The 114203-nt window shown below is 71.9% G+C and carries 98 protein-coding genes (2 of these 98 cut by a window edge); 46 read left to right on the top strand and 52 right to left on the bottom strand.

Translation table 11 applies throughout. The annotated features are described in order from the left end of the window. From OG892_RS02110 to OG892_RS02130, 5 genes are all read right to left on the bottom strand, one after another. Positions 1-20 carry the beginning of an SDR family NAD(P)-dependent oxidoreductase gene (locus OG892_RS02110; protein ID WP_073737985.1) on the bottom strand. It extends 754 nt beyond the left edge of the window, so 20 of the gene's 774 nt are visible here — the first part of the coding sequence; it begins with the start codon at positions 18-20; the stop codon falls past the left edge of the window. Beyond that, on the bottom strand, positions 17-688 hold the full coding sequence (locus tag OG892_RS02115; RefSeq protein WP_073737986.1) for a TetR family transcriptional regulator: 672 nt from the start codon (positions 686-688) through the stop codon (positions 17-19). The genes OG892_RS02110 and OG892_RS02115 overlap by 4 nt, the downstream gene beginning before the upstream one ends. 134 nt (positions 689-822) lie before the next feature. Beyond that, positions 823-2040 carry a PP2C family protein-serine/threonine phosphatase gene (locus OG892_RS02120; RefSeq protein WP_371628306.1) on the bottom strand — a complete coding sequence of 406 codons (1218 nt, stop codon included), beginning with the start codon at positions 2038-2040 and terminating at the stop codon, positions 823-825. A 370-nt stretch (positions 2041-2410) separates the two neighbouring features. Next, positions 2411-3169 carry a GNAT family N-acetyltransferase gene (locus OG892_RS02125; RefSeq protein WP_371628307.1) on the bottom strand — a complete coding sequence of 253 codons (759 nt, stop codon included), beginning with the start codon at positions 3167-3169 and terminating at the stop codon, positions 2411-2413. Next, positions 3166-4086: an NADP-dependent oxidoreductase gene (locus OG892_RS02130; protein WP_328868101.1), complete on the bottom strand. Its 921-nt coding sequence runs from the start codon at positions 4084-4086 to the stop codon at positions 3166-3168. The genes OG892_RS02125 and OG892_RS02130 overlap by 4 nt, the downstream gene beginning before the upstream one ends. A gap of 685 nt (positions 4087-4771) precedes the next feature. Here OG892_RS02130 and OG892_RS02135 point away from each other — a divergent pair. The 9 genes from OG892_RS02135 to OG892_RS02175 all read left to right on the top strand — a co-directional run bounded on the left by OG892_RS02135 (position 4772) and on the right by OG892_RS02175 (position 13601). Beyond that, positions 4772-5653, top strand: coding sequence for an RNA polymerase sigma factor SigF (locus OG892_RS02135; RefSeq protein WP_073738119.1), 882 nt, complete (start codon positions 4772-4774; stop codon positions 5651-5653). Positions 5654-5753: 100 nt separating this feature from the next. Continuing rightward, on the top strand, positions 5754-6647 hold the full coding sequence (locus OG892_RS02140; protein WP_371628308.1) for a TetR family transcriptional regulator C-terminal domain-containing protein: 894 nt from the start codon (positions 5754-5756) through the stop codon (positions 6645-6647). 147 nt (positions 6648-6794) lie between these two features. After that, the gene (locus OG892_RS02145; protein WP_073737991.1) at positions 6795-7688 is read left to right on the top strand and encodes a 3-keto-5-aminohexanoate cleavage protein; all 894 of its coding nucleotides are present in this window, start codon (positions 6795-6797) and stop codon (positions 7686-7688) included. A 53-nt stretch (positions 7689-7741) separates the two neighbouring features. After that, positions 7742-8788, top strand: coding sequence for a 3-hydroxyacyl-CoA dehydrogenase NAD-binding domain-containing protein (locus OG892_RS02150; protein ID WP_371628309.1), 1047 nt, complete (start codon positions 7742-7744; stop codon positions 8786-8788). Continuing rightward, on the top strand, positions 8785-9282 hold the full coding sequence (locus OG892_RS02155) for a thioesterase family protein (RefSeq protein ID WP_371628310.1): 498 nt from the start codon (positions 8785-8787) through the stop codon (positions 9280-9282). Before OG892_RS02150 ends, OG892_RS02155 begins: the two co-directional genes overlap by 4 nt. 249 nt (positions 9283-9531) lie before the next feature. Continuing rightward, positions 9532-9624, top strand: coding sequence for a putative leader peptide (locus OG892_RS02160; RefSeq protein WP_363224078.1), 93 nt, complete (start codon positions 9532-9534; stop codon positions 9622-9624). A 128-nt stretch (positions 9625-9752) separates the two neighbouring features. Beyond that, the gene (locus OG892_RS02165; protein ID WP_073737994.1) at positions 9753-11114 is read left to right on the top strand and encodes a bifunctional o-acetylhomoserine/o-acetylserine sulfhydrylase; all 1362 of its coding nucleotides are present in this window, start codon (positions 9753-9755) and stop codon (positions 11112-11114) included. Beyond that, entirely contained in the window at positions 11111-12283 is a 1173-nt protein-coding gene (locus OG892_RS02170; RefSeq protein ID WP_371631560.1) for a homoserine O-acetyltransferase, read from the top strand. The genes OG892_RS02165 and OG892_RS02170 overlap by 4 nt, the downstream gene beginning before the upstream one ends. Before the next feature lie 46 nt (positions 12284-12329). Then, entirely contained in the window at positions 12330-13601 is a 1272-nt protein-coding gene (locus OG892_RS02175) for a sulfite oxidase (RefSeq protein ID WP_371628311.1), read from the top strand. Positions 13602-13653: 52 nt separating this feature from the next. On the opposite strand, the gene OG892_RS02180 is transcribed toward OG892_RS02175, so the two are convergent. The 6 genes from OG892_RS02180 to OG892_RS02205 form a co-directional block, all read right to left on the bottom strand. After that, complete coding sequence (locus tag OG892_RS02180) at positions 13654-14562, bottom strand: NAD(P)-dependent oxidoreductase (protein ID WP_371628312.1); 909 nt, start codon at positions 14560-14562, stop codon at positions 13654-13656. Positions 14563-14617: 55 nt separating this feature from the next. Then, entirely contained in the window at positions 14618-15220 is a 603-nt protein-coding gene (locus OG892_RS02185) for an adenosylcobinamide amidohydrolase (RefSeq protein ID WP_073737998.1), read from the bottom strand. A 170-nt stretch (positions 15221-15390) separates the two neighbouring features. Then, complete coding sequence (locus tag OG892_RS02190) at positions 15391-16692, bottom strand: alpha/beta fold hydrolase (protein ID WP_073737999.1); 1302 nt, start codon at positions 16690-16692, stop codon at positions 15391-15393. Positions 16693-16845: 153 nt separating this feature from the next. After that, positions 16846-17910: a hypothetical protein gene (locus OG892_RS02195; RefSeq protein ID WP_371628313.1), complete on the bottom strand. Its 1065-nt coding sequence runs from the start codon at positions 17908-17910 to the stop codon at positions 16846-16848. 77 nt (positions 17911-17987) lie between these two features. Next, positions 17988-19655, bottom strand: a complete 1668-nt coding sequence (locus OG892_RS02200; RefSeq protein WP_371628314.1) for an OPT/YSL family transporter — start codon at positions 19653-19655, stop codon at positions 17988-17990. A 116-nt stretch (positions 19656-19771) separates the two neighbouring features. Beyond that, positions 19772-20572: an IclR family transcriptional regulator gene (locus tag OG892_RS02205; protein WP_328868094.1), complete on the bottom strand. Its 801-nt coding sequence runs from the start codon at positions 20570-20572 to the stop codon at positions 19772-19774. 406 nt (positions 20573-20978) lie between these two features. On the opposite strand from OG892_RS02205, the gene OG892_RS02210 reads away from it, so the two are divergent. Next, the gene (locus tag OG892_RS02210; protein ID WP_371628315.1) at positions 20979-22001 is read left to right on the top strand and encodes a PRC and DUF2382 domain-containing protein; all 1023 of its coding nucleotides are present in this window, start codon (positions 20979-20981) and stop codon (positions 21999-22001) included. Positions 22002-22127: 126 nt separating this feature from the next. On the opposite strand, the gene OG892_RS02215 is transcribed toward OG892_RS02210, so the two are convergent. The 13 genes from OG892_RS02215 to OG892_RS02275 form a co-directional block, all read right to left on the bottom strand. Next, entirely contained in the window at positions 22128-23351 is a 1224-nt protein-coding gene (locus tag OG892_RS02215) for a beta-ketoacyl-[acyl-carrier-protein] synthase family protein (RefSeq protein WP_328868093.1), read from the bottom strand. Next, positions 23348-23608 carry an acyl carrier protein gene (locus OG892_RS02220; protein ID WP_073738004.1) on the bottom strand — a complete coding sequence of 87 codons (261 nt, stop codon included), beginning with the start codon at positions 23606-23608 and terminating at the stop codon, positions 23348-23350. Before OG892_RS02220 ends, OG892_RS02215 begins: the two co-directional genes overlap by 4 nt. Before the next feature lie 287 nt (positions 23609-23895). Then, positions 23896-25812: an acyl-CoA dehydrogenase gene (locus tag OG892_RS02225; protein WP_371628316.1), complete on the bottom strand. Its 1917-nt coding sequence runs from the start codon at positions 25810-25812 to the stop codon at positions 23896-23898. Positions 25813-25880: 68 nt separating this feature from the next. Continuing rightward, a complete protein-coding gene (locus OG892_RS02230) occupies positions 25881-27122 on the bottom strand; it encodes a beta-ketoacyl-[acyl-carrier-protein] synthase family protein (RefSeq protein WP_328868091.1) in 1242 nt (413 codons plus the stop codon). Between the two features lie 86 nt (positions 27123-27208). Next, on the bottom strand, positions 27209-27472 hold the full coding sequence (locus OG892_RS02235; protein WP_073738008.1) for a type B 50S ribosomal protein L31: 264 nt from the start codon (positions 27470-27472) through the stop codon (positions 27209-27211). Between the two features lie 124 nt (positions 27473-27596). Next, positions 27597-28469, bottom strand: coding sequence for an ABC transporter substrate-binding protein (locus OG892_RS02240; protein WP_371628317.1), 873 nt, complete (start codon positions 28467-28469; stop codon positions 27597-27599). A 98-nt stretch (positions 28470-28567) separates the two neighbouring features. Beyond that, on the bottom strand, positions 28568-29194 hold the full coding sequence (locus tag OG892_RS02245; protein WP_371628318.1) for a GNAT family N-acetyltransferase: 627 nt from the start codon (positions 29192-29194) through the stop codon (positions 28568-28570). Positions 29195-29278: 84 nt separating this feature from the next. Next, positions 29279-29605, bottom strand: coding sequence for a cupin (locus tag OG892_RS02250; protein WP_073738016.1), 327 nt, complete (start codon positions 29603-29605; stop codon positions 29279-29281). Between the two features lie 89 nt (positions 29606-29694). Then, a complete protein-coding gene (locus OG892_RS02255) occupies positions 29695-31317 on the bottom strand; it encodes a glycoside hydrolase family 13 protein (protein WP_328868088.1) in 1623 nt (540 codons plus the stop codon). Positions 31318-31447: 130 nt separating this feature from the next. Then, positions 31448-32407: a carbohydrate ABC transporter permease gene (locus tag OG892_RS02260; RefSeq protein WP_371628319.1), complete on the bottom strand. Its 960-nt coding sequence runs from the start codon at positions 32405-32407 to the stop codon at positions 31448-31450. Positions 32408-32422: 15 nt separating this feature from the next. After that, positions 32423-33382 (bottom strand): carbohydrate ABC transporter permease, encoded by a 960-nt coding sequence (locus OG892_RS02265; RefSeq protein ID WP_073738018.1) that lies wholly within the window; start codon positions 33380-33382, stop codon positions 32423-32425. A gap of 89 nt (positions 33383-33471) precedes the next feature. After that, positions 33472-34899: an extracellular solute-binding protein gene (locus OG892_RS02270; protein WP_073738019.1), complete on the bottom strand. Its 1428-nt coding sequence runs from the start codon at positions 34897-34899 to the stop codon at positions 33472-33474. 328 nt (positions 34900-35227) lie between these two features. After that, positions 35228-39517, bottom strand: a complete 4290-nt coding sequence (locus OG892_RS02275) for a discoidin domain-containing protein (protein ID WP_073738020.1) — start codon at positions 39515-39517, stop codon at positions 35228-35230. A 409-nt stretch (positions 39518-39926) separates the two neighbouring features. Here OG892_RS02275 and OG892_RS02280 point away from each other — a divergent pair, with 409 nt between their 5' ends. From OG892_RS02280 to OG892_RS02305, 6 genes are all read left to right on the top strand, one after another. Continuing rightward, complete coding sequence (locus tag OG892_RS02280) at positions 39927-40373, top strand: MarR family winged helix-turn-helix transcriptional regulator (RefSeq protein WP_073738021.1); 447 nt, start codon at positions 39927-39929, stop codon at positions 40371-40373. After that, positions 40366-41796 carry an MFS transporter gene (locus OG892_RS02285; protein ID WP_328868085.1) on the top strand — a complete coding sequence of 477 codons (1431 nt, stop codon included), beginning with the start codon at positions 40366-40368 and terminating at the stop codon, positions 41794-41796. The genes OG892_RS02280 and OG892_RS02285 overlap by 8 nt, the downstream gene beginning before the upstream one ends. A gap of 39 nt (positions 41797-41835) precedes the next feature. Continuing rightward, positions 41836-42390: a cysteine hydrolase family protein gene (locus OG892_RS02290; RefSeq protein ID WP_371628320.1), complete on the top strand. Its 555-nt coding sequence runs from the start codon at positions 41836-41838 to the stop codon at positions 42388-42390. 95 nt (positions 42391-42485) lie between these two features. Then, positions 42486-43217, top strand: a complete 732-nt coding sequence (locus OG892_RS02295) for a 4'-phosphopantetheinyl transferase superfamily protein (RefSeq protein ID WP_073738024.1) — start codon at positions 42486-42488, stop codon at positions 43215-43217. Positions 43218-43269: 52 nt separating this feature from the next. Beyond that, positions 43270-44910 (top strand): phosphoglucomutase (alpha-D-glucose-1,6-bisphosphate-dependent), encoded by a 1641-nt coding sequence (gene pgm / locus OG892_RS02300; protein ID WP_073738025.1) that lies wholly within the window; start codon positions 43270-43272, stop codon positions 44908-44910. 185 nt (positions 44911-45095) lie between these two features. Then, positions 45096-47123, top strand: coding sequence for a SpoIIE family protein phosphatase (locus OG892_RS02305; protein WP_328868081.1), 2028 nt, complete (start codon positions 45096-45098; stop codon positions 47121-47123). 117 nt (positions 47124-47240) lie between these two features. On the opposite strand, the gene OG892_RS02310 is transcribed toward OG892_RS02305, so the two are convergent. The 3 genes from OG892_RS02310 to OG892_RS02320 all read right to left on the bottom strand — a co-directional run bounded on the left by OG892_RS02310 (position 47241) and on the right by OG892_RS02320 (position 49171). Continuing rightward, on the bottom strand, positions 47241-47735 hold the full coding sequence (locus tag OG892_RS02310; RefSeq protein WP_073738027.1) for a lamin tail domain-containing protein: 495 nt from the start codon (positions 47733-47735) through the stop codon (positions 47241-47243). Between the two features lie 395 nt (positions 47736-48130). Then, on the bottom strand, positions 48131-48766 hold the full coding sequence (locus OG892_RS02315) for a DUF6629 family protein (RefSeq protein WP_371628321.1): 636 nt from the start codon (positions 48764-48766) through the stop codon (positions 48131-48133). 105 nt (positions 48767-48871) lie between these two features. Then, positions 48872-49171, bottom strand: a complete 300-nt coding sequence (locus tag OG892_RS02320) for a DUF1876 domain-containing protein (protein ID WP_371628322.1) — start codon at positions 49169-49171, stop codon at positions 48872-48874. A 270-nt stretch (positions 49172-49441) separates the two neighbouring features. Between OG892_RS02320 and OG892_RS02325 the strand changes: the two genes are divergently transcribed. Both OG892_RS02325 and OG892_RS02330 read left to right on the top strand, forming a co-directional pair. Then, positions 49442-50275, top strand: a complete 834-nt coding sequence (locus OG892_RS02325; RefSeq protein WP_073738030.1) for a PP2C family protein-serine/threonine phosphatase — start codon at positions 49442-49444, stop codon at positions 50273-50275. A 76-nt stretch (positions 50276-50351) separates the two neighbouring features. Next, complete coding sequence (locus tag OG892_RS02330; RefSeq protein ID WP_328868528.1) at positions 50352-51350, top strand: MASE1 domain-containing protein; 999 nt, start codon at positions 50352-50354, stop codon at positions 51348-51350. A gap of 18 nt (positions 51351-51368) precedes the next feature. Here the strand turns inward: OG892_RS02330 and OG892_RS02335 are convergent, their stop codons facing one another. After that, positions 51369-52628 carry an FAD-binding protein gene (locus OG892_RS02335; RefSeq protein ID WP_371628323.1) on the bottom strand — a complete coding sequence of 420 codons (1260 nt, stop codon included), beginning with the start codon at positions 52626-52628 and terminating at the stop codon, positions 51369-51371. A 406-nt stretch (positions 52629-53034) separates the two neighbouring features. Between OG892_RS02335 and OG892_RS02340 the strand changes: the two genes are divergently transcribed. Further along, on the top strand, positions 53035-54549 hold the full coding sequence (locus OG892_RS02340; RefSeq protein ID WP_328868078.1) for a sugar transferase: 1515 nt from the start codon (positions 53035-53037) through the stop codon (positions 54547-54549). 90 nt (positions 54550-54639) lie between these two features. Here the strand turns inward: OG892_RS02340 and OG892_RS02345 are convergent, their stop codons facing one another. Continuing rightward, positions 54640-55623, bottom strand: coding sequence for a GDP-L-fucose synthase family protein (locus OG892_RS02345; protein ID WP_371628324.1), 984 nt, complete (start codon positions 55621-55623; stop codon positions 54640-54642). Positions 55624-55735: 112 nt separating this feature from the next. On the opposite strand from OG892_RS02345, the gene gmd reads away from it, so the two are divergent. The 5 genes from gmd to OG892_RS02370 are packed head-to-tail and all read left to right on the top strand — an operon-like array spanning position 55736 to position 60801. Next, a complete protein-coding gene (gene gmd / locus OG892_RS02350; protein ID WP_073738034.1) occupies positions 55736-56749 on the top strand; it encodes a GDP-mannose 4,6-dehydratase in 1014 nt (337 codons plus the stop codon). Continuing rightward, on the top strand, positions 56746-57030 hold the full coding sequence (locus OG892_RS02355; protein WP_242436831.1) for a hypothetical protein: 285 nt from the start codon (positions 56746-56748) through the stop codon (positions 57028-57030). The genes gmd and OG892_RS02355 overlap by 4 nt, the downstream gene beginning before the upstream one ends. Then, positions 57030-59282, top strand: a complete 2253-nt coding sequence (locus tag OG892_RS02360; protein ID WP_371628325.1) for a LamG domain-containing protein — start codon at positions 57030-57032, stop codon at positions 59280-59282. The genes OG892_RS02355 and OG892_RS02360 overlap by 1 nt, the downstream gene beginning before the upstream one ends. After that, positions 59279-59977 (top strand): hypothetical protein, encoded by a 699-nt coding sequence (locus OG892_RS02365; RefSeq protein WP_073738036.1) that lies wholly within the window; start codon positions 59279-59281, stop codon positions 59975-59977. The genes OG892_RS02360 and OG892_RS02365 overlap by 4 nt, the downstream gene beginning before the upstream one ends. Beyond that, complete coding sequence (locus OG892_RS02370; protein ID WP_328868074.1) at positions 59974-60801, top strand: glycosyltransferase family 2 protein; 828 nt, start codon at positions 59974-59976, stop codon at positions 60799-60801. Before OG892_RS02365 ends, OG892_RS02370 begins: the two co-directional genes overlap by 4 nt. 1 nt (position 60802) lies before the next feature. Here OG892_RS02370 and OG892_RS02375 read toward each other — a convergent pair whose 3' ends face one another. Then, complete coding sequence (locus OG892_RS02375; protein WP_328868073.1) at positions 60803-61963, bottom strand: glycosyltransferase; 1161 nt, start codon at positions 61961-61963, stop codon at positions 60803-60805. Positions 61964-62068: 105 nt separating this feature from the next. On the opposite strand from OG892_RS02375, the gene OG892_RS02380 reads away from it, so the two are divergent. After that, positions 62069-63583 (top strand): hypothetical protein, encoded by a 1515-nt coding sequence (locus OG892_RS02380; RefSeq protein ID WP_371628326.1) that lies wholly within the window; start codon positions 62069-62071, stop codon positions 63581-63583. On the opposite strand, the gene OG892_RS02385 is transcribed toward OG892_RS02380, so the two are convergent. The 3 genes from OG892_RS02385 to OG892_RS02395 are packed head-to-tail and all read right to left on the bottom strand — an operon-like array spanning position 63552 to position 67848. After that, entirely contained in the window at positions 63552-64796 is a 1245-nt protein-coding gene (locus OG892_RS02385) for a hypothetical protein (protein ID WP_073738039.1), read from the bottom strand. The two genes, OG892_RS02380 and OG892_RS02385, sit on opposite strands and share 32 nt — an antisense overlap. Next, positions 64793-66568 (bottom strand): lipopolysaccharide biosynthesis protein, encoded by a 1776-nt coding sequence (locus OG892_RS02390; protein WP_371628327.1) that lies wholly within the window; start codon positions 66566-66568, stop codon positions 64793-64795. The genes OG892_RS02385 and OG892_RS02390 overlap by 4 nt, the downstream gene beginning before the upstream one ends. Further along, the gene (locus OG892_RS02395) at positions 66565-67848 is read right to left on the bottom strand and encodes a glycosyltransferase (protein WP_073738041.1); all 1284 of its coding nucleotides are present in this window, start codon (positions 67846-67848) and stop codon (positions 66565-66567) included. The genes OG892_RS02390 and OG892_RS02395 overlap by 4 nt, the downstream gene beginning before the upstream one ends. A 213-nt stretch (positions 67849-68061) precedes the next feature. Between OG892_RS02395 and OG892_RS02400 the strand changes: the two genes are divergently transcribed. Continuing rightward, positions 68062-68508, top strand: coding sequence for an adenylyltransferase/cytidyltransferase family protein (locus OG892_RS02400; protein WP_073738042.1), 447 nt, complete (start codon positions 68062-68064; stop codon positions 68506-68508). Here the strand turns inward: OG892_RS02400 and OG892_RS02405 are convergent. Both OG892_RS02405 and OG892_RS02410 read right to left on the bottom strand, forming a co-directional pair. Continuing rightward, positions 68477-69217, bottom strand: a complete 741-nt coding sequence (locus OG892_RS02405; RefSeq protein ID WP_328868071.1) for a CDP-alcohol phosphatidyltransferase family protein — start codon at positions 69215-69217, stop codon at positions 68477-68479. The two genes, OG892_RS02400 and OG892_RS02405, sit on opposite strands and share 32 nt — an antisense overlap. 124 nt (positions 69218-69341) lie before the next feature. Further along, positions 69342-70055 carry a ribonuclease H gene (locus OG892_RS02410; protein ID WP_073738044.1) on the bottom strand — a complete coding sequence of 238 codons (714 nt, stop codon included), beginning with the start codon at positions 70053-70055 and terminating at the stop codon, positions 69342-69344. A 173-nt stretch (positions 70056-70228) separates the two neighbouring features. Between OG892_RS02410 and OG892_RS02415 the strand changes: the two genes are divergently transcribed. The 3 genes from OG892_RS02415 (at position 70229) to OG892_RS02425 (ending at position 71895) form a co-directional block, all read left to right on the top strand. Beyond that, positions 70229-70411 (top strand): DUF6381 family protein, encoded by a 183-nt coding sequence (locus OG892_RS02415; RefSeq protein WP_328697839.1) that lies wholly within the window; start codon positions 70229-70231, stop codon positions 70409-70411. A 199-nt stretch (positions 70412-70610) separates the two neighbouring features. Next, on the top strand, positions 70611-71345 hold the full coding sequence (locus OG892_RS02420) for an SDR family NAD(P)-dependent oxidoreductase (RefSeq protein ID WP_371628328.1): 735 nt from the start codon (positions 70611-70613) through the stop codon (positions 71343-71345). A 22-nt stretch (positions 71346-71367) separates the two neighbouring features. Continuing rightward, on the top strand, positions 71368-71895 hold the full coding sequence (locus tag OG892_RS02425; RefSeq protein WP_371628329.1) for an HAD domain-containing protein: 528 nt from the start codon (positions 71368-71370) through the stop codon (positions 71893-71895). Positions 71896-71922: 27 nt separating this feature from the next. Here OG892_RS02425 and OG892_RS02430 read toward each other — a convergent pair whose 3' ends face one another. Beyond that, complete coding sequence (locus OG892_RS02430) at positions 71923-72792, bottom strand: UbiA family prenyltransferase (protein ID WP_073738048.1); 870 nt, start codon at positions 72790-72792, stop codon at positions 71923-71925. Positions 72793-72942: 150 nt separating this feature from the next. On the opposite strand from OG892_RS02430, the gene OG892_RS02435 reads away from it, so the two are divergent. The 5 genes from OG892_RS02435 to OG892_RS02455 all read left to right on the top strand — a co-directional run bounded on the left by OG892_RS02435 (position 72943) and on the right by OG892_RS02455 (position 76878). After that, positions 72943-73998: a type III polyketide synthase gene (locus OG892_RS02435; RefSeq protein ID WP_371628330.1), complete on the top strand. Its 1056-nt coding sequence runs from the start codon at positions 72943-72945 to the stop codon at positions 73996-73998. 12 nt (positions 73999-74010) lie between these two features. Beyond that, entirely contained in the window at positions 74011-74535 is a 525-nt protein-coding gene (locus OG892_RS02440; protein ID WP_371628331.1) for an isoprenylcysteine carboxyl methyltransferase family protein, read from the top strand. Then, a complete protein-coding gene (locus OG892_RS02445) occupies positions 74532-75545 on the top strand; it encodes an NAD(P)/FAD-dependent oxidoreductase (RefSeq protein WP_371628332.1) in 1014 nt (337 codons plus the stop codon). Before OG892_RS02440 ends, OG892_RS02445 begins: the two co-directional genes overlap by 4 nt. A 67-nt stretch (positions 75546-75612) precedes the next feature. Beyond that, positions 75613-76248: a class I SAM-dependent methyltransferase gene (locus tag OG892_RS02450; RefSeq protein WP_371628333.1), complete on the top strand. Its 636-nt coding sequence runs from the start codon at positions 75613-75615 to the stop codon at positions 76246-76248. A gap of 93 nt (positions 76249-76341) precedes the next feature. After that, on the top strand, positions 76342-76878 hold the full coding sequence (locus tag OG892_RS02455; protein WP_371628334.1) for a GNAT family N-acetyltransferase: 537 nt from the start codon (positions 76342-76344) through the stop codon (positions 76876-76878). 19 nt (positions 76879-76897) lie between these two features. On the opposite strand, the gene OG892_RS02460 is transcribed toward OG892_RS02455, so the two are convergent. The 3 genes from OG892_RS02460 to OG892_RS02470 all read right to left on the bottom strand — a co-directional run bounded on the left by OG892_RS02460 (position 76898) and on the right by OG892_RS02470 (position 78891). Then, positions 76898-77392 (bottom strand): cupin domain-containing protein, encoded by a 495-nt coding sequence (locus tag OG892_RS02460; protein WP_328868062.1) that lies wholly within the window; start codon positions 77390-77392, stop codon positions 76898-76900. Positions 77393-77427: 35 nt separating this feature from the next. Next, entirely contained in the window at positions 77428-77799 is a 372-nt protein-coding gene (locus OG892_RS02465) for a DUF4267 domain-containing protein (RefSeq protein ID WP_371628335.1), read from the bottom strand. Between the two features lie 162 nt (positions 77800-77961). Continuing rightward, complete coding sequence (locus OG892_RS02470; RefSeq protein WP_371628336.1) at positions 77962-78891, bottom strand: SDR family oxidoreductase; 930 nt, start codon at positions 78889-78891, stop codon at positions 77962-77964. Between the two features lie 119 nt (positions 78892-79010). Between OG892_RS02470 and OG892_RS02475 the strand changes: the two genes are divergently transcribed. Further along, positions 79011-79577, top strand: coding sequence for a helix-turn-helix domain-containing protein (locus tag OG892_RS02475; RefSeq protein ID WP_328868060.1), 567 nt, complete (start codon positions 79011-79013; stop codon positions 79575-79577). Positions 79578-79681: 104 nt separating this feature from the next. Beyond that, on the top strand, positions 79682-80329 hold the full coding sequence (locus tag OG892_RS02480) for a hypothetical protein (protein WP_371628337.1): 648 nt from the start codon (positions 79682-79684) through the stop codon (positions 80327-80329). 21 nt (positions 80330-80350) lie between these two features. Here OG892_RS02480 and OG892_RS02485 read toward each other — a convergent pair whose 3' ends face one another. The 5 genes from OG892_RS02485 to OG892_RS02505 form a co-directional block, all read right to left on the bottom strand. After that, positions 80351-82081 (bottom strand): serine/threonine protein kinase, encoded by a 1731-nt coding sequence (locus tag OG892_RS02485; protein ID WP_371628338.1) that lies wholly within the window; start codon positions 82079-82081, stop codon positions 80351-80353. Positions 82082-82231: 150 nt separating this feature from the next. Beyond that, positions 82232-82711 (bottom strand): NUDIX domain-containing protein, encoded by a 480-nt coding sequence (locus OG892_RS02490; RefSeq protein ID WP_073738058.1) that lies wholly within the window; start codon positions 82709-82711, stop codon positions 82232-82234. 30 nt (positions 82712-82741) lie between these two features. Next, positions 82742-84337, bottom strand: coding sequence for an apolipoprotein N-acyltransferase (gene lnt / locus OG892_RS02495; RefSeq protein ID WP_073738059.1), 1596 nt, complete (start codon positions 84335-84337; stop codon positions 82742-82744). A 403-nt stretch (positions 84338-84740) separates the two neighbouring features. Further along, positions 84741-85304, bottom strand: coding sequence for a hypothetical protein (locus tag OG892_RS02500; protein WP_073738060.1), 564 nt, complete (start codon positions 85302-85304; stop codon positions 84741-84743). Positions 85305-85373: 69 nt separating this feature from the next. Continuing rightward, on the bottom strand, positions 85374-86159 hold the full coding sequence (locus tag OG892_RS02505; protein WP_371628339.1) for a glutamate racemase: 786 nt from the start codon (positions 86157-86159) through the stop codon (positions 85374-85376). A gap of 58 nt (positions 86160-86217) precedes the next feature. Between OG892_RS02505 and OG892_RS02510 the strand changes: the two genes are divergently transcribed. Continuing rightward, complete coding sequence (locus tag OG892_RS02510) at positions 86218-87390, top strand: glycosyltransferase (protein WP_328868057.1); 1173 nt, start codon at positions 86218-86220, stop codon at positions 87388-87390. Between the two features lie 16 nt (positions 87391-87406). Here the strand turns inward: OG892_RS02510 and OG892_RS02515 are convergent, their stop codons facing one another. Next, complete coding sequence (locus tag OG892_RS02515) at positions 87407-88795, bottom strand: TerD family protein (protein ID WP_328868527.1); 1389 nt, start codon at positions 88793-88795, stop codon at positions 87407-87409. A 159-nt stretch (positions 88796-88954) separates the two neighbouring features. Between OG892_RS02515 and OG892_RS02520 the strand changes: the two genes are divergently transcribed. After that, the gene (locus tag OG892_RS02520) at positions 88955-89812 is read left to right on the top strand and encodes a helix-turn-helix transcriptional regulator (RefSeq protein WP_371628340.1); all 858 of its coding nucleotides are present in this window, start codon (positions 88955-88957) and stop codon (positions 89810-89812) included. 53 nt (positions 89813-89865) lie between these two features. On the opposite strand, the gene OG892_RS02525 is transcribed toward OG892_RS02520, so the two are convergent. After that, the gene (locus OG892_RS02525; protein WP_371628341.1) at positions 89866-93936 is read right to left on the bottom strand and encodes a S8 family serine peptidase; all 4071 of its coding nucleotides are present in this window, start codon (positions 93934-93936) and stop codon (positions 89866-89868) included. A gap of 398 nt (positions 93937-94334) precedes the next feature. Here OG892_RS02525 and OG892_RS02530 point away from each other — a divergent pair, with 398 nt between their 5' ends. Together OG892_RS02530 and OG892_RS02535 are read left to right on the top strand one after the other, a co-directional pair. Next, entirely contained in the window at positions 94335-98663 is a 4329-nt protein-coding gene (locus tag OG892_RS02530) for a S8 family serine peptidase (RefSeq protein ID WP_371628342.1), read from the top strand. 310 nt (positions 98664-98973) lie between these two features. Further along, positions 98974-101220, top strand: a complete 2247-nt coding sequence (locus tag OG892_RS02535) for a glycosyl hydrolase family 18 protein (RefSeq protein WP_371631561.1) — start codon at positions 98974-98976, stop codon at positions 101218-101220. Positions 101221-101302: 82 nt separating this feature from the next. Here the strand turns inward: OG892_RS02535 and OG892_RS02540 are convergent, their stop codons facing one another. Then, on the bottom strand, positions 101303-101977 hold the full coding sequence (locus OG892_RS02540; protein WP_371628343.1) for a DUF4232 domain-containing protein: 675 nt from the start codon (positions 101975-101977) through the stop codon (positions 101303-101305). Between the two features lie 112 nt (positions 101978-102089). Further along, positions 102090-103646 carry an aromatic amino acid ammonia-lyase gene (locus OG892_RS02545; protein ID WP_371628344.1) on the bottom strand — a complete coding sequence of 519 codons (1557 nt, stop codon included), beginning with the start codon at positions 103644-103646 and terminating at the stop codon, positions 102090-102092. A 127-nt stretch (positions 103647-103773) separates the two neighbouring features. Here OG892_RS02545 and OG892_RS02550 point away from each other — a divergent pair, with 127 nt between their 5' ends. Genes OG892_RS02550 through OG892_RS02570 form a run of 5 tightly spaced genes read left to right on the top strand, consistent with a single transcriptional unit; the run spans position 103774 to position 108601 of the window. Continuing rightward, a complete protein-coding gene (locus OG892_RS02550) occupies positions 103774-104841 on the top strand; it encodes an ABC transporter ATP-binding protein (RefSeq protein ID WP_073738068.1) in 1068 nt (355 codons plus the stop codon). Continuing rightward, positions 104838-105488: an ABC transporter permease gene (locus OG892_RS02555; protein WP_073738069.1), complete on the top strand. Its 651-nt coding sequence runs from the start codon at positions 104838-104840 to the stop codon at positions 105486-105488. Before OG892_RS02550 ends, OG892_RS02555 begins: the two co-directional genes overlap by 4 nt. Before the next feature lie 6 nt (positions 105489-105494). After that, positions 105495-106214: an ABC transporter permease gene (locus OG892_RS02560; RefSeq protein WP_073738070.1), complete on the top strand. Its 720-nt coding sequence runs from the start codon at positions 105495-105497 to the stop codon at positions 106212-106214. Continuing rightward, positions 106211-107140, top strand: a complete 930-nt coding sequence (locus OG892_RS02565) for an ABC transporter substrate-binding protein (protein ID WP_073738071.1) — start codon at positions 106211-106213, stop codon at positions 107138-107140. Before OG892_RS02560 ends, OG892_RS02565 begins: the two co-directional genes overlap by 4 nt. 57 nt (positions 107141-107197) lie before the next feature. Next, complete coding sequence (locus tag OG892_RS02570; protein ID WP_371628345.1) at positions 107198-108601, top strand: cytosine permease; 1404 nt, start codon at positions 107198-107200, stop codon at positions 108599-108601. Between the two features lie 16 nt (positions 108602-108617). Here OG892_RS02570 and OG892_RS02575 read toward each other — a convergent pair whose 3' ends face one another. After that, positions 108618-109325, bottom strand: coding sequence for a hypothetical protein (locus OG892_RS02575; RefSeq protein ID WP_371631562.1), 708 nt, complete (start codon positions 109323-109325; stop codon positions 108618-108620). Positions 109326-109615: 290 nt separating this feature from the next. On the opposite strand from OG892_RS02575, the gene OG892_RS02580 reads away from it, so the two are divergent. Further along, positions 109616-110800: a hypothetical protein gene (locus tag OG892_RS02580; RefSeq protein ID WP_371628346.1), complete on the top strand. Its 1185-nt coding sequence runs from the start codon at positions 109616-109618 to the stop codon at positions 110798-110800. A 69-nt stretch (positions 110801-110869) separates the two neighbouring features. On the opposite strand, the gene OG892_RS02585 is transcribed toward OG892_RS02580, so the two are convergent. From OG892_RS02585 to OG892_RS02595, 3 genes are all read right to left on the bottom strand, one after another. After that, positions 110870-112423, bottom strand: a complete 1554-nt coding sequence (locus OG892_RS02585; protein WP_371628347.1) for a glycosyl hydrolase family 65 protein — start codon at positions 112421-112423, stop codon at positions 110870-110872. Positions 112424-112619: 196 nt separating this feature from the next. Then, a complete protein-coding gene (locus tag OG892_RS02590; protein WP_328868047.1) occupies positions 112620-113090 on the bottom strand; it encodes a helix-turn-helix domain-containing protein in 471 nt (156 codons plus the stop codon). A gap of 110 nt (positions 113091-113200) precedes the next feature. Beyond that, positions 113201-114203, bottom strand: the 3' portion of a protein-coding gene (locus OG892_RS02595; protein ID WP_371628348.1) for a serine hydrolase domain-containing protein. Its footprint extends 38 nt past the window's final position; 1003 of the gene's 1041 nt are visible here — the last part of the coding sequence; the start codon falls outside the window, past its right edge; its stop codon occupies positions 113201-113203.

A 114203-nucleotide genomic window follows, 5' to 3' on the forward strand; every position in this document is an offset into this window, starting at 1 on the left:
GTGGCGGGGGTGGTGCTCATGATGTTCCGTTTCCTTCCGTGGTGCTGTGTGACGCCGGTCCGGCGGGAATCTGTGCGAACAGTTCCGCCGAAAGGGCGTCGAATGCCTGCTCGACGAGCCGGGGCAGCTCCTCGGGGCAGCTTCCGCGTACCCAGGCGGCCTGGGCGGCGAGCAGCGCTCCCGCTCCGGCGGCCACCGTGACGGCGGGACGGAGGTCCTGCCGCGGGTCGGTGCCCAGCCGCTGCGCGACGATGGCGACCGAGTCCTCCTGTGCGTCCACCCGGATGTGGTGGAACGCCGCGTAGAGGGTCGGCTCCCGCTCGGCCAGGACCAGCAGTTCGAAGATCCGCGGGCGGCGGTGCCAGGCCTCCGCCCCGGGGTCCTCCAGCCAGTCCAGGACGGCCCGGCGGTAGGCGGTGAGCGGCGGTTCGCCGGCGGGACGGGCCCGCAGGGCGTCGTTGATCCGGTCGCCGTCGCCCCGGACCGAGTCCAGTACGGCGGCTTCCTTGCTGGTGAAGTACCGGCTGAAGGTACGGCGGTCGACATCCGCGTGTTCCGCGATCTCCTCGACCGTCACTTCCCTCAGACCCCGGTCGAGCACCAGCTCGAACGCGGCCTGGGCCAGTGTGTCCCGGGTCCGGCGGGCCTTGCGGCTCCGCCTCTCGGGGGTCTTCCGTTCCCGGTTCATAACTGCACCGTACACCTAATAATGTCCCGGTGCGGCAAATGCCCCTCGGGGACATCTGAAAGGGCTGCGGCACAGCTGTGACCCATGGGTCTTGGGGGTCGGCGGGCAGAGCTGGGCGCCGACGCAGAGCCGGACTACCGGCCGCTGAACGCCTCTGCGGCCCGCCGGGCACCGGCTCCGACGCCGGCCGTCGCGGGACGGCGGGCCCCCGACGAGGTGGCGCGCAGTGTGATCGCCGCGATGTCGTCGCGCCGCACACCGCCGGAGAAGGCCTCCAGATCCGCGTGGAGCGTGTCCAGCAGCTCGCGGGGGCCGAGCCGGGTCCAGTGGCTCAGGCGTGCGTCCAGCGGGTAGAACGCTCCCGAGGCGTCACGGGCTTCGGTCACTCCGTCGGTGAACATCAGGAGCGTCGCGCCGGGCGGGAAGTCCAGCCACTCCGCGACCCGCGCCTCACTGCTCAGCTCCGCCATGCCCAGCGGCACCGACGTACGGCGCAGCGGAACGGCGGCCGCCACCCCGTCGTGCAGCATCCGGGGCGGCAGATGGCCGCAGTTGACGGCCTGCACCCGGCCGGCGCCGTCGAGGCCGAGCACCAGTGCGGTGACGAAGCGCTCGGTCTCGCCGGTCTGGGCGGAGAAGGCGTTGTGCCGGGCGACCGCGTCCTCGACGGCGTCCACCACACCGGTCAGGGCGGGCTCACGGATGGCGGCCTCCCGGAACGCGCCGAGCGCGGCGAAGCCCACCCCTATGGCGGCGAGGCCCTTGCCCTGCACGTCACCGATGATGACGCGGGTGCCGTACGGGGACTGGACGATCTCGTAGATGTCACCGCCGACCAAGTGGTCCTCCTCGATCGGCGCGTAGATGCCGTCCACGAGGACCTGATCGGTCAGCACCGGCAGCGGGCGCAGGATCTGCCGCTGCAGGGTGACGGCCGCGGACCGCAGCCTGGCGATCGCGCTGACGTGCCGGATCCTGCGCGCGCAGGCGGCGACGCCGAGCGCACAGGCCAGCACGGTGAAGCAGACACCGCTCGCCATGTCCCAGAACGAGCCCCCCGACACCAGCCGGGAGATGACGACGACGGGCATGATCCAGAGCGCCGCGGCGACGGTCTGCCGGACCGTGCAGAAGACGGAGACGAGTGCGGGCACGACGACCATCAGGGGAATGAGCTGCAGGCCCTCACCGGTCAGGACGTCCAGGCACACCACAGCGAGGGAGAGCAGGGCCAGTCCGCCCATCAGGACCGGGGTGCTGATCCGGGCCGCGACGGCAGCCCGCTCCCCGGCGTCGGCAACCGGCGGCTCCGCGCTGTGCGCCATCGGCGGACGCCGCACCCCGATCGTCACTGTGCCCTCTCCTCCCGCAGGAGCCGGGCATGTCCCGGCAGTCATCTCCAGTCCACCTGGACCCGGGGCATCGGCGCAGGGGGCTTTCGGCCTTTTGAGCCACGCCGAAGGTCACCGGCCACCGGCCGAAGGCGCTTTTCGGCCCGGAAGACCCGGACCGGACGTCCTGGATATGACGCCAGTCCGGCCAGTCCGGTCAGTCCGGTCCGCCTGGGATGCGGAGGATCGGCGTCCGTCCGGGATGCCGGAGGATCGGCGTCCGTCCGGGATGCCGGAGGATCGGCGTCCGTCCGGGATGCCGGAGGATCGGCGTCCATCCGGGATGCCGGAGGATCAGCGTCCGTCCGAGATGCCGGGGATCATCCGGTGATCAGCCGCGGGCCGCCGCGTCAGCCGCCTCTCCCCGGGCCGGACGGGGAGCCTCGGCCTCGGGTACGAGCGCCGCCAGGAAGGCCGTCCGCCGGCGGAGCCGGAATCCGAGGGACTCGTAGAGGCGCACGGCATGGATGTTGTCCGCCGCGGCGTGCAGGAACGGCGTTTCGCCGCGTTCCCGGATCTCGTGGGAGACGGCGAGCAGCAGCCGGGTGGCGAGCCCCTGGCCCCGTACGGACTCGTCGGTGCAGACCGCGCTGATCTCGCTCCAGCCGGGCGGGTGCAGCCGTTCGCCGGCCATCGCCACCAGCGCTCCCTCGCGCCGGATTCCGAGGTAGGTGCCGAGCTCGATGGTGCGGGGCAGGAACGGTCCAGGCCGGGTACGTGCCACCAGGTCGAGCATCTCGGGCACGTCGGCGGGTCCGAGCCGTACCGCCTCCGGGTCCGGGGCGGCCGCGACGCCCGCGTCGACGAGCTGGACGCCCTCGGCGTGGAAGGTCCGCTTCCAGTCGTCCGGCGGCGGCTCCCGGAAAGCGGTGATGGTGATCGCGGCGCCCGGACCGGCGAGCGCCGCGGCGTCGGCCCAGTCCGCCGGCCCCGGCCGGTCGGGAAGCGCGACCCAGGGGGTGACGGCGGCCGGGTAGCGCAGGACGCGGCCGCGGCGTTCCGCGAAACGGGCGTGCGGCCCGGTCAGCGAGGAGCCGACCGGGTCGTCCAGCGGGTGCTCGCCGCCGGACGGGGGCTGCTGCGTACTCATGCGGTCACCTCGATCACGGTCTTTCCCCGGGCGTGTCCGCTCTCCACGGCCCGCAGCGCCTCGCCCGCCTCGCTCAGCGGGTAGGTCCGGGTGACATGGGTCCGCAGAACTCCCGCGACGACGAGGTCCGCGACCTCTGTGAGGACCGCCGAGGTACGGGCCCGGACCACCGCGGCGCCGCCCAGCTCCACCGCGAGCGGCTTGTCGGCGGCGCTGATGAGGGCGGCGGGATCGGCGAGCAGCGAGGCGGCCTCCCGCAGCGTGTCACCGCCGACCAGGTCGAAGACCGCGTCGACGCCGTCGGGGGCCGCCGCCCGTATCCGCTCCGCGAGCGAGGCGCCGGATTCGACGTGTACGGCGCCGAGCGACTCGACGAAGTCCTTCTTGGCCGCGCCCGCCACCGCGACGACCTTGACGCCGGCGTGGTGTGCGAGCTGGACCGCGGCGTTTCCGACGCCACCGCCGGCGCCGGTGACCAGCAGCGTCGAGCCGGGGGCGGGAGCGAGCTGGCGCAGCCCGTCGTACGCGGTGGCGGCGGCGACCGGCAGCGCCGCGGCGTCGGTGAACGACAGCCCGGCCGGCTTGTGCGCGGTCACCGCGACGGGCAGCAGCGTGTACTCGGCATACCCGCCGGTCACCGGAGTGCCGAACACCTCGTCGCCGGCCGCGAACCCTTCGACGTCCGGGCCGACCGCCACGACGACCCCGGCGGCCTCGCTGCCGAGGACCGTGGGGAACGGCTGCGGTTCGCTGCCGGGCCTGGTGTAGCCCGTGCGCAGCTTCCAGTCGACCGGATTGACGCCCGCCGCCCGTACGGCGATGAGCAGCTCCGCGGCACCGGGCACCGGAGCCTGCTGCTCGACGAGTGCCTCCACCTCCGGCCCGCCGTTGCGGGTGAACACGTACGCCTTCGGCATGAGCTCCCTCTCTCCTGTTCCCACGACTGTCTTCCGCTGCTGTCTTCCACTGCTGTCTTCCACAGCCGTCTTCCACGGCTGTTTCTCAGGGCACCACCACGCGGACGGTTCCCACAGCAGCAGGAAGTCCCTCCCGGGTGCGGGTATTCCCGGGGAGGTGCCGGGTTCACGGAGCCGTGACACGACACTGCCGTCCGCCCGCTGACCGATTCCCGCCAGTCGGGTCCCGGTCGTCCTCCGCTCCCCCGCCGCAGGTCATCCGCGCGACCGCGGGCATCAGCCGGAGACCACGAGCCGGGTCACCGTCGATTTCAACTCAACTACCGCTGGATATGCGCCGGTCGGTGCCCATTGCGCCCGGGGCTGTGGCACTCTGGTGGCGACCGCCCCACCGGGCTCCCCCGTACCGGTGGGGCGGTTCTGCTGCCGAATCCGTTGCCCTGCACAGATATGACGATGGATCACGTCGATTCTCGGCCATTGACTGGTTGTGACCTGATCAACTCTCACCTGCCCGCATGGACGGACTCTCTGCGGGCATACGCCTACACCTCATGGCCTACGACCAGGGGAGCGTGAAGAGATGACGGCGCACACTGCGCAGACCGCCGGTTCGGAGCGAGCGGAGAGTGCACGGTCGACGACGGCAGGAGCCCCTGCCGCGGTCTTGGTGGACACCACCGGCATGACAGGTGTGACGGGCGTGACCGGCGGCACGGGTGCCGCGGACGCCCCGGGGGCCACGGACGAGCTTCCGTGGATCGAGGACGCCGGCAAGATCGCCCCCAAGGACGCGCGGGCGCTGTCGAAGCTGTTCTTCGACCGGCTCCAGGTCCTGGAGGAGGGCACCGCCGCCCATCAGTACGCGCGCAACACACTCATCGAGATGAACCTCTCGCTGGTCCGGTTCGCCGCGGGCCGGTTCCGCAACCGCGGCAGCGGCGACATGGAGGACATCGTCCAGGTCGGCACGATCGGGCTGATCAAGGCGATCGACCGGTTCGACCTGTCCCGCGAGGTCGAGTTCACCTCCTTCGCGGTCCCGTACATCGTCGGAGAGATCAAGCGGTTCTTCCGCGACACCACCTGGGCGGTCCACGTGCCGCGCCGACTCCAGGAGCTGCGCGTCGACATCGCCAAGGCGAAGGAGTGCCTGGCCACGGAGCTCGACCGGGAACCCACGGTCCAGGAGCTGGCCGGACACCTCGGGATCACGGATGAACAGGTGACCGAGGGAATCGTCGCGGCCAACGGATACACGGCAGGGTCCCTGGACATGCCGACCGACGCGACGGACACGGTCCGCAACGGCACTCCGGGGCGCACCTTCGCCGACGCGCTGGGCGAGACGGACCCGGCCATGGAGACGGTGGAGAACCTGCAGACGCTGGCACCGCTGCTCGATGACCTGGACGCGCGCGAGCACCGCATCATCGAGATGCGCTTCGGCCAGGAGCTGACGCAGTCGCAGATCGGCACCGAACTCGGCATCTCGCAGATGCACGTCTCGCGTCTGATCAGCCGGATTCTCGGCAAGCTCCGAACCGGCATGCTCGTCGACGAATGAACTGACTGATTTATCAGTCAGCACCTCAATGTGCACACAGCCAGGGCATTAACTCCGACTGATGTTGAGATCCTCTCAACACATGGGTAACGTGACTCCCATGCAGCACGACGAGGCCGCCGAGCGGGTCCGGCAGGTGATCCGGGATGCCGGAGTGAGTCAGCGCGAGTTCGCGCGGCGGATGGTCATCGATCCGTCGAAGCTCTCGCGCTCGCTCGGCGGCACCCGCCGCTTCACCACGGCCGAGCTGGCCCGGGTGGCCGACATCGCCGGGGTCGACGCCGGCTGGCTGCTCGGGACGCATCCGGAGCAGGGCACGGCGCCCCCGCAGCAGACCGGGGCCCCGCTGCCGGCCGCCCGGCCCCGGCGCGTCCGGAACGCCGCTGCTGCCGGGCGACCTGCGGCGGACAGCGGCAGACCGCTCCAGATCGTCCGGCAGACCGTCCGGCTGATCGCGGAGCACGGATTCCATTCCGTACGGGTCTCCGACATCGCGGAGGCCTGCGGAACCAGTACCGCCGCCATTCACTACCACTTCCCCGGGCGCGACGAGCTGCTGGAGGCGGCCGCCCGCTGGTGCATGGACGAGGACACCGCCAGACGCGCGGCCGGGACCGCGGACACGCACCACGCCGGCGACGAACTCCGCCTGCTGATCGGACTCCAGACCCCGTACACCCCCCAGCAGCGCCGCCAGTGGAGCGTCTGGCTCGACCTGTGGGCCGAGGCGGCGCGCTCCACCGCGGTCGGTGAACTCCATGTGGAGTACTACCGGCAGTGGCGGGCCACGGTCGCGGAGGTGATCGGGCGCGGCGTCGCCCAGGAGGTGTTCCGGCCGGTCGATCCGGAGGCCGCCGCCCTCAGCCTCACCGCTCTCATCGACGGGCTGGCCACCCAGGTCCTCGCCACGACGCCGGGAGAACCGGGCACCAGCGCAGAGGACATGCACGGTGCGCTGCTCCGCTATGTGGACGCGACCCTGACCGCCGGCTGACCCCCGCCTGCCCCGCGCCACCACTCGACACAGCAGAACCCCACCCCAGCAGATCCCCACCTCAGCAGACCCTCACCCCAGCAGATCCCCACCTCGGCGAACCCCCGCCGAATTCAGCAGACCCATCGAATCAGGAGCCGCTTCCGCATGCCCGTAAACCAGAACGTCATCATCACGTGTGCCCTCACCGGGGCCGGTGACACGGTCCGCAAGAGCCCCCATGTGCCCGTCACTCCCGAGCAGATCGCCCGTTCCGCCGTCGAGGCGGCCGGGGCCGGCGCGGCTGTCGTGCACATCCACGTCCGTGAGCCGGAGACCGGCGCACCCTCCCGCGACCCGCGCCTGTACCGGGAGGTCGTCGAGCGGATCAAGGAGACCGGGACCGATGTCGTCATCAATCTGACCGCCGGGATGGGCGGCGATCTGGTGATCGACCCCGACGCCCCGTTGCGGCAGCTGCCCGGCACCGACCTCGTCGGCGGGCTGGAACGCCTCCCCCATGTCGAGGACCTGCTGCCGGACATCTGCACGCTCGACTGCGGCTCCCTGAACTTCGGCGACGGCAGCAATCTGTACGTCTCCACCCCTGACATGCTCCGGGCCGGCGCCCGCCGCATCCAGGAGCTCGGTGTACGCCCGGAGCTGGAGATCTTCGACACCGGGCAGCTGTGGTTCGCCAAGCAGCTCCTCGCCGAGGGCCTGCTCGACGCCCCGACCGTCTTCCAGCTCTGCATGGGCGTCCCCTGGGGCGCGCCCGCCGATCCCGGCGTGCTCCAGTCGATGGTGAACATGCTGCCCGAGGGCGCGCAGTGGGCGAGCTTCGCGCTGGGCCGGATGCAGATGCCGTGGGTCGCGCAGTCGATCCTCCTCGGCGGCCATGTCCGGGTCGGCCTCGAGGACAACCTGTACCTCGGCAAGGGCGTCAAGGCCACCAACGCCCAGTTGGTGGAACGCGCCGTGCAGATCACCGAGGCGCTGGGCTCCCGGGTCGCCACCCCGGACGAGGCCCGTCAGCGGCTCGGACTCAAGCCCCGCGGCTGAGACGCGTCCCGGCCGCCACCCGCTTCCCCCCACTCGTTCTGGAGTACCGCACGATGAACGCCGCACAGCCCGCACAGCCCGTACGAACCACCGGGCCCGCGCCCGCTGTTCAGCCCGAACCGGCCACCCCTGCTCCCTGCGCCCCCGAGGACGTTCGCCGCGTGGCGTGCGTGGGCGCCGGAGTGATCGGCGGCGGCTGGGTCGCGCACTTCCTGGCCCGTGGCTACGACGTCACCGCCTGGGACCCGGCCCCCGACGCCGAGGAGAAGCTCCGCCGGCTGGTGGACGCCGCCTGGCCCGCGCTGGAGCAGCTCGGCCTCGCGGAAGGGGCGTCGCCGGACCGGCTCACGGTCGTGCCGACGCTCGAAGAGGCGGTGTCCGACGCCCAGTTCGTCCAGGAGAGCGCTCCGGAGAAGCTGGAGCTCAAGCGGGATCTGCTGGCCCGCCTCGACGCCGCGGCGCCGGCGGGGGTCGTGATCGCGTCCTCGACGTCCGGCTACCCGATGACCGACATGCAGACCCGGGCCGCGGGCGCCGGACGGCTGGTCGTGGGGCACCCGTTCAACCCGCCGTATCTGATCCCGCTGGTCGAGGTGGTGGGCGGCGAGCTGACCGCACCGTCCGCGGTCGGCTGGGCGTCCCGGTTCTACGAGGTCGCGGGCAAGTCCGTCATCACGATGGAGCGCGAGGTCCCCGGTTTCATCGCGAACCGCCTCCAGGAGGCGCTGTGGCGCGAGGCGCTGCACATGGTCGCCAACGGTGAGGCGACGGTGACGGAGATCGACGACTCCATCACCGAGGGTCCCGGACTGCGCTGGGCCTGCATGGGGCCGATGCTGACCTTCGCGCTCGCGGGCGGCGAGGGCGGCATGGCACACATGCTGGACCACTTCGGCCCCTCCCTCAAGGCCCCGTGGACCCGGCTCGACGCCCCAGAGCTGGACCGGGAGCTGTACGACGCCGTGGTGCGCGGCTGCGACGAGGCGGCGGACGGCCGCAGCATCGCGGACCTCGTGGCCGAACGCGACCGCGGCGTCATCGATGTCCTGCGCGCCACCGGCCGGCTCGCCGGGCGGAGCACCCAGGAGGTGGCCAAGTGACCGCGCTGCCACTGCACCGGGAGACCGTGCGCCCGGAGTGGATCGACTACAACGGCCATATGAGCGAGGCGTTCTACGTACTCGTCTTCGGTTTCGCGACCGACCGGATGATGATCGAGACCGGCCTGAACTCCGAGTACCGGGAACGCACCGGCTGTTCGCTGTACACGGTCGAGTCCCATATCCGCTATCTGCGCGACGTCGCGGAGGGCGACCGGCTCGCCGTCCGGACCCGGGTGCTCGGCGCCGACGCGAAGAAGACCCGGTTCACCCATGAGCTGTACGTGCTCGGGCCCGACGCGCAGGACGACGCCGAACCGGGCCCGGACGCCGAGCCCGTGGCGACGAGCGAGCTGCTCGCCCTCCACGTGGACCAGCAGGCCGGCCGTACCGCGCCCTTCCCCGACCGGGTGCGCGAGTGCCTCGTCGCCCTCACGGAGGCGGCACCCGACTGGGCGGGCCGCTCGATCGTGGAGGTCCCCGCCGCAGGCTGAAACGCAGCACCCGACCGCTGTTGTTTCGGCCCGATGAAATCGTGCCACGCCGACTGCCCGGACCACCGGTTCCCCCGGTGGTCCGGGCAGTCGGCGTTCCCCGGGCGCCCGCGCACGTCCGTGCAGGTCCGGCGCTGTACGGGTAGGGCGGGCCGTCGGCCCGCGCCCCCTGCCGCGTACGCCTCGAACAGCCCCGGCGGACGGCGCCGGGCGGTTGACGCGCACCCGGCCCGCTGACACGCTCGCCGCATGCCCGCGACCCTGCCACTCGTATCGCGGCGCCACGTCGATCTGGGGCGCCTCGCATCCTCGGCGTGTAGCCGCTCCGCCGCGCTCCGTTGAGCAACTGACCCGCACGGACGCACCACAGCATTGATTCCCGCCCCAGCCACCGCCCTGGCTTCGGCGTGCCCGCGGCCGGCCGCACCGCGGCCCGACCACGCCCGCACCGAGAACCGCAGAGGAACCCCATGAGCCAGCCCGTAGACTCCGTCACCGCAGGTCACACCCCCGAGGACCAGGACCGTCAGGACCCGGGTGCGGCCTGGTCGTTCGAGACCAAGCAGATCCACTCCGGGGCCGTCCCCGATCCGGCGACCGGTGCCCGCGCGGTGCCGATCTACCAGACGACGTCGTTCGTCTTCCGGGACACCCAGCACGCCGCGGACCTGTTCTCGCTGGCCGAGCCCGGCAACATCTACACCCGGATCCACAACCCCACCCAGGACGTCCTGGAGCAGCGGATCGCCGCGCTGGAAGGCGGAGTCGCCGCGGTGGCCCTCGCTTCCGGGCAGGCCGCCGAGACCCTCGCCCTGCTGACGCTGGCCGGTGCGGGAGACCACATCGTCTCGTCCACCTCGCTGTACGGAGGCACGTACAACCTGCTGCGCCACACGCTCCCCCGGTTCGGCATCGAGGTGTCGTTCGTCGACGACCCGGACGACATCGAGGCGTGGTCGGCGGCGATCCGGCCGAACACCAAGGCGCTGTTCGCGGAGACGCTCGGCAATCCGCGCGGTGACGTCCTGGACATCCGCGCGGTCGCCGACGCGGCGCACGCGGCCGGGGTGCCGCTGGTCGTCGACAACACCGTGCCCACGCCCTTCCTGCTGCGTCCGATCGAGCACGGCGCGGACGTCGTCATCCACTCGGCGACCAAGTTCCTCGGCGGTCACGGCACCACCATCGGCGGTGTGGTGGTGGACGGCGGTACGTTCGACTTCGGGGCGCACGCCGAGCGGTTCCCGGACTTCAGCTCCCCCGACCCGAGCTACCACGGTCTGCGCTACTGGCCGGACCTCGGCCCGAGCGCCTTCGCGGTCAAGCTCCGGGTTCAGCTGCTGCGCGACCTCGGCCCCGCGCTCTCCCCGCACTCCGCCTTCCTGCTGCTGCAGGGCGTGGAGACGCTGAGCCTGCGGCTGGAGCGGCACACCGCGAACGCCCAGGCGCTGGCCGAATGGCTGGAGCGACGGGACGAGGTGTCGGCCGTCCACTACGCCGGGCTCGAATCGAGCAAGTGGTACGGGGCGGGGCGCCGGTACCTGCCGCGTGGCGCGGGCGCCGTGCTCGCCTTCGAGCTGCGGGACGGGGTGGAGGCGGGCAAGAGGTTCGTGGACGCGGTCGGCCTGTTCAGCCACCTCGCCAACATCGGTGACGTGCGCAGCCTGATCATCCACCCGGCGTCGACCACGCACAGCCAGCTGACCGAGGAGCAGCTGGCCGCCACCGGAGCGACGGCCGGGCTGGTCCGCCTCTCCGTCGGGCTGGAGAACGTGGACGATCTCAAGGCCGATCTGGAGGCCGGGTTCCGGGCCGCGAAGGCGGCGTCCTGAACGGGACCGCTCCCTCCACCACACTCCCCCTCCCGCCGGCCACCGGAGGCCGGCGGGAGGGGGATCCGCCGGGCCGCCGCAACTGGGTGCGTCTGGACCGGGCGCTGCCGCTGGAGTCGGGCGACGAGCTGCCCGGTGTGCACCTGGCCTACGAGACATGGGGGCGCCGGGCGGCCGACGGTTCCAACGCGGTCCTGGTGCTGCACGCCCTGACCGGGGACAGCCATGTGGCCGGGCCCGCGGAGCCCGGCCATCCCTCCGACGGGTGGTGGGACGCGCTGGTCGGCCCCGGGAAGGCGCTGGACACCGAGCGCTGGTTCGTCGTCGCGCCGAATGTGCTGGGCGGCTGCCAGGGCAGCACCGGTCCGTCGTCCACCGGCCCGGACGGGGCGCGCTGGGGCGGCGGCTTCCCCCGTCTGACGGTCCGGGACCAGGTGGCGGCCGAGGCGGCGCTGGCCGACGCGCTGGGCATCGGCCGGTGGGCGGCGGTGATCGGCGGCTCGATGGGCGGCATGCGGGCGCTCGAATGGGCCGTCGGCAGGCCGGAGCGCACCGGCTCGCTGCTGGTGCTCGCGGCGCCCGCCGCGGCCTCGGCCGAGCAGATCGCCTGGGGGCCCGTGCAGATCTCCGCGATCCGCTCCGATCCCGGCTGGCGCGGCGGCCACTACCACGACGCGGCACCGGGCCAGGGCCCGCACCGGGGCCTCGGCCTGGCCCGCAGGATCGCCCACATCACCTACCGCAGCGAGCCCGAGCTCGGCTCCCGGTTCGGCGGCGAGGCACAGCCGGGTGAGCAGCCCCGGCACGGCGGGCGGTACCGGGTGGAGTCGTATCTCGACCATCACGCGGCCAGACTGGTGCACCGCTTCGACGCCGGCAGCTACGTCACCCTGACCGAGGCGATGAACGGGCACGACATCGGGCGCGGCCGGGGTGGCACCGCGCAGGCGCTGCGCCGTGCCCGGATGCCCGCACTGATCGCGGGCATCGACTCCGACCGGCTCTATCCGCCCGCCCAGCAGGCGGAGCTGGCCGCGCTGCTGCCCGGCGCCGACCGGGCCCGGATCGTGGCGTCGCCGCACGGCCACGACGGATTCCTGATCGAGACGGTCCAGGTGGGCTCTCTGGTAAGGGAGTTGCTGCCGGGCCGGCCGGATCCGGACCGCTGATGCCCGCACCGCTGTTTCCGTCCACTCGCCCCGGGAGTTGTTGCTCATGAGATCCGTTCCGCCGTCCGAGGACGCGTACGACGGTATGCGGCTGCGTCAGTGGTCGCGTGGCGCCGCGCGCTCCGCCGGCATCGAACGCCGTGATCTGCTGCGGCTGGTGGCGGCCGCGTCGGCAGCCGCCGGGCTGCCCGCCGGTCTCTCGTCCCCCGCCCAGGCGGCCCCCGGGGCGGCCGGCCCCGCGCCCGGGATCGTGAAGCCGCTGCCGCCCGAGGTGTTCACGGTGCGCGGCACCAACGCCGAGACCAACTTCGCGGCGCTGCGCCCGACCGGGCTGCTCACTCCCGCCGACCGCTTCTTCGTGCGCAACCACACCACCACCCCGCGGATCGACGCGTCCGGCTGGCGGCTGAAGGTGTGGGGCGACGGGCTGCGGGGCCCGGCGGTGGAGTTCACGTACGACGAGCTGCGGGCGCTGCCCATGGCCACCGTCACCTCGTTCGTCGAGTGCGCGGGCAACGCCCGCAGCTACTACACGACGCAGCAGGGCGAGCAGGTCAGCGGCACGGCCTGGACGCTCGGCGCGATCGGGACGGCCCGCTGGCGCGGGGTGCGGCTGGCCGATGTGCTGCGCCGGGCGGGCATCACCCGGAACGCGGTGGATGTACTGCCGCGCGGGCTGGACGACGAGGTGGTCAGTGACGGGATCAACCTCGGCCGGGTCCGCAGGCCGCTGCCGGTCGCGAAGGCGCTGGACGACGTGATCCTCGCCCTTGAGATGAACGGCGAACCGCTGCCGCCCGACCACGGCCATCCGGTACGTCTGATCGTGCCGTCCTGGGTCGGGGTCGCGAACATCAAGTGGGTCGGCGACATCGAGGTGAGCGCGTCGCCGCTGCTCTCCCCGTGGAACACCGGCCTGTACCGGCTGTTCGGTCCCGGCTATCCGGCGGAGGGCAGTGCGCCGCTGACCCGGCAGACGCTGAAGAGCGCCTTCGAGGTGGCGCCGGGGGCATCGTTCCGCGCCCGCCGACGCCATGTGCTGACGGGCAGGTCCTGGTCGGGCGGGGCGCCGGTGCGCACGGTCGAGGTCAGTACCGACGGCGGTGCGCGGTGGCGTCGCGCACGGCTGCGCGACGAGCCGCGGAACGGAAGCTGGGTCCGCTGGTCGGCCGACTGGGTGCCCAAGGACCGCGGACCGGCCGTCCTGCTGGCGCGGGCGACGGACCGGTCGGGCCGCACCCAGCCGGAGAAGGCCGTCCCCAACACGCAGGGCTATCTCTTCGACGCCGTGGTCCGGCACGAGGTACGGGTCGTCTGACGCGGCGGCGGGGGCCGGCGAGTCGCCCGGCCCCCGGCGAGCCACCCCGGACTCAGTCGCCGTCCCGGTCCGCCGTCCGGCCCGCGTAGTAGGTGGCGATCATGTCCTCGCCGCCGTGCCCGGCCGCTTCGGCGCGGGCGAAGCGGACCTCGGAGGCGGCGGTCAGATCCAGCCGTACGCCGGTCTGCTCGGCGGCGTCGAGGATGAGGCGGGTGTCCTTCAGGGCCGTGCTCAGGGAGACGCTCGGAGTGAGATCGCCGGACAGCACCGCGGCGGACTTGCTCTGCAGATAGCCGGAGTCGAGCGGGCCGCCCCGCACGGCGTCGAGGAACAGCTGCGGGTCGACGCCCAGCCCCTCCGCGAGGTTGAGGCTCTCCGCCACGCAGCCCACCATGTTCATCACCCAGGTGTTCACCACGAGTTTCAGCCTGGACGCGGCACCCGGTTCCTCGGAGACCCAGACCGTACGCTGCCCGATCGCGTCGAACACCGGGTCCGCCACCGCACGGGCGGCGGACGGCCCGGAGACGAAAACGGTCAGCGCGCCCTGTTCCGCGGGCTGCCTGGTTCCGGAGACGGGTGCGTCGAGGAAGACGAGGCCCAGGTCCGCGGCGCGCTGGGCCAGTTCGACCGCCCCGTCCGGTCCGACCGTGGAGCTCTGCAGCAGGACCTGGCCCCGGTGCACCCCGTCGGAGGCGGCGGTGAGCGCGGCGGCGACGGAGGTCGTGTCGTTGAGCGTGGTGAGGATGACGTCGGCGCCGCGTACCGCCTCGGCCGCTGTTTCGGTCACGGTGGCACCGTCCGCCGTCAGGGGCTCCGCCCTGGCCGACGTACGGTTCCAGGCGCGGACCTCCAGCCCGGCCCGGATCATGCTGCGGGTCATCGCGGACCCCATGATCCCGGTGCCGAGGACGGCGACGACCGGCGGTCGCGGGGTTGCTCCGGCTGTCGCTGAATTCATGGGGACCATTCCCTTCGTCGGCCGCGCCCGGATTCGCGCGCGGCGTTTCGGATGCTCAGGACTGCCGGCGCGCGCCTTCGAGTACCGCGGTGTACACGGCCCTTGCCAGCCGCGATCCCCAGCGCGAGCGGGGCCCGGCGAACAGCTCGCCCGGCCCGTCGGCCGGTTCGGGCGCCGCGACGCAGACGGAGTCGGTGGGGGTGCCGGAGCAGGAGAGTCCGGCACCCAGGAGGGCCTGGACCTTGGCCTCCGTGGCGGTCGCGACGGCGTTGACGAGCGCGGCGTCGCAGAGCGGCACGGGCAGGACGACGACGATGTTGACCGTCCCGGGTCCCGGCGGGGCCCCGGTGTCCTCTGCCGGGGCCGCCGCCCAGCCGCGCACTCCGAGGCCGCAGGTGGCGGTGGCCGTCACGTCCCCGTCCACGGCGACCGTGTACGCGGTGACATCGGCGGCCGTCATCAGTCCGGCGCCGGGCCCGGTGAGGTGTTCGGCCGCGGCGATCTCGGCCAGGTGCCGGTCCGGGTCCGTACGCGGATAGCCGCCGGGCACCTGGGCGTTGAGGATCCAGTCACGCGGGCCGATGCCGCCGCCGAGCACTGCGCTGCTGCACACCCGCCAGCCGGGCCCCAGCCGCCACACCAGATGGTGCAGGTCCACGCCGTCCTCGTGCCGGGCCAGCAGCTCGCCGCGCTGTTCGGGGAGCCGGACGCGTGCGGAACGGATGAGACACCCCCGGAGGCGCGGCAGGACGGCGGTCGCCCTGCGGACCCGTAGATCATATGCGCCGGGACGGGGCGTCCGGATCGCGCCCCGCCCCGCGTCCTCCGTCAGGCTTCGCCCCGGCCCATCGCGATCAGCCGGTCCAGCACGGCGGCGTCGGCCCTGACCCCGTCGTGCGCGTAGGCGTCGGTGACCCAGGTGCGCAGGCCCCGTACGGCGTCGGCGGTGGCAAGGGCCTGCTCCCGGTCGACGAACATGTCGTCGTGGTAGACGGCTGCGACGACCGGGACCTCATTGGCGGCGAGCCGGTCCAGGTCGTACAGGGCCGGCCAGTCCGTGCGGGCGGCGAGCGCCTCCGCGGCGCCGCGCAGCGGTACGAGCGCGGGGTCCTCCTCGAACTGCCAGGGGTAGACCATCTCGCCGGTGAACCGCAGCGGGCCGCCGGCGGTGGCGTCGAAGGCCGGGAACTCCTGGCGGACGCGGTGCGCCGACCAGTCGGTGGGGCGGCCGCCCTGGGCGTAGATCGGCTCGTGGAGCACGGCGTACAGGGGGCGTTCGGCGAAGGACACGGCGGCGTCGACGCCGCGCAGGAACGTGTCGGTCAGCTCCGGTCCGTCGGCGCCCTCGGTGAAGGCGGTCTCCAGGAGGTAGTGGAGCGATTCGGACTTGGACGCGGTGCCGAACGTGATGCCGAGGGTCTGGAAGCGCCGCACGGTGAGTCGTTCACCGGTCGGCATCCGCACGTCGTGGCTTGCCAGGTGCGCCGCGACGGCGTCGGCCAGTGCCTGGTCGCCGGGGTAGCGGTCGAAGTAGCGCTCGTTCTGGGTGAGAGTACGGGCGTAGGCGGCGCGGTACACGTCGTCGGCGTGGCCGGTGAGCGTCGGCAGTCCGCCGGTGATGTAGGCCCGGGTGAGCCCTTCCGGGGCCAGGCTGAGGTAGGTGAGCGTGGTGAAGCCGCCGAAGCTCTGGCCGAGCACGCTCCACGGCTGCTCGCCCTGGAGCCGGCGGCGCAGGAGTTCGGCGTCGCGGACGATCGAGTCGGCGCGGAAGTGCGCGAGGTACCCGGCGGCTGCCGCGTGGTCCGTACCGAAACGGGCCAGGGTGCGCCGGTCTGCGGGGGTCGAGCGGCCGGTGCCGCGCTGGTCGAGGAGGACGACGCGGTACTCGGTGAGCGCTCGGCGCAGCCAGGCCCCCGCTGCGTTGGGGCGTTCGGCGCGGCCACCGGGACCGCCCTGGAGCCAGAGGAGCCGGGGCAGGTCCTCGTGTTCGCGTCCCTCCGCGACGACTTCGCGGGCGAAGAGCGCGATGACGGGGCTCTCGGGGTCGCTGTGGTCGAGCGGCACGTCGAGGGTGTGGTCGGTGCAGACCAGGCCGCCGTGGCGGTAGGTGACGGGGGCTGGGGTGGACATGGCGCTCCTCTCACGTCGCGTATCTCGCGTCGTGTCTCTGTCGTCGCGACTCTCGCGTCTCTCGCATCTCTCGCGTTCCGGCTCTCGCGTCGCGGAACGGTTTCACGGGTGGCGGACGGGCCCGCACGGGGGGTGCGGGCCCGTCCGGGGCCGTCAGTAGCCGGCCACGCCCAGGTCGCGGCAGATCGCCACGAGGTCCGGGTGCACGTAGCGCCCGTTCTCCTCGATGGCGACGCCGTCCAGGTAGATGGACGGGCCGAGGACGCTGCCGTCCGTGTGGGCGGCGGCGACCCACGGTTCGCCGCCGATCCAGGCGCCCTTGGTGCCGATGCCGAGTTCGACGCAGCCGAAGACGCGCTCGTCCTCGACGATGCGGCCGGTCGGGGCGAGGACGCCGGGGTTGAAGCCGAGCGACCAGTGGGCGACGCGGAACATGTTCGGGTCGTTGAAGGACTCCATCCAGCGGCGGAAGGTGTCCGCGTCGGCGTCGCCCTCGATCTTGGTGACGACGCCCTTCTCGACGGTGCACCGGACCGGGGAGCGCAGCAGGCCGATCTCGTCCGGCGGCCACAGGGCCCCGTCGAAGACGAGTACGCCGTCCTGGGTCTCCTCCAGGGGGTTCCAGGAGATCTGGCCGGAGAGCATGACCGTCTCGCCGGGCTTCTCCGCGGGCTTGCCGCGCAGGTTGATCGGCCGGTCGCCGTTGCGGCCCACCAGGTCGGTGCCGTTGGCGGAGGTGATCCGGACCTCGTCGGCCGCCTCCAGCAGTGCGACCAGCGCCTTGCCCAGGCGTATGACGCCCTGGAAGTCGGGGCGTCCGACGGTGGCGACCAGCATCTGGACGTCCATCGCGGTGAGGTTGGTGTAGCGGCAGCCGTTCGCCATGGCGGCGCGGAAAGCGTCGGAGTGCATCAGGTACGAGACGGCGAACTCGATCCACACGTCGGCGTCGGCGATGGCTCCCGCGACGGGGCGGGGCGGCTCCATCGAGGCGCCGGGCAGCGTCTCGTACCAGACGACGACGGGGTGGGCCCCGGCGGCGGCGACGGCCTGCGCGGTGGCTTCGATGACCCGGCGGTCGCTGCTGGTGTCGCCGGTGAGGACGACGTGCTCGCCGCGCTTGACGAGCATGACCTCCTCGACGAGCTTGCGGGCGGCCAGGGCGAGTTCGAAGCTGAGGTACTCGGGACGCGGTTCGAGCCTGCTGTACATGTCCATGGGGGTCTCCTTGCCGTGCGGGTGGTGCTGAGTGGTGCGGTGGTACGGGATGTGGTCCGGGTGCGGGGTGGCCCGGCTCAGGTCTTGAGGATCTGGGCCGAGTCCCCGAGCGAGCTGCCGGCGATCAGTCCGGCGCCCACCAGGTTGAGTTCCTCGTCGGCCGCAGGGCCGCGCAGCCTGCGGTAGCCGACCCGGACGACGAGGGCGCCGAGGACCAGCCAGCAGGCGTGCGGGGTGAGGATGAGCAGGCCGGTGGCGAGCATGACGCCCATCTGCCGGCGGGTGCCGCCGAGCAGCTGGATGGCGGCGCCGGGGATGGCCCAGATGAGCATGGTGCGCACCGCGTCCGGGTCGCTGAGGCCGCTCTTGATGGTGTCGGCGTACACCTTGGCGACGGGCGGGATGAGCCCCTGCCCGAAGTACGAGCGCCAGGCGAGTGCGACGACGGCGAGGGCGACCGCGAAACCGATGAGGGCGGCCAGGAACTGCTGGCGGCGGCCCTCGCGCTCGAAGGGGTCCCAGGGCCGGTGCTCACGCCGCAGCAGCCAGCCGGCCTTGAGGTCGTAGCCCATGTCCGCGAAGGCCGGGCCGGTGGCGGAGACGTACCCCACCAGGAGCGCGAGTGGCACCGACGGGATTCCTATGGCGAGGCCGAGGATCAGGAAGATCAGGGTGACGGCGAAGGACGGGAACCAGCCGGACTGCATGGCCGCGAGGCCGACGATCAGTTCGTGCACCAGGGCGGCGAAGGCGGCGAACAGCACCCAGCCGACGATGCCGAGCGGGCTCATGTCGCCGATCAGCCCGCCGAGCACCGCGAGGATCACGGCGCCCCCGGTGAAGAGCGCGAAGCCGCGGATCAGGGAGAGCCGCAGTGTGCGCTCGTCGACGGTGTACGCGGTGCTCGGGTCCGCCGGCTCGACGTGCGCCACGCTGCGGTCCTCCTCTGCGGCGGCCGTTCGTCTGCGCTCGCGACGGCCGATCAGCAGGTGCACGGCCTGGCCGAGCGCCACGACGCCGGCGCCGACCATGACGCCGTGCGGGATGTACCCGGCGCCCAGGTCGGTATGGAAGAGGTCCATCCCGTACTGGCGCAGCATCAGTCCGATGCCGAACATCATCAGCGCCCAGACGTTGCCCAGGAAGGCGACCCCGGCGGCCGAGAGCGGCAGGCTGAAGAGCGTTCCCGCGAGGCCGACGGCGGTGCCGCCCGCGAGGATCAGGGCCCGGCGCCCTCCCCGGTCGCCGGCCTTGATGGTCTCGGCGGCCGCGGTGCCGGGCGGCCAGGCGGCGTCGGCGGGCAGCAGCCGTGAGCCGAAGGCGCGGTAGAGCACCCAGGCGTCCACGACGAGCCCGATGGACGCGCCCGCGAGCATCGGCCAGACCAGGTCCTGGCGCCCGAAGACGTACGGGATGGCGACGGAGGTCAGCAGGGCGTTCGCGGAGGCGAAGGTGGCGGCGGAGATCGCGCTCTGGGCGAGGTTCTGCCGGTGCACGGACCGCATCCGGCGCAGGAAGCCCAGCGGGATGCGGCCGATGAGCATGGCGACGAGTGCGCCGACGACCGAGGTGTTGGCCGAGATGCCCAGCTTGGAGACCAGGTCGATGCCGATGACGGCTCCCACGGCGGAGAGCACCACCAGGATCACCAGCAGCACGGGTTCCATGGTCCTGGGGTGCGACCGGGGCTCGTCGGGGGCGGACGGCGGCGGGGCAGGGTGCGGCGCTGAGACGTGGTGCGCCATGGGGCACCCCCTTCGGTTTGCAGGGCTGGGAGGCGGGTCCGGGTCTCCGCGGCGGGGCGGAACCCGGGGGCACGCGGCGGCAGGGCAGGCCGCGGCCGGGCGGTACCGGGGCTGGTTCAGCCGCCGAGGGCGGCGGTGATCTCCGCCGCGCCGGCGCGTACCAGCGTCACGAGGGTGTCGGCGGCCCGGTCCACGCGGTGGGACGGGCCGATGACGGTGAGGGAGGCGGGGACGCCGTCGCCCTGGAAGACGGGGGCGGAGACCGCGGTGACGGCCTCGTCGTACTCGCCGTGGCTGATGCAGTACCCGTCGGCACGGACCTGCGCGTAGCAGGTGAGCAGGGCGTCCAGCTCTGTGATGGTGCGGTCGTTGAAGCGCGTCAGTCCGGCGGCGCCGAACATCTGCCGGATCTCGCGCTCGGGGTGGTAGGCGAAGAGGGTGTGTCCGGACGCTCCGGCGTGACCGGGCATGACGGCGCCGATGATCGCCGTGTAGCGGACGGGTCCGGTGCCGTCGACGGCGGCTTCACAGCGGTAGCTGCCCCCGTGCGGGACGTTGAGGACGATGCTCTCGCCGGTCTCGCGCAGCAGCCGGGCGAGTATCGGCCGGGAGATCGAGGACAGCACTCCGCTGTGCTCGCTGACCCTCGCCAGCCGGGACAGCGCCGGTCCCGGCCGGTAGCGGCGGCTGTTGTCGTCGCAGAGCAGGAAGCCCCGCGCGCTCAGGGTGGTGAGCAGCCGCTGGACGACGGCCTTGTCCCAGCCGTGGTGGCGGGCCAGTTCGCTCACGCCCCATTCGGGCCGCTGCTCGGTGAAGGTCAGCAGGACGAGCAGAGCCCGGTCGACTGTCTGCAGCACTCCGGGGGCCTGCTGTCCGTCGCGGGCCGGGGTGGTGGTGTCCGTGCCGCGCTCAGCCATGGGCCGGGCCTCCTTCGTCCGCTTCGTCCATCTGTCGGTGCGGAAATCGCAACGCCGTTGCGATTTCTGGCGAAAGAATGGTGCCGCGCCCAGCGGGTGTCAAGGGTTTGCCGGAAATTCGCCGCGCGGCGGGAACCGCCTGTTCAGCGGCGGTTACGGCGGCCCGCGCGCCGGTACCCGCCGGGCGGGCCGCACCCGCCCGGCCGTTCACTCGATTGGCCTAACCGGATCGCGGGGCCCACAGCGGCATCGCGCGGGGCCCCGCCCCATCCGTCGGGGGTGGGGCGCCCCGCCCCCGGCGGCCGGGAAGTTGCAGCGTCCATCCGGGTGAGGCGCGATGGAATCCGGACGCGCCTCACCTGCTGGACCCACCCACAGGACGCGCCCGAGCTAGGAGGAATCGGTCATGGGAGCCGCTGACGGTTTCACGGATTCCGGAGAGCTCGACGGCCTGACGGTGTACGACACCGCGGGCGAGAAGATCGGCAACGTGGGGCGGGTGTATGTCGACGACAGCACCGGCCGACCGGACTGGATCACGGTGAAGACCGGCCTGTTCGGTATGAAGGAGAGTTTCGTGCCTCTCGCCGGAGCCCGTCGCGTGGGCTCCGACCTGCACATCTCCCATCCGAAGGACCGCGTCAAGGAAGCCCCCCGGGTGGACGCGGACGCTCATCTCTCCGTCTCCGAGGAGGAGGAGCTCTACCGGCACTACGGCCTGACGAGGAACACCGGCGGCAAGCTCGGTGACCGTTCCGGGGCTGCCGGCACGGCCGGTGCGCCGACCACGTCCGGGACCGGAACCATGGGCGCTGCCGGAGCCGGCGCGGCCGCCGGGGCAGGAGCCGGGGCCGGGGCCATGGGTGCGGCACGCGGCACCGACAGCGCGAAGGCCTCCGGCACGGCGGGCACCGGCAAGCACCGGGACGCCGACACCTCCGGTACCGCCCGTCCGCTGGTCGGAGCAGGTGCGGGCGCGGAGCGGTCCGCCTCCGCCGACCTGGGTGGCAAGGAGGAGCTCATCCGCTCCGAGGAGCAACTGCGCGTCAGCACAGAGGAGTACGAGAGCGGCAAGGCCCGTCTGCACAAGTACGTCGTCACCGAGAACGTCACCAGGACCGTGCCCGTGACGCACGAGGAGGTTCGCGTGGTGCGCGAGCCGCTCCAGCCCGGCGACAAGGCGGCCCGCTCGGACATCAACGAACAGGATGTGGAGGTCACCCTGCACGCCGAACGCGCCACGATGCGGAAGGAGACCGTGCCGGTCGAACGGGTGCGGATGGAAACGAAGAAGGTGACCGAGCAGAAGGAAGTCTCCGCGGAACTGCGCAAGGAGCAGATCGACTACGCGGACGGCATGGCCAAGGACGGCAAGGACATGGGCGGCAAGGACGCCGGCGGCGAGTTCGGTCAGGGACGGCGCCGCTGACCCCGCGCACCGCGCCGGACCGGCAGAACCGGACAGGAGCGAGGGGCGGACCCGCATCACGGGGGTCCGCCCTCTCGCGTAGCCGGTGGAACCGGGCCGGGCGGCCCGGTTCCACCGGCTACGTGGTCAGGGCCGCTGGAGTGCGACCACGGCGTTGTGTCCGCCGAACCCGAAGGAGTGACTGACGGCACGCCGGACGGGCAGCTCCCGCGGCTGCTTGGTCACGCAGTCGATGTCGAACCCGGGCGCGGGCGCGTCCAGGTTGGCGACCGGCGGGACGATTCCGCGCTGGAGCGTGAGGATCGTGAGCCCCGCCTCGATCGCTCCGGCCGCCCCCATGCAGTGGCCGAGCACGCCCTTGGGGGCGGTGACGGGCGGCCGGTGCGGGAAGACCCGGCCGATCAGGGCGGCTTCGGCCGCGTCGTTGCGCGGGGTGGCCGTGCCGTGGGCGTTGATGTGCTCGACGTCCCCGGCCCGCCAGCCCGCGTCGCGCAGCGCGGCCTCGACGGCCGCCTGGGCGATCCGGCCGTCGGGGTGCGGGCTGGTGGGGTGGTGGGCGTCGGTGGTGGCGCCGGTGCCCGCGAGCAGCGCGCGTGGCTGCGCACCCCGGGCCTCGGCGTCGGCCTCGCGCTCCAGCACCATGACGGCGGCGCCCTCCCCCATGACGAGCCCGGCCCGGTCGGCCGCGAAGGGCCGGCTGAGCCGGGACAGGTCCCCGTCGGCGAGGGCGGCCGCCCCGGATCTGGCGAACCCGGTCATGGCGATCGGGAACAGCGTCGATTCGGTGGCTCCCGCGATCGCCAGATCGCACTGCCCGGTGACCAGCAGGTCCCGGGCCACCGACAGTGCGGTGACCCCGGACGAGCAGGCCGTGCAGGGCGCCAGGCTGGGGCCCGTGGCGCTCATCTCGATCGCGATCTCCGCCGCGGGCATGTTCGGGATGGTGAGCAGGATCCCGACCGGCGAGGTCGCCTCCGCCCCGCGCCGTTCCAGCACCAGGGCCTGATCGGTGAGACCGGCGGAACCTCCGCTGCTCGTGCCGACGACGACCGCGACCCGGCTGCCGTCCCAGCCACCCGGGTCGAGTCCCGCGTCCAGGACCGCCTCCCGCGCGGCCAGTACGGCGAATTTGGTGTACCTGCCCATGCGGAAGGCGGTACGCCGGCCGATCGCGGCGTCCAGGTCGATCCCGTCGACCGTGCAGGCGAAGTCGATGGCGCACCCTGCGAGTGCGGGGACGGTGCGGGCCGGGCTGACCCCGGCACACACCCCCTCCCAGGTGGACTCGGTGTCGTTGCCGACCGGGGTGATCATTCCCAGACCGGTGACAGCGATGGACGGCATCTTCATCGGACGGTGCTCACCGGAGCCTCGCCACCGGCCTTCGCGCGCAGGAACTCCGTGAGTCCGGCGAGGGTGGTGTCCCGGTGCAGTGTGCCCGGGTCCAGTTGGACGCCGACGGCCTCCCTCATGACGACGGCGAACTCGGCGACTGCCAGGGAGTCCATGTCCAGGCTGTCCATCGTGGATTCCGGGAGAATCTCGGCCACAGGCACCCTGAAGGTACGGCTGAGTACCTCGGTGATCGTGGGGTGAATCGCGCTCATGGTCTTCCTCTCCATCATGCCCGTCCGGCGGGGGTCACGGGGTGGTGCCTCTCACCACCCCGACGCCGAAGTAACTGAGCAGCGTCCGGCCGGTTACGCCTTGCGGCGAACCGATTCGCCACCGAGCGTTCCCGTCCCCTGACACCAGCGCGACAGCACGGCCGCGGTACCCCAGAAGGCCAGGAGTACGAGACCCACGCCGAGCCCCTGTACCGATTCGGCCGCCCGGCGCACGCCCTGCGGTGCCGCCCGCTCCGGCGCGGCCCTCACCGCCCGCTCCGGCGCACTCACCGCCCGCGCCCGCTCCCGGCGGGTACCGGGCGCTCCGCGGTGTGCCAGGACGCACCCGGGTCGTCGTACGCCTCGGCATAGCGGGCTCCGGCGATGGGCCAGTCCGCGAGCACTTCCTCCGGCAGCGCGAAGGAGTCGGCGAGCTCCGGCAGGTGGGCCGCGACGGCGGCGACGAGTAGCTCGGTGGTCTCCGTGAGGTCTTCCACCTGGCCGGCCGTGAGGTGCCCGGCGACGAGCAGGTCCCCGCTGTGCTGCTGGATCCAGCGCAGCGCGAACAGCCGGGCCAGATCGGTCAGCCGATCGCGGGCGGGCCCCTCCGGCAGGCCCTCGACCGCTTCCGCGTACGCGTCGGCCGCCTGCCGGCAGGCGTGCGCCTCGACCCCCCGCAGCGCGGGCCCGGACCCCGCGTTCCACCGCTGCAGCGGGCCGCCGTGCGGGGCCCGCGCCATCCGTGCGCGGGAGCGGGCGAACTGGATCCGCTCCACGTGGGCCAGGAGGCGGCCGAGGAACCGCAGATCGTCGAGGTCGCCGGTCTGCGGGCCCGCGTCCCGTGCGCCCCACGCGTCCGGTGCGTCGAGCATCGCGGAGATGACCATCTCGGAGGCGGCCTTGGCGTGGATGGCCATGTTGTCGCCCTCTGCGGTGATGGCACCCTCCACCCCGGTGACGAGTTCGCTCATCCCGTTGTTCTCCAGCAGGCCCTGGGCACCGCACCGTTCGCGGCATTCGACGATCACCGAGCGGGCCTGCCAGGTGATCCAGCCCTTCGCGACATCGACCAGCCGGCCGGCCGCCTCACGCTCCGGCTCGGGGCCGTGAGCCGCCGCCTCCCAGCGGTCGAGGGCCCGCCGGTGCAGCAGGCTCATCGCGAAGACGGTGGCCATGGCCCCGGCGAGCGGACCGTGATGGCTGCGGTGGGCGATCACCGGCAGCGGCGGCAGCGCACGGCCCCCGGAGACGTACCGGTGTCCTGAGTAGCGGACCGCGACGGCCAGAGTGGCTCGGGCGGAGCCGATCGCGCTCGCGCTCATACAGATGCGGCCCGTGGTGACGCGGGCGATGGAGGCGAGGAACCGGCGTCTGCGCCCCGCGGTGCCGCTGCGGAACACCCCGTCGTCATCGATCCGCCCCTGCTTGCCACCGAGCAGCGCCTCGCGCCCCACGAAGACCTGGTCGAAGGAGGTCAGGCAGTGGTCCACCGGGCTGCCCATCCGGGCCGGCAGCCTGCGGATCCGCACCCCTGGCAGGGCCTGCGACGCGTCGGTGAGCGGCACCAGCAGCAGGAAGACCCCGTGGTCGGTGTCCCCGATGAGCAGCCGGGCGGCGACGAGTCCCGACTTGGGGCCGCCCGCCGGGCTGGTGTTGGGCATGAACTTCTGCGCGCCCAGGTGCGGGGTGTGCAGCACGAATCCGTCCCGGGCACGGTCGTAGGTGGCCGTCGTCTCGACCGCGGCGGCGTCGTTGCCGTGCGCCACCTCCGTACAGAGGAAGGTTCCGATGCGCCGCATCGCGAGAAAGTCCGACAGATCGCGGGACCGGTCGGTGTCGTGGTCCAGGAGGCTGCCGAGGAAGAGGTTGTAGTGGATTCCCGCGACGGTGGCGAGCGAGGTGTCCACCGGGGCGAGCCATTCGTGCAGGGCGGCCAGGGCGCGCGGGTCGGCCGCCAGCCTGGCGCCGCTGTCGAGTGTGTTGTTGAGCGTGCGCAGCCGCGCGTGGGCGAGGGTGAGCCGTTCGTCGGGGGTGGGGCCGGGCGGCGGGAAGGCGGGCCTGCGGAACGGCTCTGTGGCGATGAGCCGCTGCCAGAATCCGTGCTCCCGGCGGGCGTCGGGGCCCAGGAGCACCGAGCTGAGCCGGTCCGCGGCCCGCTCCGGTCCGGCCGCGGGCATCACGGGGCTGTCGATCGTTGTGGTCATACGACAGGAACGATCAGGAATCAGCCAGGACACCCGAATTCCGGCATTCGCAGCCGTTTCCTTCCTGTTCAGCGGGGTGAGGGCGCGCGTTGGAAGGCGAGGACGACATTGTGGCCGCCGAATCCGAAGGAGTGGCTGAGGGCCCGCTCGACGTGCTGCCTGCGGGGTTTCCTGGTCACGCAGTCGAGGCCGGAGTCCGGCGGCGGGGCGTCGAGGTTGGCGATCGGCGGGACCAGGCCGTGTTCCAGGGTCAGTACGGTGGCCACCGCCTCGATCGCACCGCCCGCCGCGAGCGTGTGCCCGATGACGCCCTTGGGCGCGGTCACCGAGGGCCGGTGCGGAAAGAGCCGGGCGATCAACGCGCTCTCCATGGCGTCGTTGAGCGGGGTGGAGGTGCCGTGTGCGTTGATGTGGTCCACCTCGCCGGCGGCCCAGCCCGCCCGGTCCAGCGCCGCCTCGACCGCCCGCTCCGCACCCCGGCCGTCCGGGTCGGGCGCGGTGGGATGGTGGGCGTCCGTGGCCGCTCCCGCACCGGCCAGCACGGCCCGCGCCCGCCCGCCGCGGGCCCGGACGTCGCCGGCCCGTTCCAGTACGAGTACGGCGGCGCCCTCGCCGAGGACGAACCCGTCGCGGTCGGCGGCGAACGGCCTGGACGCGGCCGCCGGGTCGCCGGTGCGCGCCGAGAGCGCCCCCATGCCCGCGAACGCGCTCACCACCAGCGGGGTCACCACGGACTCCGCGCCGCCCGCCACCACCACATCGCAACTGCCGCTCGTCAGCAGGTCGCCGGCGAGGGCGATCGCGGTGGCGCCCGACGCGCAGGCGGTGGCCGGGGCCAGGCTCGGCCCGTGGGCGCCCAGGTCGATGGCGATCTCCCCGGCGGCTGCGTTCGGCATCATCATCGGCACGAGGAGCGGGGAGACCGCGGGCGGCCCGTCGGCGTCCAGCCTGCGGACGTTGTCGACGAGTACGGAGACACCGCCGACGCCGACGCCCAGCACGACGCCCACCCGGCCGCCGTCCCAGCGGTCAGGGCGCAGCCCGGCGTCCGCCACGGCACGGCGGGCGGCGACCAGGGCCATCTTCACGAACCGCGCCATCCGGAAGACGGCGCGTCCGCCCACCGCCTCGTCCAGGTCCGGTCCGTCGGCCCGGCAGGCGAAGTCGACCGGCAGACCGGCCAGTTCCTCGCAGTGCCGGGCCGATCCGGCACCGGCGCACAGCCCCGCCCAGAAGGTGTCCTCGTCGGCGCCCACCGGGGTCACCAGCCCCAGGCCCGTCACCACAGTCGCTGTCCCGTCCCGCAGCATGCCGCGGCTCTCCCCTCGTCGTTCACGCCCCAGCAGGCCGAACGGCCGAGCCCCCGTCGAGGATGCGGCCACTGGGCCGAACGGGGTCAGGAGGCGTCCGCGCCCCCGTCGTCGCCGTACCTGCGCTCGAACTTGGCGACCTGGCCCTCCGAGTCGACCACCCGGGCCTTTCCGGTGAAGAACGGGTGGCTCTCCGCGGAGATCTCGACGTCGATGACGGGGTAGGTGTTGCCGTCGTCCCAGCCGATGGTCTGCTCGCTCGACGCGGTGGACCGGGTCAGGAAGGCGTAGCCCGCCGCACGGTCACGGAAGACGACGGGGCGGTAGTCGGGGTGCTTGTCCTGCTGCATGGTCTGCTCCTGGGGACGTACGGGTACCGGCTCTGGACACTCCGGCCAGCCTCGCGAACCAGGGCGTCCCGCGCGATCGGACACGGCCGTACGGGGCATCGGCGGGTGGCGCCGCCCGGCCCGGCTACGCTCCGAGCGCGTCGGCCACCAGGGCCAGGAACCGGGCGTGGGCGTGGGCGCTGCACACCGGCTCCGGGTTCCAGGGCACCACCCGGGCGGTGCGTTCGATGGAGGCCCACGCCTCGTTCGTCCTGAGCTCGCCGAGGGGGGTGGCGTTGACCCTGATGTCGGCGAGCACGACGGCGGGGCGCAGCGCCCCGGCCTCCGCCCAGTCGACCGTGGACCAGTTCGCCCCGGGCCCGTCGGCCGGTTCCACCAGGTCGATGCCGAGTTCGGCCAGCACCCGCAGTTCGGGCCACATGCGGGGGCGGGCCAGGTGGGCCTGCTGCTGCCCGGCCGGGGAGAGGGCGAGGACCCGGGTCCGGTCCGGTCCGGCGGCGAACGCGCGCAGCCGGTCCCGGGCGGCGTCCAGCTCCCGGGCGGCAGAGGCGGGCTCCGCCGCGCCCAGCGACCGGGCGAGGCGGGCGAACCGGTCGCCGGTCTCCGCGAGGGTGCGCGCCTGGCCCACGTCGATGACGACGACCGGGACGTGCTCCTCCAGGTGTTTGGCCGTCTCGGGGGCGAGGCCGTAGACCTGGCCGCCGCCGTAGCTGACGGCCACCACGAGGTCGGGTTCGCAGGCCAGCAGCGTCTCCACGTCCAGAGCGGGGCCCGCGCCGACGTAGGCGACCTCGGCCGGCGGCAGCGATCCGGTCTTCGCGGTGTCGGGCACGGCCGGGTCGTCGTGGCCGGAGCCGAATATCCCGACCGGCCGTATCCCGTGGTCCCACAACGTCGCTCCGGCCTGGACGTAGGCGAGCACCCGCGTCGGGCGCCGCTCGGCGGACGACAACTGTCCTCGGTCGTCGGAGAACTGCCATAAGGTCTGCTCGCTCACGTCACACGCCTCTCGCCACCGGTCACTTCGCCCCGTTACGGGGTCGCACACCAGTACCTGCCCAGGGATGCGGGGCGGCACCCCCGCCGCCGTGCCGTTTACAGGCCGGCTTCCGTTCCGCGCACCAGGTAGCTGACGGGACCGGGGTCCGGCACCCGGATCCCGGTGAAACCGAGCCGATCGTAGAAGGCTCTGGCCGGGGTGTTGGCGGTGAGCATGGACAGGTGCACCCCGGTGACCCCCTTGGCGCGCAGGGCCGCGAGGAACGTACGCATCAGCTCTCTCCCGTACCCCTTGCGCTGCCAGTCGGGGAGCAGGTCGATGTGCAAGTGGGCCGGGTGGCGGGCCAGTTCGGGCAGGATCATGCGCTCCGGGTTGTGCAGGAGGGCGATCATCTCGTCGGCGGGACCGCGCGGTTCGCCCTGCGGCCTTGGGTAGCGGTCGTCGACCAGGGGCAGCCAGCGCTCGCGGAACTCCGTCACGAACCGCGGGGTGTCCGCGGTGCCGAGGATGTATCCGACCGCCCGGCCCGTACCGTCGTCGAGGACGAAGGCCAGATCGGGTTCGAGGTACGCGTACGGGGCGGCGAAGATCGACGGCATCAGCTCCGGGTCCGGGTACAGGTGGCTGGAGTCGCCGCCGTTGTCGGCCGTCCGGACGCAGATGTCCGCAAGGGCCGCACGGTCGTCCGGGCGGTAGGGGCGGGGGCCGGTTCGCGAGGTCATCCCCTCATCCTGCCCGCCCTTGGGAGCGCTCCCAACAGGTTTCGGCAAAGGTAGGTCTCCGTCCGGCGCGGCCGACCGGGACTGTCAGCCGTTGACCGCCGTCAGCAGCACCACGGCGTCCTCCAGCGCGAGCAGCCCGTGCCGCTCCTGCGGGATGGGCAGCAGCCGTCCGGGCGCCAGTTCCACGTCGCCGGACGCGGCCGTGAGCCTGACCCTGCCGCGCAGCACCTGGAGGGAGGCGGCGGGCGGGGCGTTGTGCTCGTCGAGCGCGGAGCCCGATGTCAGGGCGATGACGGTCTGCCGCAGCGGCTCCTCGTGCAGCAGGAGGTGCGCGCTGCGGCCGTGCGCGGAGGTGCGGGCCGCGGCCAGGTGCTCGGCGGCGAGGGCGTTCAGATCATTCGCGGCATCCATATGCCCTACTGTGCCGCAGCCCTCGTCCCCCCGCGATCCTGCCCATGGGCCTCGCCGGGTCCATGGGCAGGTGCGTCCCGGGTCCGGGGTCAGGCCCGCAGCCAGACCGCGGTGTCCTGCGGGAGCCTGCCCGCCCCGTCGAGCGGGCCGCTGGCCAGCAGCACCGCGGTGTGCTCCGGCAGCTCGGCCGCCTCCGCGGCCAGGTTGACCACGCACAGGAGTCCCTCGGTGCGGCTGAGGGCGAGCACCCCCGGCGCCGCGTCCAGCCAGGTCAGCTCACGCGCGCCCGGCTCCCCCGTCGTGGCGAACCCCGGCTCCTCGCGGCGCAGCCGCAGCGCCTCGCGGTACAGGGTGAGCATCGAGTCCGGGTCATCGCTCTGCAGGTCCGCGGCGTACGAGGCCCAGTCGGCCGGCTGCGGGAGCCAGGGTTCGGCGTCGGCGCCGAACCCCGCGTACGGGCCCTGCGCCGACCAGGGCAGCGGCACCCGGCAGCCGTCGCGGCCGGGGTCGGCGCCGCCCTTGCGGAAGTGCATCGGGTCCTGGATGCGGTCCAGCGGGATGTCCACCTCCGGCAGGCCGAGTTCCTCACCCTGGTAGAGATAGGCGGCGCCGGGCAGGGCCAGCGAGAGGAGGGCGGCGGCGCGGGCACGGCGGGTGCCCAGGGCCAGGTCCGTCGGGGTGCCGAAGGTCTTCGCGTCGAAGCCGAAGCCGGTCTCGGCGCGACCGTAGCGGGTGACGGTGCGGGTGACGTCGTGGTTGCACAGGACCCAGGTGGCGGGTGCCCCGACCGTGGCGTGCTCGGAGAGTGTGTCGTCGATGGCGGTCCGCAGCAGTCCGGCGTCCCAGGGACAGGCCAGGAAGTTGAAGTTGAAGGCGGTGTGCAGTTCGTCGGGGCGCAGGTAGCGGGCGAACCTTTCGGCGTCCGGCAGCCAGACCTCGCCCACGAAGACGCCGCCGTACTCGTCGCCGATGGCGCGCCAGGCCCGGTAGATGTCGTGCAGTTCGTCGCGGTCGACGAAGGGGTGCGGGTCGCCCTCGGCGAAGTCGGGCAGCGCGGGGTCCTTGGCGAGCAGGGCCGCGGAGTCGATCCGTACGCCGGAGACGCCGCGTTCGAACCAGAAGCGCAGCACCTCCTCGTGCTCCTGGCGGACCGCCGGGTGCGCCCAGTTGAGGTCGGGCTGCTGGGTGGCGAAGAGGTGGAGGTACCACTCGCCGTCGTCCAGCCGGGTCCAGGGGGTGCCGCCGAATTCGGAGACCCAGTCGTTGGGCGGTGTCGCCCCGTCCGGGCCGCGTCCCTTGCGGAAGTGGAAGAGGTCGCGCTCGGGGCTGCCGGAGCCGGCTTCGAGGGCGGCCCGGAACCAGGCGTGCTGGTCGGAGACGTGGTTGGGCACGATGTCGATGATGGTGCGGATGCCGAGTTCGCGGGCCTCCGCGATCAGCTTCTCCGCCTCCGCCAGGGTGCCGAACGCGGGGTCGATGGTGCGGTAGTCGGCCACGTCGTAGCCGCCGTCGGCCAGCGGCGAGAGGTACCAGGGGGTGAACCAGAGTGCGTCCACGCCGAGTTCGACGAGGTAGGGCAGTCTGGCCCGTACTCCCGCGAGGTCGCCGGTGCCGTCACCGTCGCCATCGGCGAAGCTGCGTACATAGATCTGGTAGATGGCTGCGTCGCGCCACCAGTTAGCGGTGGGCTCGGACGGACGGTTGGCTGCCACGTGGCGTTCCTTTCGGGCAGGTGGTACTCCGCCGCCGGCCCGTGAGCGGGGCAGGACGGTCGGGCCGGCGGCGGAGTGCTGAGGGGAAGGCGGCTGTGCGGGGTCCCGGCGCGGGGCGGTGTGGCGAGGGTCAGCCCTTGAGGCCGCCCGCGGTCAGACCGCCCATGATGTTGCGCTGGAAGATCAGGAAGATGAGCAGTGTGGGGATGGAGGCGATGGTGAGCGCGGCGATCAGGATGTTCTCCGGTACGCCGCTGGCCAGCGAGTAGATGCCCACGTTGAGGGTCTGCTTGCTCGGGTCGGGCAGGGTGAGCATCGGCCAGAGGAAGTCCTTCCACACGCCGACGATGGCGAAGATGGAGACGACTCCGAGGATCGGCCGGGAGATCGGCAGGATGATCGAGCGCAGGGTGCGCAGCGGCGTGGCGCCGTCGATGGACGCGGCGTCGAGCAGCTCACGCGGGATCGAGTCGAAGAAACGCTTCAGCAGGAAGATGTTGAACGCGTTGGTGACCGACGGCAGCCAGATCGCCCAGGGGGTGTTGACCAGGTTCCGCTGGAAGATCGGGACGTCCAGGATGGTCAGGTACTGGGGGACGACCAGCACGGTGGCCGGGATCATCAGGGTGACCAGCATCATGCCGAGGATCACCTTGCCGAACACCGGGCGCAGCTTGGACAGCGAGTACGCCGCCGCGACGTCGAAGATCAGCTGGAAGGCGAGCGCGCCGAAGGCGTAGTACAGGGTGTTGAACAGCAGCTTGGACAGGTCCATCACGGTCCAGGCGTGGCTGTAGTTCTCGGTGTGGACGGAGCTGGGGAAGGCCGTGGGCGGGCTCTGCACGACTTCCTGAGTGGTCTTGAGACCACCGGTGACCATCCAGTACAGCGGCCCGAGGAAGGCCACGGTGAAGACGATGACCACTACGGCGAAGGTGATCCAGTAGAACGTCTTGCCGCGGCGTCTGCCGAGCTGGGCCGGTGAGATCAGGGTCCGCTGGCGTCCGAGGTCGGCCGCGCGTCCGGCCCTGCGGCGGACCGCTCTGCGGCTCTCGCTCCCGCGCCGGGAGACTAGCGTGTTCGATGCCATGGTCGTGCTCCCGTCCTAGTCTTCGCTGCTGCGGCTCAGTCGTACGTACACCGCGGAGAATCCCGCGAGCACGACGAGCAGGACGAGGCCGAGTGCCGCCGCGCTGCCGTAGTTGTTGAAGTTGAAGGCGTACTGGTAGATGAGGTAGACGACGGTGGTGGTGGAGCCCTCCGGGCCGGCTCCGTTGGTGAGCAGGAACGGCTCGGTGAAGACCTGCATCGTCGCGATGATCTGCATGAGCAGGAGCAGCGAGAGGATGAGCCGGGTCTGCGGGATGGTGACGTGCCAGACCTTGCGGAACAGGCCCGCGCCGTCGAGCTCCGCCGCCTCGTACAGCTCTCCGGGGATGCCCTGGAGCGCGGCCAGGTAGATCAGTGTCGCGCCGCCCATGTTCATCCAGGTCGCCGCGATGACGACGGAGAGCATGGAGGTGTCGGTGTCCTGGAGCCACTGCTGTGCGGGCAGGTGGAAGATCTCCAGGATGCGGTTGAAGAGGCCGTACCCGGGGTCGTAGAAGTACTTGAAGAGCAGTACGGAGGCGACCGGCGGCAGCATGACGGGGAGGTAGACGAGGAGCCGGAGGTAGCCCTGTGCGTGCCGGAACTCGTTGAGTACGACGGCGACGACGAACGGGACGACGAAGCCGAGCAGCAGCGCGAGCACGGTGTACTGCAGGGTGTTGCGCCATGCCTGCCAGAAGGCCGGGTCGTTGAAGACGTACGTCAGATTGGACCAGCCGGCCCAGGTGGTTTTGCCGTTCTCGGACTTCTGGAAGGCCAGGATGAACTCCCGGACCATCGGATACCAGGAGAAGAACGAGAAGCAGAGCACCGCTCCGATGAGGAAGCCGTGGGCTGAGATGTTGCGGCGCACGGCGCGCAGGAACTCCTCGCGGGCGGAGGTCCGGCGTGCGGGGCCTGGAAGTCCTGGCCCAGGCCTGGCGGCCTTGTGGGAGGACAGGGTAGGGGCCGACATGGTGTCTCCTAGGTGCCGGTGAACTGAAGCGCAGTAGGACGGGTCCGGAATGCGGGACCGGGTCCGCGTGACCCGGCCCCGCGCGTCCGTTACTGGTTCGCCAGGACCTGGTTGACCTGCTGCTCAGCGGTGGAGAGCAGCTTGTCGATGTCGGCGTCCTTGTTGGTCAGGACGCCGGACATGGCGTTGTCGAGGATCTTGTAGACCTCCTGCGCCTTCGGCGGCTCGGCCTTGCCCGGGACGGGGTTGTCCATGAAGGCCTTGAAGTTCTCGACGGGCATCGTCGCGTCCTTGGCGCGTGCGGCGTCGTCCTTGGTCTTCGAGTCGTTGAGGAAGAAGTTCGGCTGCGGCAGTCCGACGGGAAGCTTGTCGGCCTTGGTGCGGGCCCAGTCGAACTGTCCCTTGCCCGGGGTGAGGTTCTTGAAGTTCAGCCAGGCGATGCCGGCCTTGATCTGGTCGGGCGAGCTGCCCTTCTTGATCATGTAGTTGTTGCCGCCGAAGAGAGTGCCCTTGCCGCCCGGGATCGGGCCGAGGCCGAAGGTCTCGTACTCCGCGCCGAGCTGCTGGACCATGTAGGCGATGTCGTCGGGGGCGGCCAGGAACATGCCCAGCTTGTCGCTGGCTATCTGCTTCTGGAGGTCGCCCCACTTCAGCAGCTGGGTCTTGCCCATGCTGTCGTCCTCCCAGCGCATGTCGTGCAGCTGCTGGAGGACCTGCTTGCCGGTGGCGTTGTTGAAGGCCGCCTTCTTGCCCGAGGCGTCCACGACGTCGCCGCCGAGACCGAACTGGGTGGCCGCGAAGTGCCAGCCGCCGTTGTTGCCGGCGCTGTACTCCCCGTAGCCCGAGATGCCCTTGCCCAGCCCCGCGATCTCCTTCGCGGCCTTGCGGACGTCCTCCCACGTGGACGGCGGGTTGTTCGGGTCCAGACCGGCCTGCTTGAACAGCTTCCGGTTGATCATCAGGCCCATGGTGTAGTTGCTGGTCGGCAGGGCGTAGAGCTTGCCGTCCTTGCGGGCCACGTCGACGACCTGGGTCTGGATGTCCTTGAGCGCGGGCACCGACTTGTCGGTGACGTAGGCGGAGATGTCCTCCGCGCCGTCGTTGTCCAGGACCTGCTGGAGGTCGCTGAAGTACGCGTAGAAGACGTCGGGCTGCGACTTGCCCTTCAGCATCGCCGTGAAGCGGGGCGGCTCGTTGCACTGGCCGGGAGTGGACTTCCCGTTGATCGTGACGTTCGGGTACTGCTTGTTGAACGTCTTGATGTCCTCGTTCCACTCACGCAGCTCCGCGGCCTTGGCCGCCGGCGGCATACAGTCGATCGAGATCGTCACCTTCGTCTTCGGGTCGAGCGGCGCCGACGGGTCGGACGATCCCTTGGATCCACTGCCGTTGTCACCGTTGTCGCTGCTGCTGCTCGTGCCGCAGGAGGCGAGAGCGGTCAGGGCGAGTGCGGTGACAAGGGCAGCCGCTGAGGCACGGCTTGTACGGCGTGTGCGGCTGAACCCAGCACTTCTCATCGATGGTCCCCTTCGGGCATGAGCATGGAAGGCCCTCGGCCGGCTCTCTGCCGGGGCGAGGTTCACTCAACCAGCGCCGACATGTGAACGCAATATCTCGCGCAGTTTTCGTAAAAGTTTGACAGTCCGTTGCGCACCTCTGTGAGGTACGACAGAGGCGTGCCATCCGGCTCCACGCAGCCGGGACAGCACGCCAAGGGCGGTTCCGCACGGTTCGTGACCGGTAGGCGGATCCGCTTCCGCAAACTTCGCACGGGTGGGCGCAAGGAATTTGCGCGCCACGGAACGCCGTCCGGCAAGCCGGACGGCGTTCCTGTGTGCGAGGGGGTTACGGGTTGATGTTGATCTTCATGGTGGAGGTCGTGTTCTTCACGTCCTGCGCGTTGCCGCTGAGCTTCAGGCCGTTGAAGGTGACCTCACCGACGGCGGGCCCCTGGCCGGCCTCCGGCATCTCGTTGGCCCACAGTCCGAAGCCGGACTTGGCGTCGAAGGCGTCCCCGCTCTTGCGGGCGCCGGTGATCGAGATGTCGGTCAGTACGGTGTCCTTGATCGGGAACTGCGGCTGTCCTCCCACGTAGTTGGTCTGGAACATGATGCCGCTGTACGTCGGGTCGACGATGTCGACGTGGTTGATCCGGATGCCCTGGAACACCTTGGAGGCGGAGAACAGCCAGATACCGGGGAAGGTCTGCGTCCCCCAGAAATGGCCTCCGGAGCGGATGACGGAGACGTTCTCGATGGTCGTCGGCTCGGTGCCGAACCCGTTCATCGGGTAGCCGAAGTCCAGCGAGCTCACCGTGACGCCCGAGTAGACCAGGGTGTCCGCGATCAGGATGTTGCGGAAGGTGTTGTCGTAGCCGCCGTAGACGGCGACACCCGCCGCACGCCAGGTCAGGATCGAGGTGAGGTTCTCGTACACGTTGTTCTTCATGTCCGAGCCACCGGAGTCGATGGCCGAGAACAGCGCGAAGCTGTCGTCGCCCGTGGCGCGGGACTCGTTGTTGACGACGTGGTTGTCCGTCGAGCCGTTGGTCATGTTGATGCCGTCGGCGAAGGTGTCACGGATGCGGGAGTTCTTGATGGTGATGCTGTCCGTGTTCGCGCCCCAGTAGAGGCACACCGTGTGCTCGTTCCAGACGTTGTCGATCGTGATGTCCGAGACGTTGGAGAAGTCGAACACCTTGCCGGGTCCGTCGATGCGCGAGGTGTAGTTCCCGAAGTACGCGAAGTTCGCGAACGAGGAGCCCTTCGCGCTGGCCTCGGCACGGAATCCGTTGTCGGTGTTCTCCTGGCCCGAAGGCGCGAAGAACCTGGTGTACCAGGGACCGGCGCCGACGACCTTCACGGCCTTGCCGTAGACCTGGAACTTGCTCGCGGTCTGGTAGTCACCGGCCGGCAGGTAGACGCCGACCAGCTTGCCCGTGGTGTCCATCCGGACCTTGTCCAGGGCGTTCTGGACGTCCTGGTGGGTGAATCCGGCGGGCACGGCGTAGGCGGCCGGGTCCGGGTTGGCGATCTGCGTGGCCTGCTCCAGGCTGACGAAGTCGATCGCGTAGGTCGAGGTGTTCGCCGCGTCCTTCTGGAGCCGGATCTTGCTGCCCGCCGGGACGGTCTTGCCCAGCATCACGTTCGCCTCGTCGTAGATGTGCCGCGGCGAACCCGAGCCCGGGGAGTTACCGGGTCCGGTCTCGGCGCCGTACAGCCACGCGTACTTCGAGGTGAGGTCGATCGCCTTGAGGAAGGTGCCGTCCACGTACAGGTTCAGCTTGGAGTCGATGCCTCCGCCGCCCGCGGAGTCGGGGATGGAGAACCGGGTCACCAGGGTGTTGGTGCTCGCCCTGGTGGTGAACTCCACGTAGTTGCCGGTGCTGTCGAGGCTGACGGCCTTGCGGCCGGACGCCTCGCCCGCGATGTCACCGACGGTCCGGTTCGGACCGACGACCTTGGCACCGCCCCCGGTGACACCGTCCTCCGCCTCGTACATGTCGTACGGCATGTTGGCGCCGCGGCCGACGAAGAACGAGCTGCTGGCGGTGTTGTTCTCGCGCTTCACCGGGAGTTCGTTGGTGTCGTCCGCGATCACCGTCCGCACGGTGTACGAGCCGTTCACCGCGGTCCAGCTGCCCAGGCTCACCGGCGCGCTGGTCGCGCCCGCCGCGATGGCCCCGTTATAGGTGCCGGTGAGGGTCTTCACCGTGGCGCCCTTGGCGTCGAGCAGGGTGAGCGTGACGGCGTGGCCGCCCGCGGCGGACGCCACGGAGCCCTGGTTCTTGATGGCGACCGAGAAGGTGACGTTCTGGCCGTTGGACGGGGCCGACGGGGAGGTGCTGACCCCGGTGGAGACCAGGTCCGAGCTGGCGACCGGCTTGACGACCAGAGCGGTCGTGCTCGTGTAGGCGTTGTCGGTCTCGTTCTGCTCGATGACCTCGTTCGCCGGGTCCGCGACGGCACTGACCTCGTAGCTGCCGGCGTCACGCGGTCCGATCTCCGCACTGACCTGGGTGGAGGCACCCGCGGCCAGCGCGCCCACGGATCCGGTGGCGACCTTGCTGCCGCCGAGCCGGAATTCGACCTTGCTCGCCGGCGCCGCGACGGAGCCGCTGTTGCGCACCGTCGCCGTCAGCGTCACCGGGTCCGACTCGACGGGTGCGGCGGGAGCCGCGGTCACCGAGCTGACCTGGAGGTTCGGGTTGGGTGCCGGGGCGCCCAGCACCTGGAACTCCGCGACCTGACCGGCACCGGAGCCGGTGTTGGAGTTGAACTTCAGCTGGACGTCGGCGACCCGGCCGCTGACCGGAATGGTCACCGCGTTGCCGCTGCCGGGACTGAACGCGTAGTCCTTGGCCGCGACCAGGCTGGTGAAGGAGGAGGCGCTCTGCTCCCGGCCCAGGACCTGGATGTTCTGGGTCCTCGCCCCCCAGCTGCTGTCCGGGTTCAGCTTCACGACGACGCTGTCGGTCTCGGCGTTGGCGCCCAGCTTCACCGTCAGCGTGTTCGGGTAGCTGCCCCCGGCGCCCTCCCAGTAGGTGCTCAGGCTGTTGTCGTTGGCGTTCTCCGCGACGAACGTGTGGACCACGGACGAGGCGGTGATGGGCTTCCCGACCGCCAGGTTGGACGCCGCGCCCGTGCTGCCGTTGCGGGTGACGGTGTTGCTGTCGCCCGACACGTTGCCCGCCGCGTCCTTGGCCCGGACGGTGTAGGAGACCGTGGTGGCGGCGGACTGGGTGTCGGTGTAGGTGGTGACATCGCCGGCCACGCTCTTGCGCAGCACGTTGTTGGCGTAGATGTCGTACCCGGTGACGCCCTTGTTGTCGGTGGACGCCTGCCAGACCAGCTTGACCTGTCCGGCGGTCGCCTCGGTGAAGCTCAGGCCGGCCGGTGCGGTCGGCGCCTGGGTGTCGCCGGCGCTGCCGGTCCGGGTGACGGTGTTGCTGTTGCCCGAGACGTTGCCCGCCGCGTCCTTGGCCCGGACGTAGTACGACACGGTCGAGCCGCTCGGACGGGTGTCGGTGAACGTGGTGACGTTGCCGGCCACGCTGGTCAGCAGCGTGTTGTCGGCGTAGATGTCGTAGCCGGTGACGGCGGTGTCGTCCGTCGCCGCCTTCCAGGTCAGCTTGATCTGCCCGGTGGCCGGCTCGGTGTAGGCCAGCTGCGACGGCGCGGTGGGCGCCTGGGTGTCCCCCGATGTGGGCCCGTAGATCTCCAGCTCGGAGACCTGGGCGCCGGGCTGGACGGAGTTGGCGCTGACCAGGACGCGTACGTAGCGGGTGGTCGTGGCGTCGAAGCCGATCGTCGCCGTCTCGCCGGCCGTGGGGCTGAAGGTGTACGCCTTGGACTGCGTCAGGTCGGTGAAGTCCGAGCCGTTGGTGCTGCCCTGGATCTTCAGGGTCTGGGTGCGCGACTCCCAGCCGTCGGGCAGGCGCAGCACCACGCGGTCGACCCGGACCGAGGAGCCGAGGTCGGCCTGGATCCACTGCGGAAGGTCGCCGTTGCGGCTCTCCCAGTAGCTGGCCGCGTTGCCGTCGTTGGCCTGGTTGGCGGTGTAGGTCTGGGTGTAGCTGCTGGCCGTGAGCGTGCGGCCGGCGGCCAGGTTCACCGACGACTCGGCCGCCGCGCGGACCTCCAGCTCGGAGAGCTGGCCGTTCTTCGCGACGGTGTTGTCGGTGATGTTCGCCCGTACGAACCGGGCCCGGGTGGCCGGGAAGCTGATGGTCACCTTGTTGGAGCTGCCCGGCGCGAAGGTGTAGGCGGCCGAGGTCTTCAGTGTGGCGAAGCTGGTGCCGTCGGCGCTGCCCTGGAGTGACAGGGTCTGCCGGCGGGTCTTCCAGTCGGCGGGAAGCTTCAGGGTGACCTGGTCGATGCGCGTGACCTTGCCCAGATCGCTCTGTACCCACTGGGGCAGGGCGCTGCTCGACCCCTCCCAGTACGTCGACTGCTCGCCGTCGGCGATGTTCCCGGCGGCTCTCCCGCTGCCGGCGCTGCTCGCGGCCGTCTTCTGGTCGGCGGCGATGTTCGGGCCGCCGGCGGCGGAGGCACTGATCGCCGGCCAGCCGACCATCAGCAGGCTGGTGGTGACAGTGGCGGAAAGGACCCGCCATCTCCAGCGTTGCGTTCTCATATGTCCCCGATCTTCGGCCTCGGCGCAGGGCGCGTCCAAGGCGCGGCTCTTTCTGCGTACCTGCTGGGGGCATGGTTTCCTGCGCCCACAGGATGGACTTTTGCGTATTGCGGTCAGAGAGTTGCAGAGAAATGACGGGGAGTCCACCGTCGTGACAGAAACCGCGACGTAAGCGGATTGCCTCGCACCGGCTCAACTGCCCTGACAAATAAGGCAATAGATGGCTCATCGGCAATCCGCGAGTCCGCACGGAAGGCCCTGCAAACGGGCTGCAATTTACGCAACAGATTTGCGTAAAAGCGAAAGGCGCTGAAAGCGCCAGCTCGGACAGGGAGGCGGCCCGAGGGGAAGCGGCGAGTTATGCAGCAGAAACTGTACAACTCAGCCTGTAGGTTCTACCGTGGAGCGCATGAACGAGAGCCCGCGCACGTCGCCCTCAGCGGTTCAGGCTTCGCGAGAGGTCCGTACGGTCATCGGCCGGCTGCGACGCCGCATCCTGAACGCCGCCGAGGCCGAGGACATCACTTTTGGCCAGGAGTCCGTGCTGACCCGGCTGTCCGGCAGTCCGGGCAGCACGGCCAGTGAGCTCGCCACCGCCGAGGGCGTGCGCCACCAGTCGGTGACGGCGACGCTCGCGTCGCTCGCCGCCCTCGGGCTCGTGGAACGCCGCCCCGACCCCGGTGACGGGCGCCGCCTGCTGGTCGCGCTGACCGAGGCGGGGCACCAACGGGTGGCGGAGGGACGCCAGACCCGCCAGGAATGGCTCGCCGCCGAGCTGCAGGAGCGGTGCACAGAGGAGGAACGGCAGGCCGTGATCGCCGCGATGGCCGTACTGGAGCGCCTCACCCATGACTGACCGGACGACAGCGGGGCGCGACCGCACCGCGACGGCGGGCTTCGACCGGCGGCTGCTGCCACCGATGCTGCTGGGCTCCGTCCTGAACCCGGTCAACTCGACGATCATCGCCGTCACGCTCATACCCATCGGCAAGGCGCTCGGCGCCCCGCCCTCGCAGACCGCGTGGCTGGTCTCGGCCCTCTACCTGGCCACCGCCCTCGGGCAACCCGTCGTGGGCCGACTCATCGACATCTTCGGGCCGCGCAGGCTCTTCCTCGTCAGCACCACCCTGGTCGGGGTCGCCGGTGCCATCGGCACCGTGGCGCCGAACCTGGGAGTACTGATCGCCTCGCGTGTCCTGCTCGGATTCGGCACCTGTGCCGGGTATCCCGCCGCGATGGCGCTGGTGCGCAGCGAGGCCAAGCGCACCGGGCAGGACAGCCCCGGCGGGGTGCTGACCGCCCTGGCCGTCGCCAACCAGACCATCGCCGTGATCGGCCCGCTGCTGGGCGGACTGCTGATCGGGCTGGGCGGCTGGCGCACCACGTTCGCGCTGAATGTGCCCCTCGCGGGCGCGGCCGTACTGCTGGGGCTGCTCCGGCTGCCCAGGGAGGCCGGCACCGGGGAGTCCCCGCAGCGCGGACGTATCGCCGCCCAGCTCGACCTGCCCGGGATGGCGCTGTTCGCCGCGACGCTCGTCTCCCTGCTGCTGTTCCTGATGAACCTCCATCTGCGTGACTGGTACCTGCTGGCCATCGCCGCCGCAGCGAGCGCCGCGTTCGCGATGCGGGAGCTGCGGGCGCCCACCCCGTTCATCAACCTGCGGGTGCTCGGCGGCAACACGCCGCTGCTGGCCACCTACGGGCGCGCGCTGGTCGCCTACGTCGTCTCCTACGCCTTCCTCTACGGGTTCACCCAGTGGACGGAGGAGGGTTTCGGGCTCTCGCCCTTCCATGCCGGGCTCGTCCAGATCCCGATGTTCCTGGTGGCCATAGGCGTCTCGGTCCTCACCGGGCGGCGCAAGGGGGTGCGCGGCAAACTGATCGTCGGCGGGCTCGGCCAGATCGCCGCCTGCGCGGTGATGCTGACGCTCACCGGGGCGAGCCCGGTGTGGACGCTGGTACTCGTCGCCCTGATATTCGGCGTCCCGCAGGGGCTGAACAGCCTGGCCCTGCAGAACTCGGTCTACTTCCAGGCCGATCCGGAGCGCACCGCCTCCTCGGCCGGGCTGCTGCGCACCTTCGCCTATGTGGGCTCGATGGTCGCCTCCTCCACGGCAGCCGCCTCCTTCGGCCGGCGCGTGGACACCGGAGGTATGCACCACCTCGCCTGGATCATGCTCGGCGCGGCCGTGCTCTACCTCCTGATGACCGTGTTCGACCGCACGCTCAGCCGCGCGACGGACAACGGTGCCCCGGCCGCGGCGCCGCGAGCGCGTTGACCGCCCGTCGCAGGCTCAACCCGAAGAAAGGCCCGAACCATGTCCCGCACCGCGCTGCTCGCGATGGATCTCCAGCTCAGCCACCTCGGCCACATGCCCGCCGACTACCTGCCCCACGCCGTGCGCGCCCTCGGCACGGCCCGCGCCGCGGGAGTGCCCGTCATCCACGTGACGCTCCGGCTGCGCCCCGGCCATGCCGACGCCCATCCCCGTAACAAGACCTTCGGATCGCTTGCCTCCCACCTCTTCACCGCCGACGACCCGGGTGCCGCGATCCACCCGGACGCCGCCCCGGCCGAGGGTGAGCTCATCGTCCACAAGAACCGCGTCAGTGCCTTCGCCGGCAACAACCTCCAGCAGATACTCGCCGTCCAGGACATCGGTCATCTCGTGCTCGCCGGGGTCTCCACGGGCGGCGTCGTCCTGTCCACCGCGCTCCAGGCGGCCGACCTCGACTACCGGGTGACCGTCCTGTCCGACGCCTGCGCCGATCCCGACCCCGCGCTGCACCACACGCTCGTGAACGACCTCCTCGCCCGCCGCTGCGAGACCGCCACCGTCGCGCAATGGGCTCTCGCACTCAAGAACTCCTGAGCGCACCGGGGCTCGGGTCTCCATAGAATGTGAGCGACCGCCCCGCCGTTGACGACCGCTCACGGCGCCCGCCCCGGCCGAGGGAAGACGCAACGGTGTACCAGCCCGACGAGTTCGCATTCACCGAGACCGGCCGCCGGGCCCCGGCGGCCGCCCGGCGCCCGGGTGTTCCCGCGCTGTGGATCGTGGACGCGCAGCAGGAGGGCGGGCGGGCGCAGGAGCTGGCCCCTGGCATCCTCGACGCCGAGGAGCTCGCGCGGGCCGGGAATCTGGCCGTCGAGGCCGACCGCTTCTGCTTCCTCGCCTCGCACGTGGCGCTGCGGATGCTGCTGGGGGCGCGGCTCGGCATCGCCCCCGACGCCGTGCGGCTGACGCGGGAGCCGTGTCCGTCCTGCGGCGGGCCGCACGGCCGTCCCGCGACCGACGGCGGCGTGCACTTCTCCCTGTCGCACACCCGGGGCGTCGCGCTGCTCGCCCTCGCGGACGAGCCGGTGGGGGTGGATGTGGAACGCGCCCCGGAGGAACGGGTCGTGTCGGAGATCGGGGACCAGCTGCATCCGGCGGAGCGCCGAGAACTGGCGGCGCTGCCCGCAGAGGAGCGGCCGGCCGCCTTCGTACGGGCCTGGACCCGCAAGGAGGCGTATCTGAAGGGCACCGGTATCGGGCTGGCCGACGGGATCTCGCACGACCACATGGGGACCGGCCCGGTTCCGCAGCCGGGGCCCGCGGGCTGGACCGTCACCGATGTCGCGGTCCCCCTCGGATACGCGGCGGCGGTCGCCGTCCGCACGGCGGGGCGCCCGCCCGCCCACGAAGACGACCGGTGAAGATGGCCCGGCGGGCAGATCGCACCGACCGACCGATACGGAGGAGTGGCAGATGCCGCACACACGAGCCGGACAGCAGGCGCGCCCCGAGGACCTGACCGATGTGGCCCGGCTGGTGACGGCGTATTACACGCTGCACCCGGATCCGGCCGAGGCGGGCCAGCGGGTGGCCTTCGGCACCTCGGGGCACCGGGGTTCGTCGACGGCCACCGCGTTCAACGAGGACCACATCGCCGCGACGAGCCAGGCGATCAGCGAGTACCGGGCCGTGCAGGGCACGGACGGGCCGCTCTTCCTCGGGGCCGACACCCACGCGCTCTCGGAGCCCGCGCGGGTCACCGCCCTCGAGGTGTTCGCGGCGAACGAGGTGAGCGTTCTCATCGATTCCGCCGACGGTTACACCCCGACGCCCGCGGTCTCGCACGCCGTCCTCACCCACAACCGCGGCCGTACCTCGCACCTGGCCGACGGTGTGGTGGTCACACCGTCCCACAACCCGCCCGGTGACGGCGGGTTCAAGTACAACCCGCCGAACGGCGGTCCGGCCGGGTCCGCGGCGACCGGCTGGATCCAGGAGCGGGCCAACGAGATCATCGCGGGCGGGCTCAAGGACGTCCGCCGGGTGCCCTTCACCCGCGCGCTGGCGGCGCCCTCGACCGGGACGTACGACTTCCTCGGCAGCTATGTGACGGACCTTCCGTCCGTGCTCGACCTCGACGCGGTGCGCGCCGCCGGGGTGCGGATCGGCGCCGATCCGCTGGGCGGGGCGTCGGTCGCGTACTGGGGCCGCATCGCGGAGCAGCACCGGCTCGACCTGACCGTGGTCAATCCGCTCACCGACCCCACCTGGCGGTTCATGACGCTGGACTGGGACGGCAGGATCCGGATGGACTGCTCGTCCCCGTACGCGATGGCCTCGCTGATCGGGCAGCGCGACCGCTTCGACATCGCCACCGGCAACGACGCCGACGCGGACCGGCACGGCATCGTCACCCCCGACGCGGGCCTGATGAACCCGAACCACTACCTCGCCGTCGCCATCGACTACCTGTACCGGCACCGGGACCGGTGGCCGGCGGGAGCGGGCATCGGAAAGACCCTGGTGTCCTCGGGAATGATCGACCGGGTCGCCGCCGGTCTCGGCCGGCAACTGGTCGAAGTGCCGGTCGGATTCAAGTGGTTCGTGGACGGTCTGGCCGACGGGTCGCTCGGATTCGGCGGCGAGGAGTCGGCCGGGGCCTCGTTCCTCCGCCATGACGGATCGGTGTGGACGACGGACAAGGACGGCATTCTGCTCGCGCTGCTCGCCTCCGAGATCCTCGCGGTGACGGGCGAATCGCCGTCCGCTCACTACGCCGCGCTGGTCTCCCGGTTCGGTGAGCCGGCGTACGCCCGGATCGACGCCCCGGCGGACCGCGAGCAGAAAGCGGTGCTGGCGCGGCTCTCCCCCGAGCAGGTCGGCGCCGACACCCTCGCGGGCGAACCGGTCACGGCCGTGCTCACCTCCGCGCCGGGCAACGGTGAGGCGATCGGCGGAATCAAGGTGACGACGGAGAACGCCTGGTTCGCCGCCCGGCCCTCGGGCACGGAGGACGTCTACAAGATCTACGCCGAGTCCTTCCTCGGCACCGAGCACCTCGGCCGGGTCCAGGAGGAGGCCAAGGCCGTCGTCTCGGCCGCCCTGGACAGCTGACCCCGACGCACCCCGGCGCGGCAGCGGTCCCGCTTCACCCGTCCGGCCCCGCACGGTGGCGGGCCGGACGGGAGGTGCGCAGGCTGTCCCGAGAGCCGCCGATTCGCTGGGACGGCGGAGCCTGATGGGGGTGCGACGTGTCGGACGCCGGTGGAGCGGTCCCTGGGACGACCACGGGCGACGTCATGTCGGTAGCACTCCTGGACGCCTTGTTCAGCCAGTCCGCGGTGGGCCTGCACGTCCTGGACACGGAGCTGCGGGTGGAGCGCGCCAACCCGCTGTCCGAAGCGGTCGACGCCGATCAGATCGTGGGACTGCACTTCACCGAGGCGTACTGGTTCGACGATCCGGCCAGGGCCGAACTACTGCTGCGCGGCGTGCTGGAGAGCGGCCTGCCCGTGCTCGACCAGGTGATCCGGGGGCGGCTGGCGCGCGCGCCCGGCCCCAGCCACAGCCTGCGGGTCACCCTGCACCGGCTGGACGACCCCACGGGGCGGCCCCTCGGGGTGCTGGCCGCGGTCGTCGACATCAACGAACGGGAGAAGGCCCGCGCCCGAGCGGACTGCCTGACGGCCGTGCGCAGGGAGGTGGGCCACTCCCTCGATGTGGCGGCGACCTGCGAGGGCCTGGTCGCGGCCCTGGTGCCTAGGTTCGCCGACTTCGCCGTGGTCGAGGTGGTGGACGAGGTCCTGCGGGGCTCGCCCCCGCCGGCCGGTCCGCTGGGGCGCGAAGTCCCCTTGCGCCGGGCGGCGCAACGGGGACCCGGTGGCGACGGCATGGCCGGGGACATGCGGCGGCTGCCGGAGCGCACGCCGTTCGCGCTCGCCGTCACGGACCTGCGCCCCCGGCTGTCCCCGCTCGGCCCGGACACCCCGTGGCTGGCCGCGGATCCGGACAGCGCGCGGATGATCGAGGTGTCCGGGGCGCACTCGCTGATCGTGGTGCCGCTGAAGCTGCACGGCGCCGTGCTGGGCCTGGTGAGCCTCTACCGGTTCCGCGGAACCGAGCCCTACGACGAGAACGATGTCGCGCTCGCGCTGACGGCGGCCGCCCACGCCGCGCTGAGCATCGAGAACGCCCGGCGCTACGAGCGCGACCACGTGATCGCGTCCACCGTCCAGCGCAGGCTGCTCCCCCCGCACGACCGTGCCCGGGTCGCCGTCGAGACCGCGCACATCCTGCTGCCGGGGCGCAACAGCGGCTGCTGGTTCGACACGGTCGGGCTGTCGGGTGCGCGTACCGCGCTGATCATCGGCAATGTCGAGGGACACGGGCTGCAGACGGCCATCACCATGGGGCAGCTGCGCACCGTCATCCACGCGCTGGCCGGACTCGACCTGGAGCCCGACGAGGTGCTGGCCCGGCTCAACGACACGGCCGACCGGCTGGCGCGCGAGCGCAGGTCGCTGCCGCCCGGCGACTCGCTGCACAACCAGTCCCTGACGGCGACGTGCATGTACGCGGTCTACGACCCGTTCACCCGGACGTGCACCGTGGCGCGGGCGGGGCATCCGGCGCCGGTGGCCGTCGGACCCGACGGCAGCCCGGTGGTCCTGGACGTGCCCGAGGGGCCGCCGCTCTTCTCCGACGACAGCGCCCCCTTCGCCACGGCGACGGTCCGGCTCGACGAGGGCAGTGTGCTGGCGTTCCTCACCGGTTCACTGCTGCCGGACGCCCGGTCCGTGGCCCGGGTACAGGAAGCGCTCGCCTTTCCGGACCGCCCGCTGCGGCAGCTGTGCGACGCCATCGTCTACAGCCTGCCGGCCGGCGCCCGTCCCGACGGTGCCGCGCTGCTCCTCGCCAGGACCGGGGTCGTCCCGCCCGACCGGGTCGCGACCTGGGAACTGGCCCACGACCGGACCACGCCCGCCATGGCCCGCACGCTCGTCCGGGACCGGCTGGAAGGGTGGAACCTCGACGAGGAGACGATCGAGGCGACCGAACTCATCGTGAGCGAGCTGATCACCAACGCGGTCCGCTACGGAACCCCGCCGCTGCAGCTGCGTCTTCTGCTGGACCGCACCCTGACCTGCGAGGTCCACGACACCAGCCCGATGGCGCCCAACCTGCGCCACGCGCGCACCCTGGACGAGGGCGGTCGCGGCCTGTTCATCGTGTCGCAGCTCGCCACGCACTGGGGCACCCGGTACGGCGCGGAGGGCAAGGCCCTGTGGACCGAACAGGAGGTCCCCGCTCCGGAGGGCGGCTCCTGACGGCACGCTGTCCGGCCCCGGGGAGACGGGTGCGGCGCACCGCGGCCGGGGTGGGCCGTGGTGCGCCGCGGTCAGGAAGCCGGCACCGGCCCCGGATTCAGGGACGGCCGGTATCGGTCAGCGGCGGCCGCCGTGGTGACGGCCCCAGGACTTCGAGTCGACCTTGTGGCCGCGTGCGTCCTTGAGGGTCGCCGTGTCGCTGTTGTCCCAGACGTAGCGGCGGAGGTCCTGGTAGACGTCGTGGCTGTTGTCACGGCCGACACCGGTGTGCACGCGCACCGAGGAGCGGCCCGCCAGCCGCAGGTCGAAGCGGTAGGTGCGGTGGCTCTCGTCGCTGAGGGTCCAGCCGCGCAGGTTGACCGAGCCGCGGCCGGTGTTGGTGACGGTGACCCATTCACCGTTCAGGCTGCGGTTCGATCCGTTGTCGCGGCCGGGGCTGTCGTACTGGATCTTGCCCAGGACGACGGACGGGCGCGGGGCCGGCTTGCTGTGGCCGTGGTCGTGACCGCGGCCGTGGCCGTGGCCGTCTGCTGCCGCCGGAAGGGCGGCGGCGGCCAGGAGCGCGCCGGAAGCGAGAACGGTGGCGGTGATCCGCCGTGCGGAACGGGACATGAAGACCCCTCAGATGCAGGCCGGGACTGTGCGGTCCGGGCGTTGTCCGGTCCCGGCGTGGTGCCGGGAAGCCACACTGTGAACCTGTTGCCCGTTGCGTGGACAGTGCCCGGGTACGTGTTACGAAGTGCGGACATTTCCGTCACACACGGATGCAGGAGCCACCCACCGAACCCTCCGGGTACCTGTCAATCCCTGTCCGTTGCACCCACCCGTACGGCGCCGGGTTGACGGGGCCGGGCACCTCCGCTCCCCCGCCGTCGCGGGCCCGCACCCGGTCCGTGAATCCGGTCCCGGAACCTGTAACAGTCACCGCACGAATAGACCTGAACGTCCGTTCCGTTACCCCCGGAAGTACGCACGGAGGTTCACTCGAACACGTGATGAATCGGGGTTCACGACCCGGCGGGTGCGGGGTCCGCGGCGGGGCGCCTCCCGGACCGGCCGAGCAGGACCACCGAGCACACGGCGGCGAACGCGCACCAGGTCGAGACGAACTCCAGCCGCCACAGCGCGGCGCAGACAACGGCCCCGACCGCGGCCAGCCCGCCGAGCCACCTCAGCCACCGGTCGCCGGACATCAGCAGCGATCCGACGGTGGCCAGGAGATAGCCCGCGACGAGCAGCCCGGGGAACGGCAGGTCGAGCACATAGCCCAGGGTGTGCCCCCGGATCTGCGCGGTCACCGGCCGGTCGGCCAGGCCGTATCCGAGCGCGGTGGAGGTCGCGGCTCCGGCCGCGAGCGGCACCAGCAGCCGGCGCCGGGCGTGCGGCGGCGCGGCGCACAGGACGCCCGCCGGCACCCAGAGCGCCAGCAGCGGCAGGGCGATGACCGCCCAGGCCACGGTCGCCGGGCCGGTGCCGCCCTGCGCACGCCACACCGCGGACTCGATGATCTGATGGGCGCCCAGCAGCAGCGGGAGCGCGGCGAGCGGGAGGTCCCGGACCCGGCGGGTCCGTAAGACGCAGGCGGCGCCGACCGCCGCGATGGCGGTGCCCGCCACAAGGTCGGCGGTCGCGCTCCAGCACATGGCGTCACCCGGGGGTCTCTCGTTCGCGTGAACCGGTCCACTCGCCGGTCACGCTACGGCCCCGGCAGCGGGCGCGACAGATGACACGGCCGCGCGCGGTGAGGCTCAGGCCGTCGCGTCCGACCAGGCGTAGGGCGGCGGGACCGGACCGTCGGGGTGGACCGCGCCGGCCTCTCCGAGTTCCCGGTCGGCCACGCTCATCAGCTGGGCCGCGACATCGCGCATCGCACGGCTCGCCGCGAGTTCGTCGCCGATGGTGGGCACATCCGGGTCCTGCGGGCTGCAACGGGCGACCCCGTGGCCGGTGAGTCTCGCCGTGCCGGTGTCCAGCACCGCCTCCGCCGTGGTCGCACCGTCCTGCTCGGACAGATCAACGTGGACCGTCCACTCCATCGTCCGGCTCATCGCGCACCTCCCGGCCCGCGCCGGCCGCCGTGCGACGCCGCCACGCGGGTTCCCTCCCAGCATCCACCCAACCGGCGCACCCCGCGCGCTGCGGCCACCGGGGACGGCTCGGACTGCGCGGATCACCGCGCCGAAATACGATGAGCGGAGCCTCGTCCGGAACAGCCGGCGCGTGGCCCCGTACCGGATCCGAAGCGTTGACCTCCCGGATCGTCCGCCACGACAGACCCTGTGGTGCGGCTCGCCACCACACGCACTGGGGAGCGGCCCATGAACCGGCGTCGTCCTCCCCGCTCGGCCAGTGCCGAGGAGCTGCTGACCACGCTCCAGCAGCTCACCTCGCGGGCGCGCCGCGAGGTGGAGCTGCACCAGGCACGGGTGGAGCTGGCGGAGGCGCTCCAGCGGGAGATGCTGCCCTCGTCGCTGCCCGATCTGCCGGGGCTGCAGACCGCCGCCCGGTACACGCCCGCGCGCAGCGGTCTGGACATCGGGGGCGACTGGTACGACGGCTTCCTGCTCCCGGACGGTTCGCTGGCGTTCGCCATCGGGGACGTACAGGGGCACGACGTCGAGGCGGCGGCCTTCATGGGCCAGATCCGGATCGCGATGCGCGCGCTGGCCGTCACCGCGGCCGATCCGGGCGAAGTGGTCCGGCGGACCAATGACCTGCTGCTGTCCGTGGACTCCGGTCTCCTCGCCACCTGCACCTTCGTCCGGATAGATCCGTTCACCCGGGAGCTCCAGAGCGCCCGTGCGGGACATGTCGCCGCGGTGTGGGCCACGGCGGACGGGCGGGCGGGCACCACCGAGGACGAGGGCGGTCTGCCGCTCGGGATCCAGGCCGGTGAGGAGTACCCGGTCACCACCCGGCGCCTCACGACCCCCGGCGCCTTCGTGCTGCTGACCGACGGGGTGATCGAGGGCCCCTCCTACTCGATCGACGAGGGGCTGGACGCCGTGGTGCGGCTGGTGAGCTCACGGGTCGGCGACGACGCGGACGAGCTGGCCGACGCGATCCTGGGAGCGGCGGAGCGCACCGGGCACGAGGACGACGCCGCCGTACTCGTCGTGCGGCACGACGCGTTCCCCGCCGCTCCCGGATGACGTGGTGATCCGGCTGGTGCGTGTCACGCCACCACCGCCGACCGGGTCCGGTGTCTGATGAGATCTGATGAGAACCGTGATCCTCAGCGAGGAAAACCGGCGCAGGGCCGTGGCACTGCTGCGCATCCTGGCCGTCGCCGCCGCCTACTTCGTGTCCGGCGGCCTGGGCCTGCTGAGACAGGTCACCGTCCACGGCGCGGTGGTCACACCCCTCTGGCCGCCGACCGGCATCGCTGTGGGCTGCCTGCTCATCATGGGCCTGCGGATCTGGCCCGGGATCGCCATCGGCTCGCTGATCGTCATCGCCACCCTCAGCGGCTCTGTGACACCGTCGACGGCGGCCGTCGTGGCGGGCAACACGCTCGCGCCCGTCTGCGCCTGCCTGATACTGCGCCGGGTCGGCTTCCGGGCCGAGCTGGACCGGCTGCGCGACGGGGTCCTGCTGGTCTTCCTGGGTGCGCTGGCCGGGATGGCGGTCAGCGCGACCATCGGCAGCGCCATGCTCGCGGTGGACGGCAAACTGCCCGCCAGCGGGTTCTGGACGGTCTGGGTGGCGTGGTGGGCCGGGGACGCGATGGGGGTGCTCGTGGTCACCCCGCTGGTGCTCGTGGTGCTGCGCAAGGCGCGGCTGCCCCGGATGTCCGACCGGTGGATCGAGGCCGGTGCGCTGCTGGTCGTCACGGTCGCGGGTGCGCTGGTGGCCACCCGGAGCCCGCTGTCGATGCTCTATCTGGTGTTCCCGATCCTCATCTGGGCGGCGCTGCGGTTCCAGCTGGCGGGCAGCGCGCCGTGCGCGCTGCTGGTGTCCGTCCTGGCGGTGGTGGCGGGCACGGAGCAGGTGGGGCCGTTCGCCGGACACGGCATGACGGAGGTGATGATCAACCTCACGGTCCTCAACGGGGCCGTGGCGCTGACCTCGCTGCTGCTGGCCTCCGTCGTGGCGGAGCAGCAGAACATCCGCCGCCGGATCGAGCGCGCCTGCGAGGAGCTGGCCGATGTGGTGGACCATCTCGCGCCGGGCCGCTCCGCGGCCGCCTGGCCGTCCCGGGCGAGGGACGAGCGCGAGAGCCGCTGACCTCCGCCGCGCCGGGCGTCAGCCCGGGAAGTGCCGGTCCAGGAAGTCGTTGCGGAAGGTGCCGTGCGGGTCGTACCGGGCCATCAGCTTCTCGAAGTCCGCGTACCGCCCGTACAGGGTGCGCAGGACGTCGGGGGCGGTGGTGAACACCTTGCCCCAGTGCGGCCGCGCGCCGAACGGGGCCAGCGCCTCCTCGATCTCCCCGAGCACCGGCGCCACTGCCGCGGTGTCCGGTATCCAGGTGAAGTGGAAGGCCACCGAGTCCCGGCCGGACGCCGGGCTCAGCCACAGCTCGTCACCCGCGACACTACGGATCTCGGAGATCTGGAGCAGCGGGGCGATCCGGTCCCGGAGCCTGCCCAGCGCCCGGTAGGCGGCCGCGGCGTCCTCGCGGGCCACGAAGTACTCCGACTGCAGCTCGTCCCCGTTGCTCGGGGTGAACTCCATCCGGAAGTGCGGCAGCCGGTGGTGCCAGGCGCCCGCCGCACCCTGCTGCCGGGTGCAGTTGCCGGCCGGCACACCGGGGATGGGGTGGCGCGGACCGTCCGCGAGCCGTGCGCCCAGCCACTCGGCCGGCATCTGCCGCGCTCCCCCGCTGCCGACCCGCTGTTTGAGCCACACCTGGCCGACCGGTCCCGGGCGCCAGTCGGTGAACACGCTGACGCTGTACGCGGCCGACATCACCTCGTCGAAACCGCCGGTCAGCCGGGACTCGGGCAGGTCCTCGTACACCCACTGCTGTACGTCGAAGGCCGGGACCACGTCCAGCGTCAGCCGGGTCACCACGCCCAGCGCGCCCATGGCGACCACCGCTCCGGGGAAGTCCGCGTCACCGCGTCGCAGCGAGACGGTTCCGCCGTCCGCCGTGACCATGTCCAGTGCCCGGACGGCGCCGGCCAGCGAGCGGTTCCCGGCGCCGGAGCCGTGGGTTCCGGTCGAGCAGGCGCCGGCCACCGAGATGTGCGGGAGCGAACCCAGGTTGTGCAGGGCGAAACCGCGCTCGTGCAGTTCCCCGGCGAACTCACCGAAGCGCAGCCCCGCGCCGACCGTCACCGCTCCCGCGCCCGGGTCGATCTCGACCACCCGCGGCAGGCCCGCCACCGAGACCAGGTCCCCGGCGGTGTCGGCCACGGTGTTGAACGAGTGCCGGGTGCCCAGGGCGCGCAACGCGGTCGAAGCGGCCACCGTCTCCCGCAGCTCGGCCTCCGAGCGAGGCACGCACAGCCGCCTCGCCCCGAACGTGACATTGCCGGCCCAGTTCTTCTCCGCGGGAGTCACCGTGCGTCCTCTTTCACTCGTGGCCGGGCGCAGTCCCCCGGCGGTGCATTCTCCCAGAAGGCGCCGCGGGCCCCTCGGGCGAGGCGGCAGCGCAGACCAACCAACCGACCACGTACAGTAGTTGGCGGTGCGCCGGTACATATCCGCACACCACCCGATTCCGGTGTGTCCCAAATACCAACACCCCCGCACAGAACCAGTGATCCAGCCCGGAACGGGACGAGTTCCGGCTCACACCGCATGTCTGAACTTCACTGGAACTCCAGCGAAATGGCACGTGTGTGGATATCGTGCACCGAGCGAGGGCGCATCCGTCAGTCCCCAGGATCGGCGGATGCGCCCCGTTTGTGGAGATGCAACTGTGACTGGGGGGTTCATGGGGCATGTCGAGCTACCCGAAACCGGAATGTCAGGGCCCGTGGGACTGGCGGGGGCGCCGCTTCCACGGACCGCTTCGAACCGGCCCCGCAGCCACGAGTTCGACCGGCTGCCGCAGGGCCCGACCGTACAGCGCGAGCGTTCTGCCCGGCCAGGGCCGAAGGGAGGGCCTGGCCGGTATCTGCCGCTGGTCGTCTGCTTCGACCTGCTGGGCCTCGGCGTGCCCGGCTGGCTCGTGCTGCGCACCGACGGCGAACCCCGGGCCCTGGCCGGTGCGGCCGCGGCGGCACTGGCCTGGTCGTGCGTACGGGCGGTGCGCGGCCGGTACGCACTCCGGGCGCCCGGCCGGCCTCCCGGGGCGCTGACCGCGTCCGGGGACTGGCTGCTGCTCATCGGTGTGCTGGCGGTGCTCTGGACCTTCACCGACCCGGCCATCGATCCGGCGTCGGCGGTGGTGGCGCTGATTCCCGGCCTGCTGGCGACGACGGCCGGGGCCGGGGTCCGCCGGCTGCCGGCGCGGGGGAAGCGGCGGACGGCCCGCAGGGTGCTGGTGGTCGGGGCGGCCGCAGGGGTGGACCGGGCGGTACGGCTGCTCGGTTCCCGCACGGATCACGGCTACCTCGTGGTGGCCGCCGTGCCGGTGGGGACGGCCGCGCTGAGCTGCGACGCCCCGGTGCCGGGCCGGCTCGCGCCCGCGCCGGCCGACGACGACGCCTCGACGGTGCTGGGCGCTGCCTTCGCGCACGAGGCGGACCTGGCGCTGGTGATACCGGGGCCGGAGCTCACGGAGGAGCGATTACGACGGTTGTCCTGGGGGCTCCACGACGGCGGACTGGAGCTGTCCGTGCTCTCGCACCTCTCGGAGATCGCGGCGGGCCGGGTCCGGCCGGCCTCGGCGGCCGGACTGACCCTGCTGCACATCGTGCCGCCGCTGCGGCGGGGGCCGCAGGCCGCGCTCAAGGCCGCGGTGGACCGGAGCGGCGCCGTCCTCGGCCTGCTCGCGCTGGCCCCACTGCTGCTGCTGGTCGCGGCAGCGGTCAGGTTCACCTCCTGCGGACCGGTCTTCCACCGGCAGATCCGCCACGGGCAGCACAGCCGGCCGTTCACCATGTGGAAGTTCCGCACGATGGTGGCGGACGCCGAGCGGCACCGCGAGCGGCTGGCCACGTGCAACGAGTCCGACGGGCCGATGTTCAAGATGCGCCGCGACCCCCGGGTCACCCGCGTGGGCCGGCTGCTGCGCCGCTCGTCCCTGGACGAGCTGCCCCAGCTCCTCAACGTCCTTCGAGGTGACATGTCCCTGGTCGGTCCGCGCCCGCCGCTGCCGGACGAGGTGTCCCGCTACGACGAGCGCGAGCTGAGACGGCTCTCGGTCAAGCCGGGACTGACCGGCCTGTGGCAGGTCAGCGGGCGCTCCGACCTGTCCTGGCAGGAGACCGTGTCGCTCGACCTCTGGTACGTGGACAACTGGTCGGTGGCCACGGACGTGGGACTGATGGCCCGCACGCTGCGGGCCGTCACCGACGGCCGCGGGGCGTACTGAGTGCGGCGGCGGACGCGGGGTACCGGAGGGTGCCGGGCGGGCGACGGCGTGACGGTGTCCGCCCGCCCGGCCGGGCGGGCGGGCCGCCGGTCAGACCTGGGCGCCCTGCTCCTGGAGCCACCAGGCGTAGGTCGCGGCGATTCCGTCGCGCAGCGCGATCCGCGGCGCGAAGCCGAGGGAGACCAGCCGGGACACGTCCAGCAGCTTGCGCGGGGTTCCGTCCGGCTTTCCGCTGTCCCATTCGATCCGCCCCTGATAGGACGTCACATCGGCTACGGTCGAGGCGAGTTCACGGATCGTCAGGTCCTCGCCGGAGCCGACGTTGACGGGTTCCTCGCCGTCGTAGCGTTCCAGCAGCAGCACACAGGCGGCGGCCAGATCGTCGACGTGCAGGAATTCCCGCCGGGGGCTGCCGGAGCCCCAGAGCGTGACGGCCGGAGCCCCGCTGCGCCGTGCCTCGTGGAAGCGGCGGATCAGCGCGGGCAGGACGTGCGAGGTCTCCAGGTCGAAGTTGTCGCCGGGCCCGTAGAGATTGGTGGGCATGGCGCTGATGTAGGAGGCGCCGTACTGCCGGCGGTAGGACTGGGTCTGCACGATCCCGGCGATCTTCGCCAGCGCGTACGCCTCGTTGGTCGGCTCCAGCGGGCCGGTCAGCAGGGCGCTCTCGGGGATGGGCTGCGGGGCGCGCTTGGGGTAGATGCAGGACGAGCCGAGGAAGAGCAGCCGCCCGACGCCCGCCGCGTGCGCCCCGGCGATCACGCTCAGCTGGATCCGCAGGTTCTCCTCCAGGAACTGCACCGGGTAGGTGCTGTTGGCCATGATCCCACCGACCTTGGCGGCGGCCAGCACCACGGCGTCCGGCCGGGCGTCACGCAGAAAGGCCGCGGTGCGCCCGGCGTCGCACAGGTCCAGGCGGTCGCGGCCACGAGTGACCACCTCGTGGCCTTCGGCGGTGAGGCGGCGCACCACCGCAGAGCCCACCAGACCTCGGTGGCCGGCGACGAACACCCGGGCGGCGGGCCGTAGCAGGGACGGGACGGATTCCTGGGAAGGGCCGGGGAGATCAGTCGTCATGGCTCGGATTGTGCCAGCAGCTGCATGACGCGGTGACGTTTTACCGCAGATCGCTCAAACTCTGAAATTTCGACGGCCAACAGCCTCTCGGGCGACCACAGAAGGGGGAGACGTGGCGAAGACCGCGCTCATCACCGGCGTGACCGGACAGGACGGTTCGTACCTGTCCGAGCTGCTGCTCCACAAGGGATACACGGTCCATGGACTCATCCGCCGTTCGTCGAGCTTCAACACCGAGCGGATCGACCACATCTACCAGGGCCCGGAGGAGGAGGACCGCTCCTTCGTCCTGCACCACGCCGATCTCGCGGACGGGGTCGCCCTGGTGAACCTGCTGCGCGACATCCGGCCCGACGAGGTCTACAACCTCGGCGCGCAGTCGCACGTCCGGGTCTCCTTCGACGCGCCGCTGTACACGGGGGACATCACCGGGCTCGGCACCACCCGCCTTCTGGAAGCGGTGCGCGCCAGCGGCATCGACACCCGGGTCTACCAGGCGTCCTCCTCCGAGATGTTCGGCGCCAGCCCGCCGCCGCAGCACGAGCGGACGCCGTTCCACCCGCGCAGCCCGTACAGCGTCGCGAAGGTCTACTCGTACTGGTCGACGGTCAACTACCGTGAGGCATATGGGATGTTCGCGGTCAACGGGATCCTTTTCAACCACGAGTCCCCGCGCCGGGGTGAGACCTTCGTGACCCGGAAGATCACGCGCGGGGTGGCCCGGATCAAGGCGGGGCTCCAGACGCGGCTGCATCTGGGGAACCTGGACGCGGTCCGCGACTGGGGTTACGCCCCCGAGTACGTGGACGCCATGTGGCGGATGCTCCAGTGCGACACCCCGGACGACTACGTGGTGGCCACCGGCGAGGGGGCCAGCGTCCGGCAGTTCCTGGAGTACTCCTTCGAGCATGCCGGTCTGGACTGGCGCGAGCACGTCCGGTACGACGCGAAGTACGAGCGACCCAGCGAGGTCGACGCGCTGATCGGGGACGCCTCCAAGGCGGCGGAGCTGCTCGGCTGGAAGCCGGCCGTGAAGTCGCGGGAGCTGGCCCGGATCATGGTCGACGCCGATATCAGGCAGCTGGCCGACCAGCTCACCGGGGCCGCGGTGCGGGTGGACCGGTGAGCGGCCCCGGAAGCCCGGGGCTCACCCCGGACGGCCGGAACGTCACCTACGACTCCCGGCCCTCGCTCGCCCCGACGGTGCTGGGGACCATCTCCGGCGCGACCGCCGTCTCCACCGGCTACTCGGTGGAGCTGGACGCGCCGGCCCTGGGCGGGGCCCCGGGCTCCGCCTACTCGTCCGCCCTGACCAGCGACGGAGCGGACTCGCTCCGCATCCGGTCGGGCGACGTCTCAACCGCGGCCCACCGGCCGCAGCTCGTTCTCACCTTCGGAGCTGAATGATGAACGAAAGTACGGGGCGCAGATCCCGTGGCCACGGCCGGGTGCGGGCCGCGGCCGCCGCGCTCTGCCTGCTCGCCGGGGCCCTGGGCGCCGCTGCCGGGGGCTCTCCGGCAGCGGCGCTCACCCCTCCGGTCTCGCTCACCGCGGACGACCTCTCCACCTGGCAGACCAACGGAATCGTCTGGTCGATGGCCGCGACGGACAACGGGGTCGTCTACGCGGGCGGCACGTTCTCCACCGTACGGCCGCCGGACGCACCGGCCGGTACGTCCGAGCAGCCGGCGGTGAACTTCGCCGCGTTCGACGCCGCGACCGGTGCGCCGACCGGTTGCAAACTGTCGTTCACGCAGTCCTCCGGCACCGCGACCGTGCGGGCCCTGACCCTCTCCCCCGACGGTGAAACCCTCTACGCGGGGGGCCAGTTCGCCTCGGTGAACGGCGTCGGGGTGAGCAACATCGCGGCCATCGACACGGCGAGCTGCACTCCGCGCACGAACTTCAAGGTCGCCGTCTCCGCGACGGTACGGGCGCTGGCCGTCACCGACGACACGGTGTATCTCGGCGGTGACTTCAACAGTGTCGCGGGGCAGACCCGGAACAAGTTCGCCGCGGTCACCACGGCCGCTGCCCTGAAGCCGTGGAAGGCCAACACGGATGAGGTCGGCCGGGCCGTCCAGGTCACTCCCGACGGCAAGCACGTCGTGATCGGCGGCGACTTCTTCACCGTCAACGGCACCACGTCGCACGCGCTCGCGGTGGTGAACGCGACGACGGGCGCCCTGGACAAGAGCTACCCGGGCTTCATCCCGAACACCTCGACGGTGCAGGACCTCACCGCGGACGCCACCAAGTTCTACACCGCGAACGAGGGTACCGGGGGCGGTGTCTTCGACGGCCGGATCGCGGTGGACCTGGGAACCTTCCAGCAGGTCTGGCGCGACACCTGCCTCGGTGCCACCCAGGCCATCCTGGTGCACAGCGGGGTTCTCTACAGCGGCAGTCACGCACACGACTGCTCCTCGATGGGCGAGTTCCCCGACCAGCCGCGCAAGCATCTGCTGGCCCAGTCCGTGGACGATCCCAAGCTGCTGCCGTGGTTCCCGGACACCAACGACGGCATCGGGGAGCCGGTCGGCCCCCGGGCGATGGCCCAGACCGACAAGGGCGGCCACCACTACCTCTGGGTGGGCGGCGAGTTCACCACCGTCAACAGCTCACCCCAGCAGGGGCTGACCCGCTTCGCCGACGGACCCGACACCGGGGCGCCCTGGGTGCCCAACGTCAGCGTCTCCACGGTCGCCGCGGGCAAGGTGGACGTGAACTGGCAGACGAGCTTCGACACGGACGACGGCGAGCTGACCTACCGGATCTACAAGGACGGCGCGAGCACCCCCGTGTACACCACGACGGGATACTCGGTGTTCTGGGACCGGCCGCAGCTGCGGTGGACCGACACCGCTGTCGCGCCGGGCGAGACGCACACCTACCGGATCAGTGCGAGCGACGGCACCAACACCAGCGCCAAGTCGCCCGCGGTGACCGCGACCGTGGCGGCGAAGGCCGAGGGCTACCCGGCCAGGGTGCTGTCCGACGGGGCGAGCCTGTACTGGCGCTACGACGAGGGCACCTCCACCTTCGCCGCCGACACCAGCACGGGCAGGGACAACGGCTTCCTGCGCAACACGCCCTCCTACCGGCAGACCCCGGCGGCCGTGTCCGGCCCCTCGACCGCCATCGGGTTCAACGGGTCCACGCAGTACGCGTACAGCAACCGGACCCACGACCAGACCTCGAAGTTCTCCGTGGAGACCTGGATCAAGACGACCACGACCCGGGGAGGGAAGATCATCGGCTTCGGTAGCAACACCCTGGAGACCAGCGGCAAGTACGACAAGCATGTGTACATGCTCAACAACGGGCGCCTCACCTTCGGCACCCACAACACCGGCGGCCAGACCGTCAGCACGACCGGGTCCTACAACGACGGCGCCTGGCACCACGTCGTCGCCACCCAGGGTTCCGGCGGCATGGCCCTGTACGTGGACGGGAAGCTCCGCGCCTCGAACGCGCAGTACACCAAGAACGAGGCCTATCCCGGCTACTGGCGGGTGGGCGGGGACAACCTGGCGACCTGGCCGAACCGTCCGACGAGCGACTTCTTCGCCGGCCAGATCGACGAGACCGCCGTGTACCCGACCGCGCTGACCGCTGCCCAGGTCAGTGCCCACTACGCCCTGAGGACAGGTGGATGAGACATCCGTTCCTGGCCGGCGCCGCCGCCGTGATCACGGCGGCGGCGCTGGCCGCCTGCGGCTCCTCCTCCGGCGGGGGCGGGGAGAAGACGGCCGGCGCCGGGTCCGCGGCCTCTGCGGGACCGGTGGCCGGCGCGCCCGCGGAGCCGGACGGCTCCGCGCAGGCCGGTCCGCGGGCCTCGCACTCCAGCGAGCCGCCCAAGACCCCGACCGACGAACTCACCCCGGCCACCGGCACGTTCACCAAGAAGCAGAAGAAGTACCTGGTCGACCGGGTGCCCAAGGGCATGGACCCGGCGGCGGTGCTCCAGACCGGACAGGCGACCTGCGACCGGCTGACGTATCTGGTCAAGGTCGACCGGGACATCGCGATCGGGGCCGTGGCCACGGGCGAGATCGCTGATGCCGAGCCCGCAGCCGGGCAGCTGTGCACCCAGCACAAGGAGCTGGTGGCAGAGGCCTCACGGGCGTACCCCGACGGCCGTTACGAGAGCGCACGGCTGCGGCCGGGCCGCTACCGCGATGTCTCACCGACGAAGAGCTGCGGCTGGGAGATCACCGGGGCGAACGGCAAGGTCCTGGCGTCGGGCTCGTCCGACGACGGGAAGCGCAGCCGCATCACGATCCCGGCGGCGGCCACCGCCTTCACCTCCACAGGCTGCTACGCCTGGCTGCCCGAAGGAGGCAACGGATGAACAGGCTGCCGATAGCCGTGGCCATCCCCACGAAGAACGAGGGGCTCAACATCGCGGAGGCGGTGAAGTCGGTCCTCGGCCACTTCGAGGCGGTCGTGGTGGTCGACTCGCACAGCACGGACGACACGGCGAAGATCGCCGCGGAGTGCGGGGCCGAGGTCGTCATGTACACCTGGGACGGCGGGCATCCCCGGAAGAAGCAGTGGTGCCTGGACCATGTCCGCACGGACCTGGACTGGATCCTGCTGCTCGACGGCGACGAGCGGCTGAGCCCCGGTCTGCTGGCCGAACTGCGGCAGATCTTCGCGGATCCGGACACCCCGAAGCCCGCGGCGTACGACATTCCGCTGGGGTACTGGTTCTCCGGGAAGCGGCTGCGGCACGGCTACACCATCCGCAAGCGGTCGCTGACCGACCGCACCCGCAGCCGGTACCCGGAGGTCGGGGATCTCGACGCACCCGGCATCGGTGAGGTCGAGGGCCATTACCAGCCGGTCGCTCAGAGCGCCGGGGCCCTCCGCAACCCGATCGAGCACCAGGATCTCGACCCGGTGACCGCCTGGTTCGAACGGCACAACCGGTACTCGGACTGGGAGGCGTGGCTGGAGCACCATCCCGAGGTCAAGGAGCAGGTGCGCAGGGTCAAGTCCCGCCAGGGGCAGCTGTTCCACAAGGCGCCGTTCAAGCCGCTGGTGTCGTTCGCGTACATGTACGTGTACCGACGCGGCTTCCTGGACGGGCGGGCGGGCCTGGACTTCGCCCTGGCGATGAGCTTCTACCGGTGGCAGATCGCCCTGAAGTCACGCGAGGCGCCCGCTCCTTGAGTCACCGGCGGTTCCGGCGGACCACGTCCTCGTAGGTCCGCCGGAGCGTCCGGGTCACGACGTCGATGGTGAAGTCCGCACCGACCAGCTCCCAGGCCGCCTGTCCGGCCTCGGCGTTGGCCTTCGGCTCCAGCAGTTCCAGAATGGCCCGCGCGACCTTGTGCGCGTTGGCCCCGTCCTCGCCCACCCGGCTGTCGATCACCCGGCCCGCACCGGCCCGCGCGACGTCGGGCCCGAGGCCGCAGGTGCGGGTGATGACCACGGGGGTGCCGACGGACATCGCCTCCAGGACCGAGACGCCGAGGGGTTCCTCGATGGACGGGAGGACGTACACATCGGCCTGCCGCCCCGCCGCGAGCACCTCATCGTGGCCGAGCGGTCCCACGTGGTCGAGCGAGTCCAGCACACCCAGCTCGCGGGCCAGCCGGAGGGTGCCGGGCAGGGCCCCGGTGTCCGGTCCCGCCAGTACGAACCGGGCGTCCGGGTGCTCGGCCAGCACGGCGGGCATCGCGGCGACGAAGTCCTGCGGGCGCTTTCGCTCCTGTATCCGGGCGAGGAAGAGCACCGTCGGCGGCCGCGCGGGGTCACGGGCCGGCTTGCGCTCCTGCGGCTGAACGCCGTTGACCAGGCGCACGGTCCGGGTGAGCGGTACCGGCGCCGCGACGGCGTTCACGTCGACGCGCTCGGCCTCCGTGAGGTGCAGCACGGCGTCCGCCCGGCGCAGGACCCTGCGTACGCCCAGCAGATCGGTCAGCTGCGCGACGCGGTTCTCTGTCGGGTCCACCATGCCGTGCGTCTGGACGATCAGCGGGGTCCCGGACGCCAGTGCGAGCAGGGCGGCGGGCAGCGTCACCAGATCGCGCATCAGATGTACGTGGACGATGTCGGCGCCGCGCATCATCCGGCGCGCGGCCAGCAGCAGCGGCCCGGAGGTGATGCCGCTGACCTCGAACCGGGGCAGCAGATGGCGGGCCTGGTAGAGGTGGGCGGGCACCCCCTCCACGAGGGTCGGCAGCGGGCCCGCGAAGCCGTCGCCGAGCGCCATGATCCGGGCGTCGTCCCCCGCGGCGCGCTGGACCCCGGAGAGATTCAGGGCCACCCGGGTCGGACCGCCGAAGGCGTGGTCCGGGGTGTGCAGTGTGACGACGTGCAGGATCTTCACCAGGGTTCCCCTCGACCTCGGCAGCTGCTGCCCAGACTAGTCATCACATCCCCCCAAGTGGGTTGATTCGTTAGAGTGTTCACAGGCTCACGGAACGGGGAACAGATGACGTCCGTGCACGGGGTGGCGCCGCCCGGTCCCGTCCTGGGGGGCGGTCCGCCGAGTCCGGTGGAGCCGCCCGCCAAGCCCATGTCCTGGGCGATGCTGTCGCGCGCGATGGCCGTACCGCTCATCCTCGGTCTGGTCTGCTTCCTGCCGGCGCTGATCGCCGCGCAGCCCGGGAGCGGGACCCGCGACACCGGCTACTGGCTCCAGCTGGTGCTGACGTGTTATTCGGGGGCGCGCCTGGCGACCATGATCCTGTCCACCCGGCGGCGGCTGCTGCAGGGCGTCTTCTGGATGTTCGTGTACATCGCGATGGGGGTGGCCCCGTTCGCCCAGGCGGTGATCGGGCAGACCCCGACTCCTCTGGTCGGGCCGCGCTCCGATCTGGTGACCGCGATCGCGCTGGTCCTGGTGGGGTGCGCGGCGTTCGACCTCGGGGCGCTCCTGGCGTCCCGGCGTCCGCTGCGCAGGCGTACGGGCGCGCGCGGGGGCGGCGGCCGGGCGACCGCGCACCCGGTCCGGCTGCGGCTGCTGGTGCTGCTGGCGTTCGCCGCGAGCGGCTACTACGTGCTCAAGCTGGGCGGGCCCGCGGTCTTCTTCTCCAGCAGGCAGGAGATCAGCGCCTCGGTCGCGGAGAGCGGGGTCGTCTCCGGCGGTTCCAATGTGGGCTCCGCGTTCCTCAAGGGGTTCGGCACGGTTCCGGCGCTGCTCGCGCTGCTCTTCTACACCCGGCGGCTGGTGACGTCGCGCCGGGCCCGTCGCGCACCGTCGACCGTACTCGCCTGGTTCGCACTGCTGATCGTGAACCTGGTGGTGAACAACCCGATCTCCAATGCCCGTTACTGGTTCCTGACGGTGCTGGTCTCGCTGCTGTTCACCGCGTTCCCGGCCAGCGCGGCGATGTACCGCTCGGTGCTGGCCATGGGCGTGATCGGGGCCCTGGTGCTGTTCCCGTACGCCGACCGGTTCCGCTACGACGACTCCGGGTACCGGCCGGTCGAGTCGTCCTCGGTCTTCGAGCCGCTGGCCACCAAGGACTACGACCAGACCGTCATGTTCGCCAACACCATCTCCTGGGTCGACACCCGGGGCCACACCTACGGCCGTCAACTGGCGGGCTCCGCGTTCTTCTTCGTGCCCCGGGCCGCCTGGAGCGGAAAGCCCGAGGACACCGGGGTCCGGGTCGGGCAGTGGATGGGGATGAACATGACCAACCTCTCGGCGCCGCTGTGGACCGAGCTGTGGGTCGACTTCGGCGCCCCGGGCATGATCGGCGGCTTCGCCCTGATCGGGTACGCGGCCGCGCGCACCGACCGCCGGTACGCGCGGGCGGTCTCCCGGGACGGCCCGGGGCCCGGCAGCGTCCTGGCCATCGCCGCGCCGCTGATCGCCGGGTACACCTTCATCCTGCTGCGCGGCCCGCTGTTGCAGGCGGCCGGGAAGCTGGCCATCGCCGCGCTGTGCCTGGCGCTGGTCACGAGCTTCAGGGACCGGAACCAACAGCGGTCGCGCTGACCGGGACCGCCTCCGATCCACGGCGACGGTTCAGCCGGGCCACCCGGGTCCAGGTGGCGATCGCCTTGCAGACGGAGCCCAGGCAGAGGCCCCAGGCCGCGCCCGGCACCCCGCCGAGCCAGTAACCGCCGGCCAGGAAGCCCACCGCGGCGAGCGAGAAGACCACCTGGATGGAGAGCGTGGTGCGCGGATCGAGCAGTCTCAGCGCCAGCAGCCCGCAGGTGCCGACGGCCATGGCCGCGTACTGGCTGCCGGTCGCGGGGAGCAGCGCCGCCGCCGTTGGCCAGGTGTCGCCCAGCAGATGGCGGCCCACGGAACCGGGCAGCAGCGCCAGGACGGTGGCCCAGCCGGCGGCGGTCGCCGCCAGTACGGCGGCCAGGGCGGCGGTGGCCCGTACGCGTAGCCGGTCGGTGGCGAGCCGTCCGAGCAGCGGGGGGCCGAAGCCGGTGGCGGAGGTGAACAGCACGTTCAGCGGGCCGAAGAGAGTGGTCGCGCCGCGCAGCGCACCGACCACGAGGGGGTTGCCGACCATGCCCAGGCCGAGCACGGAGAGCTGGCTGGTGGCGTTGCCCACCCCGAACTCGACGACGAACCGCCGGCCCAGGTGTCCGCGCCGCAGCAGTGGCGCCAGCCGCACGGGCGTCCCTGCGGTCCGCCGGTGCAGCAGGGTGACGGACAGCAGGAGTGCCGGCAGCGCGGACAGGCCCCAGACGGTGACGAGCCGGGCGGCCGAGGCGCCGTGCGGCTGCACGGTCAGCGCGCCGAGCACGCAGGCCAGCCGGAGCGTGTCCGCGCCCAGGGCCAGGTGCTGGGCCTGGAGCGTGGCGAAGGCGTAGCGGGCCGTGTCCTGTGCGAGGACGACGGGCAGGACCAGTCCCAGCGTCATCAGGGCCCGCGCGGTGTCTCCCGCGAGCACGGCGCAGACCCCGGCGAGCGCGCCGCCGAGGACGGCCGAGACGAGCAGGGTGAGCGCGACGGCGGAGCGGCAGGCGCCACGGGTCTCCTCGCCCGCGCCCCGGCGCAGCACGAGCGGCTGTCCGGTGTAGGCGCCGAAGACGCCGAGCAGCACGGTGAAGACCAGGTAGACGCCGGAGAACCGGGCGAAGTCGGAGACGGTGGAGAGCCGGGCCGCCACCACCAGCACCAGGATGTTGGTGAGCGCCGCCACCCCCTGGTCGGCGACCGAGCAGACGACCGCCGTGCGTGCCTTCATCTCTGTCCCGCGGAACTGCTGTGGTCGCTGCCGCCGCTGTGGCCGTTTCCGCCGCCGTGCCAGGTACTGCCGCCGTCCAGGGTGCGCAGGCCGAGTGTCTCCGCGGGGTCTCCGGCACGGCCGCCGGTCCGGCCGGGCCCGTCCGGGTGCGGGCGGCCGCCCTGCCCGTCGCGCCCCGGTCCCGGTGCCTGTCCTTCATGGGCGCGGCGCTTGGCCGCCTTCCGGCGTGCCCGGCGCTCGAGGCGCCCGTGACCGGGGTGCAGCAGGGTGCCGAGCACGGACCCGCCCGCGGCGCCGATGATCTCGCGGATCCGCTCCAGGTCGCTGCGGTGCACCTCGCGCGGGTCGCAGACCACCACGACGCCCTCCACCCGGTCGATGAGCGCGACGGCGTCGGCGTACGAGAGGACGGGCGGGGCGAGCACGATGACGACGGCTCCGGGCCGGCCGCCCTCCGCGAGGATCCGGCCGACGGGCGCGGAGGTCAGGGCGCGCGGCACGTTGTCCATCCGGCGGCCCGCGATCAGGGTGAAGGCCCCGGAGCCGGGCACGTCCACATTGGTGCGGCTGTCCGAGGGCCAGCCGCGCTCGTCGCGCTCTGCGGGCCGGTGGGGCCGCCCGCCCCGGTTCGCGGCGCCGAGGTCCCTGGCCAGTGACGGGGTGCGCAGATCGGCCTCGACCAGCAGGACGTCGCGCCCCATCTCCGCGAAGGCGGCAGCCAGGTTGACCGCCGCGGCGGCGGCCATGGCGTTGTCGCCGCGGGGCGCCGTGACCAGGAGGCGTCGCCGCTCGGCGAACGAGGGGTCGTAGGCGAGCCGGAAGGCGACCGCCCGGTACTCCTCCGCCAGCCTGCTCCCGCCGCGTCCGATGGCGAGCAGCCGGCCCGCCCCGGCGCGTTCCCTGGGCAGGGTGCCCAGCAGCGGGGCACCCAGTGAGCGGACGAGTTCCCTGGTGGAGCGGACCGCCGGGTCGAAGACGAGCCGTACCCAGGACAGCAGCAGGCCGAGGGCGAGTCCGACGACGCCGCCGAGTCCGAGGAGCAGGGGCAGCCCCGCGCCGGTGGGCCGCTCGGGCGCGACGGGCTTCTTGTTCAGGTAGCCGGGCGTGGTGTCGAGCGCGCGCAGCTCCGAGATCTTCTGGCTCAGTTCGGAGATGGCGACGATGATGTTGGCTCGGGCGCTGGTGACGTCGCTGCCGGCGGCGCCGGTCTCCTGCTCGGCCAGCCGGTCGCGCTGCTCCGTGAGCGGCTTCAGCTGGGCGCGGTAGCCGTCGACCATGTTGTCGATGCTGTTCTCGGTGCGCTCGCGGCGGATCTCCAGGTAGGCCTCGGCGAGCGCCTGGGCGCGCGCCCTGGCCTGTTCCGGGTCGCGGGCGGTGTAGGAGAACCTGAGCACGAGGGTGTTGGGCGGGTTGGTGACCTGGAGGCCGGTCAGCAGCTTGCCGACCTCGATCCGGTCGCCGTGCTTGACCAGCGAGCCGACGGCCACGGTACCCACGGCGTCGCTGACGGCCGTCTGTCGTTCGGAGCCGATGTTGATGCCCTTGTCGGCCGAGGCGCCCGCCGCGAACGGGTCGGAGGCGGCCGAGCGCACCGACACCTCTCCGATGGAGGTGTAGGTGTCCTCGCCGCTCAGGGCGAGCCAGCCGCCGCCGAGCAGCCCGAGGACCACGCCGCACGCGAGCAGGACGCGGTAGCGCAGGAGCTGCCTGAACTGATCCCGCAGCAGGGCGGGTTCGTCCTGGTCCTCCAGAGCGCGGATCGGCTGGGTCATCGGCGTGGTCTCCCTTGGGCGGCGTCCTGAAGGACCTCGGTGAGCAGTGCGTCGAAGCGGGCGAGACCGGCCTCCCGGCCGAGGTGCTGTGCCACGTAGCGGGGGCCGTGGGCGCCGAGTTCGTCGGCGGCGGCCGGCTGCTCGACGAGCTTGCGGACGGCCGCCAGCACCGCGGCCGGGTCCTCGGGCGCGACGAGCAGCCCGGCCCCGGAGCGCTGCACCTCCTGGGCCGTGCCCCCCTCGTCCGCCACGGAGGCGACGACGGGGCGGCCGGAGACGAGGTACGAGGTCAGCTTGGAGGGCACGCTCATGTCGAGTACGGACGCACGCTGGGTGACGGCGAGGACATCGGCGGCGGCCAGCACGTCGGTGAACTCGTCCGCCCCCGCCGCCGGCAGGAACTCGACGTTGGGCAGCCCGCGCGCACGCGCCAGCAGGGCTTCGCGCTGGTTGCCGTCGCCCATCAGCACGACGCGTATCGCGGGGGCGAGCCGGGCCGCGTCGATCAGGACCTCCAGGCCCTGCTTGAGCCCCATGTTCCCGGAGTGCAGGACCACCGGGGCGCCCTCTGGCCAGCCCAGCCGCGCCCTGGTCACGGCACGGTCGGCCGAAGGGGGCTGCACGTGGGTCCAGTTGGGGACGAGCCGGATGCGCCCCGGGTCGACGCCGTAGGCGGTGACCCGGGGGACGAAGCTCTCGTGGATGACGCCGACGAGCGCGGCGGCACGCAGCGCGTACCGCTCGGCCCGGGACGCCACCGCCGCCGCCCTGTCCCCGCCGCGGATGCCGCTCTGCGCGGCGGCGGCGCCCATCAGGTCCTGCACGACGGGTATGTAGGGGACGCGGTGGCGGCGGGCCAGCCGCGCGCCCAGGACGCCGCCCGCGAGGCTCGGCAGCTGGGAGATCACCGCGTCCGGCCGCACCGAGGGCGGGGAGACCAGACCGTGTGCGAGGACGGTTGCCTCGAAGGCGGCTCTGCGCAGGGCACTCTGACGGGGCGGTACATAGTGTCTTCGCCGGTGCACCGTCACCCCCGAACGTTCCTCCTCGGCCCGCCACACACCCCGGTACTCCGGCTCGGTCCGCCAGGACGGATAGTGCGGCATACCGGTCAGCACATGGGTCTCGGCGCCGGACGCGGCCCAGTGTTCCGCGAGTTGAGCGGCGTACGGGCCGATTCCGGTCAGCTCCGGCGCGTAGTTGGTCGAGACGACCAGCAGGCGGCGGTTCCGGAACGGCTCGTGCTGACCCGCGTACGGCAGCTGATCTGCGTCTGACATCGGACGGTCGCCTTCCCCCCGGAGCCACCGGTGTTCCCCCCAAGGAACAGCCCCAAAAGTGAGCTTATCCGTTCACGAGATGCGCAAGTGGTCTTCACAGTAAGGTCGTTGCACGATCAACACCGATACCGATATCCCACGGGACCGGACGCCATGTCCGGAAACCTTCCGGTGGGACACGGACATCGCGTTCACCGTGGGGGGAGAGAACGGATGGTGCACAGGGTCGGCTACGCGCCGGGTGTCTACGACCTGTTCCACGTGGGTCACCTCAACATCCTGCGGCATGCCCGCAGTCAGTGCGACTACCTCGTCGCGGGGGTCGTCTCGGACGAGATGGCGGCGCTCGCGAAGGGCCACAGACCGGTCATCCCGCTGCCGGAGCGGCTGGAGATCGTACGGAGCGTCCGGTACGTGGACGCCGCGTTCGTCGAGACCGTCCCCGACAAGGTGGAGACCTGGCAGCAGGTCAGGTTCGACGTCATCTTCAAGGGCGACGACTGGCGGGACACGGAGAAGGGCAGACGGCTCGAACGCGACTTCGCGGAGGTCGGCGTGGAGGTCGTCTACTTCCCGTACACCGTGCACACGTCCAGCACCCAGCTGCGCCGGGCGCTGGACTCGCTGGTCAGCCTGCCCGGAGCGCTTTCAGCTCCCTGAACCACTTGACCAGGAACGCCACCAGGAACAGCGCGTGCACGGCGGCGAGCACGGCATAGCCGATCCGGAACACCGTCTCGTCACCGAGCAGCAGGAACACCAGGCAGAACACCCCGTAGTCGGCCGGCAGCAGTGCCGCGGCCCGCAGCCGGGAGACCGCCCGCGGTGGTCCGGCGCCGCCGTCCGGCGCCGGACGGCCCGCGGCGGCCGCCTTCCCGAGCTGTTCCCGCAGCAGCCCCGCGCAGAAGGTCAGCACGGCCACGAACAGGAAGCCGAGCGGCAGCAGCAGCCAGCCGTCGGACGGCAGGGCGAAGAAGCGGTGGAACGAGATCAGTACGGCGGTGTGGACGAGGATCATCTTGGCGCAGTCGACGACGTGGTCGAGCCATTCGCCGTCGGGGCCTCCCCGGCCGGTGAGCCGGGCGAGCTGCCCGTCCGCCGAGTCCAGCGCGAACCCCACGGCGAGCCCCAGGTAGACCAGCACGGCCAGCGCCCACGTGGGCCTGGCCAACGCCACGGACGCGACGGCGGCGAAGGTGAACAGCGCGCTCACCGAAGTGACTTGATTGGGCGTCATACCCAGCCGGAACGCGCCGGCCGCGAAGATCCGCCCGGCCGGCCGGTTCACGTACCGCGAGTAGAGCGACACCCCTTTGGCCGATTTCTGCGCCCCGCGCAGTTCACGCAGCACCGTTCCCGTGCTTTCCATACGCCCCCCAGCGTGTCGCCGTTCTCCACGGCTCCGGCGGCGCGTCGACCGCACCGCCGGAGCCGCATCATGGCACGTGGAACCCGCCGTGCGGGGCGGTTCCGCGGGTTCGGGCGGAGGCGGTTCAGGCGGAGGCGGTGCGGCACTCCGGGTGGCCCCAGCCCTGGTCGTTCTTGGCGATCGTGTCCTTGGCCGCGTACGGCTTGCCGCAGTGGCAGCGCCCCGCGTACCTGGCGCGGATGGTGGCACCGGAACGGGCCGTACCGCTGGTGCTCTTCGCCGGGCTCCTCGTCGCAGTCTTCGCCGTACCGCCGGTAGTCCGGCGCCCTTCCGAGGCGCGGGCGGCCACGGGCACCGGCAGGTCCGCGGAACCCTGGGAGGTGCCTGCCGCGCGCTGCGCCACGGCCACCTCGCTGGCCGCCTGGTCGGCCAGGGCGTTCAGCGGGTCGCCGTCCACCTGGTGGGCGGGCACGTAGACGAAGTCCACGGCCCGGCCGGTCAGCAGGGCGTCGATGCGGGCCACGAGGTCGCGGTTGGCGACGGGTTTGCCGGCCGACGTCTTCCAGCCGTTGCGCTTCCAGCCCCGGAGCCACTTGGTGACGGCGTTCATCGCGTACTGCGAATCCATCCGGACCTCGAGCGCCACACCCGGGTCCACGGACTCCAGCAGCTCCTGGAGCGCGGTGAGCTCGGCGACGTTGTTGGTGGCGGTGCCCAGCGGCCCCGCCTCCCACCGGAACGGCCTGCCCTCGGCGTCGGCCACCACGTACGCCCAGGCCGCGGGCCCCGGATTCCCCTTCGATGCCCCGTCACACGCGGCGATCATGCGCTCGTTCATACCCCTGATCATGCCAGCGTCGCGGGCCCGCGAGTCCCGCCGGCGCCTCGACCCGCCCCCGAAACCCATCCCCACCTGGCATCTTCACGGTACGTAACGCTTCGGGGTGCGACGGTCCCGGAGCGCTGGTTCTCTGAGGGAGCCCGCTCTTCCCTACCGCCCAAGGAGCGACGATGAGCGTTGCAGGAGAAACCGGCCGAGCCGACCAGATGCGTGAGAAGGCCAGGCACATGACCGAGGCCGCGGAGCGCACCAACGACCCGGAGCAGCGCCGTCGGCTGCAGGAGAAGGCCCGGAAGCTCCAGGAGCAGAGCGAGCGGCCGGCCGGCCGGGGCGGCAGCGACCTCCCCGTGTAGCAGCGCCTCACGTGTTCCGCCGGTGGACTGTCACTCTTCCATGAGTGGGTGACGGTCCACCGAGCCCTTTCCGGAGCGTTTCCGGACGGGCCGTTTCCGGACGGGCCGTTTCCGGACGGCGTCCGATCAGCACTCCCTACGATGGTTCCTCGGCGGGGGCCATCGGGTCCTCGCACGGGAGTACAGGGGCATCCAATTCATGAGCCGTCATCCGGTCACCGTGGTCACCGGCGGCAGCCGCGGGATCGGCGCGGCCGTCTGTCTGCGTCTGGCGGCCGACGGCCACCACATCGCGCTGGGCCACCGCTCCGACGTGGCAGCCGCCGAGGCCGTGGCCGAATCCGTACGCAGGACGGGCCGGCGCTGCGTCACGGTACGGATGGACACGACCGACGAATCCGGTGTCGACCAGCTCTTCGAGGCGGCGGCCGACGGGCTCGGCCCCGTCACCGGACTGGTCAACAACGCGGGCGTCGGCGGCCCGACGGGCCCGCTCGCGGACGCGGAGCCGGCCGGGCTCCGGCGCGCCCTGGACGTCAACGTCATCGGGTACCTGCTCTGCGCCCGGCGGGCCGTGCGCGACATGAGCCGCACCGGGGGCGGGGCCATCGTGAACATGTCCTCGGCTGCCGCCACCCTCGGCAGCCCCGGCGAGTACGTCCACTACGCCGCCGCCAAGGCCGCGGTGGACACGATGACCGTCGGACTGTCCAAGGAGGTCGCCTCGGCCGGCATCCGGGTCAACGCGGTGTCGCCCGGCATCATCCGCACCGAGTTCCACGAGGACCCCGAGCGCCCCGACAAGGCCGCGGCCGGCATCCCGCTGGGCCGGCCCGGCCGCCCGGACGAGGTCTCCGGAGCCGTCGCCTGGCTGCTCTCGGACGATGCCTCGTACACCACAGGGGCGATCCTGCGGGTGGCGGGCGGACGCTGACGTCCGGCGGTACGGTGCGGCGGTGACCGGATCCGGCGGGCTTCCGCTGCTCTTCCTCGACGTCGACGGCCCGCTCCTGCCGTTCGGCCCCGCGACCGGGCCGGGCGGCGTCCACCCGACGTATCCGGCCGGCCCGTTTCCGCCCGGGCCCCGGGCGCACCCGCTGCTCGCCAGGATCGATCCGGGGCTCGGGCCCCGGCTGGCCGGGCTCGGCTGCGAGCTGGTGTGGGCGACGACGTGGGAACACGAGGCGAACGAGATCGTCGCGCCACGGCTCGGGCTGCCGCCGCTCCCGGTGGTGCTGTGGCCGGAGCCGTCGGCGCAGGACGAGCGGGACGCGCGGGCGGGTCTGCACTGGAAGACCTGCACACTCGTCGGCCGGGCCGCCGGGCGGGCCTTCGCGTGGGTCGACGACGAGATCGGTGCGGCGGACCGGAGATGGGTGGCCGCACACCACGACGGGCGGTTCCTGCTCCACCGCGTCGATCCCGGGCGCGGTCTCGCCGAAACCGATTTCCGGCAGCTCGACGCGTGGCTGCGCACGGTGTGAGGCTGCAGCGGTCGGCCCCGGTCCGGGTCACACCGGGGCGGCGCCGCGCACCAGGAGCAGTGCCACGTCGGCCGCCGCCACGACCACGGCGGCGGCGAGTGCGGCCTCGCGCCAGTGCCGGCCGAGCACCAGTCCGGCCGGCGCGACCGGCGCGGCCACCGCCAGGGTCACCGCTCCCCACAGACCCGGCGGTCCGGCCGGACCGAACGCCAGGACCGCGGAGGCCGCCACCAGCGGCACCGGCAGCAGCAGCCGGGTGCCGGCGGCACCCAGCCGGTGGGGCAGTCCGCACACCCCGTTGCGCAGGTCGTCGTCGATGTCGGGGAGCACATCGCCCAGATGCGCGGCCAGGCCCAGCAGCGCACCGGCCGTGACGGCCCACCAGGCCGGGCCCGGACTGCCGGGCAGGGTCAGGGCGGCCACCGCGGGCAGGGCGGCGAACCCGATCACGTACGGCAGCCAGGACAGGACCGTCGCCTTCAGTCCCAGGTTGTACGCCCAGGCCGCCGCCACCGCGGCCAGGTGCACGGTTCCGGCGAGCGGCCCGCAGGCCAGCGAGAGCGGAACGCACAGCAGCGCGGCGACGAACGCCGCCGTCCACACCGCCCGGCGGCTCACGGACCCGTCGGCCACCGGCTTGCCGCGACGGCCGGACGCGGCGTCCCGCCGCGCGTCGAACGCGTCGTTGCACCAGCCCACCGAGAGCTGACCGCTCAGCACCGCTGCGACGAGGAGGGCGCGGCGGACCCCGTCGAGGCCTACGCCGACGCCGAGCGCGCCGGCCAGCACACTCACCGCGACCACCGGACCCGGGTGGCAGGAGCGGGCGAGTGCCGTCGTACGGCGCGGCGGCCAGCCGGTCGCGGCGTACACGCGCGGCGGGTCTGGGGTACCCATCCGGTGATCGTAGGTACTCCGCGCCGGAGGGACATGACAGCCACACGGGCCGTTTGCGATGATTCGCCTGCCATGAACGGGTTGTTTGCGGCGTTTTGTCCACCAAGTGGGGCAGGGTTGCGCCATGACGTCTCCGCACCAGGACCCGGGATGACCCGGATCGCCGCCGTTCACGGCACCCCGGCTCCGTACCGCCACACCCAGCGCGAGGTCACCGACATGGTGGCCCGCACCTGTCTGCCGCCCGGGGCCGACCGGCGGGTGCTGGACCGGCTGCACGAGAACGCCCGGGTGCGCACCCGGAACATGGTGCTGCCCCTGGAGCGGTACGCGGAGCTGGACGGTTTCGGCGACGCCAACGACGTGTTCATCGGCGCGGCCGTGGACATGGGCGCCGACGCGCTGCGCGGGGCGCTGCGGACAGCCGGGCTGCGGCCCGGTGATGTGGACCTCCTGATGTTCACGTCCGTCACCGGGGTGGCCGCCCCCTCTGTCGATGCCCGGCTGGTGGGACGGCTCGGTCTGCGCCCCGATGTGAAGCGGCTCCCGGTATTCGGGCTCGGCTGCGTGGCCGGGGCCGCCGGGGTGGCCCGGCTGCACGACTACCTGCTCGGCCACCCCGACGACGTGGCGGTGCTCCTCTCGGTGGAGCTGTGCTCCCTGACGTTCCAGCGCCACGACGCGTCGACCGCCAACCTGGTGGCGACCGCGCTGTTCGGTGACGGGGCGGCCGCCGTGGTGGCCCTCGGCGCGGGCCGGGCGTCCGGGACCGGGCCACAGGTGGTGGCGACCCGCAGCCGCATGTATCCGGACACCGAGCACGTGATGGGCTGGGACATCCGCAGCTCCGGCTTCAAGGTGCTGCTCGATCCGGCCGTCCCCGACGTCGTGCGCCGGTATCTCGCCGACGATGTGGGCGACTTCCTGGCGGAGCACGGGCTCAAGCCGAAGGACGTGGCGCACTGGGTGTGCCACCCGGGCGGCCCGAAGGTCCTGGAGGCCGTATCCGAGGTCCTCTCGCTCCCCGACGGCGCTCTCGACGTCACCTGGCGCTCGCTGGCCGAGGTGGGGAACCTGTCGTCCTCCTCGGTGCTCCACGTGTTGCGGGACACCCTGGAACAGCGGCGGCCGGAGCCGGGGTCGCCGGGGCTGCTGGTGGCGATGGGACCGGGATTCTGCTGCGAACTGGTGCTGCTGCGCTGGTAGGTCGGAGGACACATGATCTGGTATACGGCGCTGGTGCTGGCCGTGGCGGGCGAACGGCTCGCCGAACTCGTCGTCGCGCTCCGCAACACCCGCTGGGCGCTGGCCCGCGGCGGTGTCGAGACCGGTCGCGCCCACTACCCGGCGATGGTCGCGCTGCACACGGCCCTGCTGCTGGGCTGTCTCCTGGAAGTCCGGCTGGCGGACCGGCCGTTCGTGCCGCTGCTGGGCTGGGCGATGGTGGCCGTGGTGGCGGCCGCACAGGGCCTGCGCTGGTGGTGCATCCGTACGCTCGGCCACCGGTGGAACACCCGCGTGATCGTCGTTCCGGGACTGCCGCTGGTGACCGGCGGGCCGTACCGGCTGCTGCGCCACCCGAACTACGCCGCCGTCGCCGCCGAGGGGCTCGCGCTGCCGCTCGTCCACGGGGCGTGGCTGACCGCGGCGCTCTTCACCGTGCTCAACGTGGCGCTCATGGCCGTGCGGGTCCGGTGCGAGGAGGCGGCCCTGACCGCGGCGCCCGCGGACGTGACGGCGTGATCGACCTGCTGGTGGCGGGCGGCGGTCCGGCCGGTCTGGCGGCGGCGATCCGGGCGGCCCGGCTGGGCCTGGAGACGGTCGTGGTCGAACCCCGCGCATCCCCCATCGACAAGGCCTGCGGCGAGGGCATCATGCCCAGCGGGGTCGCCGCCCTGCGCGCCCTCGGCGTCGAGGTGTCCGGGCACCGGCTGCGCGGCATCCGGTACCTGGAGGGGGCGCGCAGCGCGGAGGCGGTGTTCCGGGGACGGACGGGGCTCGGCGTGCGGCGGACCGAGCTGCACACCGCCCTGCACGCCCGCGCGGTGGAGCTCGGCGTCCGGATCGTGCCGGGCAAGCTCGCCGGCGTGACGCAGAGCGATGACCGGGTCAGCGCGGGCGGACTGACGGCCCGTTGGCTGGTCGCGGCCGACGGGCTGCACTCGCCGCTCCGCCGCGAACTGGGCCTGGACGGACCTGGCGCGGCGGTACGCCGGTACGGGCAGCGCCGGCACTACCGGATCGCCCCGTGGACGGAGTTCGTGGAGGTCCACTGGTCCCGGCGCGGGGAGGCGTACGTGACGCCGCTCGGGGACGGTCTGGTGGGGGTGGCCGTACTCAGCCGGGAACGGCGCTCCTACGACGAGCATCTGACGGCGTTCCCCCGGCTGGCCGCCGCGCTGTCCGGCCGGGACGCGGGGCCCGTGCGCGGCGCCGGACCGCTGCGCCGGCGGGCGTTGGACCGGCGGGCCGGCCGGGTCCTGCTGGTCGGCGACGCCGCGGGCTATGTGGACGCGCTGACCGGGGAGGGGGTGGCGCTGGCCCTGGCGACGGCCGGGGCCGCGGTGGACTCACTGGCCGCCGGCCGGCCGCAGGACTACCCGGCCCGGTGGCGAGGCCTGACCAGACGTCACCGTGTGCTCACCGAAGCCTTGTTGGCGATGGCGCGGCATCCGGCGACCGCCCGCCTGATCGTCCCGGCCGCATACCGCGCACCAGCCGTCTTCGGCGCGGCCGTGCACGCATTGCAGTAATCAACGGCGGGCGCGAATACTGTCGTGACGGGGGCCGGTGACATGGCCCGGGAGAGAGTGGACCGTAATGGATTCAGGTCAACAGCCCACTGCCGCTGCCTCACTGTTCGACGCCATCGGCGCCGAGTACGAGCAGGCGTTCGCCGGATCGGCCGCGCACCGAGCCTCGCTGGCACTGCTGCTGGAGCGCCTGGCACCGCACAGCCGGGTACTGGACGTCGGCAGCGGCACCGGGCGGCCGACCGCGCAGACCCTGACCGACGTGGGCCATGAGGTGCTCGGTGTCGATGTCTCGCCGGTCATGGTGGACATCGCGTCCCGGCAGGTGCCCCGGGCCGTGTTCCGCTGTGCCGATATCCGCGAGCTGCCTCTGGAGGACGGGAGTTTCGACGCCGCGTGTGTGTACTTCTCCCTCCTTCAGATGTCGCGCGCCGAGCAGTCGGCGGTGCTGGTCGGGCTCGGGCAGGCGTTGCGGGCCGGCGGCCATCTGGCCGTCGCGACGGTCCCGTTGGACCTGGAGAACGTGAGTGGCGAGTTCATGGGGCGGCCGGCGCGGGTGACCAGCTTCGGGCCCGAGGCATTCACGGCGCTGGTGACCGGGGCCGGATTCACCGTCCTGTCGGAGAGCAGCAGCGTGTTCACGCCGGCCCATCCCGCGGCAGCGCCCGAACCCCACCTGTTCCTGCTCGCCCGGCGGAACTGACGGCGCTGCCTGAGCTGCCTGAGCTGCCTGAGCTGCCTGAGCTGCCTGAGCGAGCCTTGATCATCGTCGAGCTTGCTGATTGAGTGGGTCGGCATGACTGATGACCGACTCCTGACCTGGCCGACCGCCCCGATAAAGACCTCGCGGCTCGTGCTGCGCCAGTCCGAGGCCCGGGACCGTGCGGTGACCATCGAGCTGAACGCCTCGCCGGAGGTGACCACGTACCTCGGTGGCCCCCAGTCGCGCGAGGAGCTCGAACGCACGGTGCCCGAAATACCCGGACAGCGCCCCGGCTTCTTCGCCGTCGAGCTCGACGGGGCGGCGATCGGCACGATCCAGCTCGATCCGCACACGGAGCGTCCGGGGCACATCCGCCCGGACATCGGGAGGACCGAGCTCGGCTACCTGTTCCTGCCGCAGGCCTGGGGGCACGGGTACGCCGCGGAGGCGTGCGCGGCAGCCCTCGCCTGGCTGGCCGGCGAACTCCCCGGCGAAGCGGTGGTGCTCCTCACCCAGACCGCCAACAAGCCCTCGATGCGCCTCGCGGCAAAGCTGGGATTCACCGAGGTGGAGCGATATCAGGCCTTCGGCGCGGAGCAGTGGTTCGGCGTCCGGTCCCCGGCACGATGACTGGGTGCGCCTGGGCCGTTCACCCTCTCGCCCTGGTCCAGGCCTCGCTGTTGAGGAAGTAGGTGTCGTACAGCTCCTGAACCTCGAGCAGGCTCTCCGGCGGCACCTTTCCGTAGGCGATGCGCTCCAGATGGCGGAAGTACTCGAAGCGTTCGACGCCCGGGGTGATGACGATGAGGATGTCGGCGTCCTCTCCGGGTGCGGCTGCGAAAGCGTGCGCGAGACCGGGCGGGACGATGACGAGGTCGCCCCGTTCCGCGGTCACGAGCTGTTCACCCGAGAGCAGTTGGGCCGTGCCGTCCAGTACGTAGAACAGCTCGGCCGACCGCGAGTGATGGTGCGGCTTCGCGCCGTCCGCGCCGTTGGTCAGACTGACCCGCTGGGTGGACAGCGCTCCGCCGGTCGAACTGCTGTCGGCCAGCAGCCTGATGGTGGTGGGTGCCCGGCCGATCACTTCTGCGTCGGCGGAGCGGACGACAACGGACTCGTCGAAGTCCGGCACGATCAGCGACATCTGTGGCTCCAATCGGGAGGGGGCGGGCCCTCGCGTCAGGCGGCGAAGAGGAGAGCCGCGTTGACGAGCATGACCACGGCCGTGGCGAAGTGGATGCCGAACGCGACCGCCCTGGTACCCCCGTTGCGCAGAACGATGAGGGTGTCACCGAGTGGGGCGATGGTGACGACCAGCATGAACCATCCGGCGGTCTGAGCACTCGCGAAGGCCAGTAGGGCGAAGCCGAGTATGCCGTAGGTGAGGTCGCGCACCCCCTTGATGGACAGGTAGGCCGCATCCCCGCCCGCCTTCGCCGGCACCCCGTAGGCGGCGGCAGCGGGGTGCGGCACCACCAGGAACCGCACCCCGATGAAGATGATCATGGCGTTGAGCAGGATGGCCAAGCCGTAGGCGAGGGGCGTGAGCATGATCCGTCTCCATTTCTAGCACCGCAAGGAACGAGGTCGACACTAGCATGTCAACGAAAGGTTTCCTAGCGATGCTAGACATCGAAGCACTGAAGCACTGATACCTGCCGCTCCTCCCCCGCCCCGCCCCCGTAGCGGAGAACAGGCACCCCGGCCCCGGCGTCAGGCGGACGGGCTCTCGAAGTAGTGCCCCTTGCCGAGGTCCTCGAGGAGCCCGGGGTGGGTCGGCTGCCACCCGAGCAGCTCGCGGGTCAGGGCGCTCGACGCCGGGCCGTCCAAGCCCAGGAAGCCGCCCAGCCAGCCGAAGTGCTCACTCGCGTCCTCCGCCGGGACGGCGGCCACGGGGAGATCGAGACCGTGTCCGATCACTTCGGCGACATCGCGGATCGGGACCCCCTCGTCAGCGACCGCGTGCAGTACGGATCCTGCGGGAGCCTGCTCCAGCGCCAGGCGGAAGAGGCGTGCGGCATCGAACCGGGCCACGGCCGGCCAGCGGTTGGAGCCGTCACCGACGTAGCCGGAGAAGCCCTTGTCGCGGGCGACGCCGACCACGGACGCGATGAAGCCCTTGTCCCCGTCGCCGTGCACCGTCGGGGGAAGCCGCACCACGGATGAGCGGACACCGCGCGAGGCAAGGGAGAGCGTCAGCTGCGCGTTGGCCTGCCGGGCGCCCGCACCCTCGAACGGCACCTCTCCGCCGGAGCCGAGCCCGTCCCGCTCGGTCACGACCCGTCCGGGCGCGATCCCCATCGTCCCGGACGCGATGACGAAGGGCCGGTCGGAGCCCGCGAGCGCATCGCCGAACGTCTCGATGGCGGCGCGGTCCGCGTCGGCGGCACCCTGGAAGTCGCCCGAGAAGGCGATGTCGTGCTTGAACGCGAGGTGGACCACGCCGTCCGAGGCCTCGGCCGCACTCCGCAGGGCGTCGAGATCCTCGAGGCTGCCCCGGTACACCTCGGCCCCGGCCGCGTCGAGCGCGGCGGCCGAAGCGTCCGAGCGAGCGAGTCCGACGACCTGATAGCCCGCACCGATGAGCTCGGGAACGACGGCGGATCCGATCCAGCCGGACGCTCCAGTAACGAAGACACGCATGGGAAACCTCCCGGTTATGCCGACCGCCCACGCCGAGAAGCTCGGCGGCCAGTCGATGTCAGCAACTGTCATCACCGTACACCTGATGCCAGTCACTGTCATCACATAGAATCGCCGCTATGAGCAGATGGGAGCCGAACGCGCGCGGCAGGCTGGAACAGGCCGCGATGGAGCTTTACAGCGAGCACGGGTTCGAACAGACCACCGTGACCGAGATCGCCAGGCGGGCGGGGCTCACGGAGCGGACGTTCTTCCGGCACTTCAGCGACAAGCGCGAGGTCCTGTTCGCGGGCTCGTCCACGCTCCAGGACCTCTTGGTGGACACGCTCGCGGGCGTACCCGGGTCGGCGGCCCCGATCGATGCCGTGGCCGCGGCGCTCGACGCGGCCGCGACCGTCTTCCGGGACCGTCACGAACAGGCCCGACAGCGCCAGAGGATCATCAACGCCAACGCCGAGCTGCAGGAGCGCGAGCTGATCAAGCTCGCGAGGCTGTCCGCGGCCATCTCCGACACCCTGCGCCGGCGCGGCGTCGCGGAACCGGCCGCGAGCCTGGCCGCAGAGGCGGGGATCGCCGTCTTCAAGGTGACGTTCGAGCGCTGGATCGACGGGACCGGCTCCCGGGACATGTCACAGCTCATCCGGGAAGTCCTCGACGAGCTGAAGGCCGTGACAGCGGGCGGGTAACCCCTCGCCACGGTTCCCCGCAGCTGCCCACCGCCCCCACCCGGGCCACCGCACGGGTGCCGAGATGCCGAAGCGCGTACCAGGACATACCTTCCACTTGGCTCATGTTCGCGCTCCGGGAGGTGCTGATGCGGAAGGCAGGCCGCACTCCGTGCCGGGCACTTCGCGGCTCCGCCCCGGGGCCGGGCAGAGCGTCGGCCCGTACCGCGTCCGCAGGCCTGCTCGCCGCCGCACTGCTGATCACGGCGACGACGACAGCGCCCCCGTCCTACGCCGGCTCACCGCCGAGCCGGTCGCCGTCAGCCGGATATCGATCGCCGTCCACCGGTCCTAACCAGGTCTACCGGTACGGCTACTCGTTGGGCTTCCGCCCCTTCACCAGCCCCCACGATGTACGCGAGCAGCTCACCGGCAACTTCTGGCTGTTCCCGGTGCGCGGTGACTGCCCGGCCGTGATCCGCCCGGCGGACGAATGCGATCTGCTGGGCGGAAACCCGATCCGGGTGGAGGCGATCGGGTACGACAGTCTGCAGATCGCGACGCTTCCCGGCCACGATCTGGGCGACGGCATGCACATCCGGTTCACGTTCGCCCGCGCTCTCGGACTGCACTGTCTGGTGGTCAGCGCCTGGCAGGACAGGCCCACCCCGTGCAGCGAGAGGACGCTGTGCGGCGCGGCGAGCCGTACGGGTGCCCGGGTTCTGTGGCGCGTCCTCGCCGAGACGCTGAGCGTCTCCGCCTACGTCGCCTGACCTGGGCGGACGGGCACTGCCTCAGGCGTGGAAGCCGTTGCACACGACGGGGGTGTAGTCCTTCGGCCCGCCGTCGACGCGATAGATCACCACCGTCCAGTCGCCCCGGTCCTCCCCCACCGGGATCGCGTCGAGGGTCTTCGCTCCGAAGTGGGCCCGGAAATCGTCGGGGTACTTCAGCCTGACGGCTGCGCCGGAGGACCAATGGGCGTAGATATCGACCGGTTTGCTGGTGTAGCCGATGCCCTTGGCCTCTGACCGGAGCGGCCGCCCGGTGGCGCGGTCGGTCTCGTGCGGGGGCCGCACACCCACCGAGACGTAGTAGGGCGCCGGTCTCCTCCCCTTCCCGGCGTCCTCGAACCGCATCGACACCGAGGCGGTGTCGGAGCCGGTGGTGTGCGACACGGTGGAGATCAGACCGGACGGCGGAAAGGACTCGGGAACCTCGTCCGTATCGCAGCCGCCGCTGCCCAGAGCGGCCTGGTCCGGGTCGTCGGACAGGGTCCAGCGGTCCTGCGACACACGGTCGTTCACGATGTGGTCCGGTGGGCCCTTCGGCTTCTCCGGGGTTGCCGAACGGCTCGCGGCCGGACGGCCCGACACGGTGGCACCGGGCTCGGCCGCGGCACCGGCGCCCCCGCCGTCCGTCTCCGGGAGCAGCCAGACCGTCACCGGCACCGCGATCGCCACCGCGCACACGGCGGCCCAGATCCGCCCCCGCCGCGGGCGCCGGCCCACGTTCCCGGCCGCCGGAGGACCCGCCGCCGGCTGATCGGCAGGATCGGGCTCCGCCCGCCGGGCCGGGGCGGCGGTTCCCGGGGCCGGCACCGTGTCCGTCTCCGGCTCCGCGTGACCACCGGACGCCATGGGCGCCGTGGTCGCGCCCCCCGGTACGAGGACGGCTCCGGCGGTACGGACCAGCGCACCGTAGTGGGCGTCCGACGCCAGCGGCGAGTCCACCCCGCACAGCGCGATCACGACGGCGGGCGCCGGCCGCTCCGCAGGGTCCTTCTCTACGCACATCCGGATCAGCGCGGCCAGGTCCGGCCGCACCCCCGCCAGGTCGATCTCCTCGTGCACGGTCCGGTAACTCACCGAGGCGGCGTCACCCGTGCCGAACGGGGGCCGGCCGGTGGCGGTGTAGGCGAGCGTGGCGCCCAGCGCGAAAACGTCCGCCGCCGGGCCCGCCTCGTTGCCCAGCAGTACCTCGGGGGCCGTGTATCCGGGTGTTCCCGTGGCCATCCCCTCGGGGGTGAGGACCGACTGTTCGATGCCCCGTGCGATCCCGAAGTCGATCAGCTGCGGCCCCTGCGGCGAGAGGATGACGTTGTGCGGCTTCAGGTCCCGGTGTGTGACTCCGTGCACGTGGACCGCGGCCAGTCCCTCGGCGAGTGCGGCCAGCAGCCGCAGGGCGCTGTCCGGCGGGAAGGGGCCGCCGGTGCGGACGGCGGCGCGCAGCGTGGGCCCCGGCACGTACTCCGTGGCCAGCCAGTAGGGGGACGCGTCGAGCGAAGCCTCGATCAACTGGGCGGTGTACACGCTGCGTACGGTCTCGACAGTCGCGGCCTCGCGCCGGAACCGGGCCAGCGTCTCGGGGTGATCGCTGATCTCGTCGCGGATGACCTTGACGGCCACCAGCCGTCCGCCGGGTGACCGGCCGAGGTACACCTGCCCCATACCGCCCGCGCCGAGGCGGCCGAGCAGTTGGTAGGTGCCTATGCGGGCGGGGTCCTGGGGCCTCAGTGCGTCCACGGCCCGACTGTGCCACATCCGCACCCGCCGGACCACAACTCCCGCCCGCACGACCGGGGTCCGCGCACCGGACGCGGCGGTCCAGTCGGTTTGCGGAACATGTCGCGGACCGGGCGGCGGCCGTTCGCGCCGTCGCCCGGTCCGTCACGTTCAGTGCGCGGCGGTGGCCTCGAACCAGGTGGGCCCGTCGTTGAGCGACTGCTTGATGCGCAGGAGCGCGAACTCCTCCAGCGGCGGCAGCGCGTCGACGCCGAACCAGCCCACCTCCAGCGACTCGTCGTCATTGACGCGGGCCTCGCCGCCGGTGGCCCGGCAACGGAAGGTGACGTCCAGGTACTGGCACCGGTCACCGTTGTCGTACTGGATGGCGGGCAGCGCCTGGGTCAGTACGACGCGCTCCGCCACGCAGTGCACGGCCGTCTCCTCGTACACCTCGCGCTCCGCCGTCGCCGCCGGCTGCTCCCCCGGCTCCGCGATGCCCCCGATGATCGACCACTTCCCGGTGTCCGCACGCCGTCCGAGCAGTACTCTGCCCTCCTCGTCGAAGACGACGGCGCTGACGCCGGGCAGCAGGAGCAACTGTTGACCCGCCGTGGCGCGGATCTCTCGGATGAAGTCAGGAATTGCCATGCGATGAGCCTACGTCGCGTGCGGAGCCGTTCAGCGGGCGCGGCGCGTGCGGACCGCACGCGCGCCGACCCAGCCGAGGCCGATGACCGCGAGCAGCGAGAGCACCCCTTCGGGCAGCGGCCCCATCCTGGTCGCGGGGGTCAGCGAGGACCGCAGCGGCACCTTTTCCACCAGTGCGTCCGGGGTGAACATCTTCGTCTTGCTGACGACGGTGCCGTCCGGGCGGATGACCGCGCTGACGCCGCTGGTGACCGGGACGACGACGGACCGGCTGTGCTCCACCGCGCGCACCCGGGACATCGCCAGCTGCTGGTAGGTCATCTCGCTGCGGCCGAAGGTGGCGTTGTTGCTGGGTACGGCGATCATCTGGGCGCCGTGCTCGACCGTGTCACGTACGGCGTCGTCGAACGCGGCCTCGTAGCAGGTGACGAGCCCGACGTAGGTGCCGGAGAGGTCGAAGACGCCGACCTTCTTGCCCGGTCCGAAGTCGCGCTGCACCCGGTCCACGTCCGAGCTGAAGACGCGCACGAAGGAACGCATCGGCATGTACTCGCCGAACGGCTGGATGTGGCGCTTGTCGTACGTGGCCACCGGACCCTTGTCCGGGTCCCACTGGATGAGGGTGTTGCGCAGCTTGCCGGTGTCCGGCTCGACGACCGCGCCGACGACGGTCGGCACCCCGATCGCCCTCACCGCGTCGTCGATCACGATCTTCGCGTCGGCGTTGCGGTAGGGGTCGAGGTCGGAGGAGTTCTCCGGCCACAGGACGAAGTCGGGCTGCGGCACCTTGCCCGCCTTCACGTCCCGGGCGAGCTGCTCGGTGCGGTTCGCGTGATTGTCCAGGACGGCCCGGCGCTGGGAGTTGAAGTCGAGGCCGAGCCGCGGCACGTTGCCCTGGATCGCGGCGACGGTCGCGGTGCCGTCCTCGGCCGAGTCGTCCACCAGCGGCAGCGACGCGAGCGCCGCGGCGACCGGGACCAGGACGGCCGCGGCGGTCACCGCGGCGGCCAGCCGGGGCAGTTGACCGGTGGCGCGGCGGACCCGGAAGCGGCGGACCGCCTCGAAGAGCCCGAAGCCGCACAGCACCACGGCGAAGGAGAGCAGCGGTGTGCCGCCGAGCGCGGCGAGCGGCAGGAAGACGCTGTCCGCCTGGCCGAAGGCGATCCGGCCCCAGGGGAAGCCGCCGAACGGCACCCTGGCTCGTACCGCCTCGTCCAGGGCCCAGACCGCCGCGGCCCAGAACGGCCAGCCGGCGAGCCGGGACACGGCGGAGATGCCGATGCAGCCCACCGCGATGAACAGCGCCTCGGCCGCCGCCAGGGCCAGCCACGGCACCGGGCCGACCTCTTCCCCGGTCCAGTGCAGCAACGGCAGCATGAAGCCGAGCCCGGCGAGCAGGCCGAGGCCGAACGCGGCGCGGAGCCTGCGCTCGAACAGCACCCAGCCCAGGAGTGCGAACCCGGGCAGAACCAGCCACCACAGGGGCCGGGGCGGGAAGCTCGCGTAGAGCATCAGCCCGGAGAGCACGGCTGCGCAGGGACGGACGAGCCGAGGCAGCAGGCGCCTGGCTCGATGGACGGAGGCGGGCTGCTGCGGGTCGCCGACCGGGGCGATGGTGGTGCTCACCCGGCGGAGTCTACGGTGGCCCGCTGTGCGCCCGGCAGCCCTGTCCTGATGGCGGAATCCGTACCGCCGGATCGTTTCTCCACATGTTCCGCACATATCCCTGACGGGTGCCCGCCCAGGCCGTCAATCTGTGCGGCGGTTCCCCGCCGACCGGCCGGATCCGGCCGTCGCGCACGGGACCGTCACAGGCCGGGGGACGGACGTGATGGCTTCAGCCGCGGAACAGGGGCCGACGGGCGGCAACGCGTCCGACGCTGCCGGTGCGGTGATTCTCGCCGCCTGCGCGATCTGGTCCCTGATCAGCGCGGCGGGCCGGGAGACCCGGCCGGAGGGGTGCTGCTGGCGCTCCTCGCGGTGGCCGCGGGCTTCGCCTGCGGCCGCGGCCCGGGATCGCCGCGGTGTCTCAGGCTCCGGCCGGGGCGCCGGTGGCCGGCAGGTGCAGCCGGTCGCGGATGAAGCGGACGCCCGCCTCCGCGTCGTCCACCGTCACGGTGAAGGTCCTGCCGTCACCGAGCCGGAGCACCAGGCCCTCGCCGCGTCGTACGACCACGGCGGTGCCCTGCTCGGGGCGCCAGCGGTAGCCCCAGCCGCCCCACTGGCGCGGGGTGACCCGGGGGGCGAACTCCGCGCCCACCACATGGGTGAGCAGGATTCGGCGGCGCGGCAGGCCCATGTGGCCGCAGCGCACTTCGAGGGCGTCGCCGTCGACCCGGACGGCCACGTTCACGAAGGCCAGGGTGCCGAAGAGCATCAGCAGTCCGGCCGCCATGCAGCCGATCACCGACATCAGCAGCGGTGCGATGCCGGAGGTCCAGGTGGAGCTGACGGCGAGCTGGATGCCGAGCGCCAGGCAGGCGGCGCCCGCCGCGGCGAGCACCCACTGGGTCCGGTTGGTGGCCCGGCCGGTCCAGACCGCCGGGTGGGAGTCGGCTCCGCTGTGCCTCGGTTCTCGGGGGTGGTCCCTCATGCCAAGCAGCGTACTGAAGAAACCGCGCGACGGAACGGGTCCGGCAGCCCCGGCCGGGTCGCCGGAAGGTCAGCGGGCGGGGGTGGCCACCATGAGCCGACGCCCCTCCGGGTAGGCCAGAGCGGCTTCCGGCATCTCGGACACCCGGCCGCCGAGGAGCACCGCGAGACCGGTGCCCGGTTCGGCCGACGGAGCGGGTTCGGCCCCGATCCGGCGCAGCGCCTGGGCCGCGACGGCTCCGGCTGAGGGGTACAGGGCCACGGCGGGCCTGCCGGGCCGGCGCACGGCGTCGCGGATGCGCTCGGCGACCAGCTCGTAGTGGGTGCAGCCCAGCACGACGGCCCGGACGTCGGGCGGGGTGAGCGCGGCGGCGGCCGCGATGGCCCGCTCGATGCCCTCCTCGTCCGCGTACTGCACGGCGTCGGCGAGGCCGGGGCAGGGGACCTCGGTGACGGCGGCGGAGCCGGCGAAGTCACTGATGAGTCCTCGCTGGTACGGGCTGCCCGTGGTCGAAGGGGTGGCCCAGATCGCGAACGGCCCGCCCGCGGCCGCGGCCGGCTTGATCGCGGGGACGGTCCCGATGACCGGCAGGGCGGGTTCGAGCTCCGCCCGCAGCGCCTGGAGCGCGCGCACCGAGGCGGTGTTGCAGGCGACGATCAGCGCGTCGGGCCGGTGGGCGGCGGCCGCGCGGGCGACGCCGAGCGCGCGCTCCGTCACGTACTCGGGGGTGCGGGGGCCCCAGGGCATGCTGTCGGGGTCGGAGGAGAGCACCAGATCGGCGTCCGGCCTCAGCCGGCGTACTTCTGCGGCGGCGGCGAGCAGGCCGATTCCGGAGTCCATGAGCGCGATCTTCACCCGGTCACCATAGTCGACCACCCTTGCGGTCCCGGCTCAGTGGGGCAGACTTCGGCCAATGAGCGCCATTGTCTGGATCGCCGTGGGTTCCGTCGCCGCCTGGGTGTGGCTGCTGCTGGGCCAGGGATTCTTCTGGCGGACGGACCAGCGGCTGCCGGACAGCACGGAGCCCGGCGACTGGCCGTCCGTCGCGATCGTCGTCCCCGCGCGGGACGAGGCCGACATGCTCCCGGTGAGCCTGCCGTCGCTGATGGCGCAGGACTATCCGGGACAGGCCGAGATCTTCCTGGTCGACGACTGCAGCAAGGACGGCACCGGAGACCTGGCCCGCGCGCTGGCCGTGCGGGACGGTGGGCTGCCGGTGACCGTGGTGTCGCCCGGGGAGCCGCTGCCCGGCTGGACGGGGAAGCTCTGGGCCGTGCGGCACGGGATCGCGCAGGCCCGGACCAGGGACCCGGAGTACCTGCTGCTCACGGACGCCGATATCGCGCACGAGCCGGACAGTCTGCGGGAGCTGGTGGCGGCCGCCGGGTCGGGCGGGTTCGACCTGGTCTCGCAGATGGCACGGCTGCGGGTCCAGAGCACCTGGGAGCGGCTCGTCGTCCCGGCCTTCGTCTACTTCTTCTCGCAGCTCTACCCGTTCCGGTGGGTGAACCGGGCGGGAGCGCGGACCGCCGCGGCGGCGGGCGGCTGCGTGCTGCTGCGGACCGAGGCCGCGGTGCGGGCGCGGGTGCCGGAGTCGATCCGGCAGGCGGTGATCGACGACGTCGCGCTGGCCCGTGCGGTGCAGGACAGCGGCGGCCGGATCTGGCTGGGGCTCGCGGACCGGGTGGACAGTGTGCGGCCCTACCCCCGCCTGGCCGACCTGTGGCGGATGATCTCCCGGAGCGCGTACGCCCAGCTGCGGCACAACCCGCTGCTGCTGCTCGGCACGGTGCTGGGGCTCGCGCTCGTCTACCTCGCGCCGCCCGTGACCCTCGTGGCGGGACTGCTGGCCCCCGATTCCGTGACGGCCTGGACGGGGGGCGTCGCCTGGGTCGTGATGGCCGTGACGTACATGCCGATGCTCGGTTACTACCGGCAGTCCCTGTGGCTGGCGCCGCTGCTGCCGTTCACCGCCCTGCTGTACCTGCTGATGACGGTCGATTCGGCCGTCCAGCACTACCGGGGCCGCGGTGCGGCCTGGAAGGGGCGTACGTACGCGCGTCCCGAGGCCGCACCGGACCGGTGAACCGGCGGGCGGGGGCTCACTTGCGGCCGGGGGTCCAGTTCATGCCCCAGCCGTAGGCCTGGTCGATGGTGCGCTGCGGGCTCACCCCGCGCTGCGGCACCAGGTAGCGGGCCTCCCGCTGCACGGTGAGATCGCCCCCGTCGTTGCTGATGAGCGCGAGTGCGCAGACCGTGGACGGGACGGTGCACTCGTCGAGCGAGAAGTCGATCGCGGCGCCGTGCTGGGGCTGAAGGGTCACCGTCGCGTGCAGATCGGCGAAGCTCCGGGCCCCTTCGTAGATGGTGACGAAGATCAGGATGCGGCGGATCCTGGACTTCTGGTCGAGATTGATGGTCAGGTTCTCGCCGGAGGTGACAGCGCCCGTCCGGTCGTCGCCGTCGAGGTGGATGTAGGGCGCCTGCTGAAGGGCTCCGAAGGCGTTTCCGAGCGCCTGCACCACGCCCTTGCGCCCGTCGGTCAGCTCGTAGAGGGCGCAGAGGTCGAGATCGAGGTCCGCGTGGTTCGCGACGGCCCGGCCGAGCTTGCTCCCCCACCCCTTGAACTGCTTGCGCACCTCCCAGTTGAGGTTGACGCGCATGGATCCCGAGGTGCCGCCCTGCTTGGCGAGCGAGACCGACGGCGCTTCCTTGGTGAGCGTCACCTTGGTGAGCCGGACGGGCTGGGTGACGGGCGGCGCCGGAGGAGCGGGAGGGGCCGGGGGTGCCATCGGGGTGGCGGCGGCCGGCTGCGAATACGGTGCCTGAGGGGGCGACGGCTGCGGCGGCGGCACGGAGTCGACCCGTGTTGCCGGGTTGGGCTGCGGGGGCTGCGCGGGTGCTTGGGGCCGCTCAGGCGCTTGGGGCTGGGCGGCCTTCTGCGGTTGCTGCGGCTCATCGACGGAGATCCCGAAGTCCGTGGCGAGGCCTTCGAGCCCGGTCCCGTATCCCTGACCCACGGCCCGGAACTTCCAGGCGCCCTGGCGCCGGTAGAGCTCACCGAGGATGAACGCGGTCTCGACGGTGGCGTCGGCGCTGTCGAACCGTGCCAGTTCCGAGCCGCTCGCCGTGTCCGTGATCCGCACGTACAGCCCTGTCACCCGGCCGAATGTGCCGCCGTCCGCAGAGGCGGCCAGCACGATGCGGTCGACGGCCGGCTCCACCCGTGCCAGATCGACGGCCAGGCTGTCGGTGGCCGCACCGCCGGTGGCTCGCTTGCCCTCGTGCCGCACCGCGCCGGACGCGTGGGCCGGCTGGTTGTAGAAGACGAAGTCCGCGTCGCTGCGCACCTTTCCCGAGCCGAGGAGAAGGAGCGCGGAGGCGTCGACGTCCGGCGTCCCGGGGGTGGTGTGCCACCCCAGCTCGACGCGCACGGCCTGTGCCGCCACTGGAACATTGGTTCCCTTGAGCATGGTCATGCTCGCCCCCATCGTGAGTCCGGCTGCCGAAACCTTCCCGGTCAACCTAATGCTTCGGGCGGCGGGGCCTCCAGCTTCGGCCGCGTGAGCCGCGTGGCCGGCGAGCGGAAGGCGCGGGCGGCGTCCAGGAGGTGTTGTCAGAACTGATCCACTCGTGAAGACACTTGATCCATGTCGTCCGATTCTGGAACACCACCGCGTCCGGCAGTTGAACCGTCTCCCGCGCAGCCGGGCTCCCCGGCCGCCGCTCCCTCCGACTCCGTGCGCTCCTCCCTGGCCAGGCTCCAGGAGGACCTGCGCCGGGCCGACGACTCGCTGGCACGACTACTCGGCCAGTGGCAGCCCCACGCCGACGGGGAGCAGGAGCAGCCGATCGAGTACTGGCAGGGGCACGAGGCGCAGGCCCGGCGCCTGTACGAGCTGGAGTACTCGGCGCGCACCTCGCTCCTGGTCTTCCAGTCCGGGGCCAACACCGTCGCGCCCGTCCCGTCGACGCTGGTCACGCCCACGCCCACGCCCACGCCGCCGCCTGACGACGGCCCGGAGCCGGCCCTGCGGAAGGACGGGAACCCCACGGCCGCCTACCGCGTGGTCGTCGACCGCGACTTCCTCTCCGAGCCGGCGGCCCTGCACGCGCTCGACGAGCGGCTGGCGGCCGGTCATCAGGTGCGGGTCGTCGACCAGCCGCTGATCAAACTCGTCGTGGCGGACGGCGAGACCGCGATGGTCCAGGTGGAGGGGGGCCGGTCGATGGTGCTGGGGCCGCCCGTGGTGCTGCTGGCCGTCGAGCTGTTCGAAGCGGTGTGGCGGCGCTCGCGCCCGTATCTGCGGGAGGACGGCGATCTGAGTCCGAAGGACCGCCGGCTCCTGCAGTTGATGCTGTCCGGTCTGACGGACGCGGCGACGGCCCACCAGCTCGGCACGTCGCCCCGTACGGTCCAGCGCCGGCTCCGCGCCCTGATGGACGTGGCGGCGGTCTCCTCGCGGGTTCAGCTCGGCTGGTACGCGATGCGCAACAACTGGGTGTGAACGGTCCGCCCGCCGGGGTGCCGGCGGGCGGACCGTTCGCCCGGTGCCGCGGTTCACATCCGGTTCACGTAGTCCTCCAGGGTCCTGCCGCGCAGCCGCTTCACCGGGTCGGTGACGTGCTCCGACATGGTGTTGTGCTGAAGGTAGTTCTGCACCACCCAGTGCAGGTCCCGGTCGTCGACCGTGCCGTCGTGGTCGATGTCGGCGGCACGGTTCGCGGTGCCGCGGGCTTCGTACACGGCGGCGGCGTCGCGGACGTCGATGACATCGTCGCCGTTGACGTCACCGGCGACCAGGGCGGCCACCGAGGAGCCCCCGGTGCCGGCCACGGGCCCGTATCCGCGCAGGCCCAGGTCGATCTCCTCCGACCAGGCGAAGTGGCCGGGGACCCTGACCTCGAACCGGTAGGGCTTCTCCGCGGGAGGCAGACCGGAGGCCGAGACCCTGGCGCCCGCGTCGACCGGCAGGGTTCGCCGGGTGCCGTCCGGTGCGGTCAGTGCCGCGTCGAAGCCGTCGAGGCTGTAGTCGCGGCCGGTGTCGTATCCGTAGTCCTCGGTCAGCAGTGCCTCGGCCGCGGGCCGTGCGCCGAAGGTGGACTCCGGGTTCAGCATCCGGACCGAGCCGTAGAACTGGATGTTCAGCGGCACCTTGGCGCCCGCCGTGTCGACGGCGTACGTCGTGCCGGTGTTCAGCCCGGCCGACGTGGTCCAGTGCTCCCCCGTCACCTCGTACGTCACCTTCAGCAGCGGCATCGATTCGCCGGTCAGCCCGGCGGTGTCGGAGACGTCGAACGAGACGGTGCTGTACGACGACGCCCCGTCGGACACGTCGGTCCGGCTGATCGCGGACGGGCCGTGGGCCGACAGCTCGGCGGTCGGCTCGACACCGACGAGCCGCACGTTGCGGTCGTCGTAGCGGATCTGGGAGGTGAAGGTCTTCCAGTGGTCGAGGTCGTGCGCGGTGAGGGTGTAGGTGACGCGGTCCCCGGCGCGCGCCGCCGGTGCGCCGGCCGTGCCGACGACGTACGGCGTCCCCTCCTTGATGAGGTTGAGCACGCGTACGTCCCCGATGTTGCCGGCCGCGTCGGTGGGCCACAGCTTGAGGTAGGTGGTCGGCGGGCCCGCGCTGATCGGGACCTGGAGGTCCACCTTGCCCCGCGCGTCGGCGTTGACGTGCCCGGTGGGTGAGTTGGGGCTGTAGGTGGAGTAAAGGAGCTGGTTGTCCTGCTGGCCGATGTCGAGCCCGGCGTCGTGGATCGCGTCGCTCTCCCCGTCACGCAGGGTGCCGGAGACGGCGAACGACGTCGCGTCGGACGGGCGTTGGACGACCACGGGGCGGGACGGGTCCCAGCCGCCGTAGGCGTCCTCGTAGACCGGCGGGTGGGAGTCCACGTAGATGTCACGCAGTTCCGTGTCGGTGCCGCCGTGGGCGTCGGTGCCCACGATCCGCAGCTTGTAGTGGCCGTCCGCTGCCCACCGGCCGCGCGGGTCGACCGGTGTGGCGGCCCGTCCGGTCAGCGGGTGGTACCAGCCGCCGACCGTCACCGGGCCGTACAGGACGCCCTCGGTGAGACCCACGGTGCTGACGCCCCCGATGTAGCCGAGGTCCTTGCCGCGGGCGTCGGCGAGGAACACGTCGACGCTGCGCAACTGCCCGGCCATTCGCAGGTCGAAGGTGGCCGCCCCGCCGCCGGCGGAACCGGCGTCCGAGAACTGGTTGGTCGACATCACCGGCTTCGTCATGTCGATCTCCTCGAAGCCCGACTTGGCCACGCGCAGCCCGAACGGCACTCGCAGCGCGTGCGACTGCCCGCCCCGGACCGGTGTGAGGGTGAGGAAACCCTCGTAGTGGCCGGCCGGAGCACCGGCGGGCACCCGCAGGGTGGTGCGCACGGTCGTCGTGCCACGGGGCTTCGCGGTGACCCGGTCATCGGTGCGCAGGCTGATGCGGGCGGCGCGGGCATCGCCGGAGGCACCGTTGCCCCGGGTGAACTCCGCGCTCACGGCGTAACTCTCCTTGGAGCGGCTGTCGTTGATGAGGCTCATCCGGTGCTCGGTCTCCATGGCCCGGCCCAGTGGCAGCGTGCCGAGGTCGAGGGCGCCGGTGCGGTGGCCGATCTCGCTCTGCGTGCCGTCGAGGCCGAGGTACGGGGTGCGGGCCCGCACCTGGAGGCGGGCCGTGGCGTGCACCGCTGAGTACGGGGCGACGGCCCCTGCCCCGGCGTCGAAGACGCTGACCCTGCCGGGCAGCGGGCGGGCGGTGTTCATCAGCGCCGTCTTGATGTCGTCGGGCGTGAGCCGGGGGTCGTGCTGGAGCATCAGTGCCGCGGCTCCGGCGATGTACGGCGAGGCCATGGAGGTGCCGCTCAGCCGGGCGTACGCGTAGGTGTAGTCCCCGGTCTCCGGGTCGACGACGTCCGACGGGACGGAGGAGAGCACGCTGACACCGGGGGCGGTGATCTCCGGCTTGATGGTGCCGGTGCCGTACGCCGGACCGCGTGAGCTGAAGTCGGCCAGTGAGCCGTCGCCGAGGCGGAACGTCCCGGCCGCGGTGAACGTGAGCCGGGCGGAGCCGTCCGCGGCCGCGGCCGTCAGCGCGGCGCCGTCGGCGGCGGTGAGCGAGAACGCCGGGACGTAGGACGGGCTCTCACCGATGTAGGAGGGGATGTGTCCCTCGGCCTCGTTGTCGTTGACGAGGAGGACGGCCGCGGCGCCCTCGGACTTCGCGCGCCGCACCTTCTCGTCGAGGGTGATCCCGCCTCGGCGCACCAGGACCGCCTTGCCGGTCACGTCCTTGCCGGTGTAGCCGGCGGCGGTCCCGGTGCCGGCGTCGGCCACCTGGTAGCTGCCGGAGGCCAGCTTGTCGAGCGCGTCGCCGAACGGCTGGGCGAGCAGCCGCCCCTGGCCCGTGGTGCCGCCGGCGTCCAGGGTGTACGCGGGCAGGGTCATCGGCTCGTCGTGCGCGCCGACGGTCAGCGGCAGCGCGGCGGCTCCCGGGCTGCCGAGGGTGTTCGTGCCCGGTCCGCTGTTGCCGGCGGCGATCACCGTGGTGACGCCGTCGAGAACGAGGTTGTCGGCGGCTATGGACGCCGGGCTGAGCGGGTCGTTGACCGCCGCGCCGAGCGACATGTTGACGACGTCCACGCCGTCGCCGGCGGCCCGGTCCATCGCGGCGATGATGTCGCTGGTGCGGCCGCTGCCGTACGGGCCCAGCACCCGGTAGGCGTACACGGACGCGCCGGGGGCGACACCGTGCGCGGCGCGTTCCGTGGACGCGGCGCCGCGCCCCGCGATGATTCCGGCGACGTGGGTGCCGTGCTCGGTGTAGTACGCCGAGCCCTGGCTGGTCTCGGCCGCGCCGGACGCCTTCCAGTCGGCGTACGTCGTCTCCATGGGGTCGGAGTCGTCGTCGACGAAGTCGTACCCGCCCGCGTAGGCGGCCTCGATGTCGGGGTGGTGGTAGTCGATGCCGGTGTCGATGATGCCGACCTTGACGCCCTTGCCGGTGATGCCCTCGTCGTGCAGCCGGGTGACGTCGTCGTCGCTCTGTTCCGGGGCTCCGGACGCGGCGGCGCCGGCCGGCTCGCGCTGTGCGAGCGCCTTCACCGTGGTGTCCGGCCATACGGCGGTGACCTGGTCGTTGTCCAGGAGGGCGGCCACCCGGTTGCCCGGCAGTCTCAGGCTCACCCCGTCGAAGCTGTGGGTGAAACTGCGTCCCGGCTTCGGCGCGGGCGTCTTCTTCGCCGTCTTCGCGCCGTCGGGCCGCGCGAACATGCCCTCCAGAGCGGTGCGGAACTTCTGGTGGGCCTTCGTCACCGCGTCGCGGGCCTCCGCGTCGCTGACGGTGCGGCCTTCGGCCGCTGCCAGCAGCCGGGCGGTCCGGGCGGGCGGTGTGCTCAGCTGGACGATCACGTCGACCGGCTCGGAGCTGCGCAGCGCGGCCTTGTCGGTGAGGTGCAGGCCGCCCAGGTCCAGGTCGGCCATGTGGTGCAGGGCCTGGAGCTCCTGGCCGTCGAGGGAGGTGAGGAGGCCGTCGGCGCTCGGCGTCGCGGCCGGGGAGGGCGGCGCCGCGGCGGCGGGTGCGGTGGCCGCCAGGGTGGCGAGGACGGTTGCCGCCGCAGCCATCGCTAGGCGCCTGCGCCCCGGGACTTGACTCATGATTCGTGGCTCCGCTCTGGGCAGTGACGGTGCCTCGACTCGCCTTGTGGGCGACGGAGAGGCGGGCATCGCATGATCATGAGCCCGGAGCCGGGCGAGCGGAAGCGCATACCGGTGGCGAGATCGTGCCTGTCGCCAAGTCGCCATCTTTCCGGGCGTGTTCGGCCGCATCTCTCCGGGTGTGTCCGGCCGCACGGCCCGTGGCGACTTCACGTCGTGTCACACATCCGCCAGCCGTTCCGGCTGTGTCACCCGCCGCCCGCTCGGTAGACCGTGCCCATGACCCTTCGCCGGTGCCCGGGTGCCGGCGAAGTCACCGCCGTGGTCCCGGTCCTGCCGAGGCCCCGCCATGCGAAAGGGCACCCATGTCCCGCCCCATCACCCGCCGCAGACGGCGGTTCACCGCCGTCGTCCTTGCGGCCGGCCTGACCGGCTCGCTGCTGGGCCTGTCGGCGCTGCCCGCCCAGGCCGCCGATGTGCCGCACCCGCTGGGCACGGCCGTGCCCGACGTGCCGAAGAAGGTACTCACGGACCGGCGCGACAAGCTGGGTTCGCACGACCGTACGCTGCTGCAGAAGGCCGAGAGCAGGAAGAGCGGGACGGTCACCGTCCTGCTGGCCACCGCCGAGGGTGACACCGGGACGCTGCGTGCCGAGGTCACCGGCCTCGGCGGTCACGTCGTCAGGGCGGACGACAAGCTCGGCTACGTCCGCGCCACCGTACCCACCGGGAAGGTCACCGCGCTCGCCGCGCTCAAGTCGGTCCGCGCCGTCGACCTGAGCGAGACGTTCAAGATCCCCGATCCGTCGCCGGTCACCGGCCAGGACAGGAAGAAGGCCCAGGCCAAGGGCAAGGGCACGAGCAAGGGAAAGGACAAGGGCAAGGGCAAGGGCAACGGCTCCCCGGACTCCGGCCGGCCGGCAGCGCCCGGCCGCAGCACCCCGGCGGACAACCCCTATCTGCCCGTCGCAGAGACCGGAGCCACCGGCTTCACCGCGGACCACCGCTCCTGGGACGGCCGGGGCGTCACGGTCGGCATCCTGGACACCGGGGTCGATCCGTCCCATCCGGCACTGCGCAACACCACGACCGGAAAGCCGAAGATCCAGGACTGGGTGACGGCGACCGACCCGGTCACCGACGCCGATCCGACGTGGCTGGAGATGCGTCTCAAGGTGACCGTCACCGACGGCACCTTCCGGTACGGCGGCGTGGACTACAAGGCCCCCGACGGTTCCTACGAGTTCCAGCTCTTCGACGAGGAGGGCACCTGGGGCAGCGAGCTCGCCGGTGACGTGAACCGGGACGGCGACCACAGCGACCGGTTCGGTGTCCTGTACCGGAAGTCGGACCACCGGGTCTGGGTCGATGCCGATCTGGACCGGACGTTCGGTGCCTCCGATATCGTCCAGCCGTACGCCGACAGCGGCACCTGGGGCACCTTCGGCAAGGACGACCCGGACACGGCGGTCTTCGAGTCCATGCCGTTCACCGTCGAGTACCGCGATGACGTGGACCTCTCCGCGCGTGGCGGCAGCAGCGCCGGCACGAGCGCCGACTTCGTGAACATCGGCATCGTCTCCGGTGCGCACGCCACCCATGTCGCCGGCATCACCGCGGGCAACGGGCTGTTCGGCGGGAAGATGAACGGCGCCGCGCCGGGCGCGCGGATCGTCTCCGAGCGGGTCTGCCTGTTCGCCTCCGGCTGCACCTCCTACGCCCTTGCCGAGGGCATGATCGATGTCGTCGTGAACAAGGGCGCGGACGTCGTCAACCTGTCGATCGGCGGGCTGTCCGCGCTCAACGACGGCGACAACGTCCGCGCGGTCCTGTACAACCGCCTCATCGACGAGTACGGCGTGCAGATCGTGTCGTCGGCCGGCAACGACGGACCGGGCATGAACACCGTCTCCGACCCGGCGACCTCCGACAAGGTGATCGCGGTGGGCGCCTCCGTCAGCAAGGACACCTGGTGGGCCGATTACGGCTCCCGGGTGAAGGCCCGTCAGTCGCTGTTCCCGTTCTCCGCGCGCGGACCGCGCGAGGACGGCGGGATGAAGCCGGAGCTCCTGGCCCCCGGCGCCGCCGTGTCGTCCATACCGACGTGGCTGCCCGGCGAGAGCGTCCCCGACACCGGCTACGAACTGCCCGCCGGCTACGGCATGTACAACGGTACGTCGATGGCGTCGCCGCAGGCCGCCGGAGCCGTCGCGCTGCTGCTGTCGGCGGCGGCCGACACCCGGGTGAAGGTGTCACCGGCCGCGCTGCGCACCGCGCTGACCAGTTCCGCGACGCACCTGGAGGACCAGCCCGCCTACGCCCAGGGAGCCGGCCTGATCTCCGTCCCTGCGGCGTGGAAGCTGCTGGCGAAGAGGGGCCGGCCGACCTCGTACGACGTCAGGGCTCCGGTGTGCGGCGTACTCGCCGGGCTGCTGGCGACCCCGAAGTCCGGGGCCGGGGTGTACAACCGCTGTGCTCCGGGCGAGGGCGGGCAGGAGGTCCGCCGGGCGAAGGACTACACGGTGGAACTGACCCGCACCGGATCCGGCAGCGGCCGGGCCGAGCTGTCGTGGCTCGGCAACGACGGAACGTTCCGCGCGCCGCGCTCGGTGAGTCTGGACCGGGGCGGAAAGGCCACGATCAGCATCCGGGCGCAGTCCGGGACGGCGGGTGCGCACTCCGCGCTGCTGCGCGTCGACGATCCGGCCACCCCCGGCGTCGACCGGCTGGTGCCGGTCACCGTCGTGGCCGCCGCCGCGCCCGCGAAGCCGTCGTACGCCGTGTCCGCTAAGGGCTCGGTGGACCGTAACGGCACCCGGTCGGTCTTCGTCGCGGTACCCGAGGGCGCGGCGGCGCTGAAGGTGGACCTGTCCGGCGTCGCCGGTGACAGCCAGACCCGCTTCCTGGCGGTCGACCCGCAGGGCAAGCCGGTGGAGGACACCGCCGCCGACCGCTGCTACACACATTTCTCGGACACCGAGGAGTGTGCTGCCGGCTCGCGTACCTACGAGCAGCCGATGCCCGGCGTCTGGGAGTTCGAGACGGAGGCCCGGCGCACGTCACCCGTCCTGGAGAACCCCTACCGGCTGACCGCCACCGTGCTGGGGGCCGCGCTGGACCCGGCGTCCTCCGTGATCGACGAGGCGGCGGTCCACACGCCCGCCGAGAAGTCGTTCACTGCCGTCAACCGGTTCGCCCCGGTGACCGCTCACGCGGTGGGCGGCTCCCTGGGCGCCCTGTCGCAGGAGCACCCGACCGTCAGCGACCAGGACATGACGGGCAAGCAGATCGCGGTGCCGAGGGACGCGACGCGGCTCGAGGTGTCGATGGGCAACGCCTCCGACAAGAACGCCGATCTGGATCTGTACCTGGTGGCCCAGTCGGGGGCGCTGGTCGCCTCCTCCACCAACGGCGGTTCGCGCGAGTCGCTCTCCCTGGACGACCCCGCCCCCGGCTACTACCTGCTGTACATCGCCGGTACGGACGTGCCGTCCGGCAGCACCGCGTTCGACATCCAGGACACGATGTTCTCGACGTCGCTCGGCTCGGTGACCGTGGACCGGAGGAAGCCGGTGCGCCTGGACCCGGGTGAGTCGACGAAGGTGACGGGCCGTCTGACGGCGGACACGGCGCCTCCGGCGGGCCGCCGCCTGGTGGGCCGGTTCTCGCTGGCCACGGACGCGGGCACCACGCTGGGCAGCGCCGACGTACTGCTCGGCAAGGTCACCAGCCCGCACGCGGACGTCACCGCGTCGTTCGGCCCGGCGATCGCCTTCGGCCTGGACGACACCGGGCGGGTCGCCGGCTCCCAGCAGGTCTCCGGCATCGGCCGGCCGATCCGCTGGGACCCGTCGAACGGCGTCACCCTGCTCGACAACGGGGGCGCCCACGACGGCCACGTCCTCGGCCAGAGCGCGACCGCGGGGTACGCCACCGGGCAGCTGACGCCGACCGGGGGCACCCGGGCGGCCCTGTGGGACGCGGACGGCACCCTCACCACGCTGCCACTGCCCGACTGGGCCGCCTACCGCTTCGCCCGGGGGTTCGCCGTCAACGACGCGGGAACCGTCGCGGGCAATGCCACCGGCAACGTCACCGACCCGAAGACCGGGCGCAGCCTGGAGGTGAACGAGGGCTTCCTCTGGAACGCGAAGGACGGTTTCCGCAAGCTGCCGCACCTCACGGAGAGCCGGAACCTGACGGAGCCCCTCGCCATCAACAACTCCGGTGTGGTCGTGGGCCATTCGTCCAAGGACGGCAGGCGTCGCGCCGTGCGGTGGGCCGCCGACGGAACGATCACCGATCTGGGCACGCTGCCCGGCATGGCCGACAGCTACGCCGCGGGCGTCAACACCTCGGGAACGATCGTCGGCACCAGCGGTGACGACGCGTTCGTGATCAAGCCGGGCGGCACCATGACCCGGCTGCCCGACTTCGGGTTCAGCGCCACAGCGATGGAGGTGAACGACGCGGGCTGGATCACGGGCAGCGCGGAGACGGCGCCCGATACGAACACGGCGGTCGTCTGGGACCCGGAGGGCCGCATGTACGACCTGAGCGCGATGATCGCGTCCTCGCGCTGGGTGCCGACCGACGGCATCGGCATCAACAACCGGGGCGAGGTGGCGTTCTACGCCATGGACACGGAGAACGGAGGCTCGAACAAGGTCGTCCTGGCGAAGCTGCCCGGCTGACCCGGCCTCCTGGTCCGACGGACCATCCGCCCGGCGGGGCGAAGGGCACCTCCGGGCCGCGGCCCGCGGCCGGGGGTGCCCTTGCCGTTGCGGCGCGTCCTGCCGCGCCCGTCCCCTGGTACTCCGGGGCACGGACCGGGCCAGCAGCCCCGATGCGCCCACGCCGCGAAATTGGTCTAATCCAAATTCCGCCGAGTCCCTGCCGCATCCCTTGACGCCCCTATTGGTCCAGTCCAATCTCTTGGGCGTGCCGCTGGATGCGGCATGAACACATCCCCTGGTGCGGTCCGTCCCCCACGGAGGTTGCATGATGCCCGCAAACCCGGCCGGCCCCGGAATTCCGGCGGCCCGCGGCCCGGCACGACGCGCGCTGCGCCACAGCGCGCTGGCGGTGGCCGCCGTCCTCGTCGCCTCGGGCGCGGCGCTCGCCGCCGTCCCGGGCTCCGCCGCCGCGACGGACGCCGAACTGCTCACCAACTCCGGCTTCGAGGCCGGTTCCCTGGACGGATGGACGTGCGCCGCCGGCGCCACCGCCTCCGCTCCCCCGCACAGCGGCTCGGGCGCACTGGCCGCACCCGCCACCGCTTCCGACACCGGCCGGTGCGCTCAGACGGTGACCGTGCGGCCGAACACGCCGTACACGCTGGCCGGCTGGGTCCAGGGCAGTTACGTCTACCTGGGCGCGGCCGGCACGGGGGTCGACGCGAGCGTCTGGGCGCCGGACGCCGCCTCGTGGAAACGGCTGTCGACCACCTTCACCACCGGGGCCAACACGACCTCGGTGACCGTCTACACCCACGGCTGGTACGGACAGGGCGCCTACCACGCGGACGACCTGACCCTGACCGGCCCGAGCGGCGATCCCACCACGCCGCCGACCACCCCTCCGACGACACCGCCGACCACACCGCCGCCGAGCACCGACCCGAACGGCCCCACGGGCGACGGCAAGGTCAGCACCCCCACCGGTCTGGCCTCCACGAAGGTCACCGGGAACGCCGTGGTGCTCAAGTGGAACAAGTCGACGGACTCCTCGCAGAACGGCGACGTTCCGGCATACAAGGTCTACGCCAAGGGTGAGATCGCCGCCACGTCGATGAGCACCACCGTGGCCGTCAGCTCCCTGCGACCGCGCACCTCCTACACCTTCACCGTGCAGGGCTACGACCGGGCGGGCCACGCCTCCGGCCAGTCCGAGCCCGTCACCGTGACGACCGGTGAGGCGCCCGCGGCGAAGCCGTACGCCTCCGCCTACTTCGACCAGTGGGGGATCTACGAGAACGCCTACTACCCGAAGCAGATCGGCACCAGCGGAGCCGCGGCCGGGCTCGACGTGGTGACGTACGCCTTCGAGAACGTCCATCCCACGACGCACAAGTGCTTCGAGGCCATCAAGGCGTCGGACGCGGGCAACGAGGACAACCCGAACGCCGGCGACGGTGCCGGTGACGCCTACGCCGACTACCAGGCCGATGTGGCGGCGGGCGACAGCGTGGACGGCACGGCCGATGTCTACGAGCAGCCGCTCAAGGGCAACTTCAACCAGCTCCGCGCACTGAAGGCCAAGTACCCCAACCTGCGGCTGACCGTGTCGCTCGGCGGCTGGACCTACTCCAAGTACTTCTCCGACGCCGCCGCCACCGACGCGTCCCGGAAGGCGTACGTCTCCTCCTGCATCGACATGTTCATGAAGGGCAACCTGCCGAAGAACGTCCAGGGCGACCCGTCCGGCGGGGTGGCCTCCGCGGCCGGGATCTTCGACGGCATCGACATCGACTGGGAGTACCCGGGATCGGCCGGCGGCCACACCGGCAACCACTACGCCGACGCGGACAAGGCCAACTTCACCCTGCTGCTCAAGGAGTTCCGCACCCAGCTCGACGCGTACGGCGCGACGCTCGGCAAGAAGTTCCTGCTGACCACCGCCCTTCCCAGCGGACAGGACAAGATCAAGTTCCTGGAGACGGACAGGATCGGCGCCTATCTGGACTACGCCGACGTCATGACGTACGACATGCACGGCTCCTGGGACGCGACCGGCCCCACCAACCACCAGGACCCGCTGCACGACAGCCCCGCCGACCCGACCACCCCGATCGAACCGGGCAGCGCCAAGTACAACCTCGACACCGCGGTCACCGCCTACACCGACGGACTGCCCGACTACGGCATCACCGGCGGCTTCCCCGCCTCGAAGCTGGTGCTCGGGGTGCCGTTCTACTGGCGCGGCTGGACCGGTGTCCCCGCCGGGACGGACTACGGGCTCTACCAGAGCGCCACCGGCCCCACACCCGCCAAGCCACTGAGCCAGGAGGCCGGACTCGCGGCATGGAAGGAACTGAGCCCGACCGCGGCGAACACCCACTGGGATCCCGTCACCGAGAGCTCCTGGATCTACGACGGCACCAACTTCTGGACCGGTGACACGCCTCAGGCGATCCGGGCACGCGCGTCGTACGCCGCCGGCAAGGGACTGGCCGGCATGTTCGCCTTCTCACTGGAGAACGACGACGCCTCCGGCACGCTCCTCAACGCGATGACCGGCAGTCTCGGCTGAGCAGCCGTCGTCCACGCGCCGCGGGCCGCCCGGGAAGTCCCGGGTGGCCCGTGGCCGGTGGTCCTGTCCGTCGACCGGTGGTTCAGCCCTCCACCGCTGTGGTGGTGAAGCGGTCGCCGCACACCCGGAGGCCGGAGGTCCGCAGGGTGAGCGCCTCCTTGGAGCCGGGCGGGTAGACCCTGAGGTAGTCGGGCTCGCGCCAGCAGCCGGAACCCTTGATCCCCTGGTTCAGGGTGTGCAGCGTGACGGCTGCCGTCCGGCCGGCGTCGATCACGGTCCGCTCCCCCGGCGCGCCCTCGCGCCCGGCCGGGACGCCGATCACGCTGCCGTCGCGCCTGATCATCGAGACACCCGGAAACCCTTGCAGGGTGCAGGAGTGCCCGGACTTGTTGGCGAACGTGAGCCGGTAGTGGATCTGGCCCGCACCCGCGTCGGCGGCGCCCAGGCTCATCCCCAGGGTCTTGGTCGTGCAACGTCGCGCTTCCGGAGCACCGGCGGCCGCTGCCGGCGGGGAGGACGACGGATCGGCCTGGTGATACGCCGCCGGGGCACTGCCGGAAGCGGAGCCGCTCGCGGCCGGCTGCCCGGCCGAGGCCGCGGTCCCGCCGCAGCCGGCCGTGACGAGGGCGATCGACGCGGCCGCGACCGGGACGAGAAGGCGGGGCCGGCGCGTACCGGCCCGCCGAGCCGTCCTCCTCTCCCGCGACCGGAGCGAATGCTCGGACGGTGATGGGGTGGTTCGAAGAAGTGAGCCCATACCTCTCGCCTGCTCAATTTCTCGCGGTCTGCACCTGCCGGGGGAATTCTTCCGCTCGCGCGCCCCCGGACGGTCGCGCCCCGGGACCGTCACACGCCCGCACGCCCGCTCATCACCCGCGCCGCACCACGCCCTGACCGTCGAAGGCCGTCTCGCTCCGCGAGCCGAGGTCCAGCCACAGTCCGGTGAACCGGTCGAGCAGCCCGGCCGCCGCCGTCACATCGTCCGTCAGCGGCCGGTCGGCCAGCTCCGCGTCGAGCACCGCGTCCGCCAGCGCGAAGGCCCGGCCGACGGGCAGTTCCGGGTCGAGGCGCATGTCACGCTGTCGCAACGCCCTTACGGCCGCGACGAGTTCGCAGCCCACGACCAGCCGGTACGCCTCGCACGCGCGCAGCGTCTGCCGCGCCGCCAACGAGGCGAAGCTGGCCTGCTCCTCGACCCCGCGCGAGAGCACCGCATGGCCGAGCGAGGCGGGCGCGGAGAAGGCGCGCAGATCTCCGAGCGCCGCCCCGGCCGCGTACTCGAGGATCATCACGCCCGACGCGGCCAGCGCACCGTCCGCGAGGAACGGCCGCAGCCGGGTGAAGGCCGGTTCGTTCAGCGTGGACAGGCGCGAGGTCGACAGCCGCGCCACCTGCGTCACCGCCAGCCTGAAGTGGTCCAGGGCAAGCGCGAGTTGGGCGATGTAGAAGCCGCCGTGGTGGTAGGCCGCCATATCGTCCGCCGAGATCAGCGGGTTCTCCGCCGCCGCGTTGATCTCGACCGTGAGGACGTCTTCGAGCGCGTCCGCCGCATCGTGCGCGGGCCCGTGGATCTGGGGCACGCAGCGGAAGCCGTACGGGTCCTGGATCCGGCCGAGCGGGGGCGTGGGGCGGTCGGCGGCGCCGAGCAGCAGCCGCATCCGCTCGGCGACCGCGTACGAACCGGCGTGCCGCCGCGCCTCGTGCACGGGCAGCGCGAACGCCTCGTACGAACCGTCGGTCGCCATCAGGGACAGGGCCGCCACCACCTGTGTGGCCGCGATCAGGCCGCGCAGCTCGTGCAGGGCGAGGGCAGACTGGCCGAGGGTGAGCGCGTTGCTGCTGATCAGGGCGAGGGCGTCGTTGTTGTCGAGGGGCTGCGGGGCGGGGGCCGCCCCGGAGCCCTGCCAGGGGTGTTCGCCGGCCAGCGCGAGGCCCATCTGCGCGAGCGCGGCGATGTCGCCGGTGCCGACCGAGCCGAATTCGTTGACCTTCGGATACGCGCCCGTCCCCAGCGCCTCGCAGAGGGCCGTGACGACGGTGGGACGCAGACCGGCGCCGCCCGCGAGCAGCTGGTTGGCCCGGACGGCGAGCATGGCGCGGACCTGCCGCGCGGGCAGCTCCTCACCGATCGATCCGGCGTGGCTGCGCAGCAGCCGTAGACCGTGGTCGGCGGCCGCCCCCGTCGGTACGGACTCATTCCGGTTGGCGCCCACACCGGTGGAGCGACCGTAGACGCGACCCCATGAGGCAATCTCCCGGGCAGCGTTCCACGAGGTCTCCACACGCTTCATACCGTCCGCCCCCAGAACGGGTTTTACGGTGGATTCGGCCATGCGTACGACATCTGCGACCATCAGTCCGCGGCCGTCGAGGGTGACCACCGAATCACTGCCGAGAGCCACCCCGTCCGCGATATGAGACGACATCACGCGCAATTCCTCCTCAACCGGAAGCTTCGTCTTGCCCTACGGCCACTTGTCACCAGGGATTTGCCTCTGAACGGCGACTGACTATTGACAATCTATTCAGACACCAAGAACTCTGCATGATGATATGCAGCCGGGCAAGGGACTCCACATGATCCAATTCGACACGGTCCACAAGCGCTTCCCGAACGGCACAACCGCGGTGCACGACCTCACGCTTGAGATGCCGGAAGGCGGCGTGACCGTCCTCGTCGGATCTTCCGGTTGCGGCAAGACAACGACACTCCGCATGGTCAACCGGATGGTCGATCCGACCTCCGGGACGATCAGGGTCAACGGCAAGGACGTCCTGGAGCAGGACGCCGCCGAGCTGCGCCGCTCCATCGGCTACGTGATCCAGCAGTCCGGGCTCTTCCCCCACCGCACGGTCCTCGACAACATCGCGACCGTGCCGCTGCTGCTCGGCTGGGGCCGGAGGAAGGCGCGGGCGCGGGCGGCGGAACTCCTGGAGACGGTGGGCCTCTCCGCCGACGCCGCCAAGCGCTACCCGCACCAGCTCTCCGGCGGCCAGCAGCAGCGGGTCGGCGTGGCGCGGGCGCTCGCCGCGGACCCGCCGGTACTCCTGATGGACGAGCCGTTCGGCGCCGTCGACCCTGTGGTGCGCACCCAGCTGCAGGATGAACTCCTGCGTCTTCAGCGAGAGTTGAACAAGACCATCGTCTTCGTCACGCACGACATAGACGAGGCCGTCCGGCTCGGGGACCGGATAGCCGTCTTCCGTACCGGTGGCCACCTCGTCCAGTACGCCGGCCCCGCCGAGCTGCTCGCCCGCCCCGCGGACGCGTTCGTCGCGGACTTCCTCGGCGCCGAGCGCGGTCTGAAGCTGCTGTCGCTGACCGCACTGGCGGAGGTCGCCCAGGGGCCCGCCCCCAAGGGCACCCGCTGGCAGCTGACCCTCGACGCCGGCCGCAAGCCGCTGGCCTGGCGCGACACCGAGAGCGAGGCCGAGGCCCCGGTCCGGCCGCTGCGCGACACGGACTCGCTCCTCTCGGCCCTCAACGAATCGATCGCCGCGCCGAGCGGACTGGTGGCCCGGGTCGACGCGGAGGGCGCCCTCACGGGTGTCACGTCCCGCGAGGACATCCACGACCACGCGGGACGCGTCCACGGCGCGGCGAGCACGGTGGGCGCATGAGCATCGACTGGTCGTGGATATCCGACCACTCCGGTGATCTCACCACCCTGGCCGTCTCCCACCTCCAGGCCGCCCTCACCGCCGTACTCCTGGGCCTGGTCGTGTCGCTCCCCCTGGCCGTCCTCGCGCACCGGGTACGCCGGCTGCGCGGACTGCTCCTCGGGCTGTCGAACATCCTGTTCACCATTCCGTCCATCGCCGTCTTCGTACTCCTCCTGCCGGTCAGCGGGCTCACCCGCACCACCACCGTCATCGGCCTGACGATCTACACCCTCGTGGTGCTCCTGCGGAACACCGTCGAGGGCCTGGACTCCGTACCGGCCAGGACCAAGGAAGCCGCGAAGGCCATGGGTACCAGGCCGCTGCGCACCCTGCTCACCGTCGAACTCCCCCTCGCCCTCCCGGTGATCATGGCGGGCGTGCGGATCGCGACGGTCATGGCCATCTCGCTGGTCTCCGTGGCCACGTACATCGGGGACGGCGGACTGGGCCAGCTCTTCACGGACGGCTTCCAGCGCAACTTCCCCACCCCCGTCATCGTCGGCGTCGCCCTGACCCTGCTCCTCGCACTCGTCGCGGACGCGGCGCTCGTCGCCCTCCAGTACGTGCTGACTCCATGGACCCGCCGGCAGAAGCAGGGGGCCTGAGCGCTCATGTACGAACTCTTCAAGAACCTCGGCGCCTGGCTGGTCAGCGGTGAGCAGTGGACCGGTCCCGACGGAATCGGGCACCGCCTCGCGGAACACCTCCAGTACTCGCTGCTCGCCACCCTGATCGCCGCCGCCATCGCGCTGCCGGTCGGCCTGCTCATCGGGCACACCGGGCGCGGCGCCTTCCTCGCGATCAACCTCTCCAGCTTCGGGCGCGCACTTCCCACGGTCGGGCTCGTCGTGCTGGTCTTCCTCGCCAGCGGCCTCTCCATGTGGCCGGTCTACATCGCCCTCGTGGCGCTCGCCGTGCCCTCCATCGTCACCAACACCTACGCCGGGATGACCGCCGTCGACCCGGAGGTCCGGGACGCCGCGCGCGGCCAGGGGATGCGTGGGCACCAGGTCCTCTTCCAGGTAGAGCTGCCCCTCGCGATGCCGCTGATCATGACCGGGCTCAGGCTCGCCCTCATCCAGGTCGTCGCGACCGCCACCATCGCCGCCTACGTCTCCTTCGGCGGGCTCGGCCGGTACGTCTTCGACGGGCTCGCCCAGCGCGACCTCGTACAGGTACTGGGCGGAGCCGTGCTCGTGGCGGTCGTCGCCGTTGTCCTGGACCTCGCGCTCTCCTGCCTCCAGCGCGCCCTCTTTCGCACCCATCGCCTCAAGGACACGGAAAGCACCCCCTCCCGCCCCGCCAAGCCGGCCCAGGAGCACACACGATGAACCGCAGAAACCTCCTCGGCGGACTCCTCGCCGCCGCCTCCGTCCCCGCGCTCGCCTCCTGCAGCGGCGGCGTCACCTCGCTCGACGGGCAGGGGTCCGGCGGCGGGGGCGGGGGCTCCAGCAAGGACGGCGTCACCATCGGCACCGCCAACTTCACCGAGAACCAGGTCCTCGGGTACCTGTACGCCGCCGCGCTCGGAGCGGCCGGTGTGAAGACCAGGGTCCGCCCGAACCTCGGCACCCGCGAGATCCTCATCCCCGCCCTCAAGGGCGGCGACATCGACCTCCTGCCCGAGTACCAGGGCGCCCTGCTGCACTACCTCGACACCAAGTCGAAGGCGGCGGAGGAGGGCGAGATGCAGAACGCCCTCGCCGTGGCCCTGCCCGCCGGACTACAGATCCTGCCGTACGGGCGCGCCGAGGACTCCGACGCGTTCGTCGTCACCCGGGAGACCGCCGCCGAGTACGGCCTCAAGTCGCTCGCCGACCTCGCCCGGCACAACGGCAAGCTCGTCATCGGCGCGGCACCCGAGGTCAAGAAGCGCGCGGTCGGCGCGGTGGGCCTCAAGGACGTGTACGGCGTGGAGTTCAAGGAGTTCAAGTCCCTCGACTCCTCGGGGCCGCTGGTCAAGGGCGCACTGAAGAAGGGGGACGTGGACGTCGCGAACCTCTTCACCACCGACACCGACATCGCCGCCGAACACTGGGTCGTGCTCACCGACCCCAAGAACCTGGTCCCGGGCCAGCACGTCGTCCCGCTGATCGCGGACCGCAAGGCCGACTCGACGGTCCGCAAGGCGCTCGCCCGGCTCGGCAACGCGCTCACGACCGAGGACCTCACCGAGCTGAACCGTCTGGTGGACAAGGACAAGAAGGACCCGGAGGACGTCGCGGGCGACTGGGCGGCACGGCACGGAATCAAGTAGCGCCCACCGCCGGACCGCAGAGCAGGACACATCAACGAGAGGCCGGGTAACCGAGTCATGGCAGCTGAAGACCTGGTGGAGCGGCGCTCCATCGACGTCGTCCCGGACGGCGAACGGCACGGAACCGCGTTCAGTCAGTTCACCCTCTGGCTCGGCGCGAACCTCCAGATCACCGCGGTCGTCACCGGCGCGCTCGCCGTCGTCTTCGGCGGCGACGTGGTGTGGTCGCTGGCCGGCCTCCTGCTGGGCAATCTGCTCGGCGGCGCCGTGATGGCCCTGCACTCCGCGCAGGGACCCAAGCTCGGCCTGCCGCAGATGATCCAGTCCCGCGCCCAGTTCGGGGTGCGCGGCGCGGTCGTCCCCCTCCTCCTGGTCGTCCTGATGTACGTGGGCTTCTTCGCGAGCGGCAGCGTCCTGGCCGGACAGGCCACGGCCGAGCTCACGCACACGAACGACACCACCGGCATCATCGTCTTCGCGGTGGTCACCGCGGTGGTGGCGACGGTCGGCTACCGGGTGATCCACGTCCTGGGGCGGGTGGCGAGCGTGGTCTGCGCGCTGGCCTTCATCTACCTGGGCATCCGCCTCCTGGACCGCGTGGACCTGTCGGCACTGCTCGGCGACGCGCACTTCGGTCTGCCGATGTTCCTGCTCGCGGTGTCGCTCTCGGCGTCCTGGCAGCTCGCCTTCGGGCCGTACGTCGCGGACTACTCGCGCTATCTGCCGCGTGCGACGTCCGGCCGGGCCACGTTCTGGTGGACCCTGTCGGGGTCGGCCATAGGCTCGCAGTGGTCGATGACGTTCGGCGTGCTGGTGGCGGCGAGCGCGGGGGACGCGTTCCTCTCCAACCAGGTCGGATACGTGGTCGGCCTGGGCGGTGCGGGCCTGATCGCGTCGTTCCTGTACTTCGTGATCGCGTTCGGCAAGCTGACCATCAACGTGCTGAACACCTATGGCGGCTTCATGTCGATGGTGACCGGCGTCAGCGGATTCCGCGGCCAGAAGACGCTCTCGCAGCGCGGCAGGGCAGCGTACATCGCGGTGATCATGGTGGCCGGAACGGCGGTGGCCCTCCTGGGCAAGGACAGCTTCCTGACGTCCTTCAAGGACTTCCTGCTGTTCCTGCTGACGTTCTTCACACCGTGGTCCGCGATCAACCTGGTCGACTACTACCTGATCTCGCGGGAGCGGTACGACATTCCGGCGCTCTCCGACCCCGGAGGCCGCTACGGCGCCTGGCGCTGGGACGCCCTCACGGTCTACGGGGTGGGCGTCCTCGCCCAGCTCCCGTTCCTCGCGACGAACTTCTACACGGGGCCGCTGGTGGATCCGCTGGGCGGCGCGGACATCTCCTGGATCGTGGGCCTGGTGATCCCGGCGGCCCTGTACTGGCTGCTGGCCCGCCGCGACACGTCACACATCCCTGAGGAGACGCGGTACACCTTGGCGCCTCCCCGGTAGCAGCGGTCCTGCGGCGTCAGGCGATGACGGGAACGGCCTCCGCGGAGCTGGTGGCCCAGTTGGTGACGATGGGCTTGTCGACGTGGGCGGTGTCGGGAAGCTTCAGTTCGGCGGGGTTGGCGTCGTCCTCCATGGTGGAGATGATGACGGTGTCGAACTCCTTGCCGTTGTTGCTGTTGGTGGTGCTGGGGCTGATCCCGGTGTACGCGACGCTGGAGCCGGTGAGCTTGATGGAGTCCTCGCCGCCCTGTCCGACAGGGGACGCGACGCCGTCGGCGCCGGAGCCGAAGGAGACGCTGGGCGTGTTGGGGTCCAGGTAGCAGGTGATGCCGGACTTGGCCTTGGCGGTGACGAGGTAGTACCCGCCCGCCTGTGTCTCCGAAGTGACCGTGAGGTCCAGATCGTTGGCGCCGCAGACCTGCCCGTAGCCGCTCTTCTCCCCGTCCCCGGAGCCGGTGTCGCCGCCGGCTGAGGCCTTGTCACCGGAGCCTGTCTTGTCTCCGGAGCCGGTCTTGTCCCCGGAGTCGGTGGAGGGCGCTCCGGTGGCGGCGGTGTCGCCGGAGGGGCTGTCACCGCCGTCCGAGGCGGCGGCGGAGGAGGCCGCGGAGCTGCCGGTGTCCGCGGAGTCGTCGGGGCCACAGGCGGTGGCGGTGGCGGCGAGCGCCGTCACCGCCGCGGCGGCCAGGACGAGACGGGCGGAACGGGCGGCGAGACGCGAACGCATCATGAACTCCAGCGGCTTTCGGTTGCGGTGTTTCCTGCTCACCCGGAGACTAGGGCCGAGACGATCTTCAAATGATCCTGTACATGTCCAGGTTCTGTCTCAAGATCCATAGCCGGTCCGGTGAGTTCTCCCCCGAAGACCGCATCACATACAGTTACAGAACTGTCGCGAAGAGTGTCACAACCGGATGCCGGAGCGGCATGTCCAACTGTGCGAGACGGCAGGCCAATCCGCTCACCGCCACCGGACGCGGCAACCCGCCGCGCCGCACACGCATTCGGGGGAATACGTTGAACATCACCGCACGCACCCTGCGTTCGTCCGCCACAGCCACCGGCGCCGGCCTCCTGCTGGCCGCCGCCGGGGCCGTCCTCGCGCCGGGCGCCACGGCAGCAGCCGCCGACACGGAGCCCCCGGAGCTGACCGTCTCCACGGCGGCCCCGGCGGAGATCGGACTGGCCGGCGGCCCGGTCGGCTTCACCACCACGGCGTCCAACACCGGTACGCACGACACCCCGTCGGCGCGGCTGATCTACCACATCGACGGAGGCGAGGGCCTGCCGCCGAACGCCGTCAGCCTGCAGTACAGGCTCGGCGCGGCGATGTGGAAGACGGTGCCGCTCACCCTGACCGGCACGCGGTTCTCCGGCGAACTCCCCGATACCTTCCCGCTGGCCGCGGGCGAGGCGCGGACCGTGCGGCTGCGCCTCGGTCTGCCGATGGGCACCCCTCACAACGGAGACAGCAACGGCGGCACCGACCGCCTCAAGCTGACCACCCTGGTCTCTTACGGCGCCGCGGGCGCGGCCGGCGACACCGACGAGGACACCGTCGAGGTCGGCGCGCTCGACACCGCCCTGTCCGGTGTGCCCGCCACCGCCACCGCGGGTGGTCCCGGCGTCACCTTCAGCGCCGCGGTGTCCAACCCCACGGCCTCTGCGTACGAGAACGTGACGGACGTGCTGTTCACCAGCCGGGACGCAACCGTGCAGACGCTGCGCTCCGGGACCTGGAAGACGCTGCGGCCCGTCACCGACAGCGCCGAACCCGACGTGTACGGCTTCGACGTCATCGGCAAGGACGCCGCCCTGGCGGCGCACAGCAGCACGAGCGTCAGGGTCCGCGTGACGTACGGCAAGGGCGCCGCGCACGGGAAGACCACCGTGCACCCCTGCGTGTTCGTCAACGAGGGTGCGACCCCGTTCACCGGCAGCACCTTCTGTGGCCCGTCGTCGTCACTGACCCTGAAGCCGGCGTCGGCCACCGCCACCCCGACGGCGTCCGCCACCGCCACCGCGTCGGCCACCCCCTCGGTGACGGCGCCCACCCCGATGTCTGGCGGAACGACCACCCAGCTGGCGAAGACCGGAAGCGGTGACGGCGCGGCCACCACCGCGGCCGCCGCCGCGCTGGTCATGGCCGGAGGCGGGCTGCTGGGCCTCACCGCCCTGCGCCGCCGCCGCGACCGGGACTGAGCCCGCTTCCCGCGAGGGCGTCCGGACCGGCGTGGCAGATGAGGCCCACCGGTCCGGACCGCGGACGGGTCAGCGCAGTTCGATCCGCACCCGGTGCCGCCCCCGAAGGCCGGCGGGGACCGTGGTGCGGTGGTGCCCGTCGACGGTGGACGAGGCCACCCGGCGGCCGGAGCCGGTGAGGGTGATGTCCAGGGTCATGTCACGGTAGGGCAGGCCGTGCAGGGTCACCGGACCCCAGCCGGGCGGCAGGTTCGGGGCGAACCGGATCCCGTCCGGCGCGTGCCGGATGCCGAACACGCCCTGGTGGATGAGGCGCAGGTAGCCCGTCGCGGACCAGGTCTGGTCCGGCTCCGAGCCCCACTGGCGCGCGTTCTGCCAGCCACCGTCCACCGCGCCGGTGAGGGCGTTGTGGATCTCCCAGAAGTGGCCGTCCCGGTGTTCGAGGGAGGCGATGTCCGTGACCGCCCGGGCCAGCAGGTCCGTCCGGCCGCCGGCCGCCGCCGCGTGCCCCCACATCCCGACCGTCATCGGCCACACGATCGCGTTGTGGCGGCCGGGGTGCTGGTCGTCGAAGCGTTCGAAGTGCGGCCATACGTTGACCACGCCGTGCGGTTCGTGATGGGTGCGGTCCAGGACCGTACGCGCCTGGCTCTCGGAGGCCACACCGCACAGCACCGCGAACGCGAGGCCGTTGGCCTCCTGGTACGTCTCCAGCCGGCCCGCCCGTTCGCCCGCGCCGTGGATGAAGTAGCCGTAGGTTCCGGCGGAGGGACGCCAGAGGTGGGCATTGATCGCGGTGCGCAGCCGGGCGGCGGCCAGCCGGAACTCCCGGGCGGTGCGCCGGTCGCCGGTCTCCTGCGCCATCGCGGCGGTGGCGAGATACCCGGCGTGGAAGAGGCAGTTGGTGGACAGGCACATCATCTTGTCCGTGCCCGGGTGGTCGAGCACGAACGAGGACGGGTTGTCCGGATCAGCGGGCGGGGCGGGGTAGCCGGCGATGCCGTCCTGGAGGAACGCCGGGCCCTCGAAGAGCCCGTAGCGCTCGTTGTGGTGCTGATCGCGGTCGGCCCTCAGGGTGTTGACGGCGCTCTGGAAGGCATCGGTGAGGAACGCGCGGTCCCCGGTGACCAGGTAGTGGTGCCAGGCCGCGACCGCCCACACGATCTGGTCCCACCACTGGTTGTCCTGCTGCACGATCAGCGTGCCGTCGTCCTGCCGCCGGCACACCGCCCACAGGGTGTTGCGCGCCACCTGCGGCGTCAGAAAGCTGGCGGCGTTCCAGGAGTTGACCGACGCGTCCCGGGTCCACGGCTGCTCGTATCCGCCGCCCGCCCTGATGAAGGTGCCGGGTGAGTCCGTCATCAGGCCGGTCTGGTTGTACTCCGCCGGGTCGTACGGGACGGTGTTGATGTCCAGCAGGTTGTGGCACGCGGACCGGTAGGCGGCGCCCAGCAGTTGGTCCTGTCCGCCGCCGAACTCGATGCCGGGCGGCCCGGCGGCCGTGCGCGCGGCCGCGTGGCCGGGCGACGCGTTGGCCAGCTGGGCGGCGGCCAGACCGAGTACGGCGCCTGCCTGGAGCAGCCGCCGTCGTGGAAGTCCGCCCTGGTGCTCGTGCGGTCGCATGAGGTCTCCCGCCTAGGACAACGTTGTCAGAGGTGTTCGGGACGGATACTCGCCCACGGCGGAAAGCGCTGTCAATGAGGTGCGGGAAGGCTGTTACTCGGGGCCGGACCCCGGGCGGGCCGAGTGCTCGGGTACGGGTCCCGGCCGGTCGAGTACTCAGGTCCGGGTCCCACCGGCCACGGCTTCCCGGTCCGCCTCACGGCCGCAGGCGGCCCGCCGCCTCGGGGGTGAGATGCCGGGCGAGCACGTCGAGGGCCTCCGCGACCTCGCGCAGCCGCTCGGGGTCGTCCGTGCCGAGTGCGGTGGCCAGCGCGTCGTCGATCCGGGACGCCCGGACCTGCGACACCCGCTCCGACGTGTGGGGGGCCCGGCGGATCAACTGCCTTCTGCCGTCGGCCGGATCGGGCGCGGTCACGATCGAACCCGCATCCTTCAGCCGGGCCACGGCGCCCGACACCTGGCTCTGGGGCAGGCCCGTACGCACCGCGATCGCGCTCACCGAGGTATCCGGGTGGCCGAGGAGGTCACTCAGGACGACGAGGGCGGCGCGGGTGCCGACCCGGTGGGTGTCGGCGCCCGGCGGCAGCTCGGGAAGCGACTCCTCCCCGATCTTCATGAGGGTGCGGCCGAGGAGGAACAGCTGGACCGGGGTCGTCGAGGAACTCATGGCCCGCACCCTACGCCAGACCCATCACTAACGATGTATCGCCGACGATGCGTCGCCCTGAACGCGGTGAGCGCGCACAGGCCGGCGTTCGCGAGCCCGCCGGCCGGCGGTCAGCGGCGGACAGGGACCGTGTGGAACTCCCGCCGCAGGGGGGCGAATCCGCGTTCCGCCCGGACCGGATGGACGCGGTTGGTCAGCAGGATCGCGTAGCGCGCCGCCTCCGGGTCGATCCACAGACTGGTGCCGGTGAATCCGGTGTGCCCGTACGAGGCGGGGCCGAAGCTCTCCCCCACCGGTGACGTGTGCGGGTCCGTCCCCTGCCAGGCCAGGGCGCGGCGCAGGTTCAGGTGGTCGGTGCGGGGTGCGGTCATCAGCGCGAGGGTGTCCGGTGCGAGCAAGGGGGGCCCGCCGCCGAGCAGGGAGCGCGCGAGCCGTTCCATGTCTGTCAGGGTGGCGAAGAGACCGGCGTGGCCCGCGACGCCGCCGAGCACGACGGCGTTCTCGTCGTGCACCTCACCGGTCACGGTCCGGCCGCGCCAGGGGCAGTCCTCGGTGGCCACCGCACGCGCCCGCTGTTCGTGGCCGGGCCGGAAGCACAGGTCGGTGAGTCCGAGCGGCGCGCTGACGAGCTCCGTCACCAGCGCGTCCAGGCTCCGGCCGGTGGCCTGTTCGGCGATCAGGCCGAGCAGTATGAACCCCTGGGACGAGTACGCGACATGGGTGCCGGGTGCGGCGGCGCACTCCAGCGTCCCCAGTGCGGTGAGCAGCGATTCGCGGGTGGGGTGCTCGCGGTACAGGGGGACGCCGCCGGGCAGTCCCGAGGTGTGGTCGAGGAGTTGGGCGAGGGTCAGCGCGGCGTGCGGGCTGTCGCGGTACCGGTCCAGGTGGTGGCCCACGGTGTCGTCGAGGCCGAGTACGCCCCGCTCCACCAGGGCCATGACGACGAGGCCCACGATCGGTTTGGTCACCGAGGCGAGGTCCCAGAGGTCGGTGCCGTCCAGCGGGGCGCCGCCGTCGGCCCGGGTTCCGGTCCAGCCTCGGTCGTACGGTCCGTTCGCGTCCCCCAGGGACCAGGCGGCACCGGAGTACAGGCCGCGCGCCCGGCCCTGTTCG

Source organism: Streptomyces sp. NBC_00341, assembly GCF_041435055.1.
GTDB lineage: Bacteria > Actinomycetota > Actinomycetes > Streptomycetales > Streptomycetaceae > Streptomyces.

What these genes read in the sequence shown, in the direction of transcription:
- OG892_RS02115 (WP_073737986.1), bottom strand. Translation starts at nt 688, where the DNA reads ATGAACCGGGAACGGAAGACCCCCGAGAGGCGGAGCCGCAAGGCCCGC.
- OG892_RS02125 (WP_371628307.1), bottom strand. Translation starts at nt 3,169, where the DNA reads ATGAGTACGCAGCAGCCCCCGTCCGGCGGCGAGCACCCGCTGGACGAC.
- OG892_RS02130 (WP_328868101.1), bottom strand. Translation starts at nt 4,086, where the DNA reads ATGCCGAAGGCGTACGTGTTCACCCGCAACGGCGGGCCGGAGGTGGAG.
- OG892_RS02135 (WP_073738119.1), top strand. Translation starts at nt 4,772, where the DNA reads ATGACAGGTGTGACGGGCGTGACCGGCGGCACGGGTGCCGCGGACGCC.
- OG892_RS02140 (WP_371628308.1), top strand. Translation starts at nt 5,754, where the DNA reads ATGCAGCACGACGAGGCCGCCGAGCGGGTCCGGCAGGTGATCCGGGAT.
- OG892_RS02145 (WP_073737991.1), top strand. Translation starts at nt 6,795, where the DNA reads ATGCCCGTAAACCAGAACGTCATCATCACGTGTGCCCTCACCGGGGCC.
- OG892_RS02150 (WP_371628309.1), top strand. Translation starts at nt 7,742, where the DNA reads ATGAACGCCGCACAGCCCGCACAGCCCGTACGAACCACCGGGCCCGCG.
- OG892_RS02160 (WP_363224078.1), top strand. Translation starts at nt 9,532, where the DNA reads ATGCCCGCGACCCTGCCACTCGTATCGCGGCGCCACGTCGATCTGGGG.
- OG892_RS02165 (WP_073737994.1), top strand. Translation starts at nt 9,753, where the DNA reads ATGAGCCAGCCCGTAGACTCCGTCACCGCAGGTCACACCCCCGAGGAC.
- OG892_RS02175 (WP_371628311.1), top strand. Translation starts at nt 12,330, where the DNA reads ATGAGATCCGTTCCGCCGTCCGAGGACGCGTACGACGGTATGCGGCTG.
- OG892_RS02180 (WP_371628312.1), bottom strand. Translation starts at nt 14,562, where the DNA reads ATGAATTCAGCGACAGCCGGAGCAACCCCGCGACCGCCGGTCGTCGCC.
- OG892_RS02190 (WP_073737999.1), bottom strand. Translation starts at nt 16,692, where the DNA reads ATGTCCACCCCAGCCCCCGTCACCTACCGCCACGGCGGCCTGGTCTGC.
- OG892_RS02195 (WP_371628313.1), bottom strand. Translation starts at nt 17,910, where the DNA reads ATGGACATGTACAGCAGGCTCGAACCGCGTCCCGAGTACCTCAGCTTC.
- OG892_RS02200 (WP_371628314.1), bottom strand. Translation starts at nt 19,655, where the DNA reads ATGGCGCACCACGTCTCAGCGCCGCACCCTGCCCCGCCGCCGTCCGCC.
- OG892_RS02205 (WP_328868094.1), bottom strand. Translation starts at nt 20,572, where the DNA reads ATGGCTGAGCGCGGCACGGACACCACCACCCCGGCCCGCGACGGACAG.
- OG892_RS02210 (WP_371628315.1), top strand. Translation starts at nt 20,979, where the DNA reads ATGGGAGCCGCTGACGGTTTCACGGATTCCGGAGAGCTCGACGGCCTG.
- OG892_RS02215 (WP_328868093.1), bottom strand. Translation starts at nt 23,351, where the DNA reads ATGAAGATGCCGTCCATCGCTGTCACCGGTCTGGGAATGATCACCCCG.
- OG892_RS02220 (WP_073738004.1), bottom strand. Translation starts at nt 23,608, where the DNA reads ATGAGCGCGATTCACCCCACGATCACCGAGGTACTCAGCCGTACCTTC.
- OG892_RS02225 (WP_371628316.1), bottom strand. Translation starts at nt 25,812, where the DNA reads ATGACCACAACGATCGACAGCCCCGTGATGCCCGCGGCCGGACCGGAG.
- OG892_RS02230 (WP_328868091.1), bottom strand. Translation starts at nt 27,122, where the DNA reads ATGCTGCGGGACGGGACAGCGACTGTGGTGACGGGCCTGGGGCTGGTG.
- OG892_RS02235 (WP_073738008.1), bottom strand. Translation starts at nt 27,472, where the DNA reads ATGCAGCAGGACAAGCACCCCGACTACCGCCCCGTCGTCTTCCGTGAC.
- OG892_RS02245 (WP_371628318.1), bottom strand. Translation starts at nt 29,194, where the DNA reads ATGACCTCGCGAACCGGCCCCCGCCCCTACCGCCCGGACGACCGTGCG.
- OG892_RS02250 (WP_073738016.1), bottom strand. Translation starts at nt 29,605, where the DNA reads ATGGATGCCGCGAATGATCTGAACGCCCTCGCCGCCGAGCACCTGGCC.
- OG892_RS02260 (WP_371628319.1), bottom strand. Translation starts at nt 32,407, where the DNA reads ATGGCATCGAACACGCTAGTCTCCCGGCGCGGGAGCGAGAGCCGCAGA.
- OG892_RS02265 (WP_073738018.1), bottom strand. Translation starts at nt 33,382, where the DNA reads ATGTCGGCCCCTACCCTGTCCTCCCACAAGGCCGCCAGGCCTGGGCCA.
- OG892_RS02270 (WP_073738019.1), bottom strand. Translation starts at nt 34,899, where the DNA reads ATGAGAAGTGCTGGGTTCAGCCGCACACGCCGTACAAGCCGTGCCTCA.
- OG892_RS02275 (WP_073738020.1), bottom strand. Translation starts at nt 39,517, where the DNA reads ATGAGAACGCAACGCTGGAGATGGCGGGTCCTTTCCGCCACTGTCACC.
- OG892_RS02280 (WP_073738021.1), top strand. Translation starts at nt 39,927, where the DNA reads ATGAACGAGAGCCCGCGCACGTCGCCCTCAGCGGTTCAGGCTTCGCGA.
- OG892_RS02285 (WP_328868085.1), top strand. Translation starts at nt 40,366, where the DNA reads ATGACTGACCGGACGACAGCGGGGCGCGACCGCACCGCGACGGCGGGC.
- OG892_RS02290 (WP_371628320.1), top strand. Translation starts at nt 41,836, where the DNA reads ATGTCCCGCACCGCGCTGCTCGCGATGGATCTCCAGCTCAGCCACCTC.
- pgm (WP_073738025.1), top strand. Translation starts at nt 43,270, where the DNA reads ATGCCGCACACACGAGCCGGACAGCAGGCGCGCCCCGAGGACCTGACC.
- OG892_RS02305 (WP_328868081.1), top strand. Translation starts at nt 45,096, where the DNA reads ATGTCGGTAGCACTCCTGGACGCCTTGTTCAGCCAGTCCGCGGTGGGC.
- OG892_RS02310 (WP_073738027.1), bottom strand. Translation starts at nt 47,735, where the DNA reads ATGTCCCGTTCCGCACGGCGGATCACCGCCACCGTTCTCGCTTCCGGC.
- OG892_RS02315 (WP_371628321.1), bottom strand. Translation starts at nt 48,766, where the DNA reads ATGTGCTGGAGCGCGACCGCCGACCTTGTGGCGGGCACCGCCATCGCG.
- OG892_RS02320 (WP_371628322.1), bottom strand. Translation starts at nt 49,171, where the DNA reads ATGAGCCGGACGATGGAGTGGACGGTCCACGTTGATCTGTCCGAGCAG.
- OG892_RS02325 (WP_073738030.1), top strand. Translation starts at nt 49,442, where the DNA reads ATGAACCGGCGTCGTCCTCCCCGCTCGGCCAGTGCCGAGGAGCTGCTG.
- OG892_RS02340 (WP_328868078.1), top strand. Translation starts at nt 53,035, where the DNA reads ATGTCAGGGCCCGTGGGACTGGCGGGGGCGCCGCTTCCACGGACCGCT.
- OG892_RS02345 (WP_371628324.1), bottom strand. Translation starts at nt 55,623, where the DNA reads ATGACGACTGATCTCCCCGGCCCTTCCCAGGAATCCGTCCCGTCCCTG.
- OG892_RS02360 (WP_371628325.1), top strand. Translation starts at nt 57,030, where the DNA reads ATGAACGAAAGTACGGGGCGCAGATCCCGTGGCCACGGCCGGGTGCGG.
- OG892_RS02365 (WP_073738036.1), top strand. Translation starts at nt 59,279, where the DNA reads ATGAGACATCCGTTCCTGGCCGGCGCCGCCGCCGTGATCACGGCGGCG.
- OG892_RS02370 (WP_328868074.1), top strand. Translation starts at nt 59,974, where the DNA reads ATGAACAGGCTGCCGATAGCCGTGGCCATCCCCACGAAGAACGAGGGG.
- OG892_RS02380 (WP_371628326.1), top strand. Translation starts at nt 62,069, where the DNA reads ATGACGTCCGTGCACGGGGTGGCGCCGCCCGGTCCCGTCCTGGGGGGC.
- OG892_RS02385 (WP_073738039.1), bottom strand. Translation starts at nt 64,796, where the DNA reads ATGAAGGCACGCACGGCGGTCGTCTGCTCGGTCGCCGACCAGGGGGTG.
- OG892_RS02390 (WP_371628327.1), bottom strand. Translation starts at nt 66,568, where the DNA reads ATGACCCAGCCGATCCGCGCTCTGGAGGACCAGGACGAACCCGCCCTG.
- OG892_RS02395 (WP_073738041.1), bottom strand. Translation starts at nt 67,848, where the DNA reads ATGTCAGACGCAGATCAGCTGCCGTACGCGGGTCAGCACGAGCCGTTC.
- OG892_RS02400 (WP_073738042.1), top strand. Translation starts at nt 68,062, where the DNA reads ATGGTGCACAGGGTCGGCTACGCGCCGGGTGTCTACGACCTGTTCCAC.
- OG892_RS02405 (WP_328868071.1), bottom strand. Translation starts at nt 69,217, where the DNA reads ATGGAAAGCACGGGAACGGTGCTGCGTGAACTGCGCGGGGCGCAGAAA.
- OG892_RS02410 (WP_073738044.1), bottom strand. Translation starts at nt 70,055, where the DNA reads ATGAACGAGCGCATGATCGCCGCGTGTGACGGGGCATCGAAGGGGAAT.
- OG892_RS02415 (WP_328697839.1), top strand. Translation starts at nt 70,229, where the DNA reads ATGAGCGTTGCAGGAGAAACCGGCCGAGCCGACCAGATGCGTGAGAAG.
- OG892_RS02420 (WP_371628328.1), top strand. Translation starts at nt 70,611, where the DNA reads ATGAGCCGTCATCCGGTCACCGTGGTCACCGGCGGCAGCCGCGGGATC.
- OG892_RS02430 (WP_073738048.1), bottom strand. Translation starts at nt 72,792, where the DNA reads ATGGGTACCCCAGACCCGCCGCGCGTGTACGCCGCGACCGGCTGGCCG.
- OG892_RS02435 (WP_371628330.1), top strand. Translation starts at nt 72,943, where the DNA reads ATGACCCGGATCGCCGCCGTTCACGGCACCCCGGCTCCGTACCGCCAC.
- OG892_RS02440 (WP_371628331.1), top strand. Translation starts at nt 74,011, where the DNA reads ATGATCTGGTATACGGCGCTGGTGCTGGCCGTGGCGGGCGAACGGCTC.
- OG892_RS02450 (WP_371628333.1), top strand. Translation starts at nt 75,613, where the DNA reads ATGGATTCAGGTCAACAGCCCACTGCCGCTGCCTCACTGTTCGACGCC.
- OG892_RS02455 (WP_371628334.1), top strand. Translation starts at nt 76,342, where the DNA reads ATGACTGATGACCGACTCCTGACCTGGCCGACCGCCCCGATAAAGACC.
- OG892_RS02460 (WP_328868062.1), bottom strand. Translation starts at nt 77,392, where the DNA reads ATGTCGCTGATCGTGCCGGACTTCGACGAGTCCGTTGTCGTCCGCTCC.
- OG892_RS02465 (WP_371628335.1), bottom strand. Translation starts at nt 77,799, where the DNA reads ATGCTCACGCCCCTCGCCTACGGCTTGGCCATCCTGCTCAACGCCATG.
- OG892_RS02470 (WP_371628336.1), bottom strand. Translation starts at nt 78,891, where the DNA reads ATGCGTGTCTTCGTTACTGGAGCGTCCGGCTGGATCGGATCCGCCGTC.
- OG892_RS02475 (WP_328868060.1), top strand. Translation starts at nt 79,011, where the DNA reads ATGAGCAGATGGGAGCCGAACGCGCGCGGCAGGCTGGAACAGGCCGCG.
- OG892_RS02480 (WP_371628337.1), top strand. Translation starts at nt 79,682, where the DNA reads ATGTTCGCGCTCCGGGAGGTGCTGATGCGGAAGGCAGGCCGCACTCCG.
- OG892_RS02490 (WP_073738058.1), bottom strand. Translation starts at nt 82,711, where the DNA reads ATGGCAATTCCTGACTTCATCCGAGAGATCCGCGCCACGGCGGGTCAA.
- OG892_RS02500 (WP_073738060.1), bottom strand. Translation starts at nt 85,304, where the DNA reads ATGAGGGACCACCCCCGAGAACCGAGGCACAGCGGAGCCGACTCCCAC.
- OG892_RS02510 (WP_328868057.1), top strand. Translation starts at nt 86,218, where the DNA reads ATGAGCGCCATTGTCTGGATCGCCGTGGGTTCCGTCGCCGCCTGGGTG.
- OG892_RS02515 (WP_328868527.1), bottom strand. Translation starts at nt 88,795, where the DNA reads ATGGGGGCGAGCATGACCATGCTCAAGGGAACCAATGTTCCAGTGGCG.
- OG892_RS02520 (WP_371628340.1), top strand. Translation starts at nt 88,955, where the DNA reads ATGTCGTCCGATTCTGGAACACCACCGCGTCCGGCAGTTGAACCGTCT.
- OG892_RS02525 (WP_371628341.1), bottom strand. Translation starts at nt 93,936, where the DNA reads ATGGCTGCGGCGGCAACCGTCCTCGCCACCCTGGCGGCCACCGCACCC.
- OG892_RS02530 (WP_371628342.1), top strand. Translation starts at nt 94,335, where the DNA reads ATGTCCCGCCCCATCACCCGCCGCAGACGGCGGTTCACCGCCGTCGTC.
- OG892_RS02535 (WP_371631561.1), top strand. Translation starts at nt 98,974, where the DNA reads ATGCCCGCAAACCCGGCCGGCCCCGGAATTCCGGCGGCCCGCGGCCCG.
- OG892_RS02540 (WP_371628343.1), bottom strand. Translation starts at nt 101,977, where the DNA reads ATGGGCTCACTTCTTCGAACCACCCCATCACCGTCCGAGCATTCGCTC.
- OG892_RS02545 (WP_371628344.1), bottom strand. Translation starts at nt 103,646, where the DNA reads ATGTCGTCTCATATCGCGGACGGGGTGGCTCTCGGCAGTGATTCGGTG.
- OG892_RS02550 (WP_073738068.1), top strand. Translation starts at nt 103,774, where the DNA reads ATGCAGCCGGGCAAGGGACTCCACATGATCCAATTCGACACGGTCCAC.
- OG892_RS02555 (WP_073738069.1), top strand. Translation starts at nt 104,838, where the DNA reads ATGAGCATCGACTGGTCGTGGATATCCGACCACTCCGGTGATCTCACC.
- OG892_RS02560 (WP_073738070.1), top strand. Translation starts at nt 105,495, where the DNA reads ATGTACGAACTCTTCAAGAACCTCGGCGCCTGGCTGGTCAGCGGTGAG.
- OG892_RS02565 (WP_073738071.1), top strand. Translation starts at nt 106,211, where the DNA reads ATGAACCGCAGAAACCTCCTCGGCGGACTCCTCGCCGCCGCCTCCGTC.
- OG892_RS02570 (WP_371628345.1), top strand. Translation starts at nt 107,198, where the DNA reads ATGGCAGCTGAAGACCTGGTGGAGCGGCGCTCCATCGACGTCGTCCCG.
- OG892_RS02575 (WP_371631562.1), bottom strand. Translation starts at nt 109,325, where the DNA reads ATGCGTTCGCGTCTCGCCGCCCGTTCCGCCCGTCTCGTCCTGGCCGCC.
- OG892_RS02585 (WP_371628347.1), bottom strand. Translation starts at nt 112,423, where the DNA reads ATGCGACCGCACGAGCACCAGGGCGGACTTCCACGACGGCGGCTGCTC.
- OG892_RS02590 (WP_328868047.1), bottom strand. Translation starts at nt 113,090, where the DNA reads ATGAGTTCCTCGACGACCCCGGTCCAGCTGTTCCTCCTCGGCCGCACC.